Consider the following 111,512-nt stretch of genomic DNA (forward strand, 5'->3'; position numbering starts at 1 on the left):
CACGGCGTGCGCACCGCGGCCGCGGCCGGCGTGTCGACGGTCGTGCTGACCAACGCCGCCGGTGGCCTGCGCCAGGGCATGTCCGTCGGGCAGCCGGTGCTGATCTCCGACCACCTCAACCTGACCTCGCTGTCGCCGCTGGTCGGCGCGCGGTTCGTGGACCTCACGGACCTGTACTCGCCGCGGCTGCGGAAGCTGGCGCAGGAGATCGACCCGTCGCTGGAGGAGGGCGTGTACGCGGGTCTGCCGGGCCCGCACTTCGAGACGCCCGCCGAGATCCGGATGCTCCGCACGATGGGCGCCGACCTGGTCGGCATGTCGACGGTGCACGAGGCGATCGCCGCACGCGCCGAGGGCGTCGAGGTGTTCGGGCTGTCGCTGGTCACGAACCTCGCGGCGGGCATCACCGGCGAACCGCTGAACCACCAGGAGGTGCTGGAGGCCGGTGCCGCCGCCGCCCAGCGCATGGGCACGCTGCTGCGCGAGCTGGTGGACCGCGCATGAGCCTCACCCCGGTGCTGCGCGACGCGACGTTCCGGTGGATCGCCGACGACCCCTCCGCGGCCACCCGTGCGGAGCTGCAAGGGGTGCTGGCGCGTGCCATGGGCGGCGACGCGGCGGCGCTGGCCGACCTGGAAGACCGGATGGCCGGGCCGCTGACGTTCGGCACGGCCGGACTGCGCGGGCCGGTCAGGGCGGGCACGAACGGCATGAACGTGGCCACCGTGGTGCGCACGACGGCCGGGCTGGCCGCGTGGCTGCGCACGTCCGGGGCGGGATCCAGTGCGTCCGGGCTTGGCGCTTCGGGCCTGAACAGCGGCGGGACGGGCAGCGGTACGGGTGCGTCCGGACCGGGCACGTTCGGGTCAGGCAGCGGCGGACTGGTTGCGTCCGGATCGGGTGCGCCCGGGACGAGCAGCGGCGGGACGGGTGCGTCCGCGTCAGGTGTGTCCGGGTCCGGTGCGTCCGGGGTCGTGTTCGTCGGCCGTGACGCGCGGCACGGGTCGGAGGAGTTCGCCGTCGCCGCCGCCGAGGTGATGGCGGCGGCCGGGTTCGACGTGCGGATGCTGCCGGGGCCGTTGCCGACGCCGGTGCTCGCGTTCCTGGTGCGTCAGCACGGTGCGGTGGCGGGGATCCAGATCACCGCGTCGCACAACCCGCCGGCGGACAACGGGTACAAGCTCTACCTGGCCGGCGGGTCGCAGATCGTGCCGCCGTCGGACGGGGAGATCGAGCAGGCCATCGAGGCCGTGCCCGCCGCGGTGTCGGTGGCGCGTGCCTCCACTTACTCGGTGGTGCCGGACGCCGACGTCGACGCCTACCTGGAGCGGGTCGCGTCGCTGCCCAGCGGCACCGCGCGGTCGTTGAAGATCGCGTTGACGCCGATGCACGGCGTCGGTGGCCAGTTCGCCGTGGAAGCGTTGCGGCGCGCGGGTTTCACGGACGTGCACGTGGTGCGGTCGCAGGCCGTGCCGGACCCGGACTTCCCGACGGTGGCGTTCCCGAACCCCGAGGAGCCCGGCGCGTCGGACGAGCTGCTGGCGCTGGCGGAGTCGGTGGACGCCGACCTCGCGATCGCGCTCGACCCGGACGCCGACCGGTGCGCGCTGGGCGTGCGGGACGGGTCGGCGTGGCGGATGCTGCGCGGCGACGAGACGGGCGTGCTGCTCGGGTCGCTGGTGCTGTCCACTGTGGAGAGCGCAGATCCGTTGGTGGCCACGACTATCGTGTCGTCGTCGCTGCTGAGGTCGATCGCGGCGGCGCACGGTGCCCGGTACGCGGAGACGCTGACGGGCTTCAAGTGGCTGGCGCGGGCCGGCGAGGGCCTGGTGTTCGCCTACGAGGAGGCGCTCGGCAACTGCGTCGACCCGTCGTTCGTGGCGGACAAGGACGGCATCTCGGCGGCCGTCGTCGCCGCCGACCTGGCCGCGGGCCTGAAGTCGTCCGGGCGGACGTTGCTCGACGCGCTGGACCAGCTGGCGCTGGACCACGGCCTGCACCTGACCGACCAGGTGTCGTTGCGCTACACCGACCTGTCGCTGATCGGCGCGACGATGGCCCGGCTGCGCGCCGAGCCGCCGGCCGAGTTCACCTCGGAGGACCTGCTGCCCGGCGCGGACGTGCTGCGGTGGACGGCGGAAGGCGTGCGCGTGATCGTGCGCCCCTCCGGTACCGAGCCGAAGCTCAAGGCGTACCTGGAGGTCGTCGAGCCGGTCACGGACGGACTGGAGTCCGCCCGTGCGGCAGCGAAGACTCGGTTGGCTGAACTGCGCGAACGCGTTACGGCGCTGGTGAGCTAGCGGTCAGCTCCCGAGCGCGATCAGCAGGCACAGCACGGCAAGAGCGAAGCCCCCGCCGGCCACCCAGAAGGCCCTCCTGGTCGGCGGGGCGATCGCGGTGCGCCGCCCCTCGGTCACGGCCGCGACCGCGATCCTGCCGAAGATGTACGCGATCGAGCAGAGCCCCACGCCGAGTCCGAACAACATCGTGTTGACGTCCCACGGGCTGTGGTCGAACCCCGGCCACAGCGACGCGAAGAGGGGCCCGAACCCGATCATCCCGATGCCGATCGCAAGGCCGAAACCCCAGGTGATGCGACGCTGACGAGGACTGGTGGTCATAAGGGCGGTGGTCTTCATGGTCCCTCCTGTGTACACCTTCTAGGACGTCTTTCCGGCCCCGGGGTTCCGTTGCAGCAACAGGAACGCCTGCGGGCCGCCTTCGTCCACACCCCTCTGACGCACGAGCCTGGCCACTTCGTTGAACCCGGCCGCGATGGCGTTGCTCACGGTCTCATCGACGTCGTGCCAGTACACGTCCAGGTCAACGTCGTGGCCGTACGCGTGGTCGAGGTGGCGCTTCTGGTCACCCGCCTTGAACCCGTGCAACAGGTACCCGCCGGGCTTGAGCACCCGGTGGAACTCGAGCCACGGCACGTCCCCGGCCGGCATGTGGACCGTGGAGTACCAGACGACGGCGCCGCCGAGGCTCTCGTCGGCGAGGTCGAGCTCCGTGAGGTCGCCCTGGCGGAAGTCGAGGTGCGGGTGGAGCTGCCTGGCCTGGGCGAGCATGCCCTCGGAGAGGTCGACGCCGAACACGTCGAGGCCGAGCTCGTGCAGGTACCGGGTGATGCGGCCGGTTCCGCAGCCGAGGTCGCCGATCCGGCCGCTCACCAGCTCGGCGAACGCGCGCATGATCGCGGCGTCGAGCGGGCGGCCGTCGTGGGCGTCGGGGAGGAGCTGGGCGTAGCTGGCGGCGACGACGTCGTAGCTGGCACGGGTCATGGTCATCATGCTGCCGGGCACGGGGTACGCGGCGTCACTTGGCGCCGACCGAGCCGGATCCCGGCCACGGGTGGTACCAAGGACGGTCATGAGGCTGCTGATCGTCCACCACACGCCCTCCCCCGCCCTGCAGGCGATGTTCGAGGCGGTCGTCGCCGGTGCCACCACGCCGGAGATCGAGGGTGTCGAGGTCGTGCGGAAGGCCGCGTTGTCCACAACCGCTGTGGACGTCCTGGAGGCCGACGGCTACCTGCTGGGCACGCCCGCGAACCTCGGCTACATGAGCGGTGCGCTGAAGCACTTCTTCGACACCGTTTACTACCCGTGTCTGGATTCCACGCGCGGTAGGCCGTTCGGGTTGTACGTCCACGGCAACAACGACACGACGGGTGCGGTGCGCAGCGTCGAGACGGCCACGACCGGGCTGGCGTGGGAGAAAGCGGCGCAGCACGTCGTGGTGACGGGTGAGCCGGCGAAGGCCGACCTGGAGGCGTGCTGGGAGCTCGGGGCGACCCTCGCGGCCCAGTTGTCCACATGACCCCAGGGTTGTCCACAGCTACTTGTCCCCACCCTGTGGACAACCCTGGGGATAGATTCGAACAGGTGTTCTAACGCCCGATCGAGCTCATGTCGGGGTACCGGTCGCCGGCCACCGCGGAAGCCGGGACCGCCGCCTCGATCGCCGCCAGATCCGCGTCCGACAGCTCCAGCGCGGCCGCCGCCACGTTCTCCTCCAGGTACTTCAGCCGCTTGGTGCCCGGGATCGGCACGACGTCGGACCCGCGGTGCTGCACCCACGCCAGCGCCAGCTGACCGGCGGTGACACCGCGTTCGTCGGCCAGGGCGCGCAGGTCGGCGACCATCTTCAGGTTCGCGTCGAGGTTCTCGCCGGAGAACCGCGGGTTGGCGGCCCGGAAGTCGCCGTCGGAGAAGTCGGCGGCGGACGAGAAACGGCCGGTCAGCACGCCGCGGCCGAGCGGCGAGTACGGCACCAGGCCGATGCCGAGCTCACGTGCCGTGGGCACGATCTCCGCCTCGATGTCGCGCGACCACAGCGACCACTCGCTCTGCAGCGCCGTGATCGGGTGGACGGCGTGGGCGCGGCGCAGCGTCTCGGCGCCGGCCTCCGACAGGCCCAGGAACCGGACCTTGCCCTCGGTGACCAGCTCGGCCATCGCGCCGACGGTTTCCTCGATGGGAGTGTCCGCAGGCACGCGGTGCAGGTAGTAGAGGTCGATCACGTCGGTCCCGAGCCGCTTCAGCGACCCCTCGACCGACGACCGCACGTAGTCGCGATCCCCGCGCACGCCACGACGGTCGCCATCGCGCACGATGCCGAACTTCGTCGCGAGCACGACGTCGGAGCGGCGGCCGGCGATGGCGCGGCCGACCAGCTCCTCGTTCACGTGCGGGCCGTACATGTCGGCCGTGTCGAGCAGCGTCACGCCGAGCTCCAGGGCCCGGTGGATCACCGCGATCGACTCGGTGTCGTCGCCGGCACCGTAGAACTCCGACATCCCCATGCAGCCGAGCCCCTGCGGCCCGACCTCCAGAGCACCAAGCTGACGGGTCACGCCGTCGCCTCCAAATCGCGTTCGACCACGGAGTAGTGGTCGATCTTGTAGTCCAGGACCTCGAGGCACGACTGCAGCTCCGCGATGCGGGCGCGGACGTCGTTGCGGTGTTCCACGAGGATCTGCCTGCGCCGGCCCGCCGTGTGCTCGCGGTGCCTGAGCTGGGCGAACTCGCGCATCATGCGGATCGGCATGCCGGTGGTGCGCAGGCGGGTCACGAAGGCCAGCCAGCCGAGGTCCTCCTCGGAGTAGGCGCGGCGGCCGCCCGTGTCGCGTGCGGGCGGGTCGACGAGCCCGATTCGTTCGTAGTAGCGCAGGGTGTCTATGGACAACCCGCTGCGCTGCGCGGCCTGGGCTATCGAGTAACTCACGAAATCGACGCTAAGACCTGGAGTGCGCTCTAGGTCAAGCGGAATCCTTGGGCAGTCCCCACGCTTCGAGGTGGCCGGCCATCTCCGGCACGTCGATCTTGTCACGGCCCAGCGCGCGGACGAGGTCGAGCGCGTCGTCCTCGTCGGCGTCGATCCAGTAGCCGTTGATGTCGCACATCGTGACGGCGGCGACCCAGCCGAGCCGCCAGTTCCCCTCAGTCAGCGGACGGGTGCGCACGATCGAGTCGAGGAGGGCGGAGGACTTCAACCACAGCGTGTCGTACGCCTCCACGCCGAGCACGGTGGCTCGGGGGCGGTACGCCGCTGTGTCCAGGAGACCGATGTCCCTCACGACGAGGTCACCACCGGTCACAGCCGTGGCCAGCACTAACAGGTCCCCGGCGTCGAGGTAGGAGATCACAGCATCCAGTTGATCACAGAGGACTGACAGTTTCAGGAAGATCCGAGCCTATCCAAAAGACCTCGGTACTTGGGGAGGACCCGCCCGAGGACCTCGCCGAGCTTCTCTTCCTGCTGCATGCGCTGGTAACGGTCCGCGATCGCCAACCGCACGACCTCCTGCTTGGAGCGCCCCTCGGCCGCCGCGAGTTCAGCGAGCCGCAGGTTCTCCTCCTCGGTCAACCGCAAGGTCATCGCCATTCCCGGCACGGTACCAATGTGATACCACTCAGGCCAGCGCCCGTTAGGATTGCGTGATGCCCAGGCCCAAGACCCACGACGAGGCGCTGCGGCGGCGGCTGCTCGAACGGGCGGGCGAGCTGCTCAGCACGGGGGGACCCGACGCGGTGAGCCTGCGCAGGATCGCCACCGACGTCAACACCTCGACCACCGCCGTCTATTCCCTGTTCGGCGGGAAACCGGCGTTGCTCGAAGCGCTGCACGACGAGGCGTTCAACCGGTTCGGCGCGAGCCTGGCCGCCGTGCCGATCACCGACGACCCCGCCGAGGACCTGCTGCGGATCGGCCTCGCGTACCGGCGCAGCGCGCTGGAGGACCCGCAGTTCTACTCGGTGCTCTACTCGAAGGTCGTCGAACCCACGAGGGAGATGAGCCGCGCGGCCGGGCGGACGTTCGCGCCGGTGCGCAACGCGGTGCGGCGGGCGATCGAGCTGGGCGTCTACCGCGACGAGGACCCCGAGCAGATCGCGATGTCGATGTGGGGCCTCGCGCACGGCCTGGTGAGCCTGGAGCTCAACGGGAACCTGCCGCCGGGCATCGACGCGGCGGCCACCTACGAGCTGGCGCTGCGGGCACACGGCCGGGGCTGGCTGGCCGGGAGATGACGGAATCCGGGGAGGCGGCCGCCGCGAAACCTCCCCGGACCCGCTGAACTGTCCGGAACGGACAGTTCGTCCTTGGGTGCGGCCCTACCTCAGCGCGCCGTCCAGCGCCTTGATCAGCTCGCCGTTCGCCGTGTCACCGTCGAGCGACCAGACCATCGCGCCACCGAGCCGGCGGGAGTTGATGAAGCGGGCCTTGCGCTTCATCTCCGTGGCGTCGTCGTAGGTCCACCACGTCTTGCCGTCGTAGATCCACGCGAAACCGGCGCGCTCGTCGCGGTAGACCTTGTAGGTGTTGCCCGGCTCGGAGAGCTTCGCCTTGAGGCGGTGGAAGTCCTCGTAGCCAGCCTCGTACTTGGCAGGCGCAGGCACACCGGTGCCGAACAGGCCGTTGCGGGTGCCGGGGGCGACGCCGTCCCAGCCGCGGCCGTAGAACGGCACGCCGAGCACGGCCTTCGAGCGCGGCGCACCGCGCGACAGCCACGCGTCGACCGTCACCTCGGAGCTGAACTCGAACTGCGACGGGTCGCCCTTGGGCACGCGCAGCGCGGACTGCTGGTTGGCCGCCGGGTCCCACGCGCCGTGGTAGTCGTAGCCCTGCAGCGTGCCGAAGGTGAGGTAGCAGAACACCTTCGCGACCTCGAAGCCCGCGTCCACCTGCTTCGGGTCGGCCGGCAGGAACGCGGTCAGGTCGCGGTTCCAGCCCATCTGCCTGCGGTATTCGGCGAGCAGCTTGGTGAAGTTCTGCTTGTCCTCGGGACGGACGACGTTCGGCGGCTCCATGTTGCCGTTGCTCGCCGGCCACTCCCAGTCGAGGTCGACGCCGTCGAAGACGCCCTTGGCGGCGCCCTCCGGCAGGCCGGGCAGGTTGCCCTTGATCCACATGTCGGTGCACGACCTGACGTGCGCCGCCCGTGAGGTCTCGTCCAGTGCCGCGTTGGAGAAGTAGCGCGAGCCCGTCCAGCCGCCCAGCGAGATGTTGATCCTCAGCTTGGGGTACTTGGCCTTGAGCTGCTTGAGCTGGTTGAGGTTGCCCATGAGCGCCTGGCCTGGCTCGTCGGCCTTGCCGCTCACGGACTGCTCCGCCGTGTAGGGCATCTGCCAGTCGGCCCACGGGTCGGCGCTGATGCACTTGCCCGACTCGTCGAGGAACCCGAACGCGTAGTTCAGGTGCGTGAGCCGCGCCGCGGCCCCGCTGTCCACGAGGTTCTTGACCCGGAAGTTCCGGTCGTACACGCCCCACTGGATGAAGTACCCGACCGTGCGGGTCTTCGAGAAACCGTGGTGCCCATTGGTCTCGACGTCGGCGTTCGCGGGCGCAACGGCCAGCGACGCGGACAGGGCGCCGACCGCAAGAGCGGCGACACCCCATCTCCGTCCGGACATGAGTCTCCTAAGTCGGTGGCGGCAGCGGCGATGTGGTCCACAGCACGATAGGCCTGAGGTCTAGACCACTGCTACGTCCGATCGGAGGTATGTCCTAAACCGCCCCGTACAGACGGTCACCGGCGTCGCCCAGGCCGGGCACGATGAAGCCGGAGTCGTTCAACCGCTCGTCCACGGACGCCGTGACGAGCCGCACCGGCAGCTTCGAGTCCTCCAGGTGGTTGATGCCCTCCGGGGCGGCGAGCACGCACACCGCCGTGACGTCCGTCGCACCGCGCTGGGTCAGCAGCCTGATCGTGTACGCCATCGAGCCGCCGGTCGCGAGCATCGGGTCGAGCACGAACACGGGGCGGCCGGCGAGGTCCTCCGGCAGCGACTCCATGTACGGCGTCGGCTGCAGCGTCTCCTCGTCGCGCGCGAGCCCCACGAACCCCATCTGCGCGTCCGGGATCAGCTTGTGCGCCTGGTCGGCCATGCCGAGCCCGGCCCGCAGCACCGGCACGAGCAGCGGCGGGTTCGCCAGCCTGAAACCGGTGGTGCGCGCGACCGGCGTGTGCGTGCGCTCCTCGGCCACCGGCGCCTCGCGCATGGCCTCGTAGACCAGCATGACCGTGAGCTCCTGCAACGCCGCGCGGAACGCCGCGTTGTCCGTGCGCGCGTCACGCATGGTTGTGAGTCTCGCCTTGGCGAGTGGATGATCGACGACGAGGACGTCCATGCCCGACACCGTAACCGCTGAGAGGACCGGAGCGTGTTCGAAGAGCTGTACCGCGAGGCACGTCAGCGCATCGTCGGACTGACGATGGGACTGAGCGCCGACGAGCTGGCCCGCGTCGTACCCGCCTGTCCTGAGTGGACCGTGCACAAGGTCCTCGCGCACCTGTCCGGCGAGGCGTCGGACATCGTGACCGGCCGGATGGACGGCGCACCCGGCCACGAGTGGACCGCGCGGCACGTCGCCGAGCGCGAGCACGTCCCCGCGGACGACCTCCTGGTGCAGTGGAACGAGTCCGGCACCCGCATCGACGCACTGGACCGGATCCCCCACCAGCTGGCGCTGGACGCGATCACGCACGAGGCCGACCTGCGCGCGGCACTCGGCCGGGAGCGCCTGCCGGACTCCGTCTGGTACCCGACGCTGGTGTGGTTCGCGCCGCGCCGGCTGCCCGAGGTGACGTTCAAGACCGACCTCGGCGTCATCGGCGACGGCCCGGTCACGGTGGAGGTCGACGCGTACGAGCTGTGGCGCGCGTTCTTCGGCCGCCGTTCGCGCCGCCAGATGCAGTCGTGGCCCTCGACCGACCCGTCGGTGGTGGAGAAGATCCCGTTCTTCCCCGCCAGGGACACCGATCTCGTGGAGTGAACACTGTTAACCGAGTGGGTGTAGGGTCGGCCGCGTGACGGACCACGTGCGCATCGGAGTGCTCGGCGCGGCCATGATCGCGCCATCTGCTGTCATCCGCCCGGCCCGCTCCTCGACGGTGGCCGAGGTGGTCGCGGTCGCGGCCCGGTCCGCCGACCGCGCGAAGACGTTCGCGGACAAGCACGGCATCGCACGCGTCCACGGCTCGTATGAGGACCTGCTGGCCGACCCGGCCGTGGACGCCGTGTACAACCCGCTGCCGAACGGCCTGCACGGCAAGTGGACGCTCGCCGCACTGGAAGCCGGCAAGCACGTGCTGTGCGAGAAGCCGTTCACGGCGAACGCGGCGGAAGCCGAGACCGTGGCCGCGGCCGCGAACGCGTCCGGTCTTGTGGTGATGGAGGCGTTCCACTACCGCTACCACCCGCTGGCCCAGCGCGTGGCCGAGATCGTGGCCTCCGGCGTCCTGGGCCCGCTGCGGCACGTCGAGGCCTCGGTCTGCTTCCCGCTGCCGGTGTTCTCCAACATCCGCTACGACTACCCGCTCGCCGGCGGCGCGATGATGGACGCCGGCTGCTACGCCGTCCACATGGCCCGCCTGCTCGGCGGCGAGGAACCCGAGGTCCGCTCGGCCCACGCGGTGCTGCGCACCCCGGACATCGACCGCGCGATGCGCGCGACCCTGCGCTTCCCCTCCGGCCACACGGGTTCCGTGCACGCGTCGCTGTGGTCGGCGGCGGTGCTGAAGCTGTCGATGAAGGCCATCGGCGAGAACGGCGTGCTGTCGGTGTTCAACCCGCTCGGCCCGCACACGTTCCACCGCTTGTCGTTGCGGCTCAAGAACAGGCGCTCGACCGAGACGTTCGGCCGCCGCCCGACCTACGCCTACCAGCTCGACGCGTTCACCGACGCGGTCCTGCACGGCAAGCCGTTCCCGACGACGGCCGACGACGCGGTGCGGAACATGACGGTGATCGACTCGATCTACCGGGCGGCAGGCCTGCCGCTGCGCAGGCCGACCACCTGATCCAGCTCCTCGGCGAGGTCCACGGTTCCGGCACGCAGCTCGTCGGCGCGGAAGACCACGGTGATGTCCCACATGAGGTGCAGCTCCACGGGCTTGTCGTGGAACCGCAACGGCAGGGCGCCCTCGTACGGCTTGATGCGCAGCAATGCCACGGTGCACCGCGGCGCCAGGTGGATCAGCAGGAACCGCGCGTCGGGCCCGACCTCCAGCAGACACACGCAAAGGCCTTGGCCCGGCACGTATCCCTGAACCTCTCTCACCATGGGCCAACGGTCCGCCCTTGCCACGAGACGAGCCTGCTCTGCGAAGAGGGCCGGCACACCAGCTCTTTTCTCGAAGAGTCAACACAAATCGAGAGTGCTGGGTTCGCGTGGTCGACGATCAACGCGGTGGCCAAGTCGCCTGAGGAGTCACTCCGCGGTCCGCGACTCCAAGGATCGCGACGGTGCGGTGCTCGTCTTCTCCCCCGCCGCGTGGCAGGCCTTCCTCCGCACCACCTGATCAGGGCCGTCGACAACCCGATCCGGGAGTAAAGACCCGCCCAAGCGCCTCCGAAAAGACTGGTAGCCAGTTGAGACGCGGAGGTGTGAACGGTGACGCTCGAACAGAGACCCGGTCGGCAGTGGTGCGAGTCACCCCTGGTCATCCTGGGTGTGTCGGGATCTGTCGGGGTGCTCGTCGCCGTGCTGCCGGAGCTGTGGCTGTACAGCCCGGCCCTGGCCACGAGCCTCGTGCTGCTCCTGGCGGCGGCTTTCGCGATCACTGTCAAGTACGCACCGAACCGCAGGTGAGGGTTCTAGACTCGATCGGGTGAGCGACGAGCTGGTACCGGCTGACCAGAGTCACATGCGCGCCTCGGACGCGGACCGGGAACGGATCGCGCAGGTGCTGCACAAGGCGACCGCGGAAGGTCGTCTCGACATCCACGAGCTGGACGAGCGGCTGGCGGCCGTCTACGCCGCCAAGACCTACGGCGAGCTCGTCCCGATCACCGCCGACCTGGTGCTGAGCGGCCTGCCGCAGTCGCCGGCGGTGCCGCAGCACCGGTCGGCCGTCGACGCCCGTGTCGGCGGTGAACCCGGCAGCGCGGTGTCCGTGGCGTTCTGGTCCGGCGTCAACCGCAGGGGGCAGTGGGTCGTCCCGCGCCTGCACAACGCCGTGGCCGTCATGGGTGGCATCGAGCTCGACCTGACCCACGCCCTGTTCGCGGAGCAGGAGGTCACGATCAGCGTGTTCGCGTTCTGGGGCGGTGTCGAGATCCGCGTGCCCGACGACATCAACGTCAAGGTCGACGGGTTCGGGTTCATGGGCGCGTTCGAGGACCGGGCACCCGCCCGCAGGTACATCCCCGGTGCGCCGACCGTGCGCATCACCGGGCTCGCGCTCATGGGTGGCGTCGAGGTCAAGGGGCCCAAGAAGAAGAAGTCGAACGTCCTGCGCGAGCTGCGGGACTGAGGACGAGACGGCCGAGCGGCAGGTGCCGTGATGCTGCTGTCCTGGTTCGCGGAACGGGCCGGGCAGTCCGGCGTGGACGTGTCGTTCAAGATCGACGGGCCGCGTGAACGCAGGAAGTGGACGCTGATCCTCGGCAGGCCGCCGTACGTCGGCGAGTGCTGGGTCCGCCGCGGCGACTTCGAGGACCTCGACGGTGGGCTCGCCTGGGTGCGGGAGCAGCTGCGGAGCAGCCGGGCGACTGGTCGTGGGTCGACGAGCCGCTGGAGGACGCCGACGCCTTCGCCGCGGTGATGGAGGAGATCGGCGCGATGGGCGAGTGCTTCATAGTCCAGTACAACCCGGACACCCGGTGGACGTTGCTGGGCGCCAAGGTGAAGGTGACCGGCTACCCGAGTCTGGAAGTGTGCCTGTTCGACGGTCTCGACCGCCTGCACGCGCTCAACGCGTCAGCACCAACGCCACCGCCGCAAGACACAACGCGCTGATCTGCACCACGTCATCGCCCTGCCCGGCAACCGAACCCCACCATGACGAGCATGGGGACCAGCACCCCGGCCAACGGCCACAACCCGGTGGCAGCAGGTGTTCACCACCAGTCGTCCCCGTCTCCGGCGATCCGCCGGGAGCGGACCGGGAAGCGGGTGGCTCAACCACCCTGACCTGCGCGAACCCACTCACTTAGGACGGGCGTGCCATTCCGCTTACACTCCGAAGCATGGCTGCTCCTACGACACTGCCGTCGGCCCTGGCTGACGCCGTGCGCGACGAATCGTCGCTGCGGCGTTTCCTGCACGGGCTCCCCGGCGTCGACCAGGTCGGCGTCGAGCAACGAGCCGCGGGCCTCGGCACGCGGAGCATCAAGAAGGCCAGCAAGCTGCACGCCATCGACCTGGCGATCAGCATGGTGGACCTGACCACGCTCGAAGGCGCCGACACGCCCGGCAAGGTGCGCTCGCTCGCCGCCAAGGCCCGCAGGCCCGACCCCGATCGGCCGGACGTGCCGCAGGTCGCCGCGGTGTGCGTGTACCCGGACATGGTGAAGACGGCCGCGGACGGGCTGGCGGGCACGGACATCAACATCGCCAGCGTCGCGACGGCGTTCCCGAGCGGCCGCAGCACGATCGACATCAAGCTGGCCGACACCCGGTTCGCCGTCGAGCAGGGCGCGACCGAGGTCGACATGGTGATCGACCGCGGTGCGTTCCTCTCCGGCCGCTACGGGCTGGTGTTCGAGGAGATCGTCAAGGTCAAGCAGGCCTGCGGGGACGCGCACCTCAAGGTCATCCTGGAGACCGGTGAGCTGGTGACCTACGACAACGTGCGCCGCGCGTCGTGGCTCGCGCTGCTCGCCGGCGGCGACTTCATCAAGACCTCGACCGGCAAGGTGCAGCCGGCCGCGACGCTGCCGGTCACGCACGTGATGCTGCAGGCCGTGCGGGACTGGAAGACCCAGACCGGCGAGCTGCGCGGCGTCAAGCCCGCCGGCGGCATCCGCACCACCAAGGACGCGATCAAGTACCTGGTGGCCGTGCACGAGGTGGCCGGCCCGGAGTGGCTCGACCCGCACCTCTTCCGGTTCGGCGCGTCGACGTTGCTCAACGACCTGCTCATGCAGCGGCGGACCCAGTTGGACGGCCACTACAGCGGCCCGGACTACGTGACGGTGGACTGAAGACATGTGGGAATACGCCCCCGCGCCCGAGTCGCGGGACATCGCGAACCTCAAGCCGAACTACCGGATGTTCGTCGACGGCGAGTTCGTCGAGGGCTCCGGCGAACCGCTCAAGAGCATCAACCCCGGCACGGAGGAGGTGCTCGCCGAGGTCTCCACCGCGTCAGCGTCCGATGTGGACACCGCGGTGAAGGCCGCCCGCCGCGCCTACGACCGCGTGTGGTCGAAGATGCCCGGTGCCGAGCGCGCCAAGTACATCTACCGCATCGCGCGGCAGATCCAGGAACGCGCGCGTGAGCTCGCGGTGCTGGAGTCGCTGGACAACGGCAAGCCGATCAAGGAGTCGCGCGACGTCGACGTCCCCACGGCCGCCGCGCACTTCTTCTACCACGCGGGCTGGGCGGACAAGCTGTCCTACGCGGGCTACGGCCCCGACCCGCGGCCGCTGGGCGTGGCCGGTCAGGTCATCCCGTGGAACTTCCCGCTGCTGATGGCCGCGTGGAAGATCGCCCCGGCGCTGGCGTGCGGCAACACCGTCGTGCTGAAGCCGGCCGAGACCACCCCGCTGACCGCGCTGGTGCTCGCCGAGATCATCCAGCAGTGCGACCTGCCGCCGGGCGTCGTCAACATCATCCCCGGCGCCGGTGACGTGGGCGCGACCCTCGTCGAGCACCCGGACGTGAACAAGGTGGCCTTCACCGGTTCCACCGAGGTCGGCAAGATCATCCAGGGCAACCTGGCCGGCACGGCGAAGAAGCTCACCCTGGAGCTCGGCGGCAAGGCGGCGAACATCGTGTTCGACGACGCCCCGCTCGACCAGGCCGTCGAGGGCATCGTCAACGGCATCTTCTTCAACCAGGGCCACGTCTGCTGCGCCGGTTCGCGCCTGCTGGTCCAGGAGTCGATCGCGGACGAGCTGCTGGAGAAGCTGCACGCCCGCGTCTCCACGCTGCGCGTCGGCGACCCGCTGGACAAGAACACCGACGTCGGCGCGATCAACTCCCGCGAGCAGCTCACGAAGATCAAGGAGCTGACCGAGGCGGGCGAGGCCGAGGGCGCGACCCGCTGGAGCTCCTCCTGCCCGTTGCCGGACAAGGGTTTCTACTTCGCCCCGACGGTGTTCTCCGGTGTCTCGCAGGCCATGCGCATCGCCCGTGAGGAGATCTTCGGCCCGGTGCTGTCGGTCCTGACCTTCCGCACCCCGGAGGAGGCGGTGGCCAAGGCGAACAACACCCCGTACGGCCTGTCCGCCGGCGTGTGGACCGAGAAGGGCTCCCGCATCCTTTGGACGGCGTCGAAGATGCGCGCCGGCGTCGTCTGGTCCAACACGTTCAACCGCTTCGACCCCACCGCCCCGTTCGGCGGCTACCAGGAGTCGGGCTTCGGCCGCGAGGGCGGCCGCACCGGTCTGGAGGCCTACCTCGATGTCTGATCGCATCTCGGTCGCGAAGACCTACAAGCTCTACATCGGCGGCGCCTTCCCCCGCTCGGAGTCCGGCCGCTCCTACCCGGTCACCGACACCAAGGGCACCTTCCTCGCGAACGCGGCCCTGGGCTCCCGCAAGGACGCCCGCGACGCCGTGACCGCCGCCCGCAAGGCGTTCGGCCCGTGGTCGGCCGCCACCGCGTACAACCGCGGCCAGGTCCTCTACCGCGTGGCCGAGGTCCTGGAAGGCCGCCGCGAGCAGTTCACCACCGAGGTCGCCGCCTCGGAGGGCGTGCCGCTGAAGAAGGCGCAGTCCCTGGTGGACACCGCCATCGACCGCTGGGTCTGGTACGCGGGCTGGACCGACAAGATCGCCGCCGTCCTCGGCTCCGCGAACCCGGTCGCGGGCCCGTACTTCTCGTTCTCCACCCCGGAACCGACCGGCGTGGTGGCCGTGCTGGCCCCTCAGCAGTCCTCGCTGCTGGGCCTGGTCTCCGTCATCGCCCCGGTCATCGCCTCCGGCAACACCTGCGTGGTCATCACCTCGCAGGACCGCCCTCTCCCGGCGATCACCCTGTCCGAGGTCATGGCCACCTCCGACCTGCCCGGCGGCGTCGTCAACATCATCACCGGCCGCGCCGCCGAGATCGCCCCGTGGCTCGCCTCGCACGCGGACGTGAACGCCCTGGACCTCACCGGCGCTCCCGAGTCCCTGCGCGCGGACCTGGAACGCTCGGCCGCCGGGACCGTGAAGCGGGTGCTGCGGGTCAGGTCCGACGAGGACTTCACCCGCGAGCCGGACCTCTCGCGCCTGCGCGCGTACCTGGAGACGAAGACGGTCTGGCACCCGATGGGCGTGTGAGACCTCAGCCGGCGGCGTAGGCCTTGCCCTGCGCCGCCAGCTCCTCGCCGAGGATGCGGACCGCCTTCGGGCCGACGCCGTGGATCTGCAGCAGCGCCTTGGCGGAGACCTTGGTGAGGGATTCGAACGTCGTGTAGCCGTGGGCGGCGAGCTGACGGGTGGCGACTGTGCCGATGGTGCGCGGGAACTCGGTCTCAGGCTGTTCGGTCATGGCACCATTCTCACGCCGCCGCACCGATCGGCCGAGACAAGCCGTTTCGCTTCTGATCGAGCCGAAGGCGAGGCGTTCAAAGCTCTTCAACGGCGGTTCCGCGGTGGGTGGCTTCCCCGTCTAGCGCTCCGATCGTCTGCCGGGCCTGAGGAGGGGTGTCAACCGGGCACGCTCTTCGCCCGGTTGACACCCCTCCTCAGGTCTGGCTCGCTCCGTGAGAGCTAGGCGGGGCAGCCGCCCACCGCAACGCAACCACCAACGCAACCGGCAGCCGCCCTAAGCACCAGGCGTGCCATCAACCCGCTAACCGCGCTGGCCGGCTTCTTTGGGAGTGTCGGGGTCTGGGGCGGAGCCCCAGAAAACAGACCAAAGGCGGGTCACGAGTTCACCAGACCCGCCCGCCAGGCCCACGACGCGATCCCCACCCGGTTCTTCACGTTCAACTTCGTCTGCACCGACGCCAGATGCGTCTTCACCGTCGACAAGGACAGGTACAACGCCCCGGCGATCTCCTGGTTCGACAACCCCCGGGCCACCTCCCGCACCACGTCCTGCTCCCGAGCCGTCAACAGCCCGAGGTCAGGCCGCGAAGCCGGCCGGGCGAAGTGCTCCAGCATCCGCACGGTGACCTGCGGCGAGATCAACGCGTTCCCGGCAGCCGCCGCCCGCACCGCCTCGACCAGCAGCGCAGGCCCGGCGTCCTTCGTCAAAAAGCCGGATGCGCCGTTCTCCAACGCCGTGTGCACGTACTCGTCGAGGTCGAACGTCGTCACCACCACGACCTTCGTCGAGGTACCGGACAGCTTCTTCGTGACCTCCAGGCCGTCCAGACCAGGCATGCGGATGTCGAGCAGTGCCACGTCCGGCTTCAGCTCGCGGGTCGCGGTGACCGCCGAGATGCCGTCCGGCACGTCCGCGACGACGGTGATGTCCGGCTGCTTCTCCAGGATCATCCGGAAGCCGACGCGGACCATCTCCTGGTCGTCGGCGATGAGGACCGAGATCACTTCTTCCCCTCCAGTGGCAGTTCCGCGAGCACCTGCCAGCCGTTCTCGCGCGGGCCGGCGGAGAACAGGCCACCCAGGAGGTCGACCCGCTCACGCATCCCCACGAGACCGTACCCACCCTGGTTCAGCTCGCCGGGCCGGCCGTCGTCCGCGACCACCACGCGCAACGCCCCCGCGGGCGTCCGGGAGATGTCCACGTCGATCATCGTCGGGGACTGGGCGTGCTTGTGCACGTTCGTGAGGGACTCCTGGACCAGGCGCAGCACGGAGCGGCCCAGCTCGGGTGGGACCTCGTCGGGCAGGTCGATGCGCAGGCGGGTTTCCAGGCCGAGCTCGCGGGTGCGTTCGACGGTCGCGATGACGTCGGCGGCGAGGTCGGTGGTGGCGACGTCGTTCTCGCCCTGGCGCAGGGTGCCGACCAGGCGCCGCATCGCGCCGAGGGCCTCGGTGCCGCTGCGGACGATGCCGGGCAGCAGGCGGTGGGCGGCGCGCGGGTCGTCGTCGGAGACCTCCAGCGCGGCCTGGGCCTGGATCAGCATGCCGGTGACGTGGTGGGCGACGACGTCGTGCAGCTCGCGGGCCAGGACGATGCGCTCCTCCTTCTGCGCGTCGGTGACGGCGGCGGCGATCAGGCGGCCGCTCTCGGTGTCACGGGCGCGGAAGTACAGGCCGGTGCCGACGGCGAGGAAGCCCAGGACGAGGGAGCCGAGCATCTCGTTGTAGTTGTAGGACGAGAGCCAGTTGTCGCGGACGATCGCGGCGAACACGCTCACCGCCACCAGCGAGCCGACCGACCACGTGGCGGAGCGGCGGGGTTCCTCGCGCACGACCACGGCGGTGAGCACCAGGCAGGCGGCGGTCTCGGCCACGGTGAGCGGGCTGAGAACCGTCGGCAGGTTCACGTTGAACAGCCGGACCACGAACGACGCCACGAAGATCGACGCCACGGTCACCGGGATCGTGAAGGCGCGGGACTTGAACGACGCCACCGCCGCGATGCACGGCGGCACGCTCAGCAGCCACACCAGGGCCTGCGAGCTCGTCGGCCCCGACATGAAGATGAGCTCGGCGAGCATCAGCAGCGCGAGCGCGGCGGCGATCGGCCATTGGCCCCGATGACTGTCCACGGTAGACAACGGTAGGACCACCGCACCTGCACGGCCTCGGTCATCCGGCTGATCCGGTGTGTCGTCAAGGCTGAGGTTTCCGCGGCCGCGGCACGGCACCGTCAGCACCATGAATTCGGTTCTGGCCGCTCGTGGCCTCGTCAAGACCTACGGCGACGTGCACGCGCTCGCCGGGGTGGACATCGACATCGACCCCGGTGACGTGCTGGCGGTCGTCGGGCCGTCCGGTTCCGGCAAGACGACACTGCTGCACGTGCTGTCCGGGATCCTGCGCGCCGACGGCGGTGAGGTGTTCCTCGACGGGCGTGCGATCGGGGAGCTGAACGAGACGGGGCGCAGCGAGCTGCGGCGCACGGCGTTCGGGTTCGTGTTCCAGTCGGGCATGCTCGTCGCCGAGCTCACGGCCGAGGAGAACGCCGCCCTGCCGATGCTGCTCGCCGGGCGGTCGCGCGAGGAGTCGCTGGGCGCGGCCCGGTCGTGGCTCACGCGGCTGGGGCTGCGGGGCCTGGAGGGGCGGCGGCCGGGTGAGCTGTCCGGCGGGCAGGCGCAGCGGGTCGCGATCGCACGGGCGCTGGCGCACCGGCCGCGGGTGGTGTTCGCGGACGAACCGACCGGCGCGCTCGACACCCGCACCGGCCAGGAGATGATGACCTCGCTGCTGCAGGCCGCCGAGGAGACGAACGCCGCCGTCGTGATCGTCACGCACGACCAGGCGATCGCCGGCCGGGCCCACCGCGTCGTCGACATCCGGGACGGCCGCATCGCCGCACCCGACCACTCGGGCCAGGTGCCGGCATGAGGATCGCGCTCGCGGTGCTGCGCCGCGACCGCCGCAGCCAGGTCGCCACGGTGCTGGTCGCGCTGGGCGTGATGATCGCGGTGTCGCTGGTGCTGTGGCTCGTCGCCGCACCGAACGGCCTGCAGGCGCGCGCCGACCGCACCGCGTGGCGTGACATGGCCACCCAGGGCACCCGGATCTCCATCACCCGGACCACCGACTCGTTCCGCGACCGGCTCGTCGAACGGTTCGAGGTCGCCCGCGACGAGCCCGGCGACGTGCCGGTGGCGGCCGGGCTCGGCAGGTTCCCGGAGGCCGGGGAGGTCCTGCTGTCGCCGGCGCTGGCCGACCTGGTGCGCACGACGCCCCCGGAGCGGCTCGGCAACCGGTTCCCCGGCCGGGTGGTCGGCGAGATCGGGCCGGAGGCGCTGAAGTACCCCGGTGAGCTCGTCGCCGTCGTCGGCCGCACCGCGGTGGACGGCTTCCACGCCGACGGCCTGCGCAACACCGGCGGCTCCTACCGCGACGACTACCACGGCATGCTCTACCTGCTCACCCGCGTCGGCCTGGTCGTGCTGGTGGTGCCGTGCCTGGCGCTGGTCGCCTCGGCCGCCCGGCTGACGGCGGCGAAGCGCGAACGCCGGCTGGCCGCGCTGCGGCTCGCGGGTGCCTCGCCGCGGCAGGTCATCGTGATGACGGCCGTGGAGACGGCGGTGGGCGCGGTCGTCGGCAGCGTGCTCGGGGTGCTGCTGGCCCGGCCGTTCAGCCACCTCACCGCGAAGATCCCGTGGGAGGGCGGCACCTGGTTCCCCGGCGACTTCGTGCCCTCGCCCGCGGTCGTGGCGGCGGTGGCCGTGCTCGCACCGGTGCTGGTCATCGGCGCGGCGATCACGGGCCTGCGGCGCGTGGTGAGCCGGCCGCTCGACGCGGAGCAGCAGCGCCGGGTGCGGTCGTGGCGGCTGCTGATGATCGTCGGCGCGCTGGGCGTGTTCTTCCTCGGCATCACCTACGCGCAGCAGGCCCGTGGCGCCAACCAGTTCACCGTGGTCCTGCTGGGTCTCGGGGCGGTGGCGTTCGCGCTGGTGCTGGCGGGGCCGGTGGTCACGGCGCAGGTCGGCCGGTTCTTCGTGGGGCGCTGGCGGCGGCCGTCGACGCTGCTCGCGGGGCGCAGGCTGGCCGGTGACCCGGTGGCGGCGTTCCGCGGCTCGGCCGGTGTGGTGATCGCGGTGTTCACCGGCTCGATGGCGTTGACGATGCTGCCGGGACTGGAGAGCCAGGTGCCGTTCCGCGACTCGACGTGGCGGGAGGACGCGGTCGTCGCGGAGGACGTGACGACGGATCTTGCACCGTTGCGCGCGGCCACCCCCGCACCGGTCGTGCCCATGGTGGACGGCTTCGTGAGCAGCGGCGAGGAGGGGGTCAACGGCTCCTACGTCGTCGTCGGCAGGTGCGCGGAGGTCGCCACGGTCCTCAACGGGCTGCGGTGCGGGCAGGGACCGGCCGTGTACACCTACGACCGGCTGTACGGCGACCGGTTCCGCACCGCGGCGCGGGAGGGCGAGGTGTCGCTGGTGCTGCCGCAGCACTACGAGGTGCGGAGCTTCGAGGGCTCGGGCCGGGTGCAGGCGGTGATCGACCCGGAGCTGCTGCCGGCGCTCGCGGGCCGGGTGTCGATGGCAGGGGTGCCGACCACGACCATGAACCGCGAGGTCGTGCACACCGCGCTGGTCGGCACGCTGCCCGGCGCCCGGCTCACCGACGGTGAGCAGCGCGGCCTCTACGGCGACACGCTCATGGCCGACCTGGAACGCGCCACGGTCATCGGCCTCTCGATCGCGGCACTGCTCGGCGGCATCGGCGCGGCGGTGGCCGCGGCCGGTTCGGTGATCGACCGAAGGCGCACCTTCGGTGCTTTGATCGCGGCTGGAACACCGATTCGTGTCCTGGCTCACGCATTGCGCCGGGAAGTGGTGCTGCCGGTGTTCACCGTCACCATCGCGGCGTGCGGAGCGGGAATTGTCGTGGGCCTCGGACTGCTCACCCTGGCCCGCGGTCTCGTGGGTCACGGGGAAATGCCGCTGACGCCGTGGGTGCTCGCCCCCATTGGCGTCGGACTGGTGGTCGCGCTGGTAGCGGCCCTGGCGTGCGGTCCGGTACTACGCGGCATCAGCCCGCGGGATTACGCGGCGGAGTAGTACTCGGCCGGAAGTACGAGAGCGGAACTGGCCCTCAGCGCGATGTGCGCGGAGGGCCATTTCCCTATTTTTGGATCCATGACGAATGCACAGCTCGCAAGCATCCAGTGGGGCCTTTTCCTCTCGGTCGTCTTCCTGGTTCCGCAGCTGTTCTTCCGTCAGCTGACCTTCCGCTCCGCGACCATCACCACGTACGCGAGCATGCTGTTCGCCGCGACCTTCCTGCCGCTGCAGACCGTGCCGCCGCGCCAGGCGGTGCAGCCGGTGCCGTTCCAGTGGGTGGCGGACACGCTGCGCGACGGGCAGATCGCCTTCGACCAGATGACGTTGAACGTGCTGCTGTTCGTGCCGCTCGGCGCGATGCTGCTGTTCTGGGGCGGGCGCACCATCGGCCAGGCCGCGCTCATCGGCTACGGCGTCTCGCTCGTCATCGAGGGCTCGCAGCTCGCGTGGGCGAACCGGATCTTCGACGTCGACGACCTCATCACCAACACCACCGGCACCGCGCTCGGCTGGCTCGGCGCGCTGGCCGTCGTGAAGGTCTACGCGCGCGCCACGACCGCTTCGGTCACCGCGGCGGAGCACCGTCCGCTCGCCGGCGTGCGGTGACCGGCCCCGTCAGGTGGTGCGCCAGCCCAGCTCGCCCGCGGAGTTGACCTCGGCGACGCAGTGCCCGACCGGGCCGCGCGTCTCCAGCGCCGTCGCGACCTGGTCGAACATCTCGACGATCGACGTCCACTCCGGCTTGGTCACCTCGTTGCGCTCCTTGTCCCACTCGACCACGCAACCGCGCAGCACCCCGGGACGCAGGTCGACCGCGAGCACGTCACCGGTGCCGTCGAAGGCGATCGGAAGCCATTCCGAGTGGAATCCGGTGGTCGGCGAACCCGCCTCGGAAGAATCCGCGGGCTTCTTCACATGGGTTTCCCTCAGCACAAACGCGCGGTCCGCGCCCAGCGGTGTGTAAAAGGGCGGCAGGATCTCGGCGAAGAGGTCGGGTTCCGTGCCGCCGTACACGCTCCACCACAGCTGCAGGTCGGCGGGAACCCGGAGCTCAGGCAGCGCGTCGTACCTCGGACGGAGCACGGCGCGGGTGGCGGGCGCGTGTTCTGCCAGCCATGCCAGGATCCGGTTCCAGTGCTCGATGACACCCACGGTTCCATGATCTTGGCGGAACGACGGGCGAGGTACCGCTCATCGGGGCAGGATCAGGCGAACAGGTCACACCGGGGGAAGCGACTTCAGATGGCAGAACAAGGTCTCAAGGTCGATCTCGACGCATTGACCGCATATGCGTCAGCGGTCAATGGATTGGCGAACGAGGTCGGCACGGTCGGCACCGGCACGTTGAGCGGCACCACCTCGCTGCCGGCCGACTGCTTCGGCAAGATCGGCAACGAGGTCGGGCTCAACGCGGCGTTCCAGCAGGCCGCCCAGGTGCAGCTGGACGCGCTGAAGGCGGCGTCGACCGGGCTGTCCGGGCTCGGGACCACCGTCGCGAAGGCCCGCGAGGCCTACATCGCGCAGGAGGACGCGAACGCGGCCGCGCTGAACAGGGCGGCCCGCACGTGAGCGTCGAAGGGCTGCTGGGCCAGTTCATCGCACCCATGAAGGAAGACCTGGCGAAGCTCGACGGTGACACCGGTGGCGCGCAGCGGGCCGGTGACGCGTTCGGCCGCGCCCAGACCGCGCTGGCCGACCTCGGCGGCCGGCACACCTCGGCCTCGACCGCCGTGCTGAACACGTGGTCCGGTGACAAGGCCAACGCCTTCACCGGCCGGGTGGCGACGTTCACCGCGGCCACGAACGTGCTGGTGCAGAACGCCTCCACGGTCAAGACGGTGGCCGCGACCGGCGTCTCGGCCGTGACCGGCGGCCGCACCGCGATCCAGGGCCTCATCGACGAGTTCACCGCCAAGGCCACGCCCCGGCTCGCGGCCGCCGTCGCCGCCAGCCTGGTCGCCGGGCCCGGCGTCGTGCTCGCCGCGCTCGCGGACCTCGCGGGCATGGCGCACGGCTACCAGGCCAAGACCGCGGCCGAGGTGCAGAAAGTGCGCGACCAGCTCACTCAGCTCGTCGGACAGCTGGGCGGCCTGCAGAAGCCCGACACCGGCGCGCTGGGCAAGCTCGGCGAGCCGCTGGGCGGCGACGAGGGCGGCACGACCTCCACGGCCGGCGCCGCGGACCAGAAGCGCCAGGAACCCACCGGCTCGCACAACGGGTCGAGCGGCTCGGGCGGTGGCGGCGGCGGCGGTGGTTCCGGCGGTGGCGGCGGTGGCGGAGGCGGCGGCGGTGGCGGTGGCGGGGGATCAGGCCCCCGGCTGCCGGTCGCGATCCCGCCGCAACCCGGCACCGGCGTGGGCGTGAACCTGCCCGACGGCAGCAGCGCCGAGGCGCCGAACGAGACCGCGGCCAAGGCCGTCCGCAACGCGCTGTCCGCGCTGGGCACCCCGTACGTGTGGGGTGGCGCGAACCCGCCGCAGGGCACCGACTGCTCCGGCCTCACCCAGTGGGCCTACAAGAACGCGGGCTTCGACCTCCCGCGGCCCGCCTGCGACCAGGCGATGGGCGCCTCGGTGCCGCCGGGCCAGGTGCTGCCCGGCGACCTCGTGGTGTGGGACGGCCACGTCGCGATGGTGATCGGCAACGGTCAGATGGTCGAGGCCGGCGACCCCGTGCAGACCGGGCCGATCCGCACGACGAACTCCGGCATGTCGTTCTACGGCTTCTACCGCCCGACCGGCTGAGGGAACAGCGCCTTCCTGAGGGCGCCTGCGGCGAGCTTGCCGAGGCCCTTCAGGAAGGCGCCCGCCACGTACGCGTGGTCGTAGTGGTCGCGCCACAGCACGACCTTGCCGTCTTTGACGACGAACGTGCCGCACACCCAGAACGCCGCCTCGAACCCGCCGCGCCGGATCACGTCGGTCCGTTGCGTCAGCACCACGTTGCCGTTGGCCGCGATGTGGTGGACGCGCACCTCGACCCCGGTGACGGCCCTGTTCATCAGGCGGAGGTGCCGCGCGGCCGTCTTCTTGCCGCGGGCGGCGGGGAACGGCATGTTGCGCCACACCACCTTGTCGGCCATGTGCCGCACGACCGCGTTCTCGTCCAGGGTCTCGGTGGCGCGCAGCAGCGCCATCACGACATCGCTCGGGTTGGTCACGCCGAGGACGTTAGCGAGGCGCGTACATGATCACGGCGACGCCCACCAGGCAGATCAGCGCGCCGGTCACGTCGTAGCGGTCGGGCCGGTACCCGTCGGCCACCATCCCCCACGCGAGCGACCCGGCGACGAACACGCCGCCGTAGGCCGCCAGGATGCGGCCGAAGTTCGCGTCGGGCTGCAGGGTGGCGACGAAGCCGTAGACGCCGAGCGCGATCACCCCGCCGCCGATCCACAGCCAGCCGCGGTTCTCCCGCACTCCCTGCCACACGAGCCAGGCGCCGCCGATCTCCATCAGGGCGGCGAGTGCGAACAACGCGACCGAACGCAGGATCATGCGGCACACTGTCGCAGTAGGGGGTGATCGGGTGGACGATGACGTCGAGCGCGCCGCGCGGAAGGTGCGCGATGTCGGGCAGGTCGTGTCGGAACACGTCGCGCGCAGTGGTCCCATCACCGGACGAGCGTCCTCGCCGGACGGCGCGGTGACCGTGGTCGCGACACCGGGTGGTCCGCCCCAGGAGATCACGGTGAGCGCCGCCGCGCTGCGGATGGGACCGCAGGGGCTGGCCGCCGAGATCATGCGCGTCGCCGACCGGGCCAGGCGTGCCGCCGGGTCGAGGCTGCACCAGACGCTGGAACGGGTCGTGGACCCGCGCGAGCTCACCGCGCTGGGGTTCGAACGCGGCCACGACGACGAGCAGCACCAGGGGTGGCTGCGGTGAACGAGGAACGCCTGCAGGCCGTCGAGCGGCTCCAGCGCGACCTGGCGGTGACCGCGGAGACGGTCGAGCACCCCAACGGCCTGTGCATGGTCACGGCGACGGCGACCGGTGAGCTCAGGGCCGTGCACCTGCACCCCGCGCTGCTCAGCCAGGGCGCGCGGGCGGTCGGCCAGGTGGTCACCGAGACCGCGCGGCTCGCGACGAACGCGGCCGTGCAGACGAGCTTCAACAAGATGGCGCTGGCGCTGGGCGACGGCATGGCCATCAACGTCGAGGCGATCGCCGGCGACTCGCCGTTCCGCGCGACGTGGAACCCCGTGGTCCCGCCGGTCGTTGCAGCTCCTGAGGCGGCAGCGCCCAGGCAACGCAGGACGCCCCGCGTCGACGACCCGGACGAGGACGCGTTCTTCGAGAACCCCTTTGGGCGCCGGTGATCAGCACCGTTAGGCTCGCCCACGGCATTCGGCAGGTATGACCGGGAGGTCAGTGATGGCGCAGGACATCGTCCCCATCGAGCTGGGGCTGACGCAGGGTGACGTGGTCACGCTGTGGGCACCCCGGTGGCGTGAGGAGGGTGAGGAGTGGGAGGCCTTCCTCGGCGACGAGGAGGACCTGTTCGTCTTCCCCGACGCCGCTCACCTCGCCGCCTTCGTGCGCACCGCGGGCGAACACGACCTCACCGACCACCCGGCGTGGCCCATCGTGCCGAAGCTCGGCATCGCGGACCTCTCGCCGGACGACAACCACCAGTTCGACCTGGTCGGCGTGCCCGAGCTGGTCGCGGAGGACCCGGACACGTGGACCATCGGCGAGCTCGCCGACGTGATCGCGATCGTCCGCTCGCTCGCGGACGTCTGCGACCTCGAGAAGATCCACGAGGTGCTCGACTCGGCGGAGGGCTTCTCGCTGCTGCCGCAGGGCACGCTGCCGTTCAGCGGCCGTGACGGTGCGAAGCTGTGGGACGAGCTGTCCTCGGTCGTCTCGGAGAAGTGGGACGAGGTCCTCGACGCCATCGACAGCGTGGTCAACACGCCGGAGGTGCCGGAGAAGGAGCTCGCCGCCGCGCAGGAGGAGCTCGCCGAGCTCGAGGCCGCGCAGCCGGCCGAGGTCGACGACGTCACCGGCGACTCCGACGACTCCGACGAGGAGAAGGCGGAGCCCACCGGCTTCTGGGCCGACGCGGGCATCGACCCCATCAAGATCATCACGTCCGCCGGCGAGTTCTACACGCTGCGCTGCTACCTCGGCGACGACCCGCTGTTCCTGGGCCGCCGCGGCAAGATCGAGGTCTTCGGCTCGCCGCGGGCGCTGAGCCGCTACGTCGCCGAGAACGACGACCACGACCTGGCCGGCGTCGAGACGTGGAACGACGTCAAGGTCAAGGCCACCGCGGGCGAGCTGGACGTCGACGTGGACGACGACAACGTCTACGTGCTCACCGGCATCGCCGAGGACATGGAGGAGGGCCCCGACGCCCTCGACCCGCACCAGCTCGACCTCGCCGTCGAGCTGTTCGAGGACGCGGCCGAGTGGGCCGGCGACGAGTCCGTGAAGGAGGCGCTGGCCACCTCGGAGTCGCTGGGCTGGCTGGTCTCGTTCGTGGTCGCGCCGGACCCGACGCGCCTCGCGCCGTCCGCCCCGTACGACGCCGAGGTCGCGGCGTTCCGCGAGCTGCAGGCCAAGTTCGAGGACCGGCTCAGCACCAACTGAGTCCGCTGACGCGAGAAGAGGGCCGCCCGCTCGGGTGGCCCTCTTTTTTGTTGCGGCCATAGTGAGCCGCACCTGTATGATACAGGTTTATGACAGGTTCTCGGTCGCAGCACCTGGCCGCCGAGCTGCGGGACCGCATCACGCTCGGCGACTACGGTCCCGCCGGTGCGCTGGAGAGCGAGGCCGAGCTCGGCCGCCGCTACGAGGTCAGCCGGGTGACCGTGCGGCGGGCGTTGGAGCAGCTGCGTGACGAAGGCCTGCTGGCATCGCGCAAAGGCGCCGGTTGGTACGTGGTGTCGTTCGCGCAGCCGTTGGCGCTGGGCACGTTCCAGCACGCGCGGTCCGCGGTCGCCGAGGCCGGTGTCGACCTCACCCGGACCGTGGTCGAGTACGGCTACCGCGAGGCACCCGCCAGCGTCGCGCTGACCTTCGGTGCCGGTGAGGTGCTGCGGGTGCGGTCGTTGCGCCGCACCGGGACCGCGCCGCTCGACGTGGTCACCGAATGGGTGCCGCTGGCGCTGGCCGCACCGGTCAGCCGGGCCGACGCGCAAGCCCCTGGAACGTGGGAGACGTTGCGCCGCAACGGGAACCAGATCACGCTCGTGCGGCAGAGCATCGCGGCGACGGCGGCGAGCGAGCAGGTCGCGGCCCTGCTCGGCGTCGCGCAGGGCACGCCCGTGCTGCTGGTGCGCCGCACCGCGCTCGACGCGGGCGAGCGCCCGATCGCCCTGTCCGAGCACCACTACCTGGGCCACCGGTTCCGGCTGGAGGTCGAGTTCCGCGGCTGGCCCGGCGCCGAACCACCCGGTGTGGCACCGATTCCCGAGGAGAACTGACATGCGCGTGCTCGTCACCGGTGCGGCCGGGTTCATCGGCTCGCACTTCACCCGGCACTGGCTGAGCGCCCACCCGTCCGACGAGGTGGTCGCGCTCGACGCGTTGACGTACCGGGGCACCCGCACGAACCTGCCGGCCGGCGTGCCGTTCGTGCACGCGGACATCGCCGAGGTCGGCGCGGCCACCCTGGACGGCGTCGACGTGGTGGTGAACTTCGCGGCCGAGTCGCACAACAGCCTCGCCGTGCTCGACCCGGCGCGGTTCTTCCGCACGAACGTCCTCGGCACGCAGGCGTTGCTGGAGTCGTGCCGCCGGGCGGGCGTCAAGCGGTTCCACCACGTGTCGACGTGCGAGGTCTACGGGGACTTGGCGCTGGACGCGACCGAGGCGTTCCACGAGGACTCGCCGTACCGGCCGCGCACGCCGTACAACGCGTCGAAGGCCGGTGCGGACCACGCGGTGCGGTCGTACTTCGAGACGTTCGGGCTGCCGGTGACGATCACCAACTGCGCCAACAACTACGGGCCGAACCAGTTCCCGGAGAACGTCCTCCCGCTGTTCACGACCCGCGCGCTGGACGGCGAGCAGCTGCCGATCTACGCGGCGCGCGGCAACAAGCGCGAGTGGATCCACGTGCTGGACCACTGCCGGGCTATCGACGCGGTGCTGCGCGACGGCGAGATCGGCCGGACCTACCACGTCGGCACGGGCGTGGAGGCGAGCGTGGACCAGATCGCCGACCTGGTGCTGGACGAGCTCGGGCTGCCGCGGTCGCGCAAGACCGTCGTGCCGGACCGGCCCGGTCACGACCGCCGCTACCTGCTCGACTCCACCCGCATCGGCCACGAGCTGGGCTGGCGCCCGGAGACCGGCTTCGAGGCCGGTGTCCGGGACACCATCCGCTGGTACGCGGCCAACCGCGCGTGGTGGGAGCCGTTGCGGGCGCTCAGCCCCGTGGACGAGAGCGCGTGGGCTACCGGTCCGTCAGCGCCGCGTACCCCGGCTTGATCAGCTGGTTGATGATCGCCAGCCGCTCGTCGAACCCGATGAACGCCGACTTCATGGCGTTGATCGTGAACCACTGCAGGTCGGCCCAGCCGTACCCGAAGGTCTCCACCAGCGCGGCGAACTCGCTCGACAGCGAGCAGTCGCTCATCAGGCGGTTGTCGGTGTTGACGGTGACCCGGAAGCGCAGCTTGGCGAGCAGGCCGATCGGGTGCTCGGCGAGCGATGGTGCGGCACCGGTCTGCAGGTTCGAGGTCGGGCACATCTCCAGCGGGATGCGGCGGTCGCGCACGTACGCGGCGAGGCGGCCCAGCTGCACGTCACCGGCGGGGTCGTCGTCGGAGACCTTGATGTCGTCGACGATCCGCACGCCGTGGCCGAGGCGTTCGGCACCGCAGTGCTGGATGGCCTCCCAGATCGAGGGCAGGCCGAACGCCTCACCGGCGTGGATGGTGAAGTGCGCGTTCTGCTGGCGCAGGTACTCGAACGTGTCGAGGCCGCGGGTGGGAGGGAAGCCGGCCTCCGGGCCCGCGATGTCGAACCCGACGACACCGAGGTCGCGGTAGCGGACGGCCAGCTCGGCGATGCGCAGCCAGCCCTCGTTCTGGCGCATGGCGCACAGCAGCGTGCCGACGCGGATCTTGCGGCCGGCCTCGGCGGCGCGGGCGGTGCCGACCCGGAAGCCCTCCTGGACGGCCTCGACGACCTGCTCCAGCGAGAGGCCCTTCCCGGTGTTCAGCTCGGGGGCGTAGCGGATCTCGGCGTAGACGACGCCGTCGGCGGCCAGGTCCTCGACGGCCTCGGCCGCGACGCGGACCAGCGAGGCCTCGTCCTGCATGACGCCGCACGTGTGGGCGAAGCCCTCCAGGTAGCGCACGAGCGACCCGGAGTTCGCGTTGTCGCGGAACCAGCCGCCGAGGACGCCCGCGTCGGTGGTGGGCAGGCCCTGGTAGCCGGTGGCATCGGCGAGTTCGATCACCGTCTGCGGGCGGAGGCCACCGTCGAGGTGGTCGTGCAGCAGCACCTTCGGCGCGCTGCGGATGGTCTCCAAGGTAAGCGGCGTGGACATGGAGACACGTTATACCTGGCGACACGCCGCTTCAGACCCGGCCGAATCGATCTTGTCAACGCTATGATCATCAGCTGTTCCCCGGCGTTGCCGATCTGTGATCGGCAACTTTCTGCAACCAGGGCGAGGCTTGAGTCACCCTAAGGCAGGAACATCACCTGCCGCTACCGCGCACTTCCAGCCAGTAACTTGGCGTTCAGCGCAATGCGATAGTCTGATCGGGCTACTCGCTCGTCCGCGCCACGCTGTTTTCCGGCAGGGGTGGTACAGCCCCGCGCGATGACGCGGATAGGCTCCCGGGGTCTCCCCTCCCCTTGGACGAAGGCACTCAGCCGTGACAGAGAACAACAACTCCACGATGTCCTTCGATCGGATGCGCAACATGCTCACGCGCGCCGCGGAGATCCGTGAGAGCGAGCAGCAGCAGATCTTCGACGCGTTGGACGAGATCCACGCCCGGATGTCGCCTCTGGAGTCGCTGGGTTCGGTCCGCAAGCGCCTGTCGGAGCTGCCGGACCGCACCGAGGTCAGCGTGCTCGCGGAACGCCTCGACGAGGCTCTCGCCAAGCTGGAGGCCCAGGACAACGCCGTTCAGGACATCGGCCGCGCGGTCGACGGCCTGGTCGACAAGCTCGCCAAGCCCTTCGCCCAGCTCGACGGCCGCCTCGACGGCGTCGCGGGCCGTTTCGAGGGCGTCGCCGGCCGCATGGACGGCCTGGAGGACAAGCTCGCGAGCATCCACAAGCGCATCGACGACCTCGACGGCCACCTCGACAAGCAGGACGGCAAGGTCGACGCGCTGCCCAGCGCCGTCACGACCCCGCTGCGCGAGCGCATCGAGACCCTCGAAGCCGCCCTGCGCGGCCGCCTCGACGAGGTCGACGAGGGCGTGCACGAGCACCTCGACGGCACCCGCGAGGCCCTGCAGAAGATCCTCGCCGAGTCGTTCTCCGGCCTGCACGGCCGCGCCGACGAACACCGCGACACCCTCGCCGCCGCCCGCACCGAGCTGGCCGCGGCCGTGGTGGAGGCCCGCGACTCGCTGGCCGGCTCCCTGGCCGACCGCACCACCCAGATCTCGACGTCCCTGGCCGAGACCCGCGACGCCCTCGCCGGTTCCCTGTCCGAGACCCGCAACGAGCTCGCCGGCGCCGTGGTGGAGACCCGCGACTCCCTGGCCGGCTCCCTCGCCGAGACCCGCGACCAGCTGGCCGGTTCACTTGCCGAGACCCGCGACTCGCTGGCCGGTTCGCTCGCCGAGACCCGCAACACCCTCGACGGCAAGCTCGACGAGGCCCGCACCGCCCTGTACGCGGCCATCGAGCAGTCCCGCGACCAGGTCGACGCCGCCGACCGCCTCGAGGCCCTGGCCCGCCGCCTGGAGCTCGTCACCTCGCAGCTCGACACCATGACCAACCGCCTCGACAAGGTGGAGGACGGCTTCGCCGCCCGCATCACCGAACTCGGCGGCTCGGTCGACGCAAGCCTCACCAAGGTCGCGGAAACCGTCGGCGCCCGCCCCGACACCGACGCCCTGCAGTCCCTGGTCCGCAAGTCGAACCAGGAGTCGGAACTGCGCATCGGCGGCCAGCTCGACGAGGCCATGGCCACCTTCGCCGAGCTCATCCTCGGCGGCGGCTCCCCCACGCCTCCCCCGCCCCCCACCGCCCTGCCGCGTCCGCAGCGCCGCACCCGCAAGAACGGTGGTCCGAAGCCGGCCAACGGCGGCAAGGACATGGACGACGACGACCTGGCGGCCGAGGGCGCCTGATCCGGCCCCGGTTGAACCGGTTTGCGGACGGCCCCTGAGCCTTTGGCTCGGGGGCCGTTTCTGTTTTTGCACTGTTTTGACTGTGCGGGGCTGGGCTGGACCCAGGAGCCTCGCCCAGGAGCCGCGCCTCGACGGAGGGGCTACAGCCTGGACAGGAGCCGCGGCCTCAACAGGGGCCACGACCTGGATGCCCGGAACGGCCCCTGGGAGCCGCCCGTCAGGACGAACATGCCGTGCGGCGGCACGAACGTGCCGTGCGGTTGGACGAACATGCCGTGCGGCGGGACGAACGTGCCGTGCGGCGGGACGAACATGCCGTGCGGCGGGCCGCCAGGAGGTCCTGTCCGTGCTGCGGAAGCAGACAGGTCACACCTGGCGGCCACACCGGCGGGCTCGCCCGCGAAGTGAAGCGAGGGCGGACTACCCGCGGATGGTGTCGATCACCAGCGGCGACCGCTCCGGTGCGGAGTCGGTGACCGAGTAGGCACCTTCCAGCGCCTGCAGGGCGCCGTCGACCGCGTCCGGGGTGTCGGTGTGCAGCTCCAGCAACGGCTGGCCCGCCTCGACGGCGTCGCCCGGCTTGGCCAGGCACAGCACGCCGGCGCCGGCCTGCACGGGGTCTTCCTTGCGGGCGCGGCCGGCACCGAGCCGCCACGCCGCCACGCCGACGCCGTAAGCGTCCAAAGTGGACAGCACGCCCGAGGCGGGTGCGGTGACCACGTGCCGATGCGACGCCACCGGCAGCGGAGCGTCGGGATCGCCGCCCTGGGCCCGGATCATCCGCGCCCACACCTCGTACGCCTCACCCGACGCCAGCACCGCGGCCGGGTCCGCCGAAATTCCGGCCAGGGCAAGCATTTCCGCGGCGAGTGCCACCGTCAGCTCGACCACGTCGGCGGGTCCGCCGCCGCGCAGCACGTCCACGGACTCGGCCACCTCGACGGCGTTGCCGACGGCACGGCCCAGCGGCACCGACATGTCCGTCAGCAGCGCCGACACGCGCACGCCGTGCTCGACGCCGATCGACACCAGCGACGAAGCCAGCTCACGCGCGGACGGCAGGTCCTTCATGAACGCGCCGGAGCCGACCTTCACGTCGAGCACCAGCGACTCGGCGCCCTCCGCGATCTTCTTCGACATGATCGACGAGGCGATCAGCGGGATGGCCTCGACCGTGCCGGTGACGTCGCGCAGCGCGTAGAGCTTCCGGTCGGCCGGAGCCAGGCCCGAGGTGGCGGCGCAGACGACCGCGCCGACCGAGGACAGCTGGTCGAGAATCTCCGAAGTGGACAGTGCGGCCCGCCAGCCGGGGATCGACTCCAGCTTGTCCAGCGTCCCGCCGGTGTGCCCGAGGCCGCGCCCGGACAGCTGCGGCACGGCGGCACCGCAGGCGGCGACGAGCGGTGCCAGCGGCAGCGTGATCTTGTCGCCGACGCCACCGGTCGAGTGCTTGTCCACGGTCGGCCGCGTGACGTGCAGCGACAGCCGTTCGCCGGACGAGATCATCGCCTGCGTCCACCGCGCGGTCTCGGCGGGCGTCATGCCGTTCAGGAAGATCGCCATGGCCAGCGCCGACATCTGCTCGTCGGCGACGGCGCCGCGGGTGTAGGCGTCGATCACCCAGTCGATCTGGGCGGGCGTCAGCTCGTGGCCGTCGCGCTTGGCGCGGATGACGTCGACAGCGGAGAAGGTCACGGCAGGTCCTCCGGTCCGAACCCGAACGGCAGCAGGTCGCGCATCGGGAGCGGGCCCTGCGGGGTGTCCACCAGGCAGTCGGGGCCGCCCAGCTCGAACAGCACCTGCCGGCACCGGCCGCAGGGCATCAGCAGCTCGCCCTTGCCGCTGCGGCAGGCCATCGCGACGAACCGGCCACCGCCGGTCAGCCGCAGCTGACCGGCCATGGTGCACTCGGCGCACAGTCCCACGCCGTACGAGGCGTTCTCCACGTTGCAGCCCACGACGATCCGGCCGTCGTCGCAGACGGCGGCCGCACCGACCTGAAGGCCGGAGTACGGGCAGTGGGCGAGCTGGGCGGCCTCGACCGCCCGTTCCCTCAGCAGGTCCCAATCAACCACGGCGGTACACCACGCCATCGGCCGCGGGCATGCGGAGTCGTTGCGAGGCAACGGCGAGCACGACCAGCGTCACCATGTGCGGCGCGTAGGCGGTGAACTCGCTGGGGATCTCGTCCAGGCTCGCGTACACCAGGTACAGCGCCACGGCGGCCACGATGGCGCCCGCGGCGGCGAACCAGCGGCGCCGGACCAGCTGCACGACCACGATCACGCCCAGCAGGATCACGGCGCCGTAGACCAGTGCCAGCACGGTCTCGCCGCCGCTGCGCAGCTGCAGGCCGTCGGCGTACCCGAACAGCGCGGCGCCGCCGAGCAGGCCACCCGGCCGCCAGTTGCCGAAGATCATGGCGGCGAGGCCGATGAAGCCGCGGCCACCGGTCTGGCCCTCCAGGTAGGAGAGCTGGCCGGGGTTCAGCACCAGCGACGCGCCACCGAGACCGGCCAGGCCACCGGAGGCGATCACGGCGATGTACTTGTAGCGGTACACGTTCACGCCGAGCGACTCGGCGGCCTGCGGGTTCTCGCCGCACGACCGCAGCCGCAGGCCGAACCTGGTGCGCCACAACACGTAGAACGTCGCGGGCACGAGCAGGATCGTGATCATCGTCAGCGGCGAGACACCGGTGACGAGGCCGCGCAGGATGCCGGCGACGTCGGAGATGCCGACCCGCTGGCCGTCCTCCAGCTCACCGAGCCAGTCCGCGAGGCCCGCGGCCGAGTAGGTGTCGAAGCTCTGCACCGACGGCGACTGCCGCGGGTTGTTCGACAGCGGGAAGAAGATCAGCGTCGACAGGTACTTCGTGAGACCGGCGCCGAGCAGGTTGATCGCGACACCGGACACGATGTGGTTGACGCCGAACGTCACGGTCGCGATCGCGTGCAGCAGGCCGCCCAGGGCACCGAAGACGACGGCCGACACGACGGCGGCCCACGGGCCCCACTGGTAGCCGGCCCACGCCGCACCCCAGGTGCCCATGATCATCATGCCTTCGAGGCCGATGTTCACGACACCCGCTCGCTCGGCCCACAGACCGCCGAGACCGGCGAGCAGGATCGGCAACGCCAGGCGCACGGCGGTCTGTGTGGTGCCCGACGAGGTGAGCTGCGGGAAACCGGTCAGGTACGAGGTGGCCGACAGCAGCGCGATCGCACCGGCGACACCGATCATGCCGACCGCCCAGCCGGGCAGCCTGCGCTTGCGCGGCGCGGCGGGGACGTGCGGCTTCTCCTCCAGCGTGCTGATCACGCGGCACCTCCGACGGTTCCGAGCTCACGGCCGACGCGGCGCTGTTCGGCCGCCAGGTCGAAGCGGCGCACGACCTCGTACGCGACGACGACCGACAGCACGATCGAGCCCTGCATGATCGTCACGATCTCCCTCGGCACTCCGACGTTGTCCAATGCGAGCCCCGACCGGTCCAGGAACGCCCACAGCACCGCGCCGAACGCGATGCCGCCGGGGTGGTTGCGGCCCAGCAGCGCGATGGCGATGCCGGAGAACCCGATGCCCGCGGTGAAGTTCAGGCTGAACGTGTGGTCGCGGCCCAGCAGCTCCGGCATCGAGACCAGGCCGGCGATGGCACCGGAGAGCAGCATCGACACCAGGATCATCTTCTTGGCGTTGACGCCACCGGCGGCAGCGGCGGTGTTCGACTCGCCGGACGCGCGCAGCTCGAAGCCGAACCGGGTGCGGTTCATCATCACCCAGTAGGCGACGCCCAGCAGGATCGCGACGAGGCCGAAGCCGAAGATCGTGCCGGAGCTGCCGACCGGGATGCCGGGCATCCAGCCGCTCTCGGCGATCTCGGGCGTGCGGATGTTGTTGCCGCGCAGCTCACCGAAGACGTCCCGGCGGATCAGGTAGGCGGACAGGCCGATGGCCAGGCCGTTCATCATGATCGTCGAGATGACCTCGTTGACGCCGCGGGTGACCTTGAGGATCGCGGGGATCGCGGCCCAGGCGGCACCGGCGATCGCGGCGACGATGATGATCGCCAGCGTGTGGATGCCGGGCGGCAGGGCGAACGAGCCGCCGAACACCGCGGCGACGACGCCGGCGACCCGGTACTGACCCTCGACACCGATGTTGAACAGGTTCATCTGGAACCCGATCGCCACCGCGAGTGCCGCGAGGTAGTAGATGCCGGTGCTGTTGAGGATGTCGACCACGATCGACAGGTCACCGAGCTGGGTGACCATCACGCCGAACGCGCGGAACGGGTTCGCACCGGACAGCACCAGCGCGACACCGCACAGCAGCATCGAGAAGACGATCGCGAGTGCGGGCGGCAGCAGCTTGCCGCGCAGGGATCCCATCAGTTCTCGCCTTCCTGGCCGGCGTCCCGGACGCCGGACTCGTGGGTCCCGGCCTCCACGACCGCGGGGCTCGTGGCGCCCGCACCCGTCATGGCGCTGCCCAGGTCCTCCGGCGTGACCGTGGCCGGGTCGGCGTCCGCGACGAGGCGGCCGCGCAGCATGACCTTGATCGTGTCGGACAGGCCGATCAGCTCGTCCAGGTCCGCGGAGATCAGCAGCACGGCCAGGCCACGGGCGCGGGCCTGCTTGATCTCCTCCCAGATGAGCGCCTGCGCGCCGACGTCGACACCGCGGGTGGGGTGCGACGCGATGAGCAGCTCCGGGTTGCCGGACAGTTCCCGGCCGACCACGAGCTTCTGCTGGTTGCCACCGGAGAGGGCGGCGGCGGGCACGTCGATGCCGGGGGTGCGCACGTCGAACTCGGCGACGATGCGCTCGGTGTCCCTCCTGGCCCCGTCGGTGTCCAGCCACATGCCCTTCGACGTGGGCTTGCGGGTCTGGTAGCCGAGGATCCGGTTGAACCACAGCGGTTGCGTGAGCAGCAGGCCGTGCCGGTGCCGGTCCTCGGGCACGTAACCGATGCCCGCCTCGCGCCGGGCCAGCGTGCCGAGCTTCGTGAGCTCCTTGCCGTGCAACGAGACCGTGCCCTCGGCGGCCTTGCGCATGCCCATGATCGTCTCGACGAGCTCGGTCTGGCCGTTGCCCTCGACACCGGCGATGCCGACGACCTCGCCGGAGCGCACGACCAGGTCGACGTGGTCGAGGATCGGGCGGGCGCCGTCCGGCGTGAGCAGCGTCAGGCCGGCGACGTCGAGCACGACCTCGTCGGTGACGGTGGACTCGCGGGTCTCCGGGCTGGGCAGCTCGCTGCCGACCATCATCTCGGCCAGTTGGCGCGAGCTCACGGTCTTCGGGTCGGCGGTGCCGACGGTCGTGCCGCGGCGGATCACGGTCACCGAGTCGGCGATCGCGCGCACCTCGTCGAGCTTGTGCGAGATGAACAGGAACGTGAAGCCCTGCTCCTGCATGCTGCGGACGGTGACGAAGAGCTCGTCCACCTCCTGCGGCACGAGCACCGCGGTGGGCTCGTCCAGGATGATCACCTTGGCGCCGCGGTAGAGGACCTTGAGGATCTCCACGCGCTGGCGGTCGGCGACGCCGAGCTGCTCGACCAGCACGCCGGGGTCGACGTTCAGGCCGGTCTGACCGGCGAGGTCCTGGATGCGCCTGCGCGCCTTCTGCCCGATGCCGTGCAACCACTCGGCGCCCAGGACGACGTTCTCCTGGACGGTGAGGTTGTCGGCGAGCATGAAGTGCTGGTGCACCATGCCCACGCCGGCCTTGATGGCGTCGGACGGGTTGCGGAACCGCACCTGTTCGCCGTTGATCTCGATGGTGCCCTCGTCCGGCGGCTGCATGCCGTAGAGGATCTTCATCAGGGTGGACTTGCCGGCCCCGTTCTCACCGCAGAGGGCGTGCACCTCTCCTCGGCGAACGGTCAGGTGCACGTCGCTGTTGGCGACCACACCGGGGAATCGCTTGGTGATGCCGGACAACACCACAGCGGGTGGGGCGTCCGCCGCCACGGACGTCGCGCTGCTCATCGTTGAGGTTCCTCCTACCACGAACCAGGCCCTGCGAGGGTGTTCCTCACAGGGCCCAGTTCCGACTGTGGTCGCCCGTTACGGCTTGTCCTTCACCGTGATCTTGCCCTCGATGATCTGGGCCTTGTAGCCCTCGAGGATGCCCTTGAGCTTGTCGTCGATCTTGCCACCCGTGGTGGAGTAGCCGACGCCGTCCACCTTCAGGTCGAAGACCTTCGGCAGCGAGGCCAGGTCGTTCTTCGCCACGGCGCGGATGAAGTCGTAGACCGCGACGTCGACGCGCTTGAGCATCGACGAGACGATGATGTCCTTCGACTCCTCGACCGTCTTCTGGTTGTACTGGTCGGAGTCGACGCCGATGGCCAGCGCGCCGCCCTGCTTGGCAGCGGAGAAGACGCCCTTGCCGGACGCGCCCGCCGCCTGGTAGATCACGTCGGCGCCCTTGTCGATCTGGCCCTTCGCGGCCTCCTGGCCCTTGGGCGGGTCCTGGAAACCGGTGAAGTCACCGGCGGGCGTCAGGTACTTCTTCTCGACCTTGATCTTCGGGGCGGCGGCCTGCGCGCCCTGGAGGTAGCCGGCCTCGAACTTCTGGATGAGCGGGATGTCCACGCCGCCGACGAAGCCGACGTGGCACTTCTTGCTCTGGTACGCGGCGATGACACCGGCGAGGAACGAGCCCTCGTGCTCGGCGAAGGTGAGCGCCTGGACGTTCGGCACACCCTCGACGGCGGCGTCGACCAGGCCGAACTTCACGTTCGGGTACTGCGGCGCGACGACCTTGAGCGCCTCGGCGTAGGCGAAGCCGACGGCCACGACCACGTTGAAGCCCTCGCTCGCGAGCTGGCGCAGGCGGGTCTGCTTGGCCGCCTCGTCCTCGCTCGGAGCCGCGGTCAGCTCGCGGACGTTCTCCTTCTTCACGCCGAAGTCCGTGACGGCCTTGTCGAGGCCCGCGGCGGCGGAGTCGTTGAAGGAGGCGTCACCACGGCCGCCGATGTCGTAGGCCAGGCCGACCTTGAGCGCGCTGGCGTCGACCTTGTCACCTGCGGCGGTGCTGGTGGCCGACGTGGCAGGAGCGGTGGGAGGCGTGGCGTACTCGCACGCGGCGCCACCGCTGCTGTTGTTAGACGTGTTGCCGCCGCCTGAATCCTTCGCGCAGGCGGCCATGGACATCACGCTGAGCGCGACCGCGGCGACCGCGACACCACGCATATGACGACGCACGGCTCGTCTCCTCCCTGAGGTTCCTCCCCAACGACGTTGTTGGGTCCCTAGACGGCGCACCGTACCTCCTAGTAACCGAGGTCGTTGCACAGAGCACCAACAAAGCGCCCTATCGGTTACGCATTCGTCGCTTTGCCTGTACCAGTCGTGATCACCCGTGCTCACCGCGTGGCCGAAACGCCCGCTTCGGCCGCTTCACGGGCGCGATCGTCCTCCCAACGGCCTAACGGCGCACGCCGAAGAGCGGTCCGGCAACTGTGAAACTTCTGCGTGAACTCCCGGACGGCCGATTTGATTACCGACCGGTAGCTGTGTCGTGGACCGCATTTCCGGATCGATAAAGACCGCTTGGCCGATCGACAGCGTGTCTCATCGATCACAGAGCGGGTGCGCCTGCTGGGTCCGTCCCAACGTGCAGGACTACGCTTTTCCGGTCATGGTCGGGATGAACCGTTTCGCCGACCACCACCACTGACGTTGGAGGCCGCGGCGCATGACCAGCGCAGGCGCACCCGAGCGGTCGGGCACCACCCGAGGGGGTGGGACGCTCTACCGCGGTGATCTGGGCATGTGGTCCTGGGTCGCCCACCGGATCACCGGTGTCCTCACGTTCTTCTTCCTCTTCACCCACGTGCTCGACACCGCACTCGTGCGGGTGTCCCCGAACGCGTACGACGCGGTGATCGAGACCTACAAGAACCCGGTCGTGAACCTCTTCGAGGTCGGCCTGGTCGGCGCGGTGCTCTACCACGCGCTCAACGGCATCCGCGTCATGCTGGTCGACTTCTGGGAGAAGGGCGCCAAGTACCAGCGGGTCATGCTCTGGGTCGTGCTGGCCGTCTGGGTCGTCGTGATGATCCCCGGCTTCTACTTCATGATGGAGCGCACGATCTCCGACCTGGTTGGGGGTCACTGACATGTCTCTCGCACTCGACAAGCCCCGCTCGCCCCGCCGCCCCGCGGCCCGCCGCAGCAACGGCGAGCTCCGCAGCTGGCTGTTCATGCGCCTCTCCGGCCTGCTGCTCGTGGTCCTGGTCCTGGGCCACCTGTTCATCATGAACATCCTCGACGGCGGCGTCCACAAGATCAACTTCGCTTTCGTCGCCGGCCGCTGGTCGTCCCCGTTCTGGCAGTTCTGGGACCTCGCGATGCTCTGGCTCGCGCAGCTCCACGGCGGCAACGGCCTGCGCACGGTCATCAACGACTACGCGCGCAAGGACTCCACCCGGTTCTGGTTGAAGATGCTGCTCTACGTGTCGATGGTGCTGATCATCTCGCTCGGCACGTTCGTGATCTTCACCTTCGACCCGAACATCTCGAACTGACCCGCGCGGGGAGCCCACCACAATGCAGTTCCACAAGTACGACGTAATCATCATCGGCGCTGGTGGTGCCGGAATGCGCGCGGCCATCGAGTCCGGCCAGCGCGCCCGCACCGCGGTGCTGACGAAGCTCTACCCCACCCGGTCCCACACCGGCGCGGCCCAGGGCGGCATGTGCGCCGCCCTCGCCAACGTCGAGGAGGACAACTGGGAGTGGCACACCTTCGACACGATCAAGGGCGGCGACTACCTGGTCGACCAGGACGCCGCCGAGATCATGGCGAAGGAGGCGATCGACGCCGTCCTCGACCTCGAGAAGATGGGCCTGCCGTTCAACCGCACGCCCGAGGGCAAGATCGACCAGCGCCGGTTCGGCGGCCACACGCGCAACCACGGTGAAGCCGCCGTGCGCCGCGCCTGCTACGCCGCGGACCGCACCGGCCACATGATCCTGCAGACGCTGTACCAGAACTGCGTCAAGCACGGCATCGAGTTCTTCAACGAGTTCTACGTGCTCGACATCTGCCTGACCGAGACGGACAACGGCCCGGTCTGCACCGGTGCCGTCGCCTACGAGCTCGCGACCGGCGAGATCCACGTCTTCCAGGCCAAGTCCGTCGTGTTCGCGACCGGTGGTTTCGGCAAGGTCTTCAAGACCACGTCGAACGCCCACACGCTGACCGGTGACGGCATGGGCATCGTCTTCCGCAAGGGCCTGCCCCTGGAGGACATGGAGTTCTACCAGTTCCACCCGACCGGTCTGGCCGGTCTCGGCATCCTGCTGACCGAGGGTGCCCGTGGTGAGGGCGCGATCCTGCGCAACGCCTCGGGTGAGCGGTTCATGGAGCGCTACGCCCCGACCATCAAGGACCTGGCGCCGCGCGACATCGTGGCCCGCTCGATGGCCCTCGAGGTGCTCGAAGGCCGTGGCGCCGGCCCGAACAAGGACTACGTGCTGCTCGACTGCACGCACCTCGGTGCCGAGGTGCTGGAGACGAAGCTGCCGGACATCACCGAGTTCGCCCGCACCTACCTCGCGGTCGACCCGGTCGTCGAGCCCGTCCCGGTCTACCCGACCGCGCACTACGCGATGGGCGGCATCCCGACGAACATCCACGGCGAGGTGCTGCGGGACAACGACAACATCGTCCCCGGCCTCTACGCCGCCGGTGAGTGCGCGTGCGTCTCGGTGCACGGCGCGAACCGCCTGGGCACCAACTCGCTGCTCGACATCAACGTGTTCGGCCGCCGCGCGGGCATCGCCGCCGCGGAGTACGCGCTGTCGCATGACGAGCACGTCGAGCTGCCGGAGAACCCGGCCGCCTCGGTCGAGGCCCAGGTCGCGCTGGCGCTGTCGGAGCACGGCCAGGAGCGCGTGGCGGACATCCGCACCGAGCTGCAGGCCACGATGGACGCCAACGCGTCGGTCTACCGCACCGAGGACACGCTGAAGACGGCGCTGCACGACGTCCAGGCCCTGAAGGAGCGCTACGCGCACATCCAGGTGCAGGACAAGGGCAAGCGCTTCAACACCGACCTGCTGGAGGCCGTCGAGCTCGGCTTCCTGCTGGAGCTGGCCGAGGTGCTCGTGGTGGGTGCGTTGGCGCGCAAGGAGTCCCGCGGCGGTCACGCCCGCGAGGACTACCCGAACCGCGACGACACGAACTTCATGCGCCACAGCATGTTCTACAAGCAGGGCGAGGGTCTGGCCGCGGAGATCCGGCTCGACTACAAGCCTGTGACCTTTACCCGGTACAAGCCGATGGAGCGCAAGTACTGATGACCGCCACCGCTGAAACCACTGCTGGCTCGCGCGGCTCCCAGCCGCCGGTTCCGGACGGCGCTGTCACGGTCACCGTCAAGATCCGGCGCTTCAACCCGGAGGTCGACGACGAGCCGCGCTGGGACTCGTTCGACATCCCCGCGCTGCCGTCGGACCGCGTGCTGAACCTGCTGCACCACATCAAGTGGTACGTGGACGGGACGCTGACCTTCCGCCGCTCGTGCGCGCACGGCATCTGCGGTTCGGACGCCATGCGCATCAACGGCGTGAACCGCCTGGCGTGCAAGGTCCTGCTGAAGGACCTGCTGCTCAAGGACAAGCAGACGACGATCACCATCGAGCCCATCAAGGGCCTGCCGGTGAACAAGGACCTGCTCGTCGACATGGAGCCGTTCTTCGAGGCCTTCCGCGCCGTCAAGCCGTACCTGGTGACCTACGGCAACGAGCCGACGCGGGAGCGCATCCAGTCGGTCGCCGACCGCGAGCGCTTCGACGACACCACGAAGTGCATCCTGTGCGCCTGCTGCACGACCTCGTGCCCGGTGTACTGGACGGAGGGCTCGTACTTCGGCCCGGCCGCGATCGTGAACGCGCACCGGTTCATCTTCGACTCGCGCGACGAGGGCGCTGAGGAGCGGCTCGACATCCTCAACGACGTCGACGGCGTGTGGCGCTGCCGGACGACGTTCAACTGCACGGACGCCTGCCCGCGTGGCATCCAGGTCACCAAGGCGATCCAGGAAGTGAAGCGCGCGCTGCTGTTCAAGCGCGTCTGACCGGTTCTCCCGAAGCGCCGCGTTCCCGTCGGGGGCGCGGCGCTTCGGCGTTCACAGCGACTGCGGGAACCGCAGCAGCCCGCCGGGGTCGTAGCGCTGCTTGACCGACCGGAGCCGGGCGAGGTTCTCGCCGTGGTAGGCGGTCAGCGGGTCGGTGAGGTGCGGGTCGGGGAAGTTCGGGTAGACGCGGCCGCTCGCGTGGTCGTGCGCCCGTTCCCACGACGCGTGCACCCAGGCGGTGTCGGTGCCGACGTGCTCGATCATGAACCGCTCGCCGCGGTGGGCGAACGCCGTGGCGGGGACCGGTGTCCTGGCGTAGGCGCCGCCCATCGGCGTGAAGTTGAGCTCGCGGCCCGGCCCGAGGTCGGAGAGCAGGGCGGGGAGCACCGCATCGGGCAGCGGGCGGCCGAAGAACTCCGACCTGCTGAGCACCGGTCCCGCACCGAGGTCGCCCAGGTCGTCGAAGGACTGCTTCAGCTCGTAGTAGGGCATCGAGCTGATGTCGCCGGTCCGCGGCGCGAGGTCCAGGAAGGCGTCGGGCTGACCGGCGCCGAACAGCACGACGCCGCTCGCCCCGATCTTGAGGTTCGCGCTCAGCTCGTCCGGTGCGTCGGGGGCGATCTCCTGCCATGCCCGCAGCACGTCACCGGCCCTGCCCAGTGGCCAGGTCAGCGCGAACCTGGTGGTCAGCTCCGCGGGCACCGGCTCGAAGACGAGCCGCGTGACCACGCCGAACTGCCCGCCGCCGGCACCGCGCAACGCCCAGAACAGGTCGGGCTCGCGGCCGGCCGAGCACTCGACGACCTCGCCGTCCGGCAGCACGACCTCGGCCGCGCGCAACCGGTCCGCGGTCAGGCCGTAGCGGCGGCCGAGCAGCCCGAGGCCGCCGCCCAGGGTGAGGCCGGCGATGCCGACGGTCGCGCCGCAGCCCGCGGGCAGGGTCAGGCCGTGCCGGTCGAGCCCGGTGTACACCTCGGCCAGCCGGGCACCACCGCCGACGGTGACGAGACCGTCGTGCATGGACACGTCGTTCATCGGCGTGAGGTCGAGGACGATGCCGTCCGTCGAGGAGCGTCCGGCGAAGCAGTGACCGCCGCTGCGGGGAACGACGTGCATGCCCGACTCTCTCGCGTACGCCAACGCGTTGACGACGTCGTCCACACCGGAACAGCGCACCACCGCGAGAGGGCGGATGTGGTGGAAGTTCGCCATCGCGGGGAGGCGGGCCCGTTCGTACTCCGGTGTCCCCGGCTGGAGGACCGCGCCGGTCAGCCTGGTCACGTCGATCACCGCGCTCACGTTACGACGAACGGCGGCCCCCGGCGCGGGAACGCGCTGGGGGCCGCCGTCGTGGGTGCCCTTCTCCGGCCGCCTAGGCGCCCTGTGCCGCCTGAGCGGCCTGACGGCGTGCCCGCGCCGCCTTGGCCCGCTTGTTGCGGATGAAGAGGAACACAGCGGCCAGCAGGCCGACGCCGGCGACCGCGGTGATGGGCAGGCCGACGGTGCCGAACATCGTCGGTGCCGGGCGGCCGTTGGCGTTGTCGCCCGGCGCGGCCACCTCGTTGGCGTTGGAGTCCTGGGTGGAGGCGGTCTTCGGCTTGGGCTGCGGTGCGCCGTCGACGAGCTTGCCGACGCCGCCGGGGCCCATCGCGAAGCCGTAGTCGAGGAGCTTCGAGGCCTGGGTGGTGATGTGGGTCGGGGTCTGCTGGCCGCGCAGCAGCACCACGACGAGACGGCGGCCGTTGCGCTCCGCGGCACCCACGTAGGTGTGCTGGGCGTCGTCGGTGAAGCCGGTCTTGCCGCCGATCGCGCCGTCGTAGTTCGCGAGGAGGCGGTTGTCGTTGGTCAGCATGATGGTGCCGCCGTTGCGGCCGGGGAACTGCGACTGCTTCAGCTTGATGGCGCTGGCGAACTCGTCGTACTTCATGGCCGCGCGGAAGATCAGCGCGACGTCGTAGGCCGACGTGCTGGTGCCGGGACCGTCGAGGCCGGACGGGGTCACCGCGCGGGTGTCGAGGGCGCCGAGCTCGCGGGCCATGGCGTTCATCTTGCGCACCGCGTTCGGCACGCCGCCGAGCTGGCGGGCCAGCGTGTGCGCCACGTCGTTGCCGGACGTGAGCAGCAAGCCGTGCAGCAGCTGGCGGACCGTGTACTGGCCGCCGTCGCGCAGGCCGACGCAGGTGCACTCCTGCTGCGTGTCCTCGGCCGAGGCGGTCACCACCATGTCGCCGCGCAGCTCCTTGGTGACGACGAGCGCGAGCAGCACCTTCATGACGCTCGCGGGCCGCTGCCGGCCGTGCGGGTCGTACGCGGCGATGACGGCGCCGCTGTCCATGTCCGCCAGCAGCCACGTGGCCGCGGTGTTGCCGCTCGGCGGCTGCGCCGAGTTCGGCGGCAGGATCAGGCCGCACTCGCCGAGCCGGTCACCACCGACCGGCTTCTCCGGAACGTCCAGCGGGGACACCTTCTGCCCTGGTGCGGGCTGCTCCGAGGTGTCCACCGGTGGTGGCGGGGTCTCGCGGTTCGCGCATTGGGCCGAAAGGCTCTGCTGTGCCGTGCCGGTCGGTGCGGCGAACGCGGCTGTGGCCGTAGCTAGGACCAGGGCGACGATGAGCCGATGGGTGAAGGGCACGCCCCCAGGCTATCCACCCCCGTTGAGCGTCGTGCACGCACCACGTCCGATACTGGTCGCCGTGAAGCTCTCGCGCCCGATGTCACTCTTCCTGGTGGCTTTCGGAGTGTGGTCGTGGGTGATCTGGCCCACGTTCCTGAAGAACATCTGGAACGACCCCCGTTCGTTCAGCGACGGACCGACCCCGTTCTTCACGGTGCACCTGGTGCTCGTGATCGCCTCGCTCGTCTTCGGCACCGTCATCGGCGTGCTGGGCGTGCGGGGTTTCCTGGCCACCCGACGTCGATAAGGAAAACGCTGTGGAGTTCGTACGCCTGGTGCTGGTGTTCCTGCACCTGCTCGGCATGGGCATGCTCGTCGCGATGATCATGTTGCAGGCCAGGGCGGGCAAGGACGCCCCCGTGAACAAGGGCTGGCTGCACGGCGCGGCACTGCAGCTGCTCACCGGCATCGCACTGGTCGGCATCGACCCGCTGATCGACACGGTGAAGTACGACCACATCAAGATCGGCGTCAAGCTGCTGGTCCTCGTCGCCATCGCCGTGGTCGTGGCGATCAACATCAACAAGCCCAAGGCCCCGTCCTGGCTGCTGCCGACGGCCGCCTCGCTCGTCGTGCTGAACGTGGGCATCGCGGTCTTCTGGACCTGATCGAGGGATGTCGTGACCACTCGCGGGTGACGTCCGCCCACTGCCCGCGCGGCATGTCGGGCGCAGCGCAACCATCGCGGCATGTCACGAATCGCCTACATCGGTGTGCTCACCGCGGGCGCGGTGTTGACGCTCGTCGGACTGCACGGCGCCGTCCCGCAGGCTTCGGCCTCCGGCGACGCCACCACCTGCGCCGCCTCGTGGTGCCTGAAGGAACGTCCGGGCTGGCCCCTGCCTGAAGAACGAGGCGAGCCCACGACCAAGACCACCTGGTCCAAGCCGTCAACGACCACGACGACCACCACCACGTGCACGTCCACCGATACGACCACGACGTCGACTGACACGACCACGACGTCTTCGACCACGTCCTCGTCGTCGACCACATCGACCTCGACCACGTCGTCTTCGTCGTCCACGTCTTCGACCTCGACCACGCCGTCCTCGTCCACGTCGTCGTCCTCGTCGACGTCGTCTTCGTCCTCGACCACACCTCCTTCGACGACCACGTCCGTTTCCACGACCACCACCCCTCCCGCAACGACGACCACCACGGCACTGATCACGAAGACCAAGCCCGTGGCGGCACCGCCCCACGAGGACAACGCCCTGGCCAACACCGGCGCCTCGACCGGCTGGCTGACCGCACTCGGCACCCTGCTGACCCTCGCAGGCGCACTCCTGCTCCTGCTGGACCGCACCAGGCGCCTCCACCGACGCTGAGCTCTGGAATTGTCGGTGGTGCTCGTCACACTGGTGGGGTGCGAATCGAACTGCTGCGCGAACGCAGCGATCTCGGCGTCATCAGCGCCACCACCCTGAGGTCCCTGGGCGTCTCGAACCCGTGGCGCCGATGCACCTCAGACGGCCCGTGGCAACGCATGTACCCCGGCGTCGTCCTGCTGCACAACGGCCCACCCACCCCGGACCAACACCTCACCGCCGCCCTGCTGCGAGCAGGCCCCGGCGCCGCAGTGACGGGCGCCGAGGCCTGCCGCCGCCACGGCCTACCGGCCCGAGGCCGCGAACTCCACCTGCTCTCCCCCACCACGATCCGCGGCACCGGCCCCCTGATCATCGAACGCGCCACCCCCATGCCCCCGTCCACCGACGTGGGCGGCTTCCCGGTGGTGTCAGCGGCCAGGGCGGTCGTGGACGCCTGCCGCCAACTGCGCTCACCCGACGAGGCCACAGCCCTGATCGCCGCCGCCGTCCAAAGGGGCCGCTGCACCGTGGAAGGCCTGCGCGCGGAGGCCCGCACCAACCGCTACGGCACCAACCTCGTCCGCACCGTCCTGGCCGACCTGGGCCGCACGGAGTCCATCGCCGAACGCGACGCCCGCCGCCTCTCCCGCCGCATCCGGCTGACCACACCGCACTGGAACGTCACCATCACCGACGCCGACGGCCACCCCATCGGCAGACCGGACGCCTGGTTCGACGACGTGGCCCTCGCCTGGGAAATCGACTCCCGCGCCTTTCACTACGGCCCCCGCGACTACGAAAGAACCCTCGCCCGCAACACCAGGTACGCAACGGCCGGGATCCTCGTCGTGCAAACCCTCCCGACCCGCCTCCACACCCACCCGGACCAGGTCGCATCAGAACTGCGAAGGGCCCACCAGGCCGCCGCCGCACGCCCCCGCCCACCAGTACAAATCGCGGACCCCAAACAGACACCTCAAACCCGCAGCAAACCCGAGACCGAGCGAAGCGAGACGAACCCTCCCTGACCTCAGGCATTTGCACGCCCGTCGAGCGAAGCGAGGCGTTTCTACCTTCCCTTGACGGGCAGCGATATCAAGCCCGTGGTCTTGCGATTGGGGCTTGACTTTGAGGGCGGGGCGATATCCTGGTAGGGATCGGCCGGGCTCCTTATGCCCGGCTTTTGAAGGCCTTTTGAAGGCCGACTCATCGCCCCGTTAGAGGCTCGAAGTCAAGCCCCAATCGCTATCGTCGCGAAGCGGCGATGAACCCACAACGTCGTCCCTGCCTGACCAACCCCGGTGCCAAGGCGATCGCCGCGTTGCCTGCAAGACCACGGTGCCAAGGCGACAGACAACGGACGCAACCCAACCCCGGTGCCAAGGTGACCGACAATCGTGCCTGATCATCCACGGTGCCAAGGCGACAGACGCACAGACGAACGCACAGACGAACCCCTACCGCCGCCTCCACCGCATCCCCAACACGGCCCCAACCACAGCCCCCACCCCCACCAAAATGGAGGCCGAAGGCCCCTCCCGCACCGAAACGACCGGCCGAATCACCGCCGGAGCCGGCGCCTGCACAACCTCCGGCTCCCGATTTTCCTTGGCAGTGGCCGTCCAAGCCGCAATGAACAACAAGAACTGCGCCACCAAATTCGCAAACACCAACACACCGATGACCGACCCGAAAGCAGCCGAAGTCGGCGATGACGTCACGAACGACAAGAACACGGTGGCAGCCTGCTTCAACACCTCGAATCCGATGGCAGCCGCGAAAGCCCCGCGCAACGCACTGCGCCACCCGACCGGCCTGCGCGGCAACCGCGCGAGCACCCACAGGAACACCAGCCAGTTCGCCAGCAGCGACAGGATGATCGTGCCGATCCGCAGCAGCACGTGCGCCCAGCCGGCGTTCTCCAGGCCCATCCACTCCAGCATCTGCTTGGCGAACCCGGTGCCGGCGGCGGTGATGCCGAACGACAGCACGATCGCGAGCCCCAGTCCGAGGAGCGACAGCAGGTCGCGCCACAGGGTGCCGAAGAACGGGAGGTTCTCCTTGGGGTGGCCCCACTGCGCGGTGAGGGCGTCGCGCAGGTTGCTCATCCAGCCGAGGCCGGAGTAGGCGGCGCCGAGCAGGCCGATGATGCCGACCGTGCCCTTGGAGTCCAGCGCGGTGTTCACGGCGTCGTTGATCTGGCCCCTGAGCTGCGCGTCCGGCACGGCTTCCGCGATGCTCTGGCGCAGGTCGGCCAGCAGGTCGGGCTGGGACTGCAGCACGAAACCCGCGATGGCGAAGCCGATCATCAGGATCGGTACGAGCGAAAGCACGCTGAAGTACGTGACGGCGGCGGCGTAGTGGGTGCCGTACCGCTCCGTGAAGCGCTCATAGGCCAGAACGATGTGGTCGAGCCACGCGTACTTCTGCCGCCACTTGTCCACGGGAGAAACGCTAGTGCAAGTGCACTAGCCCGGCAGAACGAAGCCGATCTTCTCGTACGTGCGGCGCAGCGTGGCGGCCGCGGCGTCGCGGGCTCGTTCGGCGCCGCGGGCCAGGATCTTGTCCAGGCCGGCCGGGTCGTCGAGGTACGTGCGGACGCGTTCCTGCACCGGCGTGACCCACTCGGTGAAGACCTCGCCGAGGTCCTTCTTCAGGTCGCCGTAGCCCTTGCCGTCGTAGTCGGCGACGAGCGACTCGACCGTGCGGCCGGTCAGCGCCGAGAAGATGGTGAGCAGGTTCGAGACGCCCGGCTTGTTCTCGACGTCGAAGACGATCTCGCGGCCGGTGTCGGTGACGGCCGAGCGGATCTTCTTCGCGGAGCGCTTCGGGTCTTCGAGCAGCTCGACGACGCCGCCGGGGACCGACTTGCTCATCTTCGAGGTCGGGTCCTGCAGGTCGTAGATCTTGGCCGTGTCCTTGACGATGTACGCCTCCGGCAGGCGGAACGTCTTGCCGTAGCGCGAGTTGAAGCGGGTCGCGAGGTCGCGGGTCAGCTCCAGGTGCTGGCGCTGGTCCTCGCCGACCGGGACGTAGTGGGCCTGGTACAGCAGGATGTCCGCGGCCTGCAGGATCGGGTACGTGAAGAGGCCGACGCCGACGGCGGCTTCCTGACGTGCCGACTTGTCCTTGAACTGGGTCATCCGCGAGGCCTCGCCGAAGCCGGTGAGGCACTGCATCACCCAGCCGAGCTGGGCGTGCTCGGGGACGTGCGACTGGACGAACAGCGTCGCGCGGTCCGGGTCGATGCCCAGCGCCAGCAGCTGGGCGGCCGAGACGCGGGTGTTCTGCCGCAGTTCCTTGGGGTTCTGCTCCACGGTGATCGCGTGCAGGTCGACGACGCAGTAGAACGCGTCGTGGTCCTCCTGCAGGGCCACCCACTGCCGCACCGCACCCAGGTAGTTGCCGAGGTGGAACGAGCCTGCCGTGGGCTGGATGCCGGACAGGACACGCGGCCGACGAACGGGCTCTGCGGGTGCGTTCTCCGTGGACACGGACGAAATCTTCTCAGACCGGGGAAATCAGCTCAGCGGGGTGTCCTGCTGGGCCAGGTCGACGCGCTGGTTCTGCGCGGAGACCGTCGCAGGCCTGCGGCGCTGCTTCACGAAGCCGTACACCAGACCGCCGACCCCGGCCGTGACCGCGATCAGACCGACGGGACCCGCGGCGGTGCCAGAGACACTGCTCTCCACCGCAGCACTCAGCACGAAACTCACGCCTTGCACTTGCCGAGCCTCCCCAAAGCACAGACCACCCCGGAACGGGTGAACCTTGCTGACTGATTGGCCGCCAAGCTACCGAGGACCGGTAGCGTCCATGCGCCAAGTCAGACTATCGGCCACTGGTGATCGGATCGCACTCGCCCATATGTCGTAGTCCGCTGACGGGCGTTACGCCCTGCTAGTGAAGCCATGGCCTGAAGCTCACGCACAGTACGCGCGGACCCGTGTTCGGACCCGGCCATGCGGCTGATCGTCTCCTCCATCAACGTGCCGCCGAGGTCGTTCGCGCCGCCGTTGAGGATCTCCGCGGTGCCCTCGTCGCCGAGCTTGACCCAGGAGCACTGGATGTTGTCGATGCGCCCGTGCAACGCCAGCCGCGCGAACGCGTGCACGGCGCGGTTGTCGCGGCGGGTGGGGCCGGGGCGGGCGACGCCGGCCAGGTAGATCGGGGCGTTGCGGTGCACGAACGGCAGCGCGACGAACTCGGTGAGCCCGCCGGTGCGGTCCTGCAGCTTCGCCAGCACCCGGAAGTGGCTGAGCCAGTGGCCGGGGTGGTCGACGTGGCCGTACATCATCGTCGAGGACGAGCGGATGCCCAGCTCGTGCGCGGTGCCGACGACGTCGAGCCAGGTGGCGGTCGGCAGCTTGCCCTTGGTCAGCACCCAGCGCACGTCGTCGTCGAGGATCTCGGCCGCGGTGCCGGGGATCGTGTCGAGGCCGGCTTCCTTGAGCTCGGTCAGCCACTCGCGCACGCTGACGCCCGCCTTGGCCGCGGCGGAGACGATCTCCATCGGGCTGAACGCGTGGACGTGCATGCCGGGCAGCCGCTTCTTGATCGCGCGCACGACGTCGGCGTAGTAGGTCACCGGCAGCTTGGGGTCGATGCCGCCCTGCATGCAGACCTCGGTGGCACCGCTGTCCCACGCCTCCTGCGCGCGGTCGGCGACCTCCTCGGCGCTGAGCCGGAACGCGTCCGCGTCGCGCTCGCGCTGGGCGAAGGCGCAGAAGCGGCAGCCGACGTAGCAGACGTTCGAGAAGTTGATGTTCCGGTTGACCACGTACGTGACGTCGTCGCCGACCACCTCGCGGCGCAGCTCGTCGGCGAGGCGGACCATCTGCTCCAGCCCGTCGCCGTCGGCGGTCAGCAACGCCATCGCGGCGTCGGTGTCGTCGAGCAGCGCGGCCGGGTCGTCCGCGGCGAGCTTCAGCCCACGTTGGACGTCCTCGGGAAGCCGTTGCGGCGCAACGGGAACCTTCAGCTCGGCCCAGTCGCCGTAGACCTCGTCGAAGTCGCCGCGGCGGTCACCGGTGCGGCCCTCGGTGTCGATGGCGGTGTTGAGGTCGGCGCGGCCGTAGGTGTCGAGGCCGCCGTCCGGTTCCTGCCACTCGCGGCCGACCACGGGCGCGTCCGGGTTCGCGAGGCCGTTCTCCAGCGCCAGTGCGGAGACGTGCGCGGTGAGCCGGGTGTCGATCCACTGGCCAGCGGCCGCGCGGACGTACCGCGGGTAGACGTTCAGCCGTTCCCGCAAGGAGAAACCGGCTTGACCGGTGATCTCCGCGAGCGTTTCGACCTGTGGCCACGGCTGTTCGGGGTTCACGTGGTCGGGCGTGACCGGCGAGACGCCGCCCCAGTCGTCGACGCCCGCGCGCAGCATGAGGCCGAACTCCTCGCCGACCAGGTTGGGCGGCGCCTGCACGCTGACCGTCGACGGCATCACCAGGCGCGCGACGGCGATCGTCGCGGCGAGCTCGGTCAGGTCGGCGTCGGGCATGCCGCGCATCGCCGTGTCCGGCTTCGCGCGGAAGTTCTGGATGATGACTTCCTGGATGTGCCCGTACTGCTTGGCGACCTGTCGCATCGCGAGCAACGACTCCGCGCGCTCGGTCAGGTTCTCGCCGATGCCGATGAGGATCCCGGTCGTGAACGGCACGTTGACGCGCCCGGCGTCGGTGAGCACGCGCAGCCGGACCGCGGGTTCCTTGTCGGGGCTGCCGTAGTGCGGGCCGCCCTTCTCGCTCCACAGCCGCTCGGCCGTGGTCTCCAGCATCATGCCCATGCTGGAGGCGACCGGGCGCAGCCGCTGCAGCTCCTCCCAGCTCAGCACGCCGGGGTTGAGGTGCGGCAGCAGTCCCGTCTCCTCCAGCACCGCGATGGCGCTGGCCCGCACGTAGTCCAATGTGGACTCGTAACCGCGGGCCTCCAGCCACTCCTTCGCGGCCGGCCACCGCTCCTCCGGCCGGTCGCCGAGCGTGAAGAGCGCTTCCTTGCAGCCCTGCGCCGCTCCCGCACGCGCGATCTCCAGCACCTCGTCGCGTTCCAGGAACGCGGCGGGCAGCTTGTGCGGCACGGTCGCGAACGTGCAGTAGTGGCACCTGTCCCGGCACAACCTGGTCAGCGGGATGAACACCGACCGGCTGTAGGTGACGACACCGGGACGCCCCTCGGCGAGCAGGTGCGCGTCCCGCACCCGGCCCGCCGCGGCCAGCAGCGCGTCCAGGTCCTCCCCGCGCGCGTGCAGCAGGACCGCGGCCTCGGTCGCGTCGAGCACGGCACCGTCGGCGGCCCTGCGCAGCGCACGCCGCATGGCCGCAGCGCTCGGACGGGGCTGCGGTGGGGTTAGAGAGATGTCCACTGCCACGTCAACGACCTTAGGCCGCCGAAATTCCTGATCAGTTGTGATCAGCTGTGGGACATCCCACTTGTCAGCGCACCGAGACGAGCAGTTCGGTGTTGCGGTCCAGCGGCGTGCCCAGCGGATCCGTGCGCGAGTGGATGTCGTTGTAGGTGAACTCGCGGCAGAGGCTGGCCAGCGCCGCGTCGCCGCGGTCGTCGTAGTCGACCTGGTACGGCGCATCGGCTTCGAGCAACGTCGTGAACAGCGACAACGTGCCGTCACCGTTGTCAGCCACCTCGATCACGCGGGCGTGCTGCGGGTAGTCGACGTGGGCGGCGGTGTTGATCTCCCAGAAGCTCCTGGACGGCGTGTCGTGCCGGTGCGGCGTGATCACGTTGCGGTGCGTGTGCCCGTTGACCCACGCCAGCACGTTCGGGAACCGGTGCAGCAGCCGGACCAGCGCGCCACCGTCCATGCGCGGGTCGAGCGGGCGGCGGCGGTCGGGCAGGACGTTGCCCATCGTGCCGCTCGTGTGGTGGCTGAACAGCACGAACAGCTCGTCCGTGACGTCCTGCCGCTGCGGCAGGCCGAGCCAGTCGTAGTAGAGCGAGCTGTTGCGCCGGAGCGTCCGCTCGATCCAGTTGAGCTGGTGCAGGCCGATCGACCCCTCGGAGAAGCCGGCGAGGTTCGTGGTGTCCATGCTGATGCCGGTCACGCCCGGCGCCATCCGGAACGTGTAGAAGACGTCGACACCGTCAGCGTTGGCGTCCGTGTAACCGTGTCCACCCGTCGGCAGATGCTTTCGCACGTACTCGCCGGTGGTGAACAGCCTGCGGCGGTCATCGGGCGTCACGGTCCGGACGACGCCGCCACTCGCGAGGATGGCCATCGCTTCCGGAACGGCCTTGGGGTCGTTGAACGCCTGCGCGACCTTCGCGTTCTGCACCGGATCACCGAAGCCGACGATCTTCTTCCGGCCGGTGTACCAGCTGTCGAGCAGCCCGTCCGGCAACGCACCGACCACGCTGTCGTCGTGGTTGCCGATCGTGGCGTACCAGGGGATGTCGAGTCCCGGACTGGTGAACGCGCGCACGGCCGCGTCGAGCAACCCCGGCAGGTGCGGGAACCCGGCCGCCTTGTAGTCGTCGGTGCCGGCGAGGTCCGGCTGCCAGAACGTGCTGATGCCCGCGTTCTGCACGCCCTCGTACCGGCTGTCACCGGTGTTCGGGGTGATGGTGCCGCCGTTGAGGACCGTGAGGAACCAGTCGAGCTCCACGTTCTCGTGGTTGTCGGTGTTGTCGCCGGTCGTGATCAGGAAGTCGAACTTCCGCCCGGTGAGCGGCCCGTGCCTGACCGCGTTGACCCGCTTGACCAGCGCCGTCGACCCCTGCGCGGTGAGCGCCTCCTGGGGCCGGTGCGCGCTGGACCCCATGAGCGGGTGCAGGTACTCGAACCGCAACGGGCTCTGCGCGTCGCAGATGTGCATGTCGCTGAACTGCACGAAGCTCGCGAGGGCAGTGCGCCGCGCCTCCCGTCCCGCCTTGGCCGGGACGAGGTCACCGCGGACCACCGTGGGCCAGCCCGGTCCTGCGGTGAGCCTGCGGTACCCACTGGCCCCGACCGGCACGGCCGTTGCTTCGAGCGTGGTGCCCGCGGTGCTCGCAAACGCTTGCGAGTCGAGCAACGGCACACCTGCCGCACCCACACCCATTGCCAGCAGGAAGGACCGCCGGGTGAAACCAGTCATGACGCCGCCCCGATTCATCGATGGTGAATCGTGTTCATGTTCAGGGAGCGGCGGGGTGAAATCGATCGGTCAGCCGGGCGACAAGAGCGATAAAGGCTGGTCGGGCTGGGGCGGACGGCCGACTCGACAACCGGCCGTGCGGCGGCGTTGCAGGGGCGGGAGGTGTGCCGTGACGAGAGACGGGTCGCCGCAGGAGGTCGACACCGGGTGGAGCAGACGACCGTGACCGGTGCGTGGTCCGACCAGCGCTCCGCGCGTCCTGCGTCGCTCAGCCGAGCCCGGCCAGCAGCTGACGGATGTGCTCCTCCAGCCGAGGGCGCTTCTCCGTGAGCACCTGCCACACCAGAGCGTCGTCCACGCTCGCGTAGCCGTGGATGAGGATGTTGCGGAATGCCACGATGCGGGGCAGGTCGGGGATCGAGGCGGCGAGCTTCTGATCGACCTTCGAGAGGTTGTTGAGCGCCTCGCCGACGATCTCGAACTGGCGCTCGACCGCTGACCTCAACATCGCGTCGGCCAGGTAGTCCGCGAAGGACTTGCCGCCGCTGAACTCAGCGAGCAGTTCGGTGGCGCGCATGGCATCCCACAGGTAGGTGCGGGGATCACGCCGCATACAGGGTTTCCTTGGTGTCCATGACCTGCTGCCGGAAGTACGGGTTGCGGATGCTCCCGCTGACGACCAGGTCGACCGGCCGGGCGAGGATCCGCTCCAGGCCTTCCTTCAGCGCGAAGTACGTGCCGAAGTGGTCGAACCCCGGCGTGACGTCGAAGTCCACGAGGATGTCCACGTCGCTGGACTCGGCGTTGAACGACTCGCCGGTCGCGGAGCCGAACACGTCGAGCCGCCGGACGCCGAGCGCGCGGCACAGGTCCTCGATCTCGGTCAGCCTCGCGGCCACGACCTCATGCACCCTCGCCACCTCCCGGCCACGATTGTGCCCGATCCCCGGCGCCCGGTCAGTCCGAGTAGACGACCGTGACCGGTGCGTGGTCCGACCAGCGCTCCGCGTACGTCGCCGCCCGCTCCACCACCGCGGACGTCGCGCGGGCCGTCAGCCCGTCCGTCGCCACCTGGTGGTCGATGCGCCAGCCCGAGTCGTAAACAACGGACCGGCTGCGAGTTGTGCGACTGTCAGCTCCGCGCCACGCAGTCCGAACACAGTCCTCTTGCCACCGACGCCCGGTTGGCGCCCCCGTTCGCCGGGACTGGAATCCCGTTACCGATCCGCTCCCATGCCCCTGGATCACCGGAGATCTTTCCCCAGTACCTCTCAATGTCCGACTCCGTGTTGTGTTGACAGTCAGGCAGATGGGCAAGCGAAGCTGGGCTGATCAGGATCAACTCGTGAACGGGGACGCGTCGAGTCGGAGCGGCACGGGTGTGCTCGCATTGACCGATCAGCAGGTCGCACTTGACGCAACGGCTCTCCACGCCGTGACCATGTCATCCGTCGACAGACCAGTCAAACAGAATGGCGACAGGCACACGGTCCGGCTACCGCCCGCTGTATTTCGCCGCCCACCGGACGCATCTCTGCAGCACACATGGCGTCGCAGACTACGGCTCACCGTCAGACGGGCCGTTCTCATCGACCCGATTCATCCCCTGAACCGGTGTCGTCAGCATCGCCCTGCTGGACGTCCGTTTCCGCTCGGTCATCGACCAGGGCACACCAAGGTGGTTCCAGCTGGAAGTGCGGGACGCGGCCTGCGCGATCGTCGGAATGTCCGGCTTGCTCGCGTTCTTGGCGAGCACGCGGACCTTCAGATAGTCGAACGCAGACTTGGCCATGGCAGCAGCGGTCGCCGCCCAGACGACCTCCGAGCGAATGAGTGATCGGGTCGTCGGTTCGTGGGCGGCCACACCGTCGAGCGTCCGCCCCGGAGGTCCCTGCTTGTCAGACAGGGGTTCTCCGTACAGCAGCTTGAAGACACTCGTAGATATGAATTTCAAAGGCGTAGGAACGGCCCACACGAGTTGAAGACCTGGCACCGAAGCGGTACGGCCAGCATCCTCTGCGGTATCGCGAGTCGTCGGAGACCTACGCGGAAGTCATGGATAGCCATGCGACCTACCGCATGGATCAGTGCGAAGGCCAGTCGAAGGTGACCGTCACAGGAGCATGATCGGACCATCGTTCCTGGTAGGAGGTCGCACGCTCGACGACTGCTGACGTGGCGGTCTGCGCGATGCGATCCGTTGTGACGACGTAGTCGATGCGCCAGCCCGAGTCGTTGTCGAACGCCTTCCCGCGGTACGACCACCACGAGTACGGCCCGGTCACGTCGGGGTGCAGCGCGCGCACCACGTCGTTGTACCCGGAGGCGAACACCGAGGTCATCCACTCCCGCTCGTAGGGCAGGAAGCCGGACTCCTTCTGGTTCGTGCGCCAGTTCTTCAGGTCGGCCTGCTGGTGGGCGATGTTCCAGTCGCCGCACACGACGACCTCGCGGCCCGAGACGGCGGCCTTCTCCCGCAACGACACCAGGTACGGCAGGAAGGCCGCCATGAAGCGGTCCTTCTCGGCCTGGCGTTCGGTGCCGACGTCGCCGGAGGGCAGGTACAGGGAGGCGACCACGACGCCGGGCAGTTCGATCTCCACGTAGCGGCCGCTCGACTCGAACTCGGAGGCGCCGAAGCCGATGCGCACCGATGACGGTTCAACGCGCGAGAGCACGCCCACGCCTGCGCGGCCCTTCAGCGACGACGGGGCGTACACGGCGTGCCAGCCGGGAGGTGAGTGGAGCTCCGGGGCGAGGTCGGTGGGTTCGGCGCGGACCTCCTGCAGGCAGACCACGTCCGCGGCGGAGGCTTCGAGCCACGCCAGGTAGCCCTTCTTGGCGGCAGCGCGCAGACCGTTGACGTTGACCGTGGAGACCGTGAGCACGACGGAGGAGCCTACCCAGAGGCCAGACCCCAGGCGTGCGGGTACTCGGCTCCGCAGCCGGCGCAGTGGGCGCGCAGGTCGAGGTAGCCGACGAGGGTGGCCATCTCGTCGCGGGGCAGTGCGAGCTGGCGCTGGCCGTCCATCTCGGTGTACAGGCCCTGCCACTCCGGCGTGCAGGAGCACTGGGTCGTGGTCTTGGCCCGGCCCCACCGGAACATGTTGCGCAGCATGTGCTCCAGTTTGCCACGGGCCGCAGACGGCGACCGGCGGTCAGCGGCAGGTGGAGTCGCTCGTCAGCGCCACGAACTGAGTGCTCACCCAGCGGCGGTCGCCCAGCATGCGGTAGCCGTTCTCGACGCGGTCCTCCGCCTCGGTCACGGCGTCGCGCGGCATCGTGGCGACGATCGGCTGCATGTCGCCGGGGCCGGACCGGACGTTGAGGATGTCCGCGGTCACGGTGATCTTGCAGATTCCGTCGGACCGGTCGCTGCCCATCGGCTTGCCGCCGTTCACGGCGTACATCACCCCCGCGACGCCGAGCACGCCAATCACGATCATGCCCCGGACCGGAACACCCAGCATCGCAGCCTCCAACCGCCCGCACCGCCTTCGAACTGCAGATATATCGGCTGGACGACGGCTCCGGACGGCTTGGCGCCGCAACCACCCGCAAGAGGAACCGACCGGGTGACGTGCGACGAGAAAGGCCACCCCGGCGTGACCGGGGTGGCCATTTCGACTGCCTTGATCAGGCGAACGTCAGAACGACGCCATCTTCTTCTTGAGGTTCTCGTCCAGCGCGGCGAGGAAGTCCTCGGTGGTCAGCCACTCCTGGTCCTTGCTGATCAGCAGGGCCAGGTCCTTGGTCATCTGACCGGCCTCGACGGTCTCGATGACGACCGACTCGAGCGCCTCGGCGAAGCGGATCACCTCGGGGGTGTTGTCCAGCTTGCCGCGGTGCATCAGGCCACGGGTCCACGCGAAGATCGAGGCGATCGGGTTCGTGGAGGTGGGCTTGCCGGCCTGGTGCTGGCGGAAGTGCCGGGTCACGGTGCCGTGGGCGGCCTCGGCCTCGACGGTCTTGCCGTCCGGCGTCATCAGGACCGACGTCATCAGGCCGAGCGAGCCGAAGCCCTGCGCGACCGTGTCGGACTGGACGTCACCGTCGTAGTTCTTGCACGCCCAGACGTAGCCGCCCTCCCACTTCATGGCCGCGGCGACCATGTCGTCGATGAGGCGGTGCTCGTAGGTGAGGCCCTTGGCGTCGAAGTCAGCCTTGAACTCCTCCTCGAACACGCGCTGGAAGATGTCCTTGAACTGGCCGTCGTAGGCCTTCAGGATCGTGTTCTTCGTGGACATGTAGACGGGGTAGCCCCGCTGCAGGCCGTAGGAGAACGAGGCGCGGGCGAAGTCCTCGATGGACTTGTTGTAGTTGTACATGCCCATCGCCACACCGCCCTCCGCCGGGAACTCGGTGACGACGTGCTCGATCGGGTCCGAGCCGTCCTCCGGCTGGAACGTGATCGTGAGCTTGCCGGCGCCGGGCACCTTGAAGTTGGTGGCCTTGTACTGGTCACCGTGGGCGTGACGGCCGATGATGATCGGCTTCGTCCAGCCGGGGACCAGGCGCGGCACGTTCGAGATGATGATCGGCTCGCGGAAGACGACACCGCCGAGGATGTTGCGGATCGTGCCGTTCGGCGAGACCCACATCTTCTTCAGGCCGAACTCCTCGACGCGCGCCTCGTCCGGCGTGATCGTGGCGCACTTGACGCCGACGCCGTGCTTCTTGATGGCGTTCGCGGCGTCGATCGTGACCTGGTCGTCGGTGGCGTCCCGGTGCTCGATGCCCAGGTCGTAGTACTCAAGGGTGACGTCCAGGTACGGGTGGATCAGCTTGTCCTTGATGAACTGCCAGATGATCCGGGTCATCTCGTCGCCATCGAGCTCGACGACGGTGCCCTGAACCTTGATCTTGCCCATAACCCGGGCGCTCCTCTCGCGACGATGCAAGCAAGACAAGCGTACTGGTAAACCGCTCGGACGTGCCTGCGACCCTGGTTACACCGATTCAGGATTGCGGTCGGTCGAGCGGCTCACGTGCTCCCACTTGTCGATTTCCGCGGTTCTGGCCTGGTCCGCCAAGCGGACCAGCTCCACCGCGTCGCTGCCCAGCAGCAGACGCAGCGGCGGCTCGTCCATGGCTACCACGTCGAGCATGACCTTCGCCGCCTCGGCCGGGTCACCGGGCATGTTGCCGTCCGCGCCGCGAACCATGCCCAGCAGTACCCCGACAGACGGAACGTAGTCCTCCGACGGCTCGGTCACCACCAGGGACGGACCGGTCCAGTCCGTCTGGAAGCCGCCGAGCTCCAGCAGGGTGACCTTCACACCGAACGGCGCGGTCTCCGCGGCCAGCGACTCCGAGAAGCCGCGCAGGGCGAACTTGGCCGTCACGTACGGGCCGAGCCCGCCGCCGAACGCCACGTGCCCCGCGGTCGAGCCGGTCATCAGGAAGTGGCCGGACCGCTGCCGCCGCAGCACCGGCAGCGCGGCGCGGGTGACGTTGACGACGCCGAAGAGGTTGACCTCCAGCTGCTCGCGGAAGTCGGCGTCCGAGCACTGCTCGATCGAGGTCACGTGCCCGGAGCCGGCGTTGTTCAGCACCACGTCGAGCCGGCCGAACTCCGCCACGGCGGTCTCGACCGCCCGTCTGGCCTGATCGGCGTCACGCACGTCGAGTGCGACAGATCTGACGCGGTCACCGTGTCGGGAGACGAGGTCGTCGAGATCGCGGGGGTTGCGCGCGGTGGCGACGAGCCGGTGCCCGGCGGCGAGCACGGCCTCCGCGGTCTTGCGGCCGAGCCCGCGGGAGCTGCCGGTGATGAGCCAAACCTGCGTCATGTCCGCACGTCCTTCATTGAGTGACCGGTTGTTCGCAGATATGGAGTTCGGGCTCGGCCACGTGATACCTGCGACTACTGTTCACACCGTCGGGTGATCTTCAGAAGGGGCGTAAGTGTCAACTGGGCCAACACATGCGATGAGCGGCTTGCTTGCCTGGTCCGCCGTCACCGCGTTCGCTTCCGCTCACCCGATCGGCCAGCTGACCCCGCAGAGCTGGGCGGTGGGTGCCGTGCTGGCGACCGGAGCGGCGTTGCTGCCCGACCTCGACCACCCAGGTTCGACGATCTCCCGCACGTTCGGCGCGCTGAGCGGCGGCCTGTCCGCCGGCATCAACATGCTGAGCGGCTTCGTCTACCGGACCACGAGGACGAAGAAGGACTCCAAGCGCGACGGCGGTCACCGCGGTCTCACCCACACGCTCGTTTTCGCGTTGTTCGCCGCCGTGTTCACCACCGCGGTCGTGCAGAACAGCCAGAAGTGGGCGTTACCGGTGCTCATGTTCGTGTTCGCGGGTCTCGCGGTGCGCGGCATCATGAACGACTGGTGCCCCAAGCAGGACGCGTTGCTGATCACCGCGGTGTCCGCGGGCATCACGTGGGCGATGATCGCGTGGACCGCGCAGACCAACGCCTCCGCCGCGGCGTGCGGCATCGCGGTCGGTGTCGGGTGTTTCGCGCACTACGTCGGTGACGCGATCACCGAGCAGGGGTGCCCGATCCTGTGGCCGGTGCCGATCATGGGCAAGACCTGGTACCCGGTGGCGCCGCCGAAGATCATGCGGATGAAGACCGGCGGCGTGGTCGAGATGGCGGTCGTCGGGCCGATCGTGACGGGCCTGTCGCTGTGGCTGGGACTGGCCGCGTTGCAGGCCACGGGCGCGTTGCCGTTCCTGGACTGGATCGACCTGCTGCCGATCTGACGCCGCCGCCGGCATGTTCTTCCGCCGGCCACTCCGCGGCCACCTGCGCCTCACCCGATCGGCCTAGCCTCCACGGACCCCGACCAGTCGCGTGGAGGATCAGGCATGTCCGAAGTGGGCCGCAGGCGCTTCCTGCAGGGCGCGAGCGCGCTCGGCGTGGCCGGGGTGCTGGGCACCGGGAGCGCCGCGGCGACGTCGCGCTACCACTGGCTTTCCGGTGACCACCACGCGCACACGCAGTACTCCTACGACGGCATGTACACCATCGAGCAGCAGATCCGCGGCGCGCTGCGGCACGGCACGGACTGGCTGGTGGTCACCGACCACGGCCACGCGGCGCACGAGGCGCACTCGGTCGAGGCGACCGCGGCGGACATCGCGGCGGCACGGCGGAAGTTCCCGCAGCTGTTGCTGTGGCACGGGATGGAGTGGAACGTCCCCGGCGCCGAGCACGCGACGCTGTTCTTCGAGGACTGCCGCGACGAGCCCGGTGTGCTGCGCGACTTCGAGCGGCAGTTCGACTGGCGGCTCAACGGCGCCGAGGCGTCGAGCCCCGCGAACGAGAAGAAGGCGCTCGACGCGATCCGGTGGCTCCAGACCAAGATCCGCAACGGCACGATGAGCTCGGCGCTGGTGTTCGTGAACCACCCGATGCGCAACGGCCGAGTCGCCCCGCACGAGCTGCGGAACATGCGCGACCTGGCGCCGGACATCGTTGTCGGCATGGAGGGTGCACCCGGTGCGCAGGGCGACGGCGACCCGTTGCGCGGCCCCGGTGGCCACCGCGGTGGTTACGGGAACAGCCCGGGCTCGAACTCCTACGCGCCCTACCCGCCGGAGGCGTACAAGACCTACGGCGGCTTCGACTGGATGACCGCGAAGCTCGGCGGCGTGTGGGACTCGCTGCTGGCCGAGGGCCGCGGCTGGTGGATCACGTCGAACTCCGACTCGCACTTCAACTCGCGCGACACGGTCGTGCGCGTGCCGGAGCCGGGCGACCAGTTCGACCTGCACGGCAAGCACCTCGACCCGGTCGACTCCGGTCCGCCCCAGGTCATGCCGCCTTACGTGGACTTCTTCCCCTGTGAATTCTCACGGACCGTCGTCGGCGCGACCCGGCGCACGCGCGGTGCGGTGATGGAGGGTCTGCGGGCCGGACGGGCGTGGGTCTCGCACGGTGGACTGGTCGACGACCTGCGGTTCTCGGTCCACGGCACCGGCGGGTCGGCCGGCCTGGGCGAACGGCTGCGCGTGCGCCGCGGATCCGACGTGACGGTGCTGGTCAAAGCCCGCTTGGCAACTCGCCCGAACAGCGCCGGGTTCATCCCCAGGTTGCGTAGGCTGGACCTCGTCAAGGGCGCTGTCACCGGTCCCACGTCTTCTGAAACGTTGTCCACGCCACATGTGAACGTCGAGCGATCCTTCGAGCCGCGCTGGCACTATGCGGTCTTCACGCACACGTTCCGCAACGTCCGGGAGCCGTTCTACCTCAGACTGCGTGGAACCGACGGCAACCGCGGCGCGTTCGAACCGCAGGCGGACACTCCGGGAGCCGCGAACCCGTGGGAGGACCTGTGGTGCTACACCAACCCGATCTTCGTGGAGGTCAGGTGACCAGCACCTTCATCGGCGTCGACGCCGGTTACGAGAACCGCTGGGAAGCGGAGAAGATCGCGCTGGAGCTGCACGACACCGTGCTGACGACCGCGCGCACGGTCGTGGTGCACGACGTCGAGGGCCACTACGCGATGTCGTTCCTCGTACCGGTGCCGCCGTCCGACGCGGTGGTGAGCTCGCTGGTGCAGCAGGGCTTCGGGGTCGCCGTGCGCAGTGCGTTCTCGGGTCGCCTGGTGGGCCCGGAAACGTTGCGGGCGGGCGCTTCCGCCGCCGCCGAGGCACACCAGTACCGGCGCGAGGGGCGCGCTCTGCGGTTCCAGGGCCAACGGTCGTTGCGCGGTCGTCATGGCGTGTCGGACATCCTCGCGTTCACGGCGATAGAAGCCGTGCTGCCGCGGGGAACCCACACGGTGGACACGCGCGGGAACCTCGTCCCGTTCTTCCGGGACGGCAAGCTGGTGCTGGTCGTCGACTAGGGTTTGCGCACGTGCGCGACATCGCTGTCTTCACCGGTTCCGCCCATCCCGAACTCGCCGCCGAGATCTGCCGCCATCTCGGGGTCGACCTCTCCCCCAGCCGCGTCACCCGGTTCGCCAACGACTGCCTCGAGGTGCAGCTGCAGGCGAACTGCCGTGAGCGGGACGTGTTCCTGATCCAGCCGCTCGTGCCGCCGGTGCAGGAACACCTGGTCGAGCTGCTGCTGATGCTCGACGCCGCCCGTGGTGCCTCCGCCGCGCGCACGACCGTCGTTCTGCCGCACTACGCCTATGCGCGGTCGGACAAGAAGGACGCGCCGCGGATCTCGATCGGTGGCCGCCTGGTCGCCGACCTGATGGTCGCCGCGGGGGCGTCGCGCGTGCTCGCGATGACGTTGCACTCGCCGCAGGTGCACGGCTTCTTCTCGGTGCCCGTCGACCACCTGCACGCACTGCGCGAACTGGCCGCGCACTTCACGCAGTACGACCTGTCGAACACCGTGGTCGTCTCGCCGGACCTGGGCAACGCCAAGGAGGCCGCGCACTTCGCCCGCATCCTCGGCGTCCCGGTGGCCGCCGGCGCCAAGCAGCGCTTCGCCGACGACAAGGTGCAGATCTCCACCGTCATCGGCGACGTGGCCGGCCGCGACGTGATCGTGCTGGACGACGAGATCGCCAAGGGCTCCACCGTGGTCGAGCTGCTGGACAAGCTGCGCGAGCGCGGCGCCGGGTCGATCCGGGTGGCGTGCACGCACGGCCTGTTCTCGGCGGGGGCGTTGGACCGGCTCCAAGCCTTCGACGACGTGCTGGAGATCGTCGCCACGAACACGGTGCCGATCCCGGAGGAGAAGAAGGTGCCGAAGCTCCAGGTGCTGTCGATCGCACCGGCACTGGCGGAGGCCATGCGCCGGATCAACGTCGGCGAGTCGGTGTCGACGCTGTTCGAAGCCCCTTGACCGCTGCTACCTCAGATGTGCGAGCGCCGTGATCAGGCGCTCCGCCACGTCCTGCGGCCCCGGCATCTTGCGCACCACGGCCCGTTGGTGCGCAAGGCCGTGGAGCCCGAGCCACAACGCGACGGCGTCGCCGTGGAGATCGTCGCTCCCGTGCGCGATCCCGGCCTCCACGCACGCCCCCAGCACCCGCGCGAGCAGCGTAAGCGCCTCGGCGCCGAGTGACTCCAGGTCGGCGTCGGTGATCGAGGTGTCGTCGGCCGACGGCATCCACAGGCCGCCGAAAATGATCCGGTAGCGCTGCGGGTGCGTCCTGGCCAGGTCCAGGTAGGCGTTGCACACCGCGAACAACCGCGAGCGCGGGTCGGGGCCCGCCTGCTCGTCCGCCTCGCGCAGCACGACCGCGAGCCGGTCCATCTCCTGCCTGACCACCGCGAGCATGATCGACGGCTGGTCCGCGAAGTGCGGGTAGATCGACGGGGCCGCGATGCCCGCCCTGCGTGCGACCGAGCGCAGGGTGACGGCGCGTTCGTCGCCGCCCTCGTCCAGCAGCGCGACGGCCGCCGCGATGATCTCTTCCCGCAGTCTTCCGCCCTCGCCACGGCGGTTTCGCCTGCGTGCGGGGGCTGCGGCGGCGTTGTTCGTCACGGCCGTAACCATACACGTGAAAGTTTATGGGTGTTAGTCCTTGCAACCGTTCGCTTACGGGCGTTAGCTTATGGCTGTAAGCACAACGGCCTGAAGGAGCGAGCACGATGAACGCCACCACCTCCACCACCCGTGCCACCGAGATCGTCCTGCCCGGTGTTGTCGACCCCGACGGCCTGCATGTGCGGGTCCGCGAGCTGCCCGCACCCGGTGCCGGCCAGGTGCTCCTGCGCATGGAGGCGACCGGCGTGTCGTTCGCCGAGCAGCAGATGCGCCTGGGCAAGTACTACGACCAGCCGCCGTTCCCGTTCGTGCCCGGCTACGACCTGGTCGGCACGGCGGTCGCGGTCGGCACCGGCGTGGACCCGCTTCTGGAGGGCCGCCGGTTCGCCGCCGTCACGAAGGTCGGCGCGTGGGCGAGCCACCTGGTCGTCGAGGCCGCCGACCTGGTGGCGGTGCCAGACGGGGTCGACTCCGACGCCGCCGAAACCGTGCTGGTCAACGGCGTCACGGCGTGGCAGATGATGTACCGCACCGCCAAGGTGGAGCGCGGCGGCACGATCGTGGTGCTGGGCGCGAACGGCGGCGTCGGCTCGACGCTGGTGCAGCTCGCGAAGCACGCCGGCATCAGGGTGATCGGCACGGCGTCCGCCCGCCACCACGACGCGGTGCGCGCGCTCGGCGCCATCGACGTGGTCGACTACCGCGACCCGGACCTGTACGCCCGCCTCCGCGAGCTCGCTCCCGAGGGTGTCGACGCGGTGTTCGACCACGTCGGCGGCGCGGGCCTGCGGGAGTCCTGGAAGCTGCTGCGCCGCGGTGGCGCGCTGGTCAACTACGGCACCGCGGCGACCAAGGACGAGCCGGGGAGCGGGATGCTGCCGGTGCTCAAGCTGTTCGGCCGGTTGATGGTGTGGAACGCACTGCCCAACGGCCGGCGTGCGGGCTTCTACAACTTCTGGGCGGGCAAGCGGTTCCGCACCGCGACGTTCCGCGCCCGGTTGAGCGAGGACCTCACGCAGGTGCTGCGCCTGGTCGGCACCGGTGCGCTCAGGCCGCAGATCGCCGCGCGCGTCCCGCTCACCGAGGCCGCCGCCGCGCTGCGGCTGGCCGAGTCCCGCACCGTTCTCGGCAAGGTCGTCATCGTTCCGCAGGCGTGAGAGGGCCCGGCTGCCGCCAGGTCATCGTGGCGGCGGCGACCGCACTGGTCGACCGGGACCGCGCGGTGACGCTCCGCGCCGTGTCCCGCGAGGCGGGCCTCCCGACGTCCTCGATCTACCCGCACTTCCCCACCCCGCCGGCGATCCTGCTGGCCGTGTGCCACGAGGCGTTCCACGAGCTGGAGGCCGCCGTCCTCGGTGCGGCCGACGCCCACTCGGCGGGCCTCGCCTACCTCGGCTTCGCCGTCGCGCACCCCCGCCGCTACCGCGTGATGTTCGGTGCGGCCGACCTCTCCGAACCCGCGCTGCGGTTGTTCACCCAGGTCCTCACCGACTCCCGTCCCGCCTCCGACGCCATGGCGTTGTGGCTTGGACTGCACGGTCTCGCCGACCAGTGCGCCTCGTCCCGCCGCTCGGCCCCGTTCGCCGCTCTCGCACCACGCCTGGTCACCTCGCTCATCTGACTTCCCGGAGGTCCCGCCATGAACGCCACCGCGGTCCGCGCCGTCACACCCGCCACCGAGGTCGACAACCGCGCCGCCTACCTGGGCTTCGCCGCCGCCTACGTCCTCGGCCACGGCGCCGCGGCGCTGTCCAGGGGCACCGACCCGGTCGTCGTCCTGCCGTCGTGGCTGCCGATCGCGCTGCTCGCGGCGGGCCTGCTCACCGGCACGGCCTTCGCCATGACCGCGTCGCTGCGGGCCCAGCGTGCCGCGACCCCCGAACGGCGCCGCTCCGAGCAGCTGGCCGGCGCCGCCTGGGTCATCGGGTTCGCCGCGCTGGCGCTCGCGATCACCGGCCTGACCACCGCGTTCGACCGGCCCGAGCTGCAGACCGTGCTCTGGCCGGCCGGCTCGACCATCGTGGTCGGCCTGATCTACCTCGCCGAAGGCGCCGTGCGCCGCAACGCCCTGCACCACAACCTGGGCACCTGGCTCGCGCTGGTCGCCGCGGCGGCGTTGTTCGTCCCCGGCGCCGGCTTCTTCGGGGTGCTGGCCGTCGTGGGCGGTGGCGCGTACGCGGTGGCCGCGTTCCTGGAACCCCGCCGGCTGGCTTCGCTTGCCCGGTAAGGACTTCTAGAGCCGCACTCGCACCGTGACACGGCCTTCGCCGTCACGGTGCGAAGTCGCGTGCCCGGTCCGTTGCACGCCGTCGAGCTCCACCGTGAGCGGGCCGCCCTCGCCGGTGAAGTTGCGCCACCACGTCTTGGCGTCCGGCATCATCACCCGGATCTCGACGACGTCACCCTTGCGCCGATAGCCGACGGGTGTGGTGAAGGTGCGGCCCGAGCGCCGCCCCGTGTAGGACACCACGGTGATCCCCTTGCGCACGAGCTTCCCGACGAGCGGAGCGCCGCGCAGACCGACGATGCACCTGTTGACGCCGCGGGCCAGCGGTCCACTGAAGTCCATGTCCTCCAACGTAGCCGGACCGGCCGGGAACACCGCCCGCCCGGCCGGAAGTGAGAGGCCCGGCCGCCGAACCGTCTCGGATGCGCCTCGATGCGCGGGAGCACCACGCGAGGGGCTTGCCAAGGCGTGCGGGCAGCGCGCCCAGCCAAGGCTCAATGTCTTGGGGACCGCATGTCTCACAGGTCAAATGGTCAGCATTTGACCCAGACCGCGACATATCAGGTTGTTCTCAACGATATGGAATATATGCCTGCCATCATGTAATCGATCTGTGTTACACGAACTCCCGAAACGTTACAAAAGAAGCGTTTTAATGTAACATCGACTACCGCGCTACGCAGGCGTAAGGTTGAAACTTATGCCACCAAAGCCGCCGTCCCAAGAAGATGATCGTATATTTGAGGACGAGGTCCGCCGGTTTGCTCGCCTGCTCTACCACGGCAACGAAGGACGTGGAGCAGAGATTTTCGACGAGCGCGAAAGGGACGGCATTTTTGTAACAGAGGATCTCGCGGTCGCCATTGAAGCAACGCGATCGACCTCCAAAGACAAAGCGAAGCAGGATGGCAGCAAGCTTCGCGAACTCGTCACAAAGTTGGATCGAAGACATCCGGACAAAGCAGTACGCGGCTTTTTTATCACCGAACAAGAACCTACGGCGCATCAGCGTGAAGCAATATCAAAGATGGGTCAGCAAGTGTCGGCAATGAGTTTCGCTACATATCAAGCGAAGCTCATCGACGCTCGAATGTACGTGAACGATCGAAAATCATATCAGTTCGGCAGTGCGCTAGATCCCTTTACTCAGAAGGCAGACATTCAAGGCAAATATATCCCGATCGGACTTGTGGAGCTTCCCGACAAAATACAGTCACATACTGTTCAACAAGTCCGCGAATCGCTGGACAGCGGCCGACAAGTTGTACTCTTGGGCGAATTTGGCGCCGGCAAGAGCATGACAATGCGTGAAATTTTCTTGGACATAAGCCGAGACTTGCTTTCCTCTCGACGACGCACGTTCGCGATCTATCTCAACCTGCGCGATCACCAGGGGCAGTCAGAGCCTGCAGAAGCTCTTCATCGTCATGCACAGAAAGTTGGATTCCCACACCCTCACCAACTCGTCCGGGCTTGGCGATCGGGTCGTGCCATAATCATGCTCGACGGATTCGACGAAATCTCAGCACTGAATTGGCCCGGACGAATTGACTCGTTAGCAAGTTTTAGGAGAAGAAGTGTTGCTCTAGTCAGGAATTTCGTCGCCGAAACTCCCGTCGGCACTGGCATAATGTTGGCTGGTCGGCAGCACTTCTTCGATGACAACGACGAGATGTACAGATGCCTTGGGCTAAAAAGCGGATCTACAATGCTCCTGAGTGCTTCTGACTTGACAGCAGCCCAAGTGAGGCAACTCATCGCATCGCGGGGTGAAGGAGCCGAGTTTCCTGCATGGCTTCCTCCTCGACCGCTTCTAGTCGCCCACCTTGCAAGCAGAGAGCTCCTCGCCGATCTGGGTAGGGCAACCTCCGGCGTAGATGCGGCTGAAGGCTGGGACTTCCTAATTGATGTAATCAGCGAGCGAGAGGCTCGCGGTGCAGGAAATGAAATTGATGTAGACGGCGCATCCGTAAGAGTGATGCTCGAACGGCTTGCCTCTCTCGCGCGTTCAACACCGAGCGGCCTGGGACCATTCTCCTTCGACGACGTATTCGGCGCATTCAAAGCTGTTTGCTCGACAGTTCCAGACACAGAGTCAATTGTTCTTCTACAACGCCTCGCCTGCCTACAGGTGTACGAACCCGCAACTAATAGCAGGTCGTTTGTTGATGACGATCTTGCAGATGCCCTTCGCGCCGGAGACATCATAAGATTCATCGAGTCACCTTTTATTGACAAACATATCCACCTCTCGAATATCCAAACACTCGTTGGAGACTTGGGAATCTCTGTCATCGCACACATATCCAAGACGCACGGAACATCCGTAGGAGCGATCCGCATCGCGTTGCAGCGAGCAATCGTACAGGGAGACCGAATGAGGGCCGTCGCAGGCGATATAATGAGGCTCTACATGCATATCGATGAAAGCATCGACGTTGATGTCGAACTCGATTCTCTCATTTTCCCTAGCTTTACAATTTCCGAGACAGCATCTGCAGCCAATGTGACGCTCAAGGACTGCTTGATTCAAGAACTTGACATATCGGGTGCCACCGATGTGACGCGGTTGCCTACGATGAAAGGCTGCGTTATCGAGATGGTTACAGGTGTCGCCGGTATTGACAACCTTGCCCGCGACAGGTTCGAGGATTGCTCGATCGAATCCTTCACGGACAGCGTTGAGAACGCCGCCGCGATTTTGAGCCTACCCGTCTCAGACTGGCGGCGAGTTACTCTTTCAATCTTGCAGAGACTGTTTCTCCGCAGCGGCAAAGGCAGACGTGAGCTCGCATTCTACCGAGGCGGGCTGACCGAGGCGCAAAAAGCCTTAGTTCCCAAGATCCTCGATCGGGTACAGTCTGAAGGGATCGCCTGGCGCGGCCGGAATCATGGCACGGTCCTTTGGTCTCCCAATAGGGCAATGGGGGACCGCGTGCGAAAGATCTTGGCTGCGCCTTCGATGAGTGATGACCCTCTCCTGAACGAGCACCCAAGATAGAGTTGTCCCAGGCTGCGTTCACTCCGGCTCGAGAACCTGGACCCGGTCAGCCGGGGTGCGCGCCGACGGTGTCGCGGATCATCGCGCCCAGGTCCGCCGACGCCGACCGCGCGCAGTGGGCGCAGCAGAAGAACCGGCCCTCCACCTCCACGCCGTGCCCGATCACCCGGCAGTCGCAGTGCTCGCAGCGCGGGGCGAGGCGCTGGATCGCGCACTCGAAGCTGTCGAACGTGTGCACGCCGCCGCTCACGGTGCGCACCTCGAAGGCCATCCAGTACTCGTTGCCACAGACGTCACAGGTCGCCATGCGCGGAAGACTGCGGCAGGTCAGCCGGGTCGGCAACTCGAAGCGTCGAGCCGCGCGACCAGGGTTTTCGGGGCAGTCACCCGATAGGCGTCCTCGACCAGGTCGGCGGCCACGCCCCAGTCGACCTTTTCCGATGGCTGGTCACCCGGAACCCGGAGACGGCCTTCTGTCCACAGAGGACGGCGAACGACGAGGACCAAGGCCACAGCGCCCACCGGTGAGCGGGACCGGCCGGATTCGAACCGGCGTTCTCCCTCCCCTGTGGGAGGGCGCGTCGACCACTGCGCTACAGGCCCCTTCGCACTGCGTACGACCACACTAGTCCGTGAACATCGGCCCGTATGCCCGGCGAAAGTGTTGGACCCAATAAGGTTCCCGCAACAACCTCGGACTGGACGGTGTCGTGCCAGGGATCGACTACTACGAGTTGCTCGGTGTCAGCCGCGGTGCCAGTACCGCGGAGATCAAGTCGGCCTACCGATCACTCGCCAAGGTCATGCACCCCGACGCGGGTGGCACCTCGGGCGGCTTCCGGCTGCTTCAGGAGGCCTACGAGACGCTCAAGGACCCCGTCCGCCGAGCGGACTACGACCGTCCCGCCGCCCCGCCCTCCCCCGTCTTCCGGCCGCCGGCACGCCCGCGACCTCGCCGAACGGGCCGGACGGGCCGGTTGCGCGACTTCGGCGACGACCCGAACTACACCGCGCCCAGGCCCAGGGTCGACCTGCGTTCGATGGACTGGTGGAACCGCATCGACCTCGGCCAGCGGGTCCGCTACGTGCCCGCCACCGGCCTCGGCCACGCCCCCGCGGCAGCCGCGATCGGCGGGTGGTTCGTCCTGCTCATCCCGTTGGCGATGCCGTTGTCCCCGCTGCTGCTGGCCGTCTGGCTGCCCCTGGTGGCCGCCGCCGGTTACGGCGCGTTCCGGCTGGTTCGCCGGTACGTGGCCCACGCGAGGGCCGAACGGGCGTTCGCCGGCGAGTACGACGGGAACACCATCTTCGGCCGTCCGGGTGAAAACAGACGCGAACGGCTGACCGCCGGACTGCTGACCGAGTACCTGACGCAGCTACCGGGCGTGCGCATCTTCCACGGCCTCGCGTGGCCCGGTTCGGTCTTCACCGACATCGACCACGCCCTGCTGTGCGGCCGCCGCCTGGTGCTGATCGAGTCGAAGTCGTGGCTGCCCGGCCACTACTACTGCGACGAGGACGGCGAACTCTGGCGCAACGGCCACCCGTTCCGCGGCGGCGGCACCCAACTGTTCGAGGGCGTCGAACGGTTCCAGGAACTGCTGCCGTTGCTGGACGTCCGCGGCGCGCTGATCATCTACCCGAGCCGCGCCGGCGAGGTCACCTGCGACGACGACCTCGACTTCGAGGTGCCGCCGATGACACCCGAGCAGTTCGTGCGCGAGATCGGCGACTGGCTGGCCGACGACCCGGCCACGGTCGACCGCGAGGCGCTGCGCGTGCTGGTGCGCCAGGTGGTGTCCGAGGTCCGGGTCGCCGGAGCCTGACCCACGGGGCGGTGAGCTGCTCCTGGGCAGGCTTGATGGATGACTAGCTGTTCTCTTCGAGCAGCCGAGCGGCGGCTTGCGGATCCATCATGTTCGAGTAGATCTGCTCACCGGGACGCAGTGGCCGATCCGGCATCGCGAACTCCGGGTACCAGCCGTCCCTGTCGCAGCCAGGGACCATGTTCAGGGCGATGGCCACGAAGTTGTCCGGCACCGAGCCGGTGATCCACACGGCCACGTAGGTGCCTCTGTCCTCCACACCTCGAACGAGCACACCGAGCTCCGCGCCAGCGACCTGATCAACGTGTTCCTGCCCGTCGAGCAACGATGCGCACACCAGGCGCCGCACCGTTTCATCCATGACTCGCAGCAGTCGAACGGCTGCTTCGGCTTGGTACCGATCGAGGTCGTCCTTGTTCGCGAGCCACTGGCCACAGAACGTTGACGACTTCAAGGGCGGACTGTGCTCGATGTTGTACCTGGAACGCGCGGCGACGGCCGCAGTCGCGAGTGCCTCGTAGAAGTCGTCACGACTTCCGGCTTCCCGGACTCCAGCCGCGACCATCCAACAGGGCTCGCCCGCCTCGACAACAGCGCCGCGCCAACGCTGGACTTTGACCTTGAACATGACCACGTCATCAATCGAACGGATCCGCTCACGCGGGCCCGTCGGCTGCGCGAACTGCTCGTTGGCCTTCCTGATCAGCGGGTGATCGATCTCGTCGAGCGGCTCGTCGATGAGCGGCAAAGCCAAGCCCAGATCTTCATGAAGACACCGAATGGTGGGACGAACCGTCATCAGGACTCGCGAACCCCGCCGAGTTCATCGAGGCGTTCCTTGGACATGCCGGTCAGAGCCGCGACCTGACTGCTCCGAGTGCCATCGAGCGTCTCCATCGTGCGGCGCAGCGCGGCGTTGATCTCTTCCCGCCTCGCACCCAGATACTCACGAACAGCCGCAGCCAGCAGGTCTTTCTGAGACATGTGCAGCGCGGTCGCGCCATGCGCGATCAAAGCGTGCGTCTCTTGATCGACTTTAACAGGAGAGGACTGGACAGCCATCACACACCTCCGGTACCCAAGGGTACTCCGGTACCAACGACAGTCAAACCGACATCTCCGGTCATGGCTCGAGCCCGTTCAGAACAGCACCCCTCCGCACGCAGCGTTCGCTACGCTAAACCTGTAGCGAACGCTGCAAGGTAGCCGCTGACCGCCACAAACAAGCGTAATGTTTGCTACATGCAACGCGTGGAGGCTCTGAGGGTCGTGGGCGAGATCGCCGCTGACCAGTGGGGTCTGTTCACAACGCAGCAGGCGGAGGCCGCGGGGGTGAACCGCACAACGCTGACGAGGCTGGCCTCGGCTGGGCTCGTCGATCACGTGGCACGCGGTGTCCATCTCGTCGTTGCGGCAGGGACCCCGAGCCATGTCGAAGAGAAGTCGGCATGGCTCCGACTCGCTTCGTCCCGTCTCGCCTGGGAACGAGATCCCGCCGACGAGGACAACGGGGTTCTCTCGCACCGCACCGCTTGTGTCCTGCACGGACTGGGCGACATCCCCGCGCCACAGGTCGAGATCACCGTGCCACGGCGACGCACCACCCGGGTCACCGGAATTCGGCTGCATCGTGGTGATCTGTCACGGGACGAGATCACCACGACAGACGACGGTCTACCTGTGACGACGGTCGAACGCACCATCAAGGACCTGCTCATCGCCCGCGTCGACGGCGGCCACCTGGGCGGCGTTCTCAACGATGTACTGCGTCGCCGGCTGATGGATGAGGACGATCTTGTGGCACTGCTGGGAGAGCACGCATCGGCATACGGGATCGGCACGAACGACGGGATCCACCTGCTCCAGCACCTGCTGCACCAGGCAGGAGCAGATGTCACTTTCCACGTTCGATCAGCGCTGGCCGAGCATGCTGAAACCAGGCGTGCAGTAGCCGCGGCCGCCGAGGCAATCGCCGCGCAGCTCGCGGGGCTGGACCTGGCGCAACTGGAGAAGCTGCGCGCGGCCGTGAACGCGGTGATCAACGAACCAGGCACCCGGATGGAGAGCGATCAGTGAGCTACGCGTCGCCTCAGGCACTGAGCCGCGCGCTCAGGGACCGCGCCAAGCGCGAGGCCACGAGCACAGGCGCACGTCCTGGCGACCTGCTCAACAGGTTCTTCTTCGAGCGGCTCCTGGCCAGGGTCTTCCACCACGATCCCGACGGCTGGCTCCTCAAAGGTGGCCAGGCGATGCTCGTGCGCTATCGCGACGTCCGCCACAGCCGAGACATCGATCTTTGCCGCCGGAACACCACCGACCTGAACGAGGCAGTGGCGGCGATCCGCTCTGCCGCGGCAGTCGATCTCGGCGACTTCGTTCGGTACGAGTACCGAGGGCACACCGAGATGACGGAGGACCGCCCGACCACGCGCGTCTCGTTCACCATCCTGGTGGGCCTGCGGACGGAGGGCACCGTCAGTGTCGACCTGGTCGTGCACTCGCCCCTGCACGGAACCCCTGAACTGCGCAGGCTTCACCCCACTATCCCCGTTGACTGGCCTGACGACTGGCCGGTGGTCAGGCTGTACCCGCTGATCGCTCACGTGGCCGACAAGGTGTGCGCCCTCTACGAGAGGCACAACGGGAGAACGTCCACGAGATACCGCGATCTCGTTGACCTCGTGCTCATCGCTCTGCGCGAGTCCGTCCCTGGTCTGGAACTGCAGATCGCGATCAGACACGAATGTCAACGCCGAAGAGATGCCGGTGTCGACCTCGTGCTTCCTGACGTGTTCGTCATTCCGGAACCAACCCTCTGGAAAGTCGGCTACGAACGCGAAGCACGCATGCTCGATGCCGTGGCAACGCATCGAACACTCGCGCAGGCCACCGAACTCATGGGCCGGTTCCTCAACCCGGTGCTGGCGGCACCGGACCCAGGTCGGTGGACTGCCGGTGAGCTGCGGTGGAGCCGAACCACGTGAGCTCAGCAGGCGGCAGTCGTCGGGTCCGTGGCACCATCCCCGCATGACCCGCAAGCTGTGCCTCGCGCAGAACCCCGACGCGGACGCACTCCTCGCGTCGGACATGTTCGCCCTGCTCCTCGGCATGATGCTCGACCAGCAGATCCCGATGGAGAAGGCCTTCTCCGGCCCCAAGGTCATCGCTGACCGGATGGGCAGTCTTGACGTGCACCGGATCGCCGAGGCCGACCCCGACGAGTTCGCCGCCGTGATGGCCACGCCGCCCGCTGTGCACCGCTTCCCCGGCTCGATGGCCAAGCGGGTGCAGGCGCTCGCCCAGTTCGTCGTCGCCGAGTACGACGGGGACGTGACGCGCATCTGGGCGAAGGGCGATGGGGCGGCGGTGTTCAAGCGGCTCAAGGCTTTGCCGGGGTTCGGGGACCAGAAGGCGAAGATCTTCCTGGCGTTGCTCGGCAAGCAGGGCGGCGTCACGCCCGAGGGGTGGCGGGAGGCGGCCGGGCACTACGGCGACGAGGGGGCGCGGCGCAGTGTCGCGGACGTGACGGACCAGAGGTCGTTGCTGGAGGTGCGCGACTTCAAGAAGGCGGCGAAGGCTGCCGCGAAGGCCGCGAAGTAGCGCCAGGTGTTCATCGTCTGGTCCACTTGGTGTACGCCGCCGTCCTGGAAGCTCCACACGAACGAGGTGCTCTCCCGCGCCTCGCTGGAGAAGGGCGTTTCGCGTTGCGCATCAAGGCACTCGGCTTCTTCGCGGTTCTCGCGCTCAGTCTGACGATCACCCCGGCATCTGCCGCGAGCTGGCCTGGCGGGTCAGCGTCGGTGGCGGACGCGGCGGACACGTTCGATTCCAACCTCAGCGGGCTCTCCTTCGAGGGACAGAACGTGGTGTGGGCCGTGCGGAACGGGCCCAGCACGCTGTACCGGCTCGTGCCCGACGGCGGGCGGTGGCGGATCGACCAGACCAGGTCGTTGCGGTTCAAGGACGGGCAGGGTGACCCGGACGCCGAAGGTGTGGTCAGCACGCCGGACGGGTTGTTCGTGGTGAGCGAGCGGGACAACGACGCGGATGTGAGCGCGCCGACCGTGCTCCGGTACGGGACCGGGTCGAACGCGACCGCGGAGTGGAAGCTGTCCGGCATGCCGCGGGTCGACCCCAACGACGGACCGGAGGGGATCGCGTTCCTGCCGGACTCGTTCCTCACCGCCGGCGGGTTCAAGGACGACACGGGCAAGCTCTACAACCCGGCCGACTACCCGGGCCACGGCAGCGGGCTCTTCGCGGTGGGGCTGGAGGCGACCGGCACGATCTACCTGTACGCGTTGCAGGACAGCGGGTCCAGGCTGGTCGCGAAGTTCGCGAGCGGGCAGAGCCAGGTGATGGAGTTGGAGTTCGACGGCAGCAGGCTGTGGGCCACCTGCGACGACCACTGCAAGGGGCGCGCGACGACGCTCGCGGTCAGTGGCGGGAAGTTCCGGGTCACGGCGACGTACGACCGGCCGTCGAAGCTGCCGAACGTGAACCTCGAAGGGTTCGCGATCGCGCCGAACTGCGTCAACGGCAAGAAGACCGTGCTGTGGGCCGATGACGACAACACCGACGGCCATTCGTTGTACAAGGGCACCTTGAACTGCACGGTCTGAGGGACTGTCGGGGTGCGGAGCTAGGCTGCCGCGCGTGACCGCACCCCACATCCCCGGCCTCACCCTCCTGAGACCGCTCGGCTCCGGCGGTTTCGCCACCGTCTACCGGGCCCACCAGTCCCAGCTGAACCGCGACGTCGCCGTGAAGATCGACAACCGGGTGCTGGCGGACGAGCGGGACCGCAGGCGGTTCGTGCGGGAGGCGCACGCGGCGGCCAAGCTGAGCGGGCATCCGCACGTCGTCGGGGTGCATGACGCGAACATCACGCACAACGGCACGCCCTACCTGGTCATGGAGCTGTGCGACGGCGGGTCGCTGGCGGACCGGTTGGAGGAGCAGGGGCGGCTGCCGGCGGAGCAGGTCAGGGATCTGGGGATCAAGCTCGCGGACGCGCTCGCCGCGGCGCACGCGGAGGGCGTGCTGCACCGGGACATCAAGCCGGGCAACATCCTCGTTGACCGGTACGGGACGCCGAAGCTCGCGGACTTCGGGCTGGCGGCGTTGCTGGACGCGCAGGGCGGGAGCACGGTCACGCGGGACGCGTTGAGCCCCAGTTTCGCGCCGCCAGAGGCGTTCGCGATGGCGCAGCCGACGGTGCAGGCGGACGTGTACTCGCTGGCGGCCACGCTCTACACGTTGCTGGCGGGCAAGCCGCCGCGGCCGGTGCCGTGGCCGATCACCAGTTTCGACCACCTCGGTGAGGTGCTGCGCAAGCCGGTGCCGGCGGTCGACGGGGTGCCGCAGGCGTTGCACGACACCATCGCTCGTGCACTGCACCCGGACACCACGCAACGCACGGCGAGTGCGGCGCAGTTGCGGGACGAGCTGCGCAGCCTCACGCCGCAGCCGCAGTCCAAGCGCGGCAGGAACGTCTGGCCCTTCGTCGCCGCCGCGGTCGTCGTCGCGGTCACCGCGGGGGCGCTCGTGTGGAGCCTCGGCGACAAGGAGAAGGCCGCGGCGCAGAACCCCGGCCCACAGCAGCCGCAGTCGGCGAAGCTGGAGGAGGTGCCGCCGTACCTCAGGGCGTGCGGGGACAAGTTCTGCGTCGACAAGGCGACGTGCGTCTTCGGCATCAACCACATCGGTGGGCAGGCGGCGACGGGCAGGCGGGTCGAGTGCTCGGACGAGCACGGCTGGGAGGTCTTCGCGGGTGGCTGGTTGTCGGGTGCCATCCCGAAGATCGGCAGTGAGGAGCTGGTCCGGCAGCCGCAGGTCGTCTCGACCTGCACCGGTGAGCTCATGCAGGCGAACAAGCGGCCCACCGCGGACATCACCGGCTGGCAGATCGAGGCGCTCGGCTTCGAGGACGGCGGCCGGTCGTACTTCCTCTGCGTGGCCTCACCGGCAGAAGGCGGCTGGCTCTTCACGAGCGCGTTCGGCAGCTAACAGATCCCCTTCGGGTCCGGCAGCTGGAAAATCCACTTGCGACGGGTCGTAACGTGGACCGCTGTGCGTGTTCACGCCGATTTGATCATTGCTGGGTTCCGAAGGTACTCGACCTACCGACAAGCGATGCTGGCCGGGATGACCACGAACGTGGTCTTCGGCCTGTTGCGGGTCGCCGTGCTCGTCGCCGCTCTCAAGGCGGCGAACGGCGAGATCGCGGAGTACGACGTCGCTGCTGCCAACACGTACGTCTGGATCGGGCAGGGGCTGCTCGGGTTCGTCCTGCTGTGGGGACAGAACGAGCTCGCCGAGCGCGTGCGATCCGGTGACGTCGTCGTCGACCTGTACCGGCCGTGGCACCTGCTGAGCGCACTGCTCGCCCAGGACCTCGGGCGCGGCGGGTACGCGTTCCTGACCAGGCTCGCGCCGCCGATGCTGTTCGGCATGCTGGTGTTCCCGTTCCGGTTCCCCGACAACCCCGTGCGGTGGCCGCTGTTCCTGCTCAGCGCGGTCATCGCGCTGGTGGTGAGCTTCGGGGTGCGGTTCCTCGTGGAGGTCAGCGCGTTCTGGCTGCTCGACAACCGCGGGCTGTACGGGTTCTGGAACGTCACGTCCGGCCTGCTGTGCGGGCTGACCGTGCCGATCGCGTTCTTCCCGCAGTGGGCGCGGGACGCGTTGTGGATGAGCCCGTTCCCGGCGCTGCTGCAGGCGCCGATCGACGTGTTCCTCGGCCACGGCAGTGCCGTGGAACTGCTGCTGTACCAGGTGTTCTGGGCCGTCGTCGTGCTGGGGCTCGGCCACCTGGCCCTGCAACGCGCGGTGCGCAGGGTGGTGGTGCAGGGTGGCTGACGTCATCTACCCGCGGCTCATCGGCGCACGGCTCAGGAGCCAGATGTCCTACCGCGCCTCGTTCGCGATGGACTTCGTCACGCAGGTGATCGCGCAGTGGTACGAGCTGCTCGTGATCCTGGTGCTGTTCGGCCAGGTCCACGCGCTGGGCGGGTTCAGAAGGGACGAGGTGCTGCTGATGTACGCCTTCTCGGGGGCCGCGTTCGGCGTCGCGGACCTGTTCGCGGGGCAGCTCGACAACCTGCCGACCTACATCCGCACCGGCAGCTTCGACGTGCTGCTGATGCGACCGCTCGGCACGTTGCCGCAGATCATGGTGTCCGACATCCGGTTGCGGCGGGTCGGGCGGATCGTCGGCGCGGTCGCCGTCATGGTCTACGCGCTGACGCACGCCGCGATCGACTGGACGCCGGCGAAGGTCGCGCTGGTGGTCATGACACCGGTCGCGGGCGCGGTCATCTTCAGCTCGGTCTGGGTGGTCGCGTGCTCGATCTGCTTCTGGATCGTGGACGGCCGCGAGTTCGCCAACGCGGTCACCTACGGCGGCAACGCCTTCGCGTCGTACCCGGTCAACGTCTACACGCGGCCGCTGCGCTGGCTGATGGCGTTCGTCGTGCCGGGTGCGTTCGTCGCGTACTACCCGAGCCTCGCGCTGCTCGGGAAGCAGGACCCGCTCGGCCTGCCCGGCTGGGTCGGTTGGACATCACCGCTCGTCGCGGCGCTGGCGGCGGTGGTCGCCGGGCTGGTGTGGCGGTTCGCGGTCAGGCACTACCGGGGAACGGGATCATGATCGAGGTCAGGGAGCTCCGCAGGGAGTTCGAGGTCGCCACGTCCAAGGGCTTGCGGCGCAACTACCGGACCGTCACCGCGGTGGACGGCGTCTCGTTCGACGTGGCGGCGGGTGAGGCCGTCGGGTACGTCGGGCCGAACGGTGCCGGCAAGTCGACGACCATCAAGATGCTGACCGGGATCCTGGTGCCGACCAGCGGCCACATCCGGGTCAGCGGTGTCGACCCGGCCAGGCAGCGGCGCGATCTCGCCAAGCGGATCGGTGTCGTGTTCGGCCAGCGCAGCCAGCTGTGGTGGGACCTGCCGCTGCGGGACAGCTTCGACCTGCTGCGGTCGATCTACCGGGTGCCGCCGCCGGACTACCGGGAGCGCCTGGACGAGTGCGTCGAGCTCCTCGGCCTGCGCGAGTTCCTGCTCACGCCGGTGCGGCAGCTCTCGCTGGGCCAGCGGATGCGCGGCGAGATCACCGCGGCCCTGCTGCACGCGCCGGAGCTGCTGGTGCTGGACGAGCCGACGATCGGCCTGGACCTGGAGTCGAAGGAACGCCTGCGGGAGTTCCTCAAGGACATCAACACCCGGCGCGGCACCACGCTGCTGCTGACCACGCACGACCTGGACGACATCGAACGCCTCTGCCCGCGGCTGATGGTGATCGACCACGGCCGGGTGCTCGCCGACGGACCGCTCGACGCGCTGCGCGAGGAGGTCACGCCGGACCGGGAGCTGGTCATCGACCTGCGGGAACCCGGACCGGCGCCGGACGTCCCAGGAGTGACGGCGGTGCGCAGCGCGGCGAACGGGATGCGCCACCACCTCACGTTCCGGCGTGCGGAGACGACGGCGGCACAGTTGATCACCAGGGTGGTGGGGCAGGTGGAGGTGCACGACCTCGCCGTCGTGGAGCCCGAGATCGACGACGTCATCCGGAAGCTCTACCAGCGCCAGGTCGAAGAACACACCCACCGGTAGTGGCACGTCGGTAGAGTCGGACGTGACACAAACGGACACTTCGGGCAAAGGGAGAGCGAATGCGCCTAGTCGGACCGCTGGCGGCAGCCGTCATCGCGTTGGGCAGCTTGACGGCCTGCGACACCATCCAGGGCGTCAGCGACACCGCGGACAAGGTGAAGCTGTGCGCTGACGCGATCCAGTTGGTCGGGTTCTCGCCGGACCTGAGCGACCCGCAGAAGGCGCTGGAAGACACCAAGGCCAAGGCCACGGAACTGGAGAACCTCGCCGGCTCCGCTCCGGACGAGCAGGTGAAGAAGGCGCTGCAGGAAGCCGCGAACGGCATGCAGAACGTCAACTCGGCGGCCGACTGGGTCACCCAGAAGGCGGACTTGGTCGCGAAGGTCTCCTCGGCCTGCGGTGGATGAGTCCGCAAGCCCCTGTTGCGCACCTCCGGTGGCGGCCTAGGCTTTGACGCCTGACCTCTTGCCGCACCCGGAGGTGTTGCAGCGCCATGCAAGCGACAGTTGGTGACCGGCTCCACGTCCACAGCCGTTCGATCGGTCTCGAGGAACGCCTCGGCGAGATCCTCGAGGTCCGCGGCACCGACGGTGCCCCGCCCTACCTGGTCCGCTTCAACGACGGGCACGAGGGCCTCGTGTTCCCCGGGCCCGACTGCGTCGTCAAGCCACGCGGGACCGTCTAACCGAGCGCAGTCGCGATCAGCTCCTCGGCCAGCTGGGGAGTCGCTGCCGCCACGCCCGACCACCGGCGGGACAGGTCGGGGTCGAACGTGAACGGCCGGCCGTGCAGGTCGACCAGCACCCCACCGGCAGCGGGCACCGTGACCAGCGCCGTGGCCAGGTCCATGATCCGGTGTGTATCGGTTCCGGGATCGATGAAGCCGTCGACCGTGCCCTCCGCGACCAGCATGGTCTCCAGGCACGTCGTGCACAGCACGCGGATGCGGTCCGCGCGGTTCGCGATGCGCAGCCACGCGTCCTGAGTGCCGGTCTTGGGCCGCATCAGGCAGATCGACGCGCCGTCCAGCGACGTGCGTTCGGTCGTGCGGAACGGGGTGTCGACTCCCGCGCGCGCATGCCACGCACGGCCCGTGTCGAACCACGTGGTCAACGCTTCGTTCGCCGTGCCGTCAACGACCACGACACCGGCGAAGCACGAGAGGGGCACGCCGAACGCGGCGTTCGCGGACCCGTCGACCGGGTCGATGACGAGGGTGACGGCCGAGCCGTTGTCGACGAACCCGGCTTCCTCGGAGAGCAGGTTCACGCGGTTGCGGTGGATCGACTCCAGGATCGCGTCCTCGACGATGCGGTCGACGCGCATCGTCGGTGTTCCGTCGGCGCCGTCCGCTACTTCTTCGCGGAGCTCCAGGCGCGTGTGCAGGGATCGGGCGCGTCCGTACGCCGCTGACGCCGCACGGGCGGCGTCAGCGAGCGCGGGATGCACGTCGTCGGAGAGCTGTGGCTGGGGCACGTCCCATGGAATGCGCACGTGCCCCACCTTGCCACTAACCGGCTCAGATCAGGCCGAGGCCCTTGACCGCGTCGCGCTCCTCGACCAGCTCGGCCACGGAGGCGTCGATGCGGGCGCGGGAGAAGTCGTCGATCTCCAGGCCCTGGATGATCTCGTACGAACCACCGGAGCACTTGACCGGGAACGACGAGATGATGCCCTCGGGCACGCCGTACGACCCGTCCGACGGGATCGCCATCGAGGTCCACTCGGTGCCGTTGACCCAGTCGTAGACGTGGTCGATGGCGGCGTTCGCGGCCGAGGCGGCCGAGGAGGCGCCACGGGCCTCGATGATCGCCGCACCGCGCTTGGCGACGGTCGGGATGAAGTCGTTCTCCAGCCACGCCTGGTCGTTCACGGCCTCGGCGGCGGTCTTGCCACCCACCTCGGCGTGGAACAGGTCCGGGTACTGGGTGGCCGAGTGGTTGCCCCAGATCGTCATGTTCTTGATGTCGGTGACCGCGACGCCGAGCTTCTTCGCGAGCTGCGACAGGGCGCGGTTGTGGTCCAGGCGCGTCATCGCGGTGAAGCGCTCGCGCGGGACGTCCGGCGCGTGCTGCTGGGCGATGAGGGCGTTGGTGTTGGCCGGGTTGCCGACCACGAGCACCTTGACGTCGTCAGCGGCACCGGCGTTGATCGCCTCGCCCTGCGGCTTGAAGATGCCGCCGTTGGCCTCCAGCAGGTCGCCGCGCTCCATGCCCTTCGTGCGGGGGCGGGCGCCGACGAGCAGGGCGACGTTCACGCCGTCGAACGCGGTCTTCGCGTCGTCGGTGATCGTGATGCCCTTGAGCAGCGGGAAGGCGCAGTCGTCCAGCTCCATCGCGGTGCCCTCGGCGGCCTTGAGCGCCGGGGTGATCTCCAGCAGGCGCAGGTTGACCGGGGTGTCCGGGCCGAGCAGGTGGCCGGAAGCGATGCGGAAGAGCAGTGCGTAGCCGATCTGGCCGGCCGCACCGGTGACGGTGACGTTCACGGGCGTGCGGGTCATGAGCCTTCCCGAGTGACGGTCTTCGTTGACTTCGTCGGGCGGGTCGCCCGGCAACCCGCACGTTACCAACACGGCGACTGACCGAGAGTGTGAGAGTGGACAACCAGCCGGGGCGTCAGGAGACCGCGTCGAGGGGCTGGTCCGCGCCGCGCCAGGTGTCCGCGAGCTCCTGCACCGGCAGGCCGAGCGCCTCACCGAGGCAGATGATCGTGCCGAAGCCGGGGGACGGCAGCCGGCCCGTCTCGATCTTGCGCAACGTCTCCGGCGAGATGCCCGCCGACTGCGCGATCTCCACCAGGTCGCGGCCCGCCCGCGCGCGCCGCAGCAGGACGCCGAGACGACGACCGGCTTCGATCTGCTCTGGGGTGAGCGGCTGGCGGACCATGCCACCAGGATAGGTTGGTATTACTATACCGACAAGTGTTAGGGTGCCGGTATAACTATACCAAGCCAGTGAGGTAGCTCGTGATTGAACTGAAGTCGCCTGCGGAGATCGACCGCATGCACGTGACCGGGCGCTTCGTGGCCGAGGTCCTCACCGAGGTCGGCCGGCTCGCCGACGTGGGCGTCAACCTCATGGACCTGGAGCACCACGTCCGCGGCATGATCTCCGACCGTGGCGCCGTGTCCTGCTACTGGGACTACGCGCCGTCGTTCGGCAAGGGCCCGTTCCGCAACGTCATCTGCCTGTCGGTCAACGACGCCGTGCTCCACGGCCTGCCGCACGACTACGTGCTGCGCGACGGCGATGTGCTCACCGCCGACATCGCCGTGGGCATCGACGGCTGGGTGGCCGACTCCGCGCGCACGGTCATCGTCGGCACGCCCGCCGAGGAGGACCAGCGGATCGTGCGCGCCACCGAGGAGGCTCTGGAGGCGGCGATCGCGGTGGCCCGTCCCGGCAACCGGCTGGGCGACCTGTCGGCGGCGATCTACCAGGTGGCCCGCTCCTACGGCTACCCGGTCAACACGGAGTTCGGCGGCCACGGCATCGGCCGCACCATGCACGAGGACCCGCACGTGTCGAACAAGGGCCACGCCGGTCGCGGCATGACCCTCAAGCCGGGCCTGACGCTCGCGCTCGAACCGTGGCTCGCCCGCACCACCGACAAGATCGTCTACGACCCGGACGGCTGGACCATCCGCTCGGCCGACGGCTCCCGCACGGCGCACTCCGAGCACACGGTCGCGATCACCGAGGACGCTCCCCTGGTGCTCACGCGCCGCGAGTCCGAAAACGTCGCTCCCGTCGAACACGTGAGCGACGCTCCGGCACACTAGCGGCGTGGACACCGGACTCGAAGAGGTCGGCGAGGACTACGCCGACGCGAACCTGCCGAACCAGCACTGGGAGAAGCGGTCCTTCACCGACTGCGACTTCACCGAGGCCGATCTCCGCGAGCTCGTGACGACGGGGTGCACGTTCACCCGGTGCGACTTCACCAGGACCGACCTCGGTGAGTCGAGGCACCACGCGACGGCGTTCCGCCAGTGCACGTTCGACCGCACGGTGCTGACGCGGTCGAGCTTCACGTCGTGCAGCCTGATGGGGTCGAACTTCGTCGACTGCGTGCTGCGGCCGGTCACCTTCACCGAGGTCGACTTCACGCTGGCGTCGTTCGTGAAGGCACCGCTGCACGGCCTGAAGCTCGCCGGCCAGCGGTTCCGCGAGACGAACCTCAGCGAGGCCGACCTGCGCAAGACCGACCTCAGCGGCGCCGACCTGATGGGCGCGCGGCTGCTCGACGCGAAGCTCGACGGGGCGGACCTGCGCGGGGCGCACGTCGACGCGAACGGGCTCCGGCAGGCCAAGCTCGCCGGAGCCCTGATCGACATCGACACCGCCATCGCGTTCGCGGCGGCCTACGGGCTGGTGGTGTCACACGGGCCGGAATCGAGCTAGCCGGCCCGTGCCACACCGCTAGTTGTCGGCCGAGCCGGTGATCTCCACCAGCACGCCGTCGGCCACCATCTCCTCGACCGACTTCGGCAGCAGGTAGGCCGTGCCGCCGCCGGGCTGCTCGAACCACGGCACCGCCACACCGGTCAGCACCTCGAGCGGCCGGCGCAGGCGGTACACCCGGTACGGGCGGTTGATCCACGACGGCACCAGGCTGCGTTCCGGGAACGGCGTGCCGGCCACGTAGACGAGGTTGCCGCTCTGGTCGCCGTAGCGGTCGACCTCGGTGCCGGGCGGCAGCTCGAACATCTGCTTGTGGCGGAACAACGTCAGCGGCGGCTCGCCGGCCATCGGCGAGATCGGGAACTTCCGCTTGGCCGGGTCGTCCTGCTGCACCGCGGCGGCCACGGGTGCGGGGACCGGCGCCGGGACCACGGCCGTGGGGGCCGGGAGCGGCGGGGCCTGCATCGGCGGGCGTGGCGGGGGCGCGGGACGGCGCGGTTCCTCGCGGAAGCCGTTGGCGATCGGCCGCGGCGGGGCGGGCGGGGTCTGCGGGCGGGGCGGGATCGTGCGGAAGTTGCCCAGCACGAGCCGGCCGACCAGGTACGCCGAGGCGTCCTCGACCCTGTCGAACCGCACCGGGTTCTTCGGGCCGTGGTCGTACCAGCACACCTCCCAGCTGTCGCCGTCGAGGTGCAGCGTCCACGTGCGGTCGGCGGGCTCGCCGCCGATGCGGTAGACGCCGTGCGGCACGTTCAGGTCGTCCAGCGCGCGGCGGGTGCCCGCGAGCTCGCGGTCCTCCTCCGGCGTGACCTGACGCGGTTCCGGCTCCGGCTCCGACTCGGGTTCCGGCTCGTCGTCGACGAACAGGGCCGCGTCGAACTGGGTGGTCTCCTCGACCACCGGCACGACGGGGACCGCCGGTGCGGCCGCTGCCACGGGCGGCACCGGCGCGACGGGCGGCACCGGCGCGGGCTCGCGGACCTCACGCGGGTCGAACTCCGCGGTGGTGCGCAGCTCCTCCTCGGCGAGGTCGGGCTCGTCGGCCTCGACCGCGACGACGGGGTGCTCCTCGGTGACCTCGGCCGAGTGCTCCAGCGGTTCGTCGAGGACCGGGCTCCACGCCATCGTGTCCTGCATGAGGTCGCGCGGACGTTCCTCGTCCTCGGGCACGAAGCTGTCGGTGCGCTCCTCCTCGCGGTGGTGCGTGAACAGCTCCGGCTCGTCCTCGTGCTGGTGGGTGAACAGCGCGGGCTCGCCGGGACCCGCGGTCGGCACCTCGGGCTCGCCGGCCGGCTCGGCGGCCGCGACGGGCTCGTCCTGCTCGGGGCGCTCGTCCACGACGTGGGCGAACTCCTCGGTCGGGTGCGGGGCGAACAGGTCCATGCCCGCGCCGTAGGTGTCGCGCAGGTGCCGGTCGTCCACGCGGTCCGGCACGCCGTCGGAGTCGAAGACGACCCGGTAGGGCGGGCCGTTGTCGATCAGCGGTGCCGCGACGGACACCGGCTGGCCGAGCGGTTCCGGGTCGTCGTCGAGCGGGGCGCGTTCGACGGTGACCTCGACCGGTTCGGGTTCGGGGGCGCGCTGCGGTTCCGGCTCGTCGTCGAAGTCCGGTGCCGGCATGAACCGCGTCGACTCGACCTCGGACTCGTCGTCGAACGACGGCGCCGCGACGAACTGCGTCGCGTCCGGCTCGGGCTCGCGCACGGCCTCGGCGGCGGGTTCCGGCTCGGGTTCCGCGCGGACCTCGGGCGGCGGCGACGGCAGCATCGTGCCGGGAGGGGCGGCGGGCGCGCCGAGGTTGGCGGCGGCCGCGAGCCGGGTCTCCTCGGAGACCTCGCCCAGGTTGAAGCCCCTGCCGCGGGCCCGCTCGACCAGCTCCGGCTCCGGCGGCACGCCGTACTTGCGCAGGTAGTACGAGACCGCGGCGGGCCAGATCCAGACACCGTCGGTCTGGAACCCGGCGGGCACGACCGGCGGGGTGTCCGCGGCCAGCACGTCGGCGTCGAAACCGCGACCGGCCACGGCGACCGGCGCGTTCGACAGGTAGGCCAGCAGCGGCGCGACCTCGGGTTCGGGCACCGGCGGGCGGTTGACCGACGGACGGCCGTTCGGCCCGGCCCCGTCGAACACCCTGACCGTGCGGAACACCGGCGTCGGCGGGTTCAGCCTGCGGCGCAGCCAGTCGGGCACGTTCTCGTCGGTGCGCGGGAAGAACCGCATCTCGTCGAAGTACGCCTGCTGCGGAGGTGGCGTCTGCCACTTCGGCTCGGCGCGGTCGAAGTCGAGGTTGTAGCTCGACGGGTGATCGAGCTGGTAGCGGGCGTTCGACCAGCTGCCCCTGCCCTCGCGGTGCATGCCGGCCCGCAGCCGTGCGAACAGCTGCGCGACCTCCTGCGGCGGGGCCCACGCGTGCGACGACCCGTCCGCGACCTGCAGCTCGGCTGCCAGTTCGAAGTAACGACCGGTGGCCCGGTACTCGGCGACGACCCGGCGCCAGTCCTCCGGCGCGGCCCGCATCAGGGTCAGGCCGATCTGCTTCACCAGAGCGTCCTGCTCGGTAGGGTTCAACGGCTTCGGCTCGGACACGCCAACATCTTCCCCCGCAACTCGCCGGATCGCACAGGTCCCCCGCCGCTGCGCCGAACGGTGGAGGCCCGACCATAACGTGGGTGACGTCCCTGTTAAAGCTGATCAAGAACAACCCGATGCGAGCTGGAGGCTCCTTGTCACGGTCCGCACAGGTGACCGGCGGCCTGCTCGCGACGCTCGGCGGAGTGGCCGTCGCGGTCCAGGGGCGGGTCAACGGCTCGCTGGCGCAGGCCCTGCAGAACGGCTTCCTGGCCGCGTTGATCTCCTTCGTCGGCGGCCTGATCGTGCTGCTCGCGGCCGTGTTGTCCCGGCCGGGCGGCCGGGACGGGCTGCGGCGGCTGGCCGACTCGCTGAGGCACCGCCGAATCCGCTGGTGGGAATGCATCGGCGGGATCAGCGGCGCCTTCCTGGTCGGGTCGCAGGGCATCGCGGTCGCGACTATCGGTGTGGCGGTGTTCACGGTCGCGGTCGTCGTCGGGCAGCTCGTGAGCAGCCTCGTGGTGGACCGGATGGGCATCGGGCCGGGTGAGCCGAAGTCGCTCACGACGGCCCGCGTCGCCGGTGCGGGCCTCGGCGTGGTGGCGGTCGTGGTGGCGGTGTCGCACCAGTTCACCTCTCCGGGTGCTCTCTGGCTCGCGCTGCTGCCGCTCGTCGCCGGCCTGCTGATGGGCTGGCAGCAGGCGGTGAACGGGCTGGTGCGCGAGGCGGCCGCGCACTCGGCGGCGACGATCCTGGTGAACTTCACGGTGGGCACGACGGCGTTGACGCTGGTCAACCTGGTCGTCCTGCGCGGGGTGCCCGGTGAGCTCCCGTCCGAGTGGTGGCTGTACCTCGGCGGGCTGCTGGGCATCCTCGGCGTGGGCGGCGCGATCGTGTCGGTGCGGTTCATCGGCGTGCTGATGGTCGGGCTGTGCGGCGTGAGCGGGCAGCTCGTCGGTGCCGTGCTGCTGGACGTGGTCAACGGGTCCCTGGCCGTGCCGACCGTGGTCGGTGTGGTGCTGACGCTGGTGTCGGTCGGCGTGGCCGCGTTGCCCAGTGGGAAGATGTGGCTGAGGAAGAAGGGTGCACAGTGACTGCGACGCTGCTCAACGGCCGGGAAACCCGGGACGCGCTGTTCGAGGACCTGAAGGCGAGGGTCGCCGCGCTGCCCGCGCCGGTCGGCCTGGCCACCGTCCTGGTCGGCGACGACCCCGGTTCGCACTCGTACGTGAAGGGCAAGCACGCCGCGTGCGCGAAGGTCGGGATCGCCTCGATCCGGCGCGACCTGCCCGCCGAGACCACGCAGGAGGAGCTGGAGGCCGTCATCGACGAGCTGAACGCGAACCCCGAGGTCACCGCGTACATCGTGCAGCTGCCGCTGCCCAGGCACCTCGACGCGAACGCCATCCTGGAGCGGATCGACCCGCGCAAGGACGGCGACGGCCTGCACCCGGTCAACCTGGGCAAGCTGGTGCTCGGCGAGACCGCGCCGCTGCCCGCGACCCCGCGCGGCATCCTCGAACTGCTGCGCCGCTACGACGTGCCGATCGCCGGCGCGAACGTCACCGTCGTCGGCCGCGGCGTGACCGTGGGCCGCCCGATCGGCCTGCTGCTCACCCGCCGCACCGAGAACGCCACCGTGACGCTGTGCCACACCGGCACGAAGGACCTGGCCGCGGAGGTGCGCCGCGCGGACATCGTGATCGCGGGCGCCGGCTCCCCCGGCCTGATCACCAGGGACATGGTCAAGCCGGGCGCGGCCGTGGTCGACGTCGGCATCACCCGCACCGAGAACGGCCTGGTCGGCGACGTCGCACCGGACGTGGCCGAGGTCGCGGGGCACCTGGCGCCGATCCCCGGCGGATCCGGCCCGATGACCATCGCGATGCTGCTGACGAACACGGTCGAAGCGGCCGAACGCGCTCATGCAGCGGTCTGACGCAGAGGCGCTCATGCCGGAACAGCGCTGGCGGTCGGGTGCGGGCAAGCACCTGCCGTTCGCGCTGGTCCTGGGCGTGGGTGTGCTGGGGCTGGTGCGGATCTTCCAGTACCACTGGCGGCAGGGCGCGGTGCTGCTCGGCGTGTCACTGCTGGTCGCGGCGGTGCTGCGGATCCTGGTGACCGACGAGCAGGCCGGTCTGATCAAGATCCGCGGCCGCGGCATGGACGCGTTCCTCTACAGCACGCTCGGCATCGTGCTGATCGCCGTGGCGCTGACGATCACCGGCGGGCCGCTCAGCCGATAGCCCGGTCCACCAGCTGCGCGATCAGCTCGTCGAGGTCCTCGGTCGCGAGGACCTCGGGCAGCGTCAGCCGTTCGTAGATCAGCCCCGTCATCGCCAGGTACATCAGGACGACGGTCGTGCGGTCGCCGGGCAGCCCGGCCTCCTCGTTGAAGCGCACGTTGAGGTCGAGGCCCTCCGCGACCGTCCGCGTGAGCGCGGTGCGCAGGTCCGGCCGGCGCGTGGCCTCCAGCCTGAGCTCCATCATCGCCAGGTAGCTCGCCCGGTCGGCGTCCGCCCGCTCGATGATGTCGTGCATGAGCCGCACGGTCAGCGCTTTGTCGCGCGGCCGGGCCAGCGACCGCGCGACCGACTCCTCCGAGGGCGTCAGCCGCGTGAACACGCGGGTCATCACCTCGGACATGAGGTCCTCGCGGCTCGCGAAGTAGTTCGACGCGGTCCCCGCGGGCACCGCTGCCCTGGCGTCGATCGCCCGGTAGGTCAGCCCGCGCGCGCCCTCTTCGGCCAGGACGTCGATCGCCGCGTCCAGCAGCGCCGTTCGCCTCGCTTCGTTCCTCACCACGGTTTCCTCCTTGCAACCACTACAGACATAGTACTACAGTCGTCGTGGTTGGAGCTACGGGAAGGCACTGGGGATGCGCAAGCTCGTGTACTACGTCGCCGTCACGCTGGACGGTTTCATCGCGGCCGAGGACGGGACCTTCGACGGGTTCGCCTTCGAGGGCGACCACCTGGCCGCCATCACGGCCGAGTACCCGGACACGCTGCCGACGCAGTTCCGCTCGGCACTCGGCCTGACGGACGCGCCGAACCGGCACTTCGACACGGTGCTGATGGGTCGCGCCACCTACCAGGTGCCCGGCGGGCTGGCCTCGCCGTACGCGCACCTGCGCCAGTTCGTGGTGTCGACGCAGGTGACCGGCACCCCGCCGGACGTCGAGGTGATCCGCGAGGACGTCGTCGGCCGGGTGCGCGCGCTGAAGGAGGAAGACGGCCAGGACATCTGGCTGTGCGGTGGCGGCAAGCTCGCGGCGGCACTGCTGCCGGAGATCGACAAGATGCTCCTGAAGATCAACCCGGTCGTGTTCGGCCGCGGCATCCCGCTGTTCGACGGCAAGGCCGACATCAGGAGGTTCGCGCGCACGGACGCACGACTGTTCGAGAGCGGAGTTTCGTTCATGACCTATGAACGCATTTCCTAATACGATTGACGACCTGGGGAACCGGTCGTAATCTTGTGCCACACCAAAGCGGGAGGAACGGTCATGACGAGCAAGCAGAAGCGGGTGCGACGCTCCGCCGTCGCTGCCCCTGCGCGCCCGTCGCGACCGTTCTCGCAGGTGAACGGCGCAGGCTCTCCGCCATGACGACCACGTCGTGAGCACCGGGGAGCCGCCCGTCGGGAAACCGACCAGGGCGGCTTTCTTCATTCTGCGCGCATTGTTTCGAATACCCTTGTAGCTCAACGGACAGAGCGCGGCGCTACGAACGCCGAAGTCCAGGTTCGATTCCTGGCAGGGGTGCACACGGGTCGCTGGCTCAACTGGCAGAGCAGCCGCCTCTTCAGCGGCGGGTTCGGGGTTCGAGTCCCCGACGGCCCACGGGAAAAGGGCTCCCTCCGCGAACGTCCGCGGAGGGAGCCCTTGCGCTGTTCACCGGTCAGGCGGCCTGCAGCGTCCACCTCTGGTTCGAGGTGCCGTTGACGTCCCAGATGCCGACACTGGCACCGTTCTGGACGGCGTTGCCGATCGCGTCCGCGGCCTTGCTGGTGAGCACGCTCTCCAGCACGTAGCTGCCGTCGGGCTGGCTGGAGAACACGAACTGCTCCGTGTCGCCGTAGTGGCAGTCGTACTGGACGAGCTGCGAACCGTTGAGGTGCACGGCGTTCTTGACGTCGAGGCACTTGCCGGACATCAGGTTCTTCAGCGCGTACCGCTTGCCGCCCAGGTCGACGAGGTCCCACGCCATCTTGCCGCCGCCGACGCAGTCCCACAGCTCCATGCCGGCGAAGTTCCCGAGCGCGCCCTGGTTCGGCGTGTCCCACATACCGGCGGTCTGCAGGCAGCGGCCGGACTGGACGCCCTTGAGCTGGTAGCGGCCGACGGTCACCGCGGCGATGTCGGACCGGTGCACCAGGTTGAGCAGGCGCCAGCGCTGGTGGCCGTCGTTGGTGTTGCCGTAGGTGGTGATCGGGGCGGCGTTCGGGGTCTGACCGTCCCTGACCGTCACGAACTTGCCGGTGCCGATGTTCTTGATCTGGTACGTGCCGTCGGTGTTCTCGATGAACGTCCAGCGGTGGTAGCCGTTGCCGGCATCACACGGGTACTGGCGCAGCAGGTCGCTGTGGCCGTCCATGCACTGCCGCGAGTTGCCGTTCATGAGCAGGTACTCGTTGGTGGCGACCTGCTTCAACGCCCAGACCTGCTTGGGGGCGGGGCGGATGCAGTCCCACAGCTCGTTGTACTGACCGTTCTCGATCGCCTGCGCGTCGACGCCGGCGATCTGCGCGCACCGGCCGGAGGCCTGGCCCTGCAGCTCGACCACCAGCTCGTGGGCGGGCTTGATCTGGTCCCTCTTGGCGGCGTCGTAGCGGCCGAGGTTGAGGAACTCGTTGCGCGCCTTGAGGTCACCGGCGAGTGCGGCGGTGGCGGCGGCGACCACGTTCGGCAGGTACCCGTCCCGCTTGGAGCGGTCGAGGATCTCCTTGATCAGCTTCTCGGTCTCCGCGGCGCGGGCGGCGTCCTCCTCCGCCACGTCCTGCTGGTGCGCGGTGTGCACGCCGGTGAAGATGAACGCCTTGATCAGTGCGGCGTCGTGGCTGTCCAGCGCGCCCTGGGCGGCGGCCTTGACGAACTTGCGCGCCAGCGGTGCGCGGTAGACCTCCCAGGTGAACTCGCTGTCGGTCATGACCTTGAGCGCGGTGGTCAGCTCCGCCTGGGCCGCGACGCGCCACGCGTCGGCGCGCGCCTTGAGCATCGCTTCCTTCTGCTCGGTCGCGATGCGCTCCAGCCGGGCCGCCTCGATCCGGCGCTGCACGTCCAGGTCGTAGGCGGTGAAGATGCCCTCGGTGACGAACTTCTGGCGCTGCTCGTCCGTGGAGGTGTTGGTCAGCACGGCCGCGGCCTGTGCCTTGATCTCGGGGTTCTCGGTGGCGTTGGTGTTGATGAACAGCTTGGTGACGAACTCGCCGAGGTTCGTGTCCAGGTAGTACCTGTCGACGTTCATCCAGCCGATCAGGTCCGTGGCCTTGAGCCGCTGGCGGTGCCGCTCGTCCATGATCGGGATCGCCCGCACGTCCTCGCGGAACGCGAGGTGGATGCCGGTGGCGATGAAGTTGTAGCAGGCGTTCTCGTCGGTCTCGTTCGTGAGCGCCTTCAACGCCTCGCGCTTGACGGCGCTGTCGCGAGGGGCGTTGTTGTAGATCCAGATGACGAAGTTCAGGTCGGCCATCCTGGCTTCCCTGGACGTGACCGACGCGCTGATCGTGCTGGCAGCGGCCAGTTTCTGGTCGAAGTCCGACACCAGCGCCGCGCTGAAGCTGACGGTGGACACACCGGGCGGCGCCGAGGCGTCGACCCCGGGAGGAGCGGCGAGCGCCGGAGCGGAGAACAGGCCGCCCGCCAACGTGATGGTGACCGCGAGCGCGGCGACTCCGCGCATGCCACGGCCACCCAGACTGCGTCTGGACAAGGTGAATCCCCCAAGATTCGTCGTAGCGGCATCTGCCCCAAGCGCGGCGTGAACCCCCCAGGCCCGCGTCGCTCGACTCCCCAGTCGTCGGATGCCTGGGGAAACCTCGCACGTCGCCCACCCGGTCCGCAATGCGGTGTGATCTGGGTCACTGACGTGCTTTGTGTCGCCGCGGGCACTTGAGGTGCTAGGAACTTTTAGGGCGATTCAGCCCACCACGTGAGTTTCTGGGGGGAACACATGGGGCGTCATACGCTCATGCCTGCATTGCTGGCCGCGGTTCTCGCGGCCGGCGTCGTCACCACCGTCCACACCGCTCCCGCGTTCGCGAGCTCGGCGGCCGTCAGCACGACGACCGCCGCGCTGGCCGCGTCCATGCGCGAGACGGTGTTCCAGATGTCGTTCAACCAGGCCCTGCAGTCCGAGATCCGCGACGCCGCGTACGTGGCCGTCGTCGCCAACGACGAGGCCAAGATCCGCGAGTTCGTGCTCGTCGGCTACCACAGGGCGAAAGACCGCGCCACCCAACGGGAAACCCTCAACACCGCCGTCATCCGGGAGATCAACCGGACCGCGATCCCCGGCAGCGAGGTGCAGGGCTCGTCGGAGAGCGCGCTGCGTTCCTCTTTCAACGCCCAGGAAACGTACGTCCACAGTGGATACGACCGCGCCGTGGAGCTCGACCGCGTCCACGACAACAAGCGGCAGGAACGGTTGGCGCGCCTGGCCGCGGAGGACCGCGCCTACGTGACCCACCTGGCCGCCCACGACCCCGGCGCGCAGGTGCGTGCGGCGGCACAGCGCGCCCTCAGCGGTGGTGACGACCGGTCGATCGGCCTGTTCTTCGCCTACGAGTGGAAGATCGGCGCCGAGCTCGACACCGAGCGGTTCGTCCGCACCACCACCGAGCAGAACCAGGTGTGGCACGACCAGATCGCGCGGCTGACCGCGTCGGCGCTGGCCGCGGAGGCGGCCGAACGCGAGGCGAGCGGGGAGCTGGCCCGCAAGTACCGGCTGGAGGCCCAGCAGACCTGGGAGCAGGTCGACCGCGAGGCCGGTCAGTCCTCTGTGGACTGGCTGGCGGAGAAGACGAAGGCGGACGCCCAGGCGGCCATGTGGGCGGAGGTCGCCGAGTACGCCCGCGCCGCGCAGTCCGAACAGGACTGGCTGGCGGTCCTGGAGCAGGCCAACAGCGGCCGCATCACGTGGGAGGAGGCGGCCGGCAAGGCCCGCGACTCCGCGGCCCACTGGCTGGCCGTCGCCGAACAAGCTCGTAAGGCGGCGAAGGACGCTGCCAACCGCGATCTGGGGGATCGCTGACACCATGAAAAGAAGATCATCAGGCGCCACCTCGGTGTGGCGCAGATCAGTCGTGCCCATTTCCGCGGCACTCGTGCTCACCCTCTTCGGCGGGACCGTGCACGCGACCGCCGCGCCACAACCGGTTCCCGTGCTCCAGGCCGCGGCCCAGGACCCTCCTCCGCAGGAGGTGGACGACGAGTACGAGTTCTACAAGATGCTCGTCACCGACATCTCCGAGCACGCGGAGGACGTCGAGGTGCGCGACGCGGCGAAAGCGGCGTTGGCGGTCAACACCAAGGAAAAGCTGGTCTGGTTCCTCGACCACGGTCAGGCGGAGGCGCAGGCCCGTGCCGACGAGCGCAAGCGCGTCGAGAAGGCGGAGAACCGCCGCAAGGTCGAGGGCTGGGCGGCCAGCGGCGGCCCGAACGTCCGTGCGGGGGCGCAGGCCGCACTGACGGCCGGTGACCAGGCGATCGCGGACTTCGTCGCCTACGGCTACGAGATCGCGCTGAAGCGGGACAAGCAGCAGGCCGAGGACGACAAGGCCGAGCAGGACCGCATCATCGCCCGCGTCCGCGACATGGTCGCCATGGGCGGCCCGCAGGTGAAGATCGAGGGCGAGGGCGCCCTCGCGAGCAAGGACTACGCGCGGATCCGCCAGTTCTACCTCGTGGGCTACCACGAGGCGAACCAGCGCGACCACGACATGCGCGCGGTCATCCAGAAAGCCTTGGAGGACCGCAACAAGGCGATCACCGAGCTCGACCAGGCCGCCCGCCGCAGCGAGGCGGCGGCGAGCGCACGGGCCGAGATCATGCGGGCCAACATCGACGCGGTCAAGCACCTCGAAGACGTCACGTTCGCCATGAAGCGCGCCGTGGAGGCCGCTCACAGGGCGGACCAGATCTACCGCGACGACAAGCCCGGCCGTGAACACGGCCAGCTCGGCCGCAACGAGCTGCTCGACGTCGAACGCGCCAACGCGGCGCGGGAGTCCGAGGCAGCCGACCGCATCGCGCTGGCGTCCGCCGAAACCAACACGCGGGCACGCAACGCCGCCCAGCGGCTGGTGGACACCGGCTCGACCGACGGCCTGGACTGGGCCAAGGTCACCATCGGCCTCGGCAACGCCGTCGACGCCGCCGCGCTCGCCGCCGAGACGTCGATGCACGCGGCCACGGCCACGCTGGCCGACAGCCGTGCGCTCGACGCCGACCGCAACGCCCAGGAGCACGCCAACAACGCGGCGAAGTACCGCGCGGAGGCCGAACGCCAGGCGGCCAGGGCGGCCGAGCTGGCCGAGGCGGCGAAGAAGCAGCAGGACATCGCGATCGCCGCGCGCAACCGTGCGGAACAGCAGAAGAACATCGCGAACGCGAAGGCCGCGGAGGCCCAGCGGCACGCCACGGCCGCCCGCAACCACCGGATCAATGCGCAGGGCGCCGCACGCAACGCGGCCGTCTCGGCGAACGCGGCCTACGCCGCGAACGCCGAGGCCACGCGCCTGGCCGGCGAGCACGACGCCGCGGTGGACAAGGTGCGCTCGATCCAGACCCAGGTCCAGGTGATCGAGCTGGTGCACAACGCCAACATGATCGGCCTGGAGCGGCTGGAGCTGCAGCTCCGCGACCGCGAGCAGGCCGCGAGGGAACGCGGCGAGAACGTCGAGGAGGTCACCAGGGAGATCCGCGGCCAGGTCGACGTGGCCCGCGGTGCCGCGAACGAGTCGGCGGGCTGGGCCTCGGCCGCGGCGGCGTCGGCACAGGCCGCACAGGCAGCGGCTCAGCGGGCTGCGGCAGCCGCCCAGGCCGCTCGTGCCGCGGCGAACGCGGCGACCACGGAAGCCGTGACCGCACGCCGGGCCGCCGACGAGGCGCACCGGATCACGCTGGAGGCGGTCAACGTGGCGCTGGGCGCCAAGGCGTCCGCCGAGATGACCCAGCAGGAGGCGGAAGCCTCGGTGCGCGAGGCGAACCAGGCCGTCTTCCAGTCGGTGGTCGCCGACCGTGCGGCGTCGGCGGCAGCCGCGTCCGCCACGCTCGTGATCGACGCGTCACGAGCCGTCGACGCGATCCTCAAGCCGTACGCGGCACTCAACGCCGACGCGCGCAGGGCGTTGCAGGTCGTCGCCGACGCACTGCTCATCAGCGAGGAGCAGTCCCGGCAGGCCAGGGAGAAGGCCGCCGAGGCAGCGCAGGCGGCGATCAGGGCGTCCAAGGCGGCCGACGACGCCGTGGCGGACGTGAAACCCGCGTACGAGGCGGCCGCCCGTGCCGCCGAGTCCGCGAACCAGGCCGCGCAGTACGCCCAGGTGGCGAACGACGCGGCGAACCAGGCCGTGCAGCACGCCCAGGCGGCACACGGCGCGGCCGGCACCGCGAGCCAGTGGTCGAACAACGCCCAGCAGGACGCCGTGATCGCGGGCAACGCGGCCGCGGCCGCGAGCGCTTCGGCCGCGAGCGCGGACCGGGCGGCGGCCGCGACCGAGCAGATCTACACCATGGCCAGGGCCAACGCCGACAAGGTGCAGGAGTTCATCCAGTCGGTCGCCGACCGCATCCAGGACGTCCACGAGTACCGCGTCCGGCTCGACATGGCCGAGCAGATCGCGCGGGAGGAGGCCGCGAAGAAGGCCGCCGAGCTCAACGGGGAGTTCGCCAGGGGCATCCTCACGCTCGACCAGTGCCTCAAGCAGGGCAACTTCGAGGCCTGCAAGCGCGCGGCCAACAAGGTCGAGGAGGCGGCCAGGAGCGGTCTCAAGGCCTACACGGACGCGGCGGTCGACTCCATGGTCACCGGCGCCCGGTGCGCCGCCGGTGACCAGGCCGCCTGCCAGTTGATGCGCGACGGCAAGGACAAGCTGACGCTGCTGTACAAGCAGATCGGCCAGGGCATCGTCGAGGGCGCCACCGGTGCGCTGGACGGCCTGCTCACCGGTCTGGACTGCATCGGTGGCACGGTCTTCGGCGACTTCTCCTCGTGCAAGCAGATCTGGGACGGCCTGGTCTACACGGTCCAGAACCCGTACACGCTGATCCACCTGGAGGAGTGGCACGACAACCCCGCGAAGGCCTTCGGCCTGACGATCTGGGACCTGTCGTTCGGTGCGGTGAGCGCCGCGGCCAGCGGCGGTACCGGCGCGTTGACCAGAACGCTCGGCCTGATGAGGAACGCGCTTGCCAGGGGCACCGGCAAGATCCTCAACAACCTCGCCGAGCTGAGGGGCTTCCTGGTCAAGCTGGACGACGCCCTGCCGGGCAAGCTCCCCGGTGCGGTCGGCGAGATCCTCAGCCCTCAGGTCCGCATCGAAGGCACCGTCGGCAAGCTCGACAACGCGGTGGTCGTCGTCGACGGCCGGCTCTACCGCATGGAGTCGTACTCCCGGCAGCTGGAGGGCGACCTCACCAGGATCGAGGGCGCGACGGTGCGCGTCGAGGGCGGCAAGCTCCAGATCGAGAACGGTCTCGCCAAGCTCGAGGACGCGAAGTTCAAGATCGAGCCGCCGGCGCAACCGGACCCGAACCTCCCGCACAGGTACGACACGCCCCAGGTCGTGGACGGTCAGTACCGGCACGACATCGGTGACCTCGAGGTCCGGATCGACGCGGACGACTACGCCCACGCGCAAAGTCTGTACAACGCGGGGAAGAACGCGGCGCCGGACATCACCAAGCACGTCGACGAGGTCGCGGACACCCTGCACGTCGAGCGCCCCAAGGGGAACGAGGTCAAGGGCACCGGGTCGTTCATGCGCAAGTACTTCGAGGAGATGTGGGACGGGAACGGCACGAAGAAGCCCCGTGCGGACATCGAACGGAAGATGAACGACTCGGTCCGGTACACCTACGTGGTCTCCGCCGAGAAGTACGCCGACGGTGTCAAGGACGTGATCTCCGCACTGGAGCGCCTCGGGTACCAGAAGAAGATCCTCAAGAACTTCTGGAAGAGGTCGGAGACGCCCAAGTTCGACGAGTTCGGCAACCCGCTGGGCAGCTACCCCGGGATCAACATGACCTTCAGGTCACCGACCGGGCAGCTGTTCGAGGTCCAGATCCACACGCCGGAGAGCTACGGGGCGAAGAAGCTCGAAGAGCCGAACTACGAGCAGCGCAGGGTGATCCGGGCGAGCACCGACGCGATCAAGAACGCGGCCCGGCGCGAGGGCAGAAATCCTGACAACGGGGAGCTCACCGCGATGGAGGTCGCGGAGATCAACCGGCTGAAGTACCTGAACGTGTACTACAACTTCAAGTCGGCCGAGATCTTCGACAGCGTCACTCCTCCGGAGGGAGCGACCCGCATCGAGGAGTTCGACCTCACGAAGTGAACACCGGACGCGGCCCCTCGTACGGCGAGGGGCCGCGTCTCCACAGATGGAACGAGGTTGGACTGGTGCAGCAGTACGAGTACTTCGCCGTCGTCACACCGGCACGTCCGCGGCCGGAGGACCCGGCGATCATGCTCCGCCGGTGGGTGGACGAGAACGGGCAGGTGCGTGAGGAGTCGTTCACCACCCGGCTGACCGGGGCGGCCTGGGCGCCCAGCACGGTGTTGTCCAACCCGGCGGTCAGCAGCTCCGACGTGCACCGGGTGGACGAGCGGGCAGCGGTGCGGTACGAGAACGCGTTGCGCGGCCAGCTGAGCCGGGGTGAGACCTACGACGGCCGGCCGTACTCCTACCTCGCCTGGCTGGACGGATCCACTGTGGACGACCCCACCGGGGTGCTCCGCACGTGGACCACCGAGCACGGGGGCGAAGGTGAGCAGCGGTACCTCCCCGGCACGGGCTGGCGGGACAGCTACGTCCGCGAGGACTGGCGTCGCGGGCGCTACGACGGCACGTTCGAGCCGATCGACAAGGCCACCGCCGACAAGATCGTCGAACGCTGGGAGCAGCGCCGCACCGAGCAGGGCTGACTCAGCGGAAGTCCCGTGACCGCGAGGGGATGCGCAGGTCGAGGTGCTGGAGCCGGTCGGCCAGCAGGCTGACCACGCCGTCGGCCGACTCGACGGTGCCGCGCACCAGCATCGCACCGCTGCTGCGCGCGATCCGCCGGTAGCGCGCCCACAACCCGGGCGAGCACACGACGTTCACCATCCCGGTCTCGTCCTCGATGTTGAGGAACGTGACCCCGCCCGCCGTCGCCGGTCGTTGCCGGTGGGTGACCGCGCCGCCGATGAGGACGCGGGTGCCGGGTTCGACGTCGGCGAGCGACGCGGTGGTCAGTGCGCCCATCGCGTCCAGTTTGGACCGGACGAACTGGGTCGGGAAGCTGTCCGGGGACAGGCCCGTGGCCCAGACGTCGGCCACCGCCAGCTCCACCTCGTCCATGCCGGGCAACGCCGGCGCGTCGACGCCGGTCACGGTGCCGGGCAGGCGGTCGGGGCGGATCGCGGCCACCGCACCGGCGGCCCACAGGGCCTCGCGGCGTTCCAGGCCGAAGCACGCGAACGCGCCCGCCGTGGCCAGTGCCTCGACCTGGGCGGTGGTGAGCTGCACCCGTGAGCCGAAGTCCTCCATGTCGCGGAACGGTTGTGCCGCAACGATCCGCTCGGCGTCCGCCTGGCCGACGCCGCGGACGGCGGCGAGGCCCATGCGGACGGCGTTCACGCCGCCCTCCAGCGGTTCCAGCGTCGCGTGCGGCAGAGAAGCGTTGACGCACGGGCCGTGCACGGTCACGCCGTGGCGGCGGGCGTCGATGACCAGTGACTGCGGGGAGTAGAAGCCCATCGGCTGCGCGCGCAGCAGTGCGGCGCAGAACGCGGCCGGGTAGTAGAGCTTGAACCAGGCGCTCACGAAGACGAGGTGCGCGAACGACAGCGCGTGCGACTCGGGGAAGCCGAAGTTGGCGAACGCCAGCAGTTTCGCGTAGATCCGGCCGGCCAGCTCCTCGCCGATGCCGTTCGCGGCGCAGCCCTCGTAGAAGCGGTCGCGCAGGCGTTCCATCCGCGCGGTCGAGCGTTTGGCGCCCATCGCGCGGCGCAGCTCGTCGGCCTCGGCGGCGGTGAAGCCGGCGACGTCGACGGCGATCTGCATGAGCTGTTCCTGGAACAACGGCACGCCGTAGGTCTTCTTCAGCGCGTTCTCCAGCAGCGGGTGGTCGTAGTCCCACTCCTCGACCTTGTTGCGGCGCCGGATGTACGGGTGCACCGAGCCGCCCTGGATCGGGCCCGGCCTGATCAGCGCGACCTCGACGACCAGGTCGTAGAACTCGCGCGGTTTCAGGCGCGGCAGCGTCGCCATCTGTGCGCGGCTCTCCACCTGGAACACCCCGACGGAGTCGGCCTTCTGCAACATCTCGTAGACGCGCTGGTCGTTCAGGTCGAGCCGGCCGATGTCGACGTCGACGCCTTCGTGCTCGCGCACGAGGTCGATGGCGTAGTGCAGCGCGGAGAGCATGCCGAGGCCGAGCAGGTCGAACTTCACCAGGCCGATGGACGCGCAGTCGTCCTTGTCCCACTGCAGCACCGTGCGGCCGGCCATGCGCGCCTTCTCCACCGGGCACACCTCGCTGACCGCGCGGTCGCAGATCACCATGCCGCCGGAGTGGATGCCGAGGTGGCGCGGGAAGTTCTCCAGCTGTGCGGAGAGCTCCAGCACCGGGCGGGGGATGTCGCAGTCGTCGGTGGTGGTCCGCAACGGGCCCCAGCGGTCTATCTGCTTGCTCCACGCGTCCTGCTGGCCGGGTGAGTGGCCGAGGGCACGGGCCATGTCGCGCACGGCGGAACGGGCGCGGTAGGTGATGACGTTCGCGACCTGCGCGGCGTGGCGGCGGCCGTACCTGCGGTAGACGTGCTGGATGACCTCTTCCCTGCGGTCGGACTCGATGTCGACGTCGATGTCGGGAGGGCCGTCGCGGGCGGGTGCGAGGAAGCGTTCGAAGAGCAGGTCGAAGCTGACCGCGTCGACGTTGGTGATGCCGAGCGCGTAGCAGACCGCGGAGTTCGCGGCACTGCCCCGGCCCTGGCAGAGGATGTCGTTGGTCTTGCAGAACCGCACGATGTCGTGCACGACGAGGAAGTAGCCGGGAAACCCGAGCTGTTCGATGACCCGCAGCTCGTGCTCGATCTGCCGGAACGCCTTCTCGTGGTGGTCGCCGTAGCGCCGCCGTGCTCCCTCCCAGGTGAGCTGACGCAGCCAGCTGATCTCGGTGTGGCCGTCCGGCACGTCGAACGGCGGCAGCTGCGGCGCGACCAGCCGCAGGTCGAACGCGAGCTGCATGCCGAGCAACGCGGCGTTGTGCACGGCACCGGGGAAACGGCGGAACCGGTGCATCATCTCCTCGCCGCTGCGCAGGAACGCGGCCGGTGATGGCGGCAGCCAGCCGGCCATCTCGTCGAGGCTGCTCCGCGCCCTGACCGCGGCCATCGCGGCGGCGAGCCGGCCGCGGTTCGGGGTCGCGTAGTGCACGGCGTTCGTTGCCACGACCGGGAGTTTGAGGTGCTTGGCCATCGCGTGCAGCAGGTCGTTGCGCCGGCTGTCCTCGGGCAGGCCGTGGTCGGTGAGCTCGACGTAAACGCGTTCCTTGCCGAAGAGGTCCGTCAGCCTGACCAGCTCGCGGAACGCCGCCTCCGGCCCCTCCCTGGTGAGCGCGCGGCGCACGGTTCCCTTGCGGCAGCCCGTCAACGCCACCACCTCGCCCCTGGTGTCGGCCAGCAGCTGGTCGAGGTCGTAGACGGGTTTGCCCTTCTCCGCGTCGTCGTGCAGGTGGCCGGTGGTGAGCGTGCGGCACAGGCGGTGGTAGCCCTCCTGCCGGCACGCCAGGAGCAGCAGGTGGTCGCCCTCGGGATCGGGTTCGCCGCCGGTGGGCTTGCTCAGGCCGACGCTCAGCTCCGCGCCGAACACCGTGTGCACACCGAGTTCCTTGGCGGCCTCGGCGAACCGCACCACGCCGTACATGCCGTCGTGGTCGGTCAACGCGATGGCGTCGAGCTCCAGCTGCTGCGCCACCTCGACGAGCTCCTCCGGGTGGCTCGCACCGTCGAGCCAGCTGAAGTTCGAATGGCAGTGCAGCTCCGCGTACGGCACGCGGATGCGGGTGGCCCGGTCGTTCGCGCGCAGCCGGAAGCCCGGCGGCGCGGTGTACCGGTCGCGGCGCCGTGACCAGGCGGGACCGTCGCCGCCGTCGGGTTTCTGCCGGTGGGGCTTGCCAGAAAGGGCCTGTTCGAGGTCCTTCCAGCGGACCGGCGGGTTATTCCAGCCCATCCGGAGCCCTGCGCGGTGCCGGGATCAGGTTCTCCAGACCCTCCGGGACCTCGTGGTCGTCGAACATCAGTCGTACACCCCTTCCAGAAACCACCTCTGGTTCCTGCGGATCAACAGGAACGCCTGGTCCTCGGTCTGCACCTGCACGCGTGCCGCCCGGTGCGCGTCCGGTGCCCACCACCGTTCGTCCACCGGCCACGGCCCCGCCCACGCGACCACGTCCCGCGTTCTGCCGTCCGCGGTGACCTTCCTGGGCCGTGCCGTGAGCTCGAGCCGCCCGGTCACACCGACCTCGCCGCCGGCCGCGTCCGTCAGCTCGGCGGGTTCGTCCCTGAGCGTGGCCGGTGCACGGGTGAGCCGGCCCGGCCACGGGTGGTCGGGGTGCTGCGACGGCGCCCGCTCGTCCCCCCACGGCACGAGCTTGACCCGCTCCCGCGGCCCCCGCCCGCCGTCGATGACCGGCACGAGCACCGCGTCCGGCCCCAGCAACCCCTGCACGTGCAGCAACGCCCTGACCGCGCGTTCGTCGTCGTGCCCCCACAGCCCGAGCTGCAACGCGGTGCCGTCGACGACCTCGGCGGGCTCCAGGGTGAGCGTCCGGATGCCCGACGTGAGCCGCTCGCGGGTGAGCCAGCCGTCCAGCTGCCACCGCACCCGGTCCGCGATCCCCCGTGGTGTCAACGGTTCCGCGGCCCGCCACACCCGGTGCAGCTCCTCGCCGTTCTCGGTGCGCGCGTGGATGCCGAGCCGGGTGCACGCGAGACCACGGTCGGCGAGATTGGCGTGCAACTTCTCCGCCGACGTCTTCGCCGCGAACGCGGCCGCGTCGATCCGCTCGACCGGCTCGTCGAACGTCTCCGTCACCGCCAGCTCCGGCGCCGGCCTGCGCTTGTCGAGCGGCCGCTCCGGCACCCCCCGCGCCAGCCGGTGCTGCCTGGTCGCCGGCCCCCCGAACCGTGACGCCACAGCGTTCTCCGGCACGTCCGCGAACGCGCCGAGCGTCTTCAGCCCCAGCCTCCTGAGCAGGTCGACCAGCTCCGGCGCCGGCAGCTCGTGCACCCCCAGCGGCCGCAGGAACCCGGCCGTTGCGCCGGGCGGCACGACCACGTTGCGGTGCGCGGCTTTCGTGGCCGCGAACAGGCTGTCCGCCACCCCCACCTGCGCCTCGATCCCGGTCCTGGCGGCAACGTGGTCGACCAGCCGCTCAGCCGCACGCTCGGCAGTCCGGAAGTAACCGACCGGCCCCTGCGCCTGCACCGCCACCAGCCCCGGCTCCACCACCTCGACACCGGGCGCGAGCTCCTCGACCGCCTCCGCGACCGGCTCGAAGAACCGCGCGTCCCGCTGCGGGTCGCGCTCGAACGTGACCAGCTCAGGACACATCGACTCGGCCATGCGCTTGCGCATCGCCCTGCGAATGCCCTCGGCCCGTGCCACGGCAGAGGTGGACACGACCTCGTTGCCGTCGACCACGGCCACGGGGAGGTGCGGGCTGGTGCCGGTCGCGGTGCAGGCGGCGATCACGGGCCAGTCCGGGCACCAGACGACGAGCAGCCGGGTGTCCTTCACCGGGGCTCCGCGGGCGCGGTGGGGGTGGGGTCGGGCTCGACGTGTGCGGCGCGCGGCGTGTGCGGTGCGGCGGGCGCCAGGGCCGGTGCGGTGTGCGGAACGGCGGACGCAGTGTGCGTGGCGCGCCTGGCGGGTGCGGCGTGCGCGGCTCCGAAAATGTCGGTGCTGCCTGAGAGAATGGAATCAGGGGGATCCCCGGCCGAAGGGGACCCCTGCGCGAGCCTGCGCTCCGGGTCGGCCTGCCGTGCCCGCCGGGCTGCCAGCTCGTCACGCTCGGCCGCCGCCCACCTGGCCACGACCTCGTCCGCGCGCCTGCCAGCGGACTCGTCCCGGCCAGCAGCGGAACGCCTGCCCTCGTCCGCCCGCCTGACAGCGTTCTCGTCCCGACCGGCACCAGAACGCTCGCCCGGCACCACATCCGCCCGCCCAGCAACCCCTAGGTCGGCACCGAAACGCCTACCCACGCTCCCGGCGACAGCAGACCCGTCCCGGCCACCCCCAGCACGCCTGCCCAACACATCTGCCCGCCTGGTGACCGGCTCGTCACCCCGGCCCGGACCGGCATCAGCCGGCTCGTCGGGCCGGGCCGGGTCACCGGTCACCAGCGGGAGCTCGATTTCTTCTTCGCCGAACGTCAGCACCACGTGCCGGGGGCGTTCGGCCGATCCGCGGCCGCCGCTGCGCACGTCGATCTGCTGGTGGCGCAGGGTGTCGGCGCCGTCGTTGAGCGGGTTCCAGCGCACGGACTCGGCCGTCAGCTCCACGTCGGCGGCGGGCCAGGTGCCGAGTGCGATCAGCACGGCGCGGCGTTGGCGGGCGCGGGCGGTGAGGCGGCGGGCCAGGGAAGGGGGCAGGGGGAAGCCGACGGCGACCAGGTCGAGGCCGTCCAGCAGGGCGGCGATCACCGGGCCGGGGTCGGTGCCGGGGTGGGGGACGAGTGCCAGCCGCTGCACCGAGACCCCGAGCTCGGCCGCGGCCAGCACCCCCACCTGCGGCAGGCCGACCACGGCGGCCCAGCAGCCGTCCGCGGTCGCGCCCGCGAGCAGGGCGAGCAGCAACGATGTCGATCCGCCCACCGACACCGTGCTGCCACGCCGCAAGCCGCCCCACGGCAGCAGGTCCGCCAGTTCCCCGCGAACTGGCAGCACCCGCCCCGTGGTGTGGTCGGTGGAAGAGCGGGCCAGCTCGCTGGCCGGGTTCACCCCGAGCGCGGCCAACGACGCCGTTGCCGACCTCGACACTCCACCCACCTCCCATCCGGATCGTGCGCACCCCTGTGCACGATCGCCGAGGGAAGTTCGGCGACTTGCTATTCGAACTCTTGTTCGAACGAACGGGATGATCGTAGCGCGCCGTTCCACCCCCGTGTCAATCCCGGGGCATCACCCTTTTGGTGGACACGGCCACATCGGTCCGGGCTGTCCTCTACGGTGGCTCGGAAAGCACCGCGATCTGGGGAAACAGTGAACCAACCACCTCCGCACGGCTGGCATCGGCAACCTCCGCAGGGCCGGCCGCCGCACCACCGGCAGGGCTGGCAGGGCCACCCTCAGCAGCCCGGCTGGGGCCCGCCGCAACCGCCCAAGAAGAGCAAGGCGCCGGTCATCATCATCCTGTCGCTCGTCGCCCTGCTGGTGCTCGGCGGCGGCATCACGGTCGCGGTGCTGTACTTCGACGCCCACGAGGACGGCGGCAGCAGCAAGCGTGCCGACCAGCTGCCCTCGGTCTGCGCGAACGTCTCCGAGGCGGCGCTGAAGAAGGCGCGCACCACCAACCCGAACCGGCTCGGCTCGTCCGAGACGGACCTGGGCAGGGGCAAGCGCACGATCTGCTCGTGGAACCAGACGGCGGGCGTCGACGGCGAGGGCCTGCGCAACACCGACGTCTACGTCACGCAGGGCGCGAAGGACGAGGACCAGGCCTATCAGGAGGCCGTGCGGATGGCCATGGCCAACAACCAGGGCACACCGCGGCAGAAGCCGATCGAGGGTCTCGGTGACGAGGCGACGGCGGTGCTGATGGACGGGGCGTCGGCGTTCACCGACATCACGATCATCGTGCGCAAGGGCGCCCACGTGGTCGAGGTCGACCACACCGGCTGGGACGTCGGCCTGTTCAGCCCGAAGCGGGCGGACGTCGCCGAGTTCGAGGGCGCGGCCAAGGGCGTCGCGGAAGAGATGATCGCCAAGCTCTGACACGGGAAAGGGGCCGCTCCCGGCAGGAAGCGGCCCCTTCTCACCGCACGATCAGTGGGCGAAGTGGCGCGTACCGGTCAGGTACAGCGTCACGCCGGCCTCCTCGGCCTTCGCGATCACCTCGGGGTCGCGCACCGAGCCACCGGGCTGCACGACGGCGCGCACGCCCGCGTTGAGCAGCACCTCGAGGCCGTCCGGGAACGGGAAGAACGCGTCCGAGGCCGCGACGGCGCCCTTGGCCCGCTCACCGGCGCGCTTCACCGCGAGGTGCGACGAGTCGACCCGGTTGACCTGGCCCATGCCGACGCCGACGGTGGCGCCGTTGTCCGCCAGCAGGATCGCGTTCGACTTGACCGCGCGGATGGCCCGCCACGCGAACTCCAGGTCGGCCAGCGTCTGCTCGTCGGCCGGCTTGCCGCACGCCAGCGTCCAGTTCGCGGGCGAGTCGCCGTCGGCGTCGATCGCGTCACGCTGCTGCAGCAGCAGACCACCGGACACCGGACGCATCTCGGCACCACCGCGCGTGGGCGCCTCGGCCACCAGGATGCGCACGTTCTTCTTGCGCTGCAACACCTCCACCGCACCGTCCGCATAGGACGGTGCGATGACCACCTCGGTGAAGATCTCCGAGACGAACTCGGCCATCTCGACGGTGACCTCGCGGTTGGCCGCGATGATGCCGCCGAACGCGCTCACCGGGTCGCACTCGTGCGCCTTGCGGTGCGCGTCGGCGATGCTCACCGTCGACACCGCGATGCCGCACGGGTTGGCGTGCTTGATGATCGCGACGCAGGGCAGCTCGTGGTCCCACGCGGCACGCCACGCGGCGTCGCCGTCGAGGTAGTTGTTGTACGACATCTCCTTGCCGTGCAACTGCTTCGCCGACGCGAGACCCACGCGGCCGTCGCCCTGCGTGTAGATCGCGGCGCTCTGGTGCGGGTTCTCGCCGTAGCGCAGCACGTTCGAGCGGTTCCAGGTCGCGCCGACCCAGCCGGGGAAGCCGGAGCCCTCGTCGTCGGGCGCCAGCGCGTTGCCCATCCACGACGCCACGGCCACGTCGTAGGTCGCGGTGTGCCGGAACGCGTCCGCGGCCAGGCGCTGGCGGTCGGCGAGGGTGAAACCGCCCTCGCGCACGTTCTCCAGCACCCAGTCGTACCGCGCCGGGTCGACGACGACGGCGACGTTCGCGTGGTTCTTCGCCGACGCGCGCACCATCGCCGGACCGCCGATGTCGATCTGCTCGACGCACTCGTCCGGCGAAGCACCGGACGCCACGGTCTGGGTGAACGGGTACAGGTTCACGACCAGCAGGTCGAACGGCGCGATGTCCATGTCGCGCAGCTGCTTGGCGTGCGACTCCTTGCGCAGGTCCGCGAGCAGACCGGCGTGCACGCGCGGGTGCAGCGTCTTGACGCGGCCGTCGAGGCACTCGGGGAACCCGGTGACCTCCTCGACGGGCGTCACCGGCACGCCCGCGTCGGCCAGCACCTTCGCGGTGCCGCCGGTCGACACGATCTCGACTCCGGCCGCGTGCAGGCCGGTGGCCAGTTCCAGCAGGCCGGCCTTGTCGGAGACACCGACCAGTGCCCGACGGACCGGTCGCCTCTCGGCGGGAGTGCTCACGGAATGCTCACCTTTCGTCCGTTCACGGTGCAGCCCTCGCGGGCCAGCCTGCCGACCGTCTCCACGAGCAGCCGGCGTTCGACGACCTTGATGCGTTCGTGCAGGGTTTCCTCGGTGTCGCCGGCTTCGACGACCACGGCCTCCTGCGCCAGGATCGGCCCGGTGTCCACGCCCGCGTCGACGAGGTGCACGGTCGAGCCGGTCACGCGCACGCCGTAGTCCAGCGCGTCGCGGACACCGTGCGCGCCGGGGAAGGCCGGCAGCAGCGCGGGGTGCGTGTTGATCATCCGGCCGCCGAAGCGGGCCAGGAACTCAGGCCCGATGATCTTCATGAAGCCCGCTGACACGACCAGGTCCGGCCGGTGGGCGGCGACGGCCTCGGTCAGCGCGACGTCCCACGCGGCCCGGTCGGCGTGGTCGCGCAGCTTCACGGCGAAGTGCGGGACGCCCGCTCGTTCCGCGCGCTTGAGACCCTCGATGTTCTCGCGGTCCGCGCCGACGGCGACCACCTCGATCGGGAGGTCGGTGGCGTCCAGCAACGCCTGCATGAGGGTTCCGGAACCGGAGACGAGCACGACGACGCGCGCCGGTGTGGGAAGCCGAAGTTCGGTGCTCAGCGTCTACTCCTGGTCTTGCAGCGGTGTTGCAGCAGCTCAGGGGCAGTTTAGGTCGTCACCGCCGCGGCTTGTCGTCCAGGTCCTCCTCCGGACCCATGCCGAGCATCTCGTCGAACTCCGCGTCGAAGTCTTCTTCTTCCACCACTTCGGGTTCGGTGGGTTTCCCAGCGTCTTCCGCGGCGTCCTCGTCGTCTTCCGCAGCGCCCTCTTCGACGTCGTCCTCGGCGTCGTACTCGGCGAGGGGCTCGTCGTACCCGTCCTCGTCGTAGTCGTCCTCGTCGTACTCGTCCTCGGCGAGGGGCTCGTCCTCGCCGGTGCCGTCCTCGTACTCGTCCTCGTCGTAGTAGTCGTCGTCATCGAGGCCTTCCTCGACCTCGAACTCGTCGGCGTCCACGACCTCCAGCTGGTCGGTGAGCTCGTCGTCCTCGAAGACGACCTCCTCGTCCACGACCTCGCCGCCCTCGGCCTCGTCGTCCTCGACGTAGTCCGGCACGACGAACTCGGCGTCCGCGGCCACGACCGGCTTCACCCGCGACCCGGCGAGCCACGCGACGAGCGCGCCCGGCACCAGCACCCACAGCACCACGAGCAGCGCGAGCAGCCCGGCGGGGATCGTGACCGGGTCGAACGCGCCGGACGCGAGCCGTCCGCCCGCCGTCGCGGCGAGGACCAGGCAGCCCACGCCGGCGGTGACCGCGGCGACCAGCACCGCGCGCAACCGCGAGGTGGGCCGGTCGGACACCTTGCGGCAGGTCCACCCGACGAACGCGCCGATCAGCGCCGCCACCACCAGCACGGCCGGGCTCAGCAGGTGCTCGCCCTCCGGCATCGCCGCGAGCAACGGCACACCGGGCACCTGGCCGCCGGTGAACTTCAGCGGCGTTGCCTCGACCAGGCCCATCGAGAAACCGGCGCCCGCGACGTAGGACAGGCCCGCGATGATCGCGTTCGGCAGGTAGCCGAGGCACAGCAGCCACACACCGAGCCCGACACCGACCGAGGGACCCGCGTCGGCGAAGAGCTCGCCGGTGCGCGGCCACGAGATCGCCAGCCCGGCGGCCACCGCCAGCGCGCCCGCACTGACCAGGGCGAACAACGCCATGAACCCGGAACGCAGGCCCTGGAACGCCACCGGGTCGAGCTTGTCGAACACCAGCTCCACCAGGCCGCAGCGGCGCGCGACACCGATCGTGGCCGCCACACCGGAGACCGCCGCGCAGCCGAAGAACGCGACGGCCGGGGTCGCGCGCACGAGTCCTTCGTCGCCCATCAGCAACGCGATCATGCCGCCGACGACCGCGTGCGCGCCGGAGATACTCAGCACGACCGAGCGGGCCTGCAATGGTTCGTAGAGGCCGAGCCGGTCGGCGGTGCCCGCGGCGGTGCGGCCGACGAGCAGCATCAGCAACGCCGTGGGCAGCAGCGGCAGCACGCCGAGCTGGCCCGCGTCGAAGCGCAACGGCACGTGGTGCGCGGCGAGCCAGGCGGGAGCGGCGGCGGTGAGCACGCCGGCGGTGTCGAAGTCCGCGTACGTGGCGGTCGCCGTGATCAGCGCGAGCAGTGCGGCGACGGCCGCGTAACCGACCACCACCGACCCGACCGCGGCCGCGGCGAGCACCCGCACGCGTTCAGCGCGCGAGAACTCCGGCGGGCGCACGGTGGTCACCTCGCGGGTCACGTCGCGTTGCAGCACGGGCATTTCCCCACTGTGTCAGGCCGACTGGTCCATCTGGCTGAGGCACGCCGCTGCATGCGACAGGGGTGGCGCCGGAGACCCCGGCACCACCCCTGCGGGACGAACGGCGTGCTGTTGCCGCTACTGCTGCGGTCCGCCGAAGCCACCGGGCGGCGTGCCCGGCGAGCCGAACTGACCGGGCTGCGGCATGAAGCTCGTCTGCTGCGGCGGCTGCCCCGGCTGCTGGGGCTGCTGCGGCTGCTGACCGAACTGCTGCTGCTGCTGCTGCGGTTGCGGCTGCTGGCCGAACTGCTGCTGCGGGGCCTGCTGCTGCGGCACACCGTGCTGCTGCGGGTGCTGGCCCTGCTGCGGGAACGCGCCGGACTGCGGGTTCCAGCCACCGGGCTGGCCCGCGTACGGGTGCGCCGGCTTCGGCTCGAACTTCACGATGCCCTCGCCGAGCAGCAACGCCAGCACGAGCGCGGCGGTCTGCAGCAGCGAGACGATCAGCAGCACGATCGCGAGGCCGTCGACCGACGACGCCTTGATGATGCCCTGCAGCAGCTCCAGCGTCTGCACCGCGGCGAGCGCGGCGGCCACCGGCAGGAACCTCGGGGCGTTCGGCAGGAGCGAGAGACCGGCGAGCGCGGCGGCCGCCAGGATCCAGGTGATGCCGCCGATGCTGTCGGAGAAGGCGAGCAGGTAGGCGACCAGGCCGAGGCCGGCGCCGACCAGCGGGAGGATCATGCCCAGGTTGAGGTTGTTCGCGCCGGGAGCGGCGCTGGGCTGCTGCGGTGCCGGACCCGGCGGCTGCTGCTGGGGTGCGCCGTAAGGCACGGACATGTTGAGGTCT

General features: G+C 69.6%; 117 protein-coding genes, 3 tRNA genes and 1 pseudogene (1 of these 121 cut by a window edge). 63 read left to right on the forward strand and 58 right to left on the reverse strand.

What is annotated here, in order from left to right; genetic code table 11:
* On the forward strand, positions 1-504 hold the 3' portion of the coding sequence (locus ADL03_RS32935) for a purine-nucleoside phosphorylase (protein WP_053737496.1). Its footprint begins 288 nt before the window's first position; 504 of the gene's 792 nt are visible here — the last part of the coding sequence; its start codon lies off the left edge, out of view; it ends in the stop codon at positions 502-504.
* On the forward strand, positions 501-2,300 hold the full coding sequence (locus ADL03_RS32940) for a phospho-sugar mutase (protein ID WP_053737497.1): 1,800 nt from the start codon (positions 501-503) through the stop codon (positions 2,298-2,300). The genes ADL03_RS32935 and ADL03_RS32940 overlap by 4 nt, the downstream gene beginning before the upstream one ends.
* A 3-nt stretch (positions 2,301-2,303) precedes the next feature.
* Here ADL03_RS32940 and ADL03_RS32945 read toward each other — a convergent pair whose 3' ends face one another.
* Together ADL03_RS32945 and ADL03_RS32950 are read right to left on the reverse strand one after the other, a co-directional pair.
* Positions 2,304-2,639, reverse strand: a complete 336-nt coding sequence (locus ADL03_RS32945) for a hypothetical protein (RefSeq protein WP_197288854.1) — start codon at positions 2,637-2,639, stop codon at positions 2,304-2,306.
* 21 nt (positions 2,640-2,660) lie between these two features.
* Entirely contained in the window at positions 2,661-3,284 is a 624-nt protein-coding gene (locus ADL03_RS32950) for a class I SAM-dependent methyltransferase (RefSeq protein ID WP_231642587.1), read from the reverse strand.
* A gap of 88 nt (positions 3,285-3,372) precedes the next feature.
* On the opposite strand from ADL03_RS32950, the gene ADL03_RS32955 reads away from it, so the two are divergent.
* A complete protein-coding gene (locus tag ADL03_RS32955; protein WP_053737498.1) occupies positions 3,373-3,822 on the forward strand; it encodes a flavodoxin family protein in 450 nt (149 codons plus the stop codon).
* 70 nt (positions 3,823-3,892) lie between these two features.
* Here ADL03_RS32955 and ADL03_RS32960 read toward each other — a convergent pair whose 3' ends face one another.
* From ADL03_RS32960 to ADL03_RS32975, 4 genes are read right to left on the reverse strand one after another with little or no spacing between them, the layout of a single operon-like run.
* Positions 3,893-4,807 (reverse strand): aldo/keto reductase, encoded by a 915-nt coding sequence (locus tag ADL03_RS32960; RefSeq protein ID WP_053737499.1) that lies wholly within the window; start codon positions 4,805-4,807, stop codon positions 3,893-3,895.
* A gap of 47 nt (positions 4,808-4,854) precedes the next feature.
* On the reverse strand, positions 4,855-5,229 hold the full coding sequence (locus ADL03_RS32965; protein WP_053737500.1) for a MerR family transcriptional regulator: 375 nt from the start codon (positions 5,227-5,229) through the stop codon (positions 4,855-4,857).
* Positions 5,230-5,263: 34 nt separating this feature from the next.
* Positions 5,264-5,650 carry a type II toxin-antitoxin system death-on-curing family toxin gene (locus tag ADL03_RS32970; RefSeq protein ID WP_053737501.1) on the reverse strand — a complete coding sequence of 129 codons (387 nt, stop codon included), beginning with the start codon at positions 5,648-5,650 and terminating at the stop codon, positions 5,264-5,266.
* A gap of 32 nt (positions 5,651-5,682) precedes the next feature.
* A complete protein-coding gene (locus tag ADL03_RS32975) occupies positions 5,683-5,889 on the reverse strand; it encodes a ribbon-helix-helix protein, CopG family (protein WP_053737502.1) in 207 nt (68 codons plus the stop codon).
* 56 nt (positions 5,890-5,945) lie between these two features.
* Here ADL03_RS32975 and ADL03_RS32980 point away from each other — a divergent pair, with 56 nt between their 5' ends.
* A complete protein-coding gene (locus ADL03_RS32980) occupies positions 5,946-6,533 on the forward strand; it encodes a TetR/AcrR family transcriptional regulator (protein ID WP_053737503.1) in 588 nt (195 codons plus the stop codon).
* Positions 6,534-6,617: 84 nt separating this feature from the next.
* On the opposite strand, the gene ADL03_RS32985 is transcribed toward ADL03_RS32980, so the two are convergent.
* Both ADL03_RS32985 and upp read right to left on the reverse strand, forming a co-directional pair.
* Positions 6,618-7,916, reverse strand: a complete 1,299-nt coding sequence (locus tag ADL03_RS32985; protein ID WP_053737504.1) for a glycoside hydrolase family 18 protein — start codon at positions 7,914-7,916, stop codon at positions 6,618-6,620.
* A 94-nt stretch (positions 7,917-8,010) separates the two neighbouring features.
* Positions 8,011-8,634, reverse strand: a complete 624-nt coding sequence (gene upp / locus ADL03_RS32990) for a uracil phosphoribosyltransferase (protein WP_053737505.1) — start codon at positions 8,632-8,634, stop codon at positions 8,011-8,013.
* Between the two features lie 33 nt (positions 8,635-8,667).
* Between upp and ADL03_RS32995 the strand changes: the two genes are divergently transcribed.
* Positions 8,668-9,279: a maleylpyruvate isomerase N-terminal domain-containing protein gene (locus ADL03_RS32995; RefSeq protein WP_053737506.1), complete on the forward strand. Its 612-nt coding sequence runs from the start codon at positions 8,668-8,670 to the stop codon at positions 9,277-9,279.
* Between the two features lie 34 nt (positions 9,280-9,313).
* Positions 9,314-10,306, forward strand: coding sequence for a Gfo/Idh/MocA family protein (locus tag ADL03_RS33000; protein ID WP_082373673.1), 993 nt, complete (start codon positions 9,314-9,316; stop codon positions 10,304-10,306).
* Here ADL03_RS33000 and ADL03_RS33005 read toward each other — a convergent pair.
* The gene (locus ADL03_RS33005; protein ID WP_157529541.1) at positions 10,264-10,569 is read right to left on the reverse strand and encodes a hypothetical protein; all 306 of its coding nucleotides are present in this window, start codon (positions 10,567-10,569) and stop codon (positions 10,264-10,266) included. The two genes, ADL03_RS33000 and ADL03_RS33005, sit on opposite strands and share 43 nt — an antisense overlap.
* On the opposite strand from ADL03_RS33005, the gene ADL03_RS50905 reads away from it, so the two are divergent.
* The 8 genes from ADL03_RS50905 to ADL03_RS33040 all read left to right on the forward strand — a co-directional run bounded on the left by ADL03_RS50905 (position 10,568) and on the right by ADL03_RS33040 (position 15,721).
* Positions 10,568-10,807, forward strand: a complete 240-nt coding sequence (locus tag ADL03_RS50905) for a DUF397 domain-containing protein (protein ID WP_082373674.1) — start codon at positions 10,568-10,570, stop codon at positions 10,805-10,807. The genes ADL03_RS33005 and ADL03_RS50905 overlap by 2 nt on opposite strands.
* A gap of 92 nt (positions 10,808-10,899) precedes the next feature.
* The gene (locus tag ADL03_RS33010; protein WP_053737508.1) at positions 10,900-11,097 is read left to right on the forward strand and encodes a hypothetical protein; all 198 of its coding nucleotides are present in this window, start codon (positions 10,900-10,902) and stop codon (positions 11,095-11,097) included.
* 19 nt (positions 11,098-11,116) lie between these two features.
* Positions 11,117-11,761, forward strand: coding sequence for a DUF1707 domain-containing protein (locus ADL03_RS33015; RefSeq protein ID WP_231642589.1), 645 nt, complete (start codon positions 11,117-11,119; stop codon positions 11,759-11,761).
* A 30-nt stretch (positions 11,762-11,791) separates the two neighbouring features.
* Positions 11,792-12,052, forward strand: coding sequence for a hypothetical protein (locus ADL03_RS33020; protein ID WP_157529542.1), 261 nt, complete (start codon positions 11,792-11,794; stop codon positions 12,050-12,052).
* Positions 12,049-12,246, forward strand: coding sequence for a hypothetical protein (locus tag ADL03_RS33025; protein WP_157529543.1), 198 nt, complete (start codon positions 12,049-12,051; stop codon positions 12,244-12,246). Before ADL03_RS33020 ends, ADL03_RS33025 begins: the two co-directional genes overlap by 4 nt.
* A gap of 230 nt (positions 12,247-12,476) precedes the next feature.
* The gene (gene deoC, locus ADL03_RS33030; RefSeq protein WP_053737512.1) at positions 12,477-13,433 is read left to right on the forward strand and encodes a deoxyribose-phosphate aldolase; all 957 of its coding nucleotides are present in this window, start codon (positions 12,477-12,479) and stop codon (positions 13,431-13,433) included.
* Between the two features lie 4 nt (positions 13,434-13,437).
* Entirely contained in the window at positions 13,438-14,865 is a 1,428-nt protein-coding gene (locus ADL03_RS33035) for an aldehyde dehydrogenase family protein (RefSeq protein ID WP_053737513.1), read from the forward strand.
* Positions 14,858-15,721 carry an aldehyde dehydrogenase gene (locus ADL03_RS33040; protein ID WP_053737514.1) on the forward strand — a complete coding sequence of 288 codons (864 nt, stop codon included), beginning with the start codon at positions 14,858-14,860 and terminating at the stop codon, positions 15,719-15,721. Before ADL03_RS33035 ends, ADL03_RS33040 begins: the two co-directional genes overlap by 8 nt.
* A 4-nt stretch (positions 15,722-15,725) precedes the next feature.
* Here the strand turns inward: ADL03_RS33040 and ADL03_RS33045 are convergent, their stop codons facing one another.
* The 3 genes from ADL03_RS33045 to ADL03_RS33055 all read right to left on the reverse strand — a co-directional run bounded on the left by ADL03_RS33045 (position 15,726) and on the right by ADL03_RS33055 (position 18,066).
* Entirely contained in the window at positions 15,726-15,932 is a 207-nt protein-coding gene (locus tag ADL03_RS33045) for a hypothetical protein (RefSeq protein WP_053737515.1), read from the reverse strand.
* 377 nt (positions 15,933-16,309) lie between these two features.
* Entirely contained in the window at positions 16,310-16,939 is a 630-nt protein-coding gene (locus tag ADL03_RS33050; RefSeq protein WP_053737516.1) for a response regulator, read from the reverse strand.
* Positions 16,936-18,066 (reverse strand): sensor histidine kinase, encoded by a 1,131-nt coding sequence (locus tag ADL03_RS33055; RefSeq protein ID WP_053737517.1) that lies wholly within the window; start codon positions 18,064-18,066, stop codon positions 16,936-16,938. Before ADL03_RS33055 ends, ADL03_RS33050 begins: the two co-directional genes overlap by 4 nt.
* A gap of 109 nt (positions 18,067-18,175) precedes the next feature.
* Between ADL03_RS33055 and ADL03_RS33060 the strand changes: the two genes are divergently transcribed.
* The 3 genes from ADL03_RS33060 (at position 18,176) to ADL03_RS33070 (ending at position 21,648) form a co-directional block, all read left to right on the forward strand.
* On the forward strand, positions 18,176-18,865 hold the full coding sequence (locus tag ADL03_RS33060; protein WP_053737518.1) for an ABC transporter ATP-binding protein: 690 nt from the start codon (positions 18,176-18,178) through the stop codon (positions 18,863-18,865).
* The gene (locus tag ADL03_RS33065; protein ID WP_053737519.1) at positions 18,862-21,039 is read left to right on the forward strand and encodes an FtsX-like permease family protein; all 2,178 of its coding nucleotides are present in this window, start codon (positions 18,862-18,864) and stop codon (positions 21,037-21,039) included. Before ADL03_RS33060 ends, ADL03_RS33065 begins: the two co-directional genes overlap by 4 nt.
* 78 nt (positions 21,040-21,117) lie before the next feature.
* On the forward strand, positions 21,118-21,648 hold the full coding sequence (locus ADL03_RS33070) for a VanZ family protein (RefSeq protein ID WP_053737520.1): 531 nt from the start codon (positions 21,118-21,120) through the stop codon (positions 21,646-21,648).
* 9 nt (positions 21,649-21,657) lie between these two features.
* Here ADL03_RS33070 and ADL03_RS33075 read toward each other — a convergent pair whose 3' ends face one another.
* Positions 21,658-22,194: an SMI1/KNR4 family protein gene (locus tag ADL03_RS33075; protein ID WP_053737521.1), complete on the reverse strand. Its 537-nt coding sequence runs from the start codon at positions 22,192-22,194 to the stop codon at positions 21,658-21,660.
* A 90-nt stretch (positions 22,195-22,284) separates the two neighbouring features.
* Here ADL03_RS33075 and ADL03_RS33080 point away from each other — a divergent pair, with 90 nt between their 5' ends.
* Together ADL03_RS33080 and ADL03_RS33085 are read left to right on the forward strand one after the other, a co-directional pair.
* Positions 22,285-22,611 carry a type VII secretion target gene (locus ADL03_RS33080; RefSeq protein WP_053737522.1) on the forward strand — a complete coding sequence of 109 codons (327 nt, stop codon included), beginning with the start codon at positions 22,285-22,287 and terminating at the stop codon, positions 22,609-22,611.
* Positions 22,608-23,786, forward strand: a complete 1,179-nt coding sequence (locus ADL03_RS33085) for a C40 family peptidase (RefSeq protein WP_053737523.1) — start codon at positions 22,608-22,610, stop codon at positions 23,784-23,786. Before ADL03_RS33080 ends, ADL03_RS33085 begins: the two co-directional genes overlap by 4 nt.
* Here the strand turns inward: ADL03_RS33085 and ADL03_RS33090 are convergent.
* Both ADL03_RS33090 and ADL03_RS33095 read right to left on the reverse strand, forming a co-directional pair.
* Entirely contained in the window at positions 23,768-24,202 is a 435-nt protein-coding gene (locus ADL03_RS33090) for a limonene-1,2-epoxide hydrolase family protein (protein WP_197288857.1), read from the reverse strand. The genes ADL03_RS33085 and ADL03_RS33090 overlap by 19 nt on opposite strands.
* 10 nt (positions 24,203-24,212) lie before the next feature.
* Positions 24,213-24,539: a YnfA family protein gene (locus tag ADL03_RS33095; RefSeq protein WP_053737524.1), complete on the reverse strand. Its 327-nt coding sequence runs from the start codon at positions 24,537-24,539 to the stop codon at positions 24,213-24,215.
* Positions 24,540-24,570: 31 nt separating this feature from the next.
* Here ADL03_RS33095 and ADL03_RS33100 point away from each other — a divergent pair, with 31 nt between their 5' ends.
* From ADL03_RS33100 to ADL03_RS33120, 5 genes are all read left to right on the forward strand, one after another.
* Positions 24,571-24,927: a hypothetical protein gene (locus tag ADL03_RS33100; protein WP_197288858.1), complete on the forward strand. Its 357-nt coding sequence runs from the start codon at positions 24,571-24,573 to the stop codon at positions 24,925-24,927.
* Complete coding sequence (locus ADL03_RS33105) at positions 24,924-25,361, forward strand: YbaB/EbfC family nucleoid-associated protein (protein ID WP_197288859.1); 438 nt, start codon at positions 24,924-24,926, stop codon at positions 25,359-25,361. Before ADL03_RS33100 ends, ADL03_RS33105 begins: the two co-directional genes overlap by 4 nt.
* Positions 25,362-25,416: 55 nt before the next feature.
* Positions 25,417-26,637: a hypothetical protein gene (locus ADL03_RS33110; protein ID WP_053737526.1), complete on the forward strand. Its 1,221-nt coding sequence runs from the start codon at positions 25,417-25,419 to the stop codon at positions 26,635-26,637.
* A gap of 89 nt (positions 26,638-26,726) precedes the next feature.
* On the forward strand, positions 26,727-27,473 hold the full coding sequence (locus tag ADL03_RS33115; RefSeq protein WP_053737527.1) for a GntR family transcriptional regulator: 747 nt from the start codon (positions 26,727-26,729) through the stop codon (positions 27,471-27,473).
* Position 27,474: 1 nt separating this feature from the next.
* Entirely contained in the window at positions 27,475-28,482 is a 1,008-nt protein-coding gene (locus ADL03_RS33120) for a dTDP-glucose 4,6-dehydratase (RefSeq protein WP_053737528.1), read from the forward strand.
* Here the strand turns inward: ADL03_RS33120 and ADL03_RS33125 are convergent.
* Positions 28,448-29,548 carry an adenosine deaminase gene (locus ADL03_RS33125; RefSeq protein WP_053737529.1) on the reverse strand — a complete coding sequence of 367 codons (1,101 nt, stop codon included), beginning with the start codon at positions 29,546-29,548 and terminating at the stop codon, positions 28,448-28,450. The genes ADL03_RS33120 and ADL03_RS33125 overlap by 35 nt on opposite strands.
* 358 nt (positions 29,549-29,906) lie before the next feature.
* Here ADL03_RS33125 and ADL03_RS33130 point away from each other — a divergent pair, with 358 nt between their 5' ends.
* Positions 29,907-31,319, forward strand: a complete 1,413-nt coding sequence (locus ADL03_RS33130; RefSeq protein WP_197288860.1) for an apolipoprotein A1/A4/E domain-containing protein — start codon at positions 29,907-29,909, stop codon at positions 31,317-31,319.
* A gap of 420 nt (positions 31,320-31,739) precedes the next feature.
* On the opposite strand, the gene ADL03_RS33135 is transcribed toward ADL03_RS33130, so the two are convergent.
* The 6 genes from ADL03_RS33135 to ADL03_RS33160 form a co-directional block, all read right to left on the reverse strand.
* Positions 31,740-33,014, reverse strand: a complete 1,275-nt coding sequence (locus ADL03_RS33135) for a thymidine phosphorylase (protein WP_053737531.1) — start codon at positions 33,012-33,014, stop codon at positions 31,740-31,742.
* The gene (locus ADL03_RS33140; RefSeq protein WP_053737532.1) at positions 33,011-33,412 is read right to left on the reverse strand and encodes a cytidine deaminase; all 402 of its coding nucleotides are present in this window, start codon (positions 33,410-33,412) and stop codon (positions 33,011-33,013) included. The genes ADL03_RS33135 and ADL03_RS33140 overlap by 4 nt, the downstream gene beginning before the upstream one ends.
* Entirely contained in the window at positions 33,387-34,640 is a 1,254-nt protein-coding gene (locus ADL03_RS33145; RefSeq protein ID WP_231642591.1) for an ABC transporter permease, read from the reverse strand. Before ADL03_RS33145 ends, ADL03_RS33140 begins: the two co-directional genes overlap by 26 nt.
* Complete coding sequence (locus ADL03_RS33150) at positions 34,637-35,710, reverse strand: ABC transporter permease (RefSeq protein ID WP_053737533.1); 1,074 nt, start codon at positions 35,708-35,710, stop codon at positions 34,637-34,639. The genes ADL03_RS33145 and ADL03_RS33150 overlap by 4 nt, the downstream gene beginning before the upstream one ends.
* Positions 35,710-37,314 (reverse strand): ABC transporter ATP-binding protein, encoded by a 1,605-nt coding sequence (locus tag ADL03_RS33155; RefSeq protein WP_053737534.1) that lies wholly within the window; start codon positions 37,312-37,314, stop codon positions 35,710-35,712. The genes ADL03_RS33150 and ADL03_RS33155 overlap by 1 nt, the downstream gene beginning before the upstream one ends.
* Positions 37,315-37,392: 78 nt before the next feature.
* Positions 37,393-38,535 carry a BMP family protein gene (locus tag ADL03_RS33160; protein ID WP_231642593.1) on the reverse strand — a complete coding sequence of 381 codons (1,143 nt, stop codon included), beginning with the start codon at positions 38,533-38,535 and terminating at the stop codon, positions 37,393-37,395.
* A gap of 493 nt (positions 38,536-39,028) precedes the next feature.
* Here ADL03_RS33160 and sdhC point away from each other — a divergent pair, with 493 nt between their 5' ends.
* From sdhC to ADL03_RS33180, 4 genes are read left to right on the forward strand one after another with little or no spacing between them, the layout of a single operon-like run.
* Positions 39,029-39,451 carry a succinate dehydrogenase, cytochrome b556 subunit gene (gene sdhC, locus ADL03_RS33165; protein WP_053737536.1) on the forward strand — a complete coding sequence of 141 codons (423 nt, stop codon included), beginning with the start codon at positions 39,029-39,031 and terminating at the stop codon, positions 39,449-39,451.
* A 1-nt stretch (position 39,452) separates the two neighbouring features.
* Positions 39,453-39,860 (forward strand): succinate dehydrogenase hydrophobic membrane anchor subunit, encoded by a 408-nt coding sequence (locus tag ADL03_RS33170; RefSeq protein WP_053737537.1) that lies wholly within the window; start codon positions 39,453-39,455, stop codon positions 39,858-39,860.
* Between the two features lie 22 nt (positions 39,861-39,882).
* Positions 39,883-41,637: a succinate dehydrogenase flavoprotein subunit gene (sdhA, locus tag ADL03_RS33175; RefSeq protein WP_053737538.1), complete on the forward strand. Its 1,755-nt coding sequence runs from the start codon at positions 39,883-39,885 to the stop codon at positions 41,635-41,637.
* Positions 41,637-42,416, forward strand: coding sequence for a succinate dehydrogenase iron-sulfur subunit (locus tag ADL03_RS33180; protein WP_053737539.1), 780 nt, complete (start codon positions 41,637-41,639; stop codon positions 42,414-42,416). Before sdhA ends, ADL03_RS33180 begins: the two co-directional genes overlap by 1 nt.
* A 51-nt stretch (positions 42,417-42,467) precedes the next feature.
* On the opposite strand, the gene ADL03_RS33185 is transcribed toward ADL03_RS33180, so the two are convergent.
* The gene (locus ADL03_RS33185) at positions 42,468-43,706 is read right to left on the reverse strand and encodes an FAD-binding oxidoreductase (protein ID WP_197288861.1); all 1,239 of its coding nucleotides are present in this window, start codon (positions 43,704-43,706) and stop codon (positions 42,468-42,470) included.
* Between the two features lie 82 nt (positions 43,707-43,788).
* Positions 43,789-45,048: a D-alanyl-D-alanine carboxypeptidase family protein gene (locus ADL03_RS33190; RefSeq protein WP_053737541.1), complete on the reverse strand. Its 1,260-nt coding sequence runs from the start codon at positions 45,046-45,048 to the stop codon at positions 43,789-43,791.
* A gap of 61 nt (positions 45,049-45,109) precedes the next feature.
* Here ADL03_RS33190 and ADL03_RS33195 point away from each other — a divergent pair, with 61 nt between their 5' ends.
* Together ADL03_RS33195 and ADL03_RS33200 are read left to right on the forward strand one after the other, a co-directional pair.
* Positions 45,110-45,337, forward strand: coding sequence for an SCO4848 family membrane protein (locus ADL03_RS33195; protein WP_053737542.1), 228 nt, complete (start codon positions 45,110-45,112; stop codon positions 45,335-45,337).
* Positions 45,338-45,347: 10 nt separating this feature from the next.
* Entirely contained in the window at positions 45,348-45,698 is a 351-nt protein-coding gene (locus ADL03_RS33200; RefSeq protein WP_053737543.1) for a hypothetical protein, read from the forward strand.
* Between the two features lie 95 nt (positions 45,699-45,793).
* Here the strand turns inward: ADL03_RS33200 and ADL03_RS48935 are convergent, their stop codons facing one another.
* Positions 45,794-46,354 (reverse strand): hypothetical protein, encoded by a 561-nt coding sequence (locus ADL03_RS48935; RefSeq protein WP_197288862.1) that lies wholly within the window; start codon positions 46,352-46,354, stop codon positions 45,794-45,796.
* A gap of 105 nt (positions 46,355-46,459) precedes the next feature.
* On the opposite strand from ADL03_RS48935, the gene ADL03_RS33210 reads away from it, so the two are divergent.
* Positions 46,460-47,431 (forward strand): hypothetical protein, encoded by a 972-nt coding sequence (locus ADL03_RS33210; RefSeq protein WP_197288863.1) that lies wholly within the window; start codon positions 46,460-46,462, stop codon positions 47,429-47,431.
* 429 nt (positions 47,432-47,860) lie between these two features.
* On the opposite strand, the gene yhjD is transcribed toward ADL03_RS33210, so the two are convergent.
* From yhjD to ADL03_RS33270, 14 genes and pseudogenes are all read right to left on the reverse strand, one after another.
* The gene (gene yhjD, locus ADL03_RS33215) at positions 47,861-48,847 is read right to left on the reverse strand and encodes an inner membrane protein YhjD (RefSeq protein WP_053737545.1); all 987 of its coding nucleotides are present in this window, start codon (positions 48,845-48,847) and stop codon (positions 47,861-47,863) included.
* Between the two features lie 24 nt (positions 48,848-48,871).
* Entirely contained in the window at positions 48,872-49,906 is a 1,035-nt protein-coding gene (gene trpS, locus ADL03_RS33220) for a tryptophan--tRNA ligase (protein ID WP_369809048.1), read from the reverse strand.
* Positions 49,907-49,924: 18 nt separating this feature from the next.
* Positions 49,925-50,119, reverse strand: a complete 195-nt coding sequence (locus ADL03_RS47610) for a hypothetical protein (protein ID WP_157529545.1) — start codon at positions 50,117-50,119, stop codon at positions 49,925-49,927.
* Positions 50,120-50,229: 110 nt separating this feature from the next.
* Complete coding sequence (locus ADL03_RS33225; protein WP_082373677.1) at positions 50,230-52,764, reverse strand: bifunctional FO biosynthesis protein CofGH; 2,535 nt, start codon at positions 52,762-52,764, stop codon at positions 50,230-50,232.
* A gap of 64 nt (positions 52,765-52,828) precedes the next feature.
* Complete coding sequence (locus tag ADL03_RS33230; protein ID WP_053737548.1) at positions 52,829-54,487, reverse strand: TIGR03767 family metallophosphoesterase; 1,659 nt, start codon at positions 54,485-54,487, stop codon at positions 52,829-52,831.
* 268 nt (positions 54,488-54,755) lie between these two features.
* Positions 54,756-55,100, reverse strand: a complete 345-nt coding sequence (locus ADL03_RS33235) for a DUF86 domain-containing protein (RefSeq protein WP_053737549.1) — start codon at positions 55,098-55,100, stop codon at positions 54,756-54,758.
* Positions 55,090-55,398, reverse strand: a complete 309-nt coding sequence (locus ADL03_RS33240; protein WP_053737550.1) for a nucleotidyltransferase family protein — start codon at positions 55,396-55,398, stop codon at positions 55,090-55,092. Before ADL03_RS33240 ends, ADL03_RS33235 begins: the two co-directional genes overlap by 11 nt.
* Positions 55,399-55,444: 46 nt before the next feature.
* A pseudogene (locus ADL03_RS49930) lies at positions 55,445-55,588 on the reverse strand (exodeoxyribonuclease III); the annotation flags it as partial.
* A 457-nt stretch (positions 55,589-56,045) separates the two neighbouring features.
* Positions 56,046-56,351, reverse strand: a complete 306-nt coding sequence (locus ADL03_RS33245) for a hypothetical protein (RefSeq protein WP_157529546.1) — start codon at positions 56,349-56,351, stop codon at positions 56,046-56,048.
* 220 nt (positions 56,352-56,571) lie between these two features.
* Positions 56,572-57,375 (reverse strand): exodeoxyribonuclease III, encoded by an 804-nt coding sequence (locus tag ADL03_RS33250; RefSeq protein ID WP_053737552.1) that lies wholly within the window; start codon positions 57,373-57,375, stop codon positions 56,572-56,574.
* 11 nt (positions 57,376-57,386) lie between these two features.
* Entirely contained in the window at positions 57,387-57,605 is a 219-nt protein-coding gene (locus ADL03_RS33255) for a hypothetical protein (protein ID WP_053737553.1), read from the reverse strand.
* Between the two features lie 40 nt (positions 57,606-57,645).
* Positions 57,646-57,933, reverse strand: coding sequence for an SH3 domain-containing protein (locus ADL03_RS33260; RefSeq protein ID WP_157529547.1), 288 nt, complete (start codon positions 57,931-57,933; stop codon positions 57,646-57,648).
* 201 nt (positions 57,934-58,134) lie between these two features.
* On the reverse strand, positions 58,135-59,358 hold the full coding sequence (locus tag ADL03_RS33265) for an NADP-dependent isocitrate dehydrogenase (RefSeq protein ID WP_053737555.1): 1,224 nt from the start codon (positions 59,356-59,358) through the stop codon (positions 58,135-58,137).
* A 78-nt stretch (positions 59,359-59,436) separates the two neighbouring features.
* Positions 59,437-60,279: an SDR family NAD(P)-dependent oxidoreductase gene (locus tag ADL03_RS33270; protein WP_053737556.1), complete on the reverse strand. Its 843-nt coding sequence runs from the start codon at positions 60,277-60,279 to the stop codon at positions 59,437-59,439.
* A gap of 115 nt (positions 60,280-60,394) precedes the next feature.
* Here ADL03_RS33270 and ADL03_RS33275 point away from each other — a divergent pair, with 115 nt between their 5' ends.
* The 4 genes from ADL03_RS33275 to ADL03_RS33290 all read left to right on the forward strand — a co-directional run bounded on the left by ADL03_RS33275 (position 60,395) and on the right by ADL03_RS33290 (position 64,250).
* Positions 60,395-61,201, forward strand: coding sequence for a metal-dependent hydrolase (locus ADL03_RS33275; RefSeq protein WP_053737557.1), 807 nt, complete (start codon positions 60,395-60,397; stop codon positions 61,199-61,201).
* 105 nt (positions 61,202-61,306) lie between these two features.
* Positions 61,307-62,815 (forward strand): PHP domain-containing protein, encoded by a 1,509-nt coding sequence (locus ADL03_RS33280; protein ID WP_053737558.1) that lies wholly within the window; start codon positions 61,307-61,309, stop codon positions 62,813-62,815.
* Positions 62,812-63,294, forward strand: coding sequence for a hypothetical protein (locus ADL03_RS33285; RefSeq protein ID WP_197288865.1), 483 nt, complete (start codon positions 62,812-62,814; stop codon positions 63,292-63,294). Before ADL03_RS33280 ends, ADL03_RS33285 begins: the two co-directional genes overlap by 4 nt.
* Positions 63,295-63,305: 11 nt before the next feature.
* Positions 63,306-64,250 carry a ribose-phosphate pyrophosphokinase gene (locus ADL03_RS33290; RefSeq protein WP_053737559.1) on the forward strand — a complete coding sequence of 315 codons (945 nt, stop codon included), beginning with the start codon at positions 63,306-63,308 and terminating at the stop codon, positions 64,248-64,250.
* A gap of 6 nt (positions 64,251-64,256) precedes the next feature.
* Here ADL03_RS33290 and ADL03_RS33295 read toward each other — a convergent pair whose 3' ends face one another.
* Positions 64,257-64,895, reverse strand: coding sequence for a TetR/AcrR family transcriptional regulator (locus tag ADL03_RS33295; RefSeq protein WP_053737612.1), 639 nt, complete (start codon positions 64,893-64,895; stop codon positions 64,257-64,259).
* 107 nt (positions 64,896-65,002) lie between these two features.
* Between ADL03_RS33295 and ADL03_RS33300 the strand changes: the two genes are divergently transcribed.
* The 3 genes from ADL03_RS33300 to ADL03_RS33310 are packed head-to-tail and all read left to right on the forward strand — an operon-like array spanning position 65,003 to position 67,125.
* Complete coding sequence (locus ADL03_RS33300) at positions 65,003-66,055, forward strand: medium chain dehydrogenase/reductase family protein (RefSeq protein ID WP_053737560.1); 1,053 nt, start codon at positions 65,003-65,005, stop codon at positions 66,053-66,055.
* Complete coding sequence (locus tag ADL03_RS33305) at positions 66,052-66,519, forward strand: TetR/AcrR family transcriptional regulator (protein WP_063798789.1); 468 nt, start codon at positions 66,052-66,054, stop codon at positions 66,517-66,519. The genes ADL03_RS33300 and ADL03_RS33305 overlap by 4 nt, the downstream gene beginning before the upstream one ends.
* Before the next feature lie 18 nt (positions 66,520-66,537).
* A complete protein-coding gene (locus ADL03_RS33310) occupies positions 66,538-67,125 on the forward strand; it encodes a hypothetical protein (RefSeq protein WP_053737562.1) in 588 nt (195 codons plus the stop codon).
* 6 nt (positions 67,126-67,131) lie between these two features.
* On the opposite strand, the gene ADL03_RS33315 is transcribed toward ADL03_RS33310, so the two are convergent.
* A complete protein-coding gene (locus ADL03_RS33315) occupies positions 67,132-67,467 on the reverse strand; it encodes a nitroreductase/quinone reductase family protein (RefSeq protein WP_053737563.1) in 336 nt (111 codons plus the stop codon).
* Between the two features lie 358 nt (positions 67,468-67,825).
* On the opposite strand from ADL03_RS33315, the gene ADL03_RS46050 reads away from it, so the two are divergent.
* Complete coding sequence (locus ADL03_RS46050) at positions 67,826-70,126, forward strand: NACHT domain-containing NTPase (protein WP_082373678.1); 2,301 nt, start codon at positions 67,826-67,828, stop codon at positions 70,124-70,126.
* Between the two features lie 46 nt (positions 70,127-70,172).
* Here the strand turns inward: ADL03_RS46050 and ADL03_RS33320 are convergent, their stop codons facing one another.
* Positions 70,173-70,433 carry a hypothetical protein gene (locus ADL03_RS33320; RefSeq protein ID WP_053737564.1) on the reverse strand — a complete coding sequence of 87 codons (261 nt, stop codon included), beginning with the start codon at positions 70,431-70,433 and terminating at the stop codon, positions 70,173-70,175.
* Between the two features lie 222 nt (positions 70,434-70,655).
* Positions 70,656-70,730 (reverse strand) — tRNA-OTHER (locus ADL03_RS47615).
* Between the two features lie 106 nt (positions 70,731-70,836).
* Between ADL03_RS47615 and ADL03_RS33325 the strand changes: the two genes are divergently transcribed.
* On the forward strand, positions 70,837-71,952 hold the full coding sequence (locus ADL03_RS33325) for a DnaJ domain-containing protein (RefSeq protein ID WP_053737565.1): 1,116 nt from the start codon (positions 70,837-70,839) through the stop codon (positions 71,950-71,952).
* Positions 71,953-71,995: 43 nt separating this feature from the next.
* Here ADL03_RS33325 and ADL03_RS33330 read toward each other — a convergent pair whose 3' ends face one another.
* Positions 71,996-72,706: a hypothetical protein gene (locus ADL03_RS33330; protein WP_197288866.1), complete on the reverse strand. Its 711-nt coding sequence runs from the start codon at positions 72,704-72,706 to the stop codon at positions 71,996-71,998.
* Positions 72,707-72,750: 44 nt separating this feature from the next.
* Entirely contained in the window at positions 72,751-73,014 is a 264-nt protein-coding gene (locus ADL03_RS33335; RefSeq protein WP_053737613.1) for a hypothetical protein, read from the reverse strand.
* Between the two features lie 180 nt (positions 73,015-73,194).
* On the opposite strand from ADL03_RS33335, the gene ADL03_RS33340 reads away from it, so the two are divergent.
* From ADL03_RS33340 to ADL03_RS33385, 10 genes are all read left to right on the forward strand, one after another.
* Positions 73,195-74,028, forward strand: a complete 834-nt coding sequence (locus ADL03_RS33340; protein WP_053737567.1) for a type IV toxin-antitoxin system AbiEi family antitoxin domain-containing protein — start codon at positions 73,195-73,197, stop codon at positions 74,026-74,028.
* The gene (locus tag ADL03_RS33345) at positions 74,025-74,936 is read left to right on the forward strand and encodes a nucleotidyl transferase AbiEii/AbiGii toxin family protein (protein WP_053737568.1); all 912 of its coding nucleotides are present in this window, start codon (positions 74,025-74,027) and stop codon (positions 74,934-74,936) included. Before ADL03_RS33340 ends, ADL03_RS33345 begins: the two co-directional genes overlap by 4 nt.
* Before the next feature lie 43 nt (positions 74,937-74,979).
* A complete protein-coding gene (locus ADL03_RS33350) occupies positions 74,980-75,552 on the forward strand; it encodes an HhH-GPD-type base excision DNA repair protein (RefSeq protein ID WP_053737569.1) in 573 nt (190 codons plus the stop codon).
* 104 nt (positions 75,553-75,656) lie between these two features.
* Entirely contained in the window at positions 75,657-76,574 is a 918-nt protein-coding gene (locus ADL03_RS33355) for an esterase-like activity of phytase family protein (RefSeq protein WP_053737570.1), read from the forward strand.
* 34 nt (positions 76,575-76,608) lie between these two features.
* The gene (locus ADL03_RS44830; RefSeq protein WP_063798790.1) at positions 76,609-77,961 is read left to right on the forward strand and encodes a serine/threonine-protein kinase; all 1,353 of its coding nucleotides are present in this window, start codon (positions 76,609-76,611) and stop codon (positions 77,959-77,961) included.
* Positions 77,962-78,099: 138 nt separating this feature from the next.
* On the forward strand, positions 78,100-78,810 hold the full coding sequence (locus ADL03_RS33365; protein ID WP_197288867.1) for an ABC-2 family transporter protein: 711 nt from the start codon (positions 78,100-78,102) through the stop codon (positions 78,808-78,810).
* Positions 78,803-79,600 carry an ABC transporter permease gene (locus tag ADL03_RS33370; protein ID WP_053737572.1) on the forward strand — a complete coding sequence of 266 codons (798 nt, stop codon included), beginning with the start codon at positions 78,803-78,805 and terminating at the stop codon, positions 79,598-79,600. The genes ADL03_RS33365 and ADL03_RS33370 overlap by 8 nt, the downstream gene beginning before the upstream one ends.
* The gene (locus tag ADL03_RS33375) at positions 79,597-80,568 is read left to right on the forward strand and encodes an ATP-binding cassette domain-containing protein (protein ID WP_053737573.1); all 972 of its coding nucleotides are present in this window, start codon (positions 79,597-79,599) and stop codon (positions 80,566-80,568) included. The genes ADL03_RS33370 and ADL03_RS33375 overlap by 4 nt, the downstream gene beginning before the upstream one ends.
* Positions 80,569-80,627: 59 nt before the next feature.
* Entirely contained in the window at positions 80,628-80,975 is a 348-nt protein-coding gene (locus tag ADL03_RS33380) for a hypothetical protein (RefSeq protein ID WP_053737574.1), read from the forward strand.
* 86 nt (positions 80,976-81,061) lie between these two features.
* Complete coding sequence (locus tag ADL03_RS33385; protein WP_053737575.1) at positions 81,062-81,253, forward strand: DUF1918 domain-containing protein; 192 nt, start codon at positions 81,062-81,064, stop codon at positions 81,251-81,253.
* Here ADL03_RS33385 and ADL03_RS33390 read toward each other — a convergent pair.
* The 3 genes from ADL03_RS33390 to ADL03_RS33400 form a co-directional block, all read right to left on the reverse strand.
* Positions 81,250-82,062: an inositol monophosphatase family protein gene (locus tag ADL03_RS33390; RefSeq protein ID WP_231642595.1), complete on the reverse strand. Its 813-nt coding sequence runs from the start codon at positions 82,060-82,062 to the stop codon at positions 81,250-81,252. The genes ADL03_RS33385 and ADL03_RS33390 overlap by 4 nt on opposite strands.
* Positions 82,063-82,087: 25 nt before the next feature.
* Positions 82,088-83,068: a malate dehydrogenase gene (locus tag ADL03_RS33395; RefSeq protein WP_053737577.1), complete on the reverse strand. Its 981-nt coding sequence runs from the start codon at positions 83,066-83,068 to the stop codon at positions 82,088-82,090.
* Between the two features lie 115 nt (positions 83,069-83,183).
* Positions 83,184-83,453 (reverse strand): helix-turn-helix domain-containing protein, encoded by a 270-nt coding sequence (locus ADL03_RS33400; RefSeq protein ID WP_053737578.1) that lies wholly within the window; start codon positions 83,451-83,453, stop codon positions 83,184-83,186.
* An 80-nt stretch (positions 83,454-83,533) separates the two neighbouring features.
* Between ADL03_RS33400 and map the strand changes: the two genes are divergently transcribed.
* Together map and ADL03_RS33410 are read left to right on the forward strand one after the other, a co-directional pair.
* Positions 83,534-84,349 (forward strand): type I methionyl aminopeptidase, encoded by an 816-nt coding sequence (gene map, locus ADL03_RS33405; RefSeq protein WP_053737579.1) that lies wholly within the window; start codon positions 83,534-83,536, stop codon positions 84,347-84,349.
* A 4-nt stretch (positions 84,350-84,353) separates the two neighbouring features.
* A complete protein-coding gene (locus tag ADL03_RS33410; RefSeq protein WP_053737580.1) occupies positions 84,354-84,971 on the forward strand; it encodes a pentapeptide repeat-containing protein in 618 nt (205 codons plus the stop codon).
* A gap of 18 nt (positions 84,972-84,989) precedes the next feature.
* On the opposite strand, the gene ADL03_RS33415 is transcribed toward ADL03_RS33410, so the two are convergent.
* A complete protein-coding gene (locus tag ADL03_RS33415) occupies positions 84,990-87,557 on the reverse strand; it encodes a TNT domain-containing protein (protein ID WP_053737581.1) in 2,568 nt (855 codons plus the stop codon).
* A 137-nt stretch (positions 87,558-87,694) separates the two neighbouring features.
* On the opposite strand from ADL03_RS33415, the gene ADL03_RS33420 reads away from it, so the two are divergent.
* Genes ADL03_RS33420 through ADL03_RS33430 form a run of 3 tightly spaced genes read left to right on the forward strand, consistent with a single transcriptional unit; the run spans position 87,695 to position 89,785 of the window.
* A complete protein-coding gene (locus ADL03_RS33420; protein WP_197288868.1) occupies positions 87,695-88,633 on the forward strand; it encodes a DMT family transporter in 939 nt (312 codons plus the stop codon).
* Positions 88,630-89,478, forward strand: a complete 849-nt coding sequence (locus ADL03_RS33425; protein ID WP_053737582.1) for a bifunctional methylenetetrahydrofolate dehydrogenase/methenyltetrahydrofolate cyclohydrolase — start codon at positions 88,630-88,632, stop codon at positions 89,476-89,478. Before ADL03_RS33420 ends, ADL03_RS33425 begins: the two co-directional genes overlap by 4 nt.
* A complete protein-coding gene (locus ADL03_RS33430) occupies positions 89,465-89,785 on the forward strand; it encodes a DUF3017 domain-containing protein (RefSeq protein WP_197288869.1) in 321 nt (106 codons plus the stop codon). The genes ADL03_RS33425 and ADL03_RS33430 overlap by 14 nt, the downstream gene beginning before the upstream one ends.
* Here the strand turns inward: ADL03_RS33430 and ADL03_RS33435 are convergent.
* Positions 89,775-90,344, reverse strand: coding sequence for a TetR/AcrR family transcriptional regulator (locus ADL03_RS33435; RefSeq protein ID WP_053737583.1), 570 nt, complete (start codon positions 90,342-90,344; stop codon positions 89,775-89,777). The two genes, ADL03_RS33430 and ADL03_RS33435, sit on opposite strands and share 11 nt — an antisense overlap.
* A 73-nt stretch (positions 90,345-90,417) precedes the next feature.
* Between ADL03_RS33435 and ADL03_RS33440 the strand changes: the two genes are divergently transcribed.
* From ADL03_RS33440 to ADL03_RS33450, 3 genes are all read left to right on the forward strand, one after another.
* Positions 90,418-90,984: a dihydrofolate reductase family protein gene (locus tag ADL03_RS33440; protein WP_053737584.1), complete on the forward strand. Its 567-nt coding sequence runs from the start codon at positions 90,418-90,420 to the stop codon at positions 90,982-90,984.
* A 249-nt stretch (positions 90,985-91,233) separates the two neighbouring features.
* Positions 91,234-91,305: transfer RNA gene (locus ADL03_RS33445), tRNA-Arg, on the forward strand.
* Between the two features lie 5 nt (positions 91,306-91,310).
* A tRNA-Lys gene (locus ADL03_RS33450) sits at positions 91,311-91,383 on the forward strand.
* 58 nt (positions 91,384-91,441) lie between these two features.
* Here ADL03_RS33450 and ADL03_RS33455 read toward each other — a convergent pair.
* Positions 91,442-93,442 carry an RICIN domain-containing protein gene (locus ADL03_RS33455; RefSeq protein WP_053737585.1) on the reverse strand — a complete coding sequence of 667 codons (2,001 nt, stop codon included), beginning with the start codon at positions 93,440-93,442 and terminating at the stop codon, positions 91,442-91,444.
* A 288-nt stretch (positions 93,443-93,730) separates the two neighbouring features.
* On the opposite strand from ADL03_RS33455, the gene ADL03_RS33460 reads away from it, so the two are divergent.
* From ADL03_RS33460 to ADL03_RS33470, 3 genes are all read left to right on the forward strand, one after another.
* Positions 93,731-94,792, forward strand: a complete 1,062-nt coding sequence (locus ADL03_RS33460; protein ID WP_197288870.1) for a hypothetical protein — start codon at positions 93,731-93,733, stop codon at positions 94,790-94,792.
* Positions 94,793-94,844: 52 nt separating this feature from the next.
* Positions 94,845-99,101: an ALF repeat-containing protein gene (locus ADL03_RS33465; protein ID WP_197288871.1), complete on the forward strand. Its 4,257-nt coding sequence runs from the start codon at positions 94,845-94,847 to the stop codon at positions 99,099-99,101.
* Between the two features lie 65 nt (positions 99,102-99,166).
* Complete coding sequence (locus ADL03_RS33470; protein WP_053737588.1) at positions 99,167-99,691, forward strand: hypothetical protein; 525 nt, start codon at positions 99,167-99,169, stop codon at positions 99,689-99,691.
* A 1-nt stretch (position 99,692) separates the two neighbouring features.
* Here the strand turns inward: ADL03_RS33470 and ADL03_RS33475 are convergent, their stop codons facing one another.
* From ADL03_RS33475 to ADL03_RS48940, 3 genes are all read right to left on the reverse strand, one after another.
* The gene (locus ADL03_RS33475) at positions 99,693-102,980 is read right to left on the reverse strand and encodes an error-prone DNA polymerase (protein WP_053737589.1); all 3,288 of its coding nucleotides are present in this window, start codon (positions 102,978-102,980) and stop codon (positions 99,693-99,695) included.
* Between the two features lie 66 nt (positions 102,981-103,046).
* Positions 103,047-104,549, reverse strand: coding sequence for a DNA polymerase Y family protein (locus ADL03_RS33480; protein ID WP_231642599.1), 1,503 nt, complete (start codon positions 104,547-104,549; stop codon positions 103,047-103,049).
* On the reverse strand, positions 104,546-105,790 hold the full coding sequence (locus tag ADL03_RS48940; RefSeq protein WP_197288872.1) for a hypothetical protein: 1,245 nt from the start codon (positions 105,788-105,790) through the stop codon (positions 104,546-104,548). The genes ADL03_RS33480 and ADL03_RS48940 overlap by 4 nt, the downstream gene beginning before the upstream one ends.
* A gap of 222 nt (positions 105,791-106,012) precedes the next feature.
* Here ADL03_RS48940 and ADL03_RS33490 point away from each other — a divergent pair, with 222 nt between their 5' ends.
* Positions 106,013-106,744, forward strand: a complete 732-nt coding sequence (locus ADL03_RS33490; protein ID WP_053737590.1) for a hypothetical protein — start codon at positions 106,013-106,015, stop codon at positions 106,742-106,744.
* Positions 106,745-106,795: 51 nt separating this feature from the next.
* On the opposite strand, the gene purH is transcribed toward ADL03_RS33490, so the two are convergent.
* The 4 genes from purH to ADL03_RS33510 all read right to left on the reverse strand — a co-directional run bounded on the left by purH (position 106,796) and on the right by ADL03_RS33510 (position 111,502).
* Positions 106,796-108,367, reverse strand: a complete 1,572-nt coding sequence (gene purH / locus ADL03_RS33495) for a bifunctional phosphoribosylaminoimidazolecarboxamide formyltransferase/IMP cyclohydrolase (RefSeq protein ID WP_053737591.1) — start codon at positions 108,365-108,367, stop codon at positions 106,796-106,798.
* Positions 108,364-108,984: a phosphoribosylglycinamide formyltransferase gene (gene purN, locus ADL03_RS33500; protein ID WP_082373680.1), complete on the reverse strand. Its 621-nt coding sequence runs from the start codon at positions 108,982-108,984 to the stop codon at positions 108,364-108,366. The genes purH and purN overlap by 4 nt, the downstream gene beginning before the upstream one ends.
* 55 nt (positions 108,985-109,039) lie before the next feature.
* Positions 109,040-110,683, reverse strand: coding sequence for a DUF6350 family protein (locus ADL03_RS33505; RefSeq protein WP_053737592.1), 1,644 nt, complete (start codon positions 110,681-110,683; stop codon positions 109,040-109,042).
* A 117-nt stretch (positions 110,684-110,800) separates the two neighbouring features.
* On the reverse strand, positions 110,801-111,502 hold the full coding sequence (locus ADL03_RS33510) for a DUF5336 domain-containing protein (protein ID WP_053737593.1): 702 nt from the start codon (positions 111,500-111,502) through the stop codon (positions 110,801-110,803).
* Positions 111,503-111,512 lie beyond the last annotated feature (10 nt).

The organism is Nocardia sp. NRRL S-836 (assembly GCF_001279525.1).
Lineage (GTDB): Bacteria > Actinomycetota > Actinomycetes > Mycobacteriales > Pseudonocardiaceae > Lentzea.

What these genes read in the sequence shown, in the direction of transcription:
- ADL03_RS32940 (WP_053737497.1), top strand. Translation starts at nt 501, where the DNA reads ATGAGCCTCACCCCGGTGCTGCGCGACGCGACGTTCCGGTGGATCGCC.
- ADL03_RS32945 (WP_197288854.1), bottom strand. Translation starts at nt 2,639, where the DNA reads ATGAAGACCACCGCCCTTATGACCACCAGTCCTCGTCAGCGTCGCATC.
- ADL03_RS32950 (WP_231642587.1), bottom strand. Translation starts at nt 3,284, where the DNA reads ATGACCCGTGCCAGCTACGACGTCGTCGCCGCCAGCTACGCCCAGCTC.
- ADL03_RS32955 (WP_053737498.1), top strand. Translation starts at nt 3,373, where the DNA reads ATGAGGCTGCTGATCGTCCACCACACGCCCTCCCCCGCCCTGCAGGCG.
- ADL03_RS32960 (WP_053737499.1), bottom strand. Translation starts at nt 4,807, where the DNA reads ATGGGGATGTCGGAGTTCTACGGTGCCGGCGACGACACCGAGTCGATC.
- ADL03_RS32975 (WP_053737502.1), bottom strand. Translation starts at nt 5,889, where the DNA reads ATGGCGATGACCTTGCGGTTGACCGAGGAGGAGAACCTGCGGCTCGCT.
- ADL03_RS32980 (WP_053737503.1), top strand. Translation starts at nt 5,946, where the DNA reads ATGCCCAGGCCCAAGACCCACGACGAGGCGCTGCGGCGGCGGCTGCTC.
- ADL03_RS32985 (WP_053737504.1), bottom strand. Translation starts at nt 7,916, where the DNA reads ATGTCCGGACGGAGATGGGGTGTCGCCGCTCTTGCGGTCGGCGCCCTG.
- upp (WP_053737505.1), bottom strand. Translation starts at nt 8,634, where the DNA reads ATGGACGTCCTCGTCGTCGATCATCCACTCGCCAAGGCGAGACTCACA.
- ADL03_RS50905 (WP_082373674.1), top strand. Translation starts at nt 10,568, where the DNA reads ATGGGCCAACGGTCCGCCCTTGCCACGAGACGAGCCTGCTCTGCGAAG.
- ADL03_RS33005 (WP_157529541.1), bottom strand. Translation starts at nt 10,569, where the DNA reads ATGGTGAGAGAGGTTCAGGGATACGTGCCGGGCCAAGGCCTTTGCGTG.
- ADL03_RS33020 (WP_157529542.1), top strand. Translation starts at nt 11,792, where the DNA reads ATGCTGCTGTCCTGGTTCGCGGAACGGGCCGGGCAGTCCGGCGTGGAC.
- deoC (WP_053737512.1), top strand. Translation starts at nt 12,477, where the DNA reads ATGGCTGCTCCTACGACACTGCCGTCGGCCCTGGCTGACGCCGTGCGC.
- ADL03_RS33035 (WP_053737513.1), top strand. Translation starts at nt 13,438, where the DNA reads ATGTGGGAATACGCCCCCGCGCCCGAGTCGCGGGACATCGCGAACCTC.
- ADL03_RS33040 (WP_053737514.1), top strand. Translation starts at nt 14,858, where the DNA reads ATGTCTGATCGCATCTCGGTCGCGAAGACCTACAAGCTCTACATCGGC.
- ADL03_RS33045 (WP_053737515.1), bottom strand. Translation starts at nt 15,932, where the DNA reads ATGACCGAACAGCCTGAGACCGAGTTCCCGCGCACCATCGGCACAGTC.
- ADL03_RS33060 (WP_053737518.1), top strand. Translation starts at nt 18,176, where the DNA reads ATGAATTCGGTTCTGGCCGCTCGTGGCCTCGTCAAGACCTACGGCGAC.
- ADL03_RS33065 (WP_053737519.1), top strand. Translation starts at nt 18,862, where the DNA reads ATGAGGATCGCGCTCGCGGTGCTGCGCCGCGACCGCCGCAGCCAGGTC.
- ADL03_RS33070 (WP_053737520.1), top strand. Translation starts at nt 21,118, where the DNA reads ATGACGAATGCACAGCTCGCAAGCATCCAGTGGGGCCTTTTCCTCTCG.
- ADL03_RS33080 (WP_053737522.1), top strand. Translation starts at nt 22,285, where the DNA reads ATGGCAGAACAAGGTCTCAAGGTCGATCTCGACGCATTGACCGCATAT.
- ADL03_RS33095 (WP_053737524.1), bottom strand. Translation starts at nt 24,539, where the DNA reads ATGATCCTGCGTTCGGTCGCGTTGTTCGCACTCGCCGCCCTGATGGAG.
- ADL03_RS33110 (WP_053737526.1), top strand. Translation starts at nt 25,417, where the DNA reads ATGGCGCAGGACATCGTCCCCATCGAGCTGGGGCTGACGCAGGGTGAC.
- ADL03_RS33115 (WP_053737527.1), top strand. Translation starts at nt 26,727, where the DNA reads ATGACAGGTTCTCGGTCGCAGCACCTGGCCGCCGAGCTGCGGGACCGC.
- ADL03_RS33120 (WP_053737528.1), top strand. Translation starts at nt 27,475, where the DNA reads ATGCGCGTGCTCGTCACCGGTGCGGCCGGGTTCATCGGCTCGCACTTC.
- ADL03_RS33125 (WP_053737529.1), bottom strand. Translation starts at nt 29,548, where the DNA reads ATGTCCACGCCGCTTACCTTGGAGACCATCCGCAGCGCGCCGAAGGTG.
- ADL03_RS33130 (WP_197288860.1), top strand. Translation starts at nt 29,907, where the DNA reads ATGTCCTTCGATCGGATGCGCAACATGCTCACGCGCGCCGCGGAGATC.
- ADL03_RS33140 (WP_053737532.1), bottom strand. Translation starts at nt 33,412, where the DNA reads ATGGCGTGGTGTACCGCCGTGGTTGATTGGGACCTGCTGAGGGAACGG.
- ADL03_RS33150 (WP_053737533.1), bottom strand. Translation starts at nt 35,710, where the DNA reads ATGGGATCCCTGCGCGGCAAGCTGCTGCCGCCCGCACTCGCGATCGTC.
- ADL03_RS33155 (WP_053737534.1), bottom strand. Translation starts at nt 37,314, where the DNA reads ATGAGCAGCGCGACGTCCGTGGCGGCGGACGCCCCACCCGCTGTGGTG.
- sdhC (WP_053737536.1), top strand. Translation starts at nt 39,029, where the DNA reads ATGACCAGCGCAGGCGCACCCGAGCGGTCGGGCACCACCCGAGGGGGT.
- ADL03_RS33170 (WP_053737537.1), top strand. Translation starts at nt 39,453, where the DNA reads ATGTCTCTCGCACTCGACAAGCCCCGCTCGCCCCGCCGCCCCGCGGCC.
- sdhA (WP_053737538.1), top strand. Translation starts at nt 39,883, where the DNA reads ATGCAGTTCCACAAGTACGACGTAATCATCATCGGCGCTGGTGGTGCC.
- ADL03_RS33180 (WP_053737539.1), top strand. Translation starts at nt 41,637, where the DNA reads ATGACCGCCACCGCTGAAACCACTGCTGGCTCGCGCGGCTCCCAGCCG.
- ADL03_RS33230 (WP_053737548.1), bottom strand. Translation starts at nt 54,487, where the DNA reads ATGACTGGTTTCACCCGGCGGTCCTTCCTGCTGGCAATGGGTGTGGGT.
- ADL03_RS33235 (WP_053737549.1), bottom strand. Translation starts at nt 55,100, where the DNA reads ATGCGGCGTGATCCCCGCACCTACCTGTGGGATGCCATGCGCGCCACC.
- ADL03_RS33255 (WP_053737553.1), bottom strand. Translation starts at nt 57,605, where the DNA reads ATGCTGCGCAACATGTTCCGGTGGGGCCGGGCCAAGACCACGACCCAG.
- ADL03_RS33260 (WP_157529547.1), bottom strand. Translation starts at nt 57,933, where the DNA reads ATGATCGTGATTGGCGTGCTCGGCGTCGCGGGGGTGATGTACGCCGTG.
- ADL03_RS33265 (WP_053737555.1), bottom strand. Translation starts at nt 59,358, where the DNA reads ATGGGCAAGATCAAGGTTCAGGGCACCGTCGTCGAGCTCGATGGCGAC.
- ADL03_RS33270 (WP_053737556.1), bottom strand. Translation starts at nt 60,279, where the DNA reads ATGACGCAGGTTTGGCTCATCACCGGCAGCTCCCGCGGGCTCGGCCGC.
- ADL03_RS33280 (WP_053737558.1), top strand. Translation starts at nt 61,307, where the DNA reads ATGTCCGAAGTGGGCCGCAGGCGCTTCCTGCAGGGCGCGAGCGCGCTC.
- ADL03_RS33300 (WP_053737560.1), top strand. Translation starts at nt 65,003, where the DNA reads ATGAACGCCACCACCTCCACCACCCGTGCCACCGAGATCGTCCTGCCC.
- ADL03_RS33310 (WP_053737562.1), top strand. Translation starts at nt 66,538, where the DNA reads ATGAACGCCACCGCGGTCCGCGCCGTCACACCCGCCACCGAGGTCGAC.
- ADL03_RS33315 (WP_053737563.1), bottom strand. Translation starts at nt 67,467, where the DNA reads ATGGACTTCAGTGGACCGCTGGCCCGCGGCGTCAACAGGTGCATCGTC.
- ADL03_RS46050 (WP_082373678.1), top strand. Translation starts at nt 67,826, where the DNA reads ATGCCACCAAAGCCGCCGTCCCAAGAAGATGATCGTATATTTGAGGAC.
- ADL03_RS33320 (WP_053737564.1), bottom strand. Translation starts at nt 70,433, where the DNA reads ATGGCGACCTGTGACGTCTGTGGCAACGAGTACTGGATGGCCTTCGAG.
- ADL03_RS33335 (WP_053737613.1), bottom strand. Translation starts at nt 73,014, where the DNA reads ATGGCTGTCCAGTCCTCTCCTGTTAAAGTCGATCAAGAGACGCACGCT.
- ADL03_RS33340 (WP_053737567.1), top strand. Translation starts at nt 73,195, where the DNA reads ATGCAACGCGTGGAGGCTCTGAGGGTCGTGGGCGAGATCGCCGCTGAC.
- ADL03_RS33350 (WP_053737569.1), top strand. Translation starts at nt 74,980, where the DNA reads ATGACCCGCAAGCTGTGCCTCGCGCAGAACCCCGACGCGGACGCACTC.
- ADL03_RS33365 (WP_197288867.1), top strand. Translation starts at nt 78,100, where the DNA reads ATGACCACGAACGTGGTCTTCGGCCTGTTGCGGGTCGCCGTGCTCGTC.
- ADL03_RS33375 (WP_053737573.1), top strand. Translation starts at nt 79,597, where the DNA reads ATGATCGAGGTCAGGGAGCTCCGCAGGGAGTTCGAGGTCGCCACGTCC.
- ADL03_RS33380 (WP_053737574.1), top strand. Translation starts at nt 80,628, where the DNA reads ATGCGCCTAGTCGGACCGCTGGCGGCAGCCGTCATCGCGTTGGGCAGC.
- ADL03_RS33385 (WP_053737575.1), top strand. Translation starts at nt 81,062, where the DNA reads ATGCAAGCGACAGTTGGTGACCGGCTCCACGTCCACAGCCGTTCGATC.
- ADL03_RS33395 (WP_053737577.1), bottom strand. Translation starts at nt 83,068, where the DNA reads ATGACCCGCACGCCCGTGAACGTCACCGTCACCGGTGCGGCCGGCCAG.
- ADL03_RS33400 (WP_053737578.1), bottom strand. Translation starts at nt 83,453, where the DNA reads ATGGTCCGCCAGCCGCTCACCCCAGAGCAGATCGAAGCCGGTCGTCGT.
- ADL03_RS33430 (WP_197288869.1), top strand. Translation starts at nt 89,465, where the DNA reads ATGCAGCGGTCTGACGCAGAGGCGCTCATGCCGGAACAGCGCTGGCGG.
- ADL03_RS33440 (WP_053737584.1), top strand. Translation starts at nt 90,418, where the DNA reads ATGCGCAAGCTCGTGTACTACGTCGCCGTCACGCTGGACGGTTTCATC.
- ADL03_RS33455 (WP_053737585.1), bottom strand. Translation starts at nt 93,442, where the DNA reads ATGCGCGGAGTCGCCGCGCTCGCGGTCACCATCACGTTGGCGGGCGGC.
- ADL03_RS33460 (WP_197288870.1), top strand. Translation starts at nt 93,731, where the DNA reads ATGCCTGCATTGCTGGCCGCGGTTCTCGCGGCCGGCGTCGTCACCACC.
- ADL03_RS33475 (WP_053737589.1), bottom strand. Translation starts at nt 102,980, where the DNA reads ATGGGCTGGAATAACCCGCCGGTCCGCTGGAAGGACCTCGAACAGGCC.
- ADL03_RS33505 (WP_053737592.1), bottom strand. Translation starts at nt 110,683, where the DNA reads ATGCCCGTGCTGCAACGCGACGTGACCCGCGAGGTGACCACCGTGCGC.
- ADL03_RS33510 (WP_053737593.1), bottom strand. Translation starts at nt 111,502, where the DNA reads ATGTCCGTGCCTTACGGCGCACCCCAGCAGCAGCCGCCGGGTCCGGCA.